General features: G+C 42.3%; 117 protein-coding genes, 1 other RNA gene and 1 riboswitch (2 of these 119 running past the window's edge). Of the genes, 90 read left to right on the top strand and 28 right to left on the bottom strand.

Annotation, left to right across the window (positions count from 1 at the left end; all coding sequences use genetic code 11):
• The 13 genes from MHH41_RS15605 to MHH41_RS15545 all read left to right on the top strand — a co-directional run.
• Positions 1-186, top strand: partial view of an EpsG family protein gene (locus tag MHH41_RS15605; protein ID WP_003213102.1) — the 3' portion only. The gene continues 918 nt to the left of window position 1, outside the view; only the last 186 of its 1,104 coding nucleotides appear in the window; its start codon lies beyond the left edge, outside the window; its stop codon occupies positions 184-186.
• A 27-nt stretch (positions 187-213) separates the two neighbouring features.
• A complete protein-coding gene (locus tag MHH41_RS15600) occupies positions 214-1,236 on the top strand; it encodes a glycosyltransferase family 2 protein (RefSeq protein WP_340866536.1) in 1,023 nt (340 codons plus the stop codon).
• 5 nt (positions 1,237-1,241) lie between these two features.
• A complete protein-coding gene (locus MHH41_RS15595) occupies positions 1,242-2,270 on the top strand; it encodes a polysaccharide pyruvyl transferase family protein (protein WP_321999518.1) in 1,029 nt (342 codons plus the stop codon).
• Positions 2,271-2,298: 28 nt separating this feature from the next.
• Positions 2,299-3,813, top strand: a complete 1,515-nt coding sequence (locus MHH41_RS15590; protein ID WP_321999517.1) for an MATE family efflux transporter — start codon at positions 2,299-2,301, stop codon at positions 3,811-3,813.
• Between the two features lie 20 nt (positions 3,814-3,833).
• The gene (locus MHH41_RS15585; RefSeq protein WP_285859615.1) at positions 3,834-4,427 is read left to right on the top strand and encodes a sugar transferase; all 594 of its coding nucleotides are present in this window, start codon (positions 3,834-3,836) and stop codon (positions 4,425-4,427) included.
• Positions 4,390-5,076, top strand: coding sequence for an acetyltransferase (locus MHH41_RS15580; protein WP_340866535.1), 687 nt, complete (start codon positions 4,390-4,392; stop codon positions 5,074-5,076). The genes MHH41_RS15585 and MHH41_RS15580 overlap by 38 nt, the downstream gene beginning before the upstream one ends.
• Positions 5,076-6,254, top strand: coding sequence for a DegT/DnrJ/EryC1/StrS family aminotransferase (locus MHH41_RS15575; RefSeq protein WP_137054513.1), 1,179 nt, complete (start codon positions 5,076-5,078; stop codon positions 6,252-6,254). The genes MHH41_RS15580 and MHH41_RS15575 overlap by 1 nt, the downstream gene beginning before the upstream one ends.
• Before the next feature lie 149 nt (positions 6,255-6,403).
• Positions 6,404-8,026, top strand: coding sequence for a nickel ABC transporter substrate-binding protein (gene nikA / locus MHH41_RS15570; protein ID WP_050944217.1), 1,623 nt, complete (start codon positions 6,404-6,406; stop codon positions 8,024-8,026).
• Between the two features lie 18 nt (positions 8,027-8,044).
• Positions 8,045-8,989 (top strand): nickel ABC transporter permease subunit NikB, encoded by a 945-nt coding sequence (gene nikB / locus MHH41_RS15565; RefSeq protein ID WP_050944215.1) that lies wholly within the window; start codon positions 8,045-8,047, stop codon positions 8,987-8,989.
• Positions 8,986-9,819, top strand: coding sequence for a nickel ABC transporter permease subunit NikC (nikC, locus tag MHH41_RS15560; protein ID WP_003213255.1), 834 nt, complete (start codon positions 8,986-8,988; stop codon positions 9,817-9,819). The genes nikB and nikC overlap by 4 nt, the downstream gene beginning before the upstream one ends.
• Positions 9,820-9,823: 4 nt before the next feature.
• Complete coding sequence (locus MHH41_RS15555; protein ID WP_310425664.1) at positions 9,824-10,639, top strand: ABC transporter ATP-binding protein; 816 nt, start codon at positions 9,824-9,826, stop codon at positions 10,637-10,639.
• Between the two features lie 13 nt (positions 10,640-10,652).
• Positions 10,653-11,468, top strand: coding sequence for a nickel import ATP-binding protein NikE (gene nikE / locus MHH41_RS15550; RefSeq protein WP_226804096.1), 816 nt, complete (start codon positions 10,653-10,655; stop codon positions 11,466-11,468).
• A 256-nt stretch (positions 11,469-11,724) separates the two neighbouring features.
• On the top strand, positions 11,725-13,050 hold the full coding sequence (locus tag MHH41_RS15545; RefSeq protein WP_251190803.1) for an MATE family efflux transporter: 1,326 nt from the start codon (positions 11,725-11,727) through the stop codon (positions 13,048-13,050).
• 20 nt (positions 13,051-13,070) lie between these two features.
• Here MHH41_RS15545 and yvfG read toward each other — a convergent pair whose 3' ends face one another.
• Entirely contained in the window at positions 13,071-13,286 is a 216-nt protein-coding gene (gene yvfG, locus MHH41_RS15540) for a protein YvfG (RefSeq protein WP_003213121.1), read from the bottom strand.
• A 70-nt stretch (positions 13,287-13,356) separates the two neighbouring features.
• Between yvfG and rpoN the strand changes: the two genes are divergently transcribed.
• Entirely contained in the window at positions 13,357-14,655 is a 1,299-nt protein-coding gene (gene rpoN, locus MHH41_RS15535) for an RNA polymerase factor sigma-54 (RefSeq protein ID WP_113387377.1), read from the top strand.
• Between the two features lie 170 nt (positions 14,656-14,825).
• Positions 14,826-15,563: a FadR/GntR family transcriptional regulator gene (locus tag MHH41_RS15530; protein ID WP_003213412.1), complete on the top strand. Its 738-nt coding sequence runs from the start codon at positions 14,826-14,828 to the stop codon at positions 15,561-15,563.
• Between the two features lie 27 nt (positions 15,564-15,590).
• Here the strand turns inward: MHH41_RS15530 and MHH41_RS15525 are convergent, their stop codons facing one another.
• A complete protein-coding gene (locus MHH41_RS15525) occupies positions 15,591-17,033 on the bottom strand; it encodes a sigma-54 interaction domain-containing protein (protein WP_309215951.1) in 1,443 nt (480 codons plus the stop codon).
• Between the two features lie 205 nt (positions 17,034-17,238).
• Here MHH41_RS15525 and MHH41_RS15520 point away from each other — a divergent pair, with 205 nt between their 5' ends.
• The 13 genes from MHH41_RS15520 (at position 17,239) to MHH41_RS15460 (ending at position 30,755) form a co-directional block, all read left to right on the top strand.
• Positions 17,239-18,438 (top strand): ornithine--oxo-acid transaminase, encoded by a 1,200-nt coding sequence (locus MHH41_RS15520; protein WP_445661614.1) that lies wholly within the window; start codon positions 17,239-17,241, stop codon positions 18,436-18,438.
• A 106-nt stretch (positions 18,439-18,544) separates the two neighbouring features.
• Positions 18,545-19,960, top strand: coding sequence for an amino acid permease (locus MHH41_RS15515; protein WP_335355878.1), 1,416 nt, complete (start codon positions 18,545-18,547; stop codon positions 19,958-19,960).
• 314 nt (positions 19,961-20,274) lie between these two features.
• The gene (locus tag MHH41_RS15510; protein ID WP_003212739.1) at positions 20,275-21,312 is read left to right on the top strand and encodes a sugar-binding transcriptional regulator; all 1,038 of its coding nucleotides are present in this window, start codon (positions 20,275-20,277) and stop codon (positions 21,310-21,312) included.
• Positions 21,313-21,343: 31 nt separating this feature from the next.
• Positions 21,344-22,351, top strand: coding sequence for a type I glyceraldehyde-3-phosphate dehydrogenase (gene gap / locus MHH41_RS15505; RefSeq protein WP_003212811.1), 1,008 nt, complete (start codon positions 21,344-21,346; stop codon positions 22,349-22,351).
• A gap of 213 nt (positions 22,352-22,564) precedes the next feature.
• The gene (locus tag MHH41_RS15500) at positions 22,565-23,749 is read left to right on the top strand and encodes a phosphoglycerate kinase (protein WP_003213359.1); all 1,185 of its coding nucleotides are present in this window, start codon (positions 22,565-22,567) and stop codon (positions 23,747-23,749) included.
• 30 nt (positions 23,750-23,779) lie between these two features.
• Positions 23,780-24,541 (top strand): triose-phosphate isomerase, encoded by a 762-nt coding sequence (tpiA, locus tag MHH41_RS15495; protein WP_106029339.1) that lies wholly within the window; start codon positions 23,780-23,782, stop codon positions 24,539-24,541.
• Positions 24,534-26,069: a 2,3-bisphosphoglycerate-independent phosphoglycerate mutase gene (gene gpmI, locus MHH41_RS15490; protein ID WP_050944194.1), complete on the top strand. Its 1,536-nt coding sequence runs from the start codon at positions 24,534-24,536 to the stop codon at positions 26,067-26,069. Before tpiA ends, gpmI begins: the two co-directional genes overlap by 8 nt.
• Before the next feature lie 29 nt (positions 26,070-26,098).
• A complete protein-coding gene (eno, locus tag MHH41_RS15485) occupies positions 26,099-27,391 on the top strand; it encodes a phosphopyruvate hydratase (RefSeq protein WP_003212752.1) in 1,293 nt (430 codons plus the stop codon).
• A 256-nt stretch (positions 27,392-27,647) separates the two neighbouring features.
• Entirely contained in the window at positions 27,648-27,917 is a 270-nt protein-coding gene (locus tag MHH41_RS15480) for a hypothetical protein (RefSeq protein WP_034620133.1), read from the top strand.
• A gap of 58 nt (positions 27,918-27,975) precedes the next feature.
• On the top strand, positions 27,976-28,743 hold the full coding sequence (locus tag MHH41_RS15475; protein ID WP_034620132.1) for an ATP-binding cassette domain-containing protein: 768 nt from the start codon (positions 27,976-27,978) through the stop codon (positions 28,741-28,743).
• Positions 28,715-30,112 carry a hypothetical protein gene (locus tag MHH41_RS15470; RefSeq protein ID WP_340866533.1) on the top strand — a complete coding sequence of 466 codons (1,398 nt, stop codon included), beginning with the start codon at positions 28,715-28,717 and terminating at the stop codon, positions 30,110-30,112. The genes MHH41_RS15475 and MHH41_RS15470 overlap by 29 nt, the downstream gene beginning before the upstream one ends.
• On the top strand, positions 30,109-30,477 hold the full coding sequence (locus MHH41_RS15465; RefSeq protein ID WP_340866532.1) for a hypothetical protein: 369 nt from the start codon (positions 30,109-30,111) through the stop codon (positions 30,475-30,477). The genes MHH41_RS15470 and MHH41_RS15465 overlap by 4 nt, the downstream gene beginning before the upstream one ends.
• Entirely contained in the window at positions 30,474-30,755 is a 282-nt protein-coding gene (locus MHH41_RS15460) for a hypothetical protein (RefSeq protein ID WP_335365185.1), read from the top strand. Before MHH41_RS15465 ends, MHH41_RS15460 begins: the two co-directional genes overlap by 4 nt.
• 22 nt (positions 30,756-30,777) lie before the next feature.
• Here MHH41_RS15460 and MHH41_RS15455 read toward each other — a convergent pair whose 3' ends face one another.
• The gene (locus tag MHH41_RS15455) at positions 30,778-31,242 is read right to left on the bottom strand and encodes a GNAT family N-acetyltransferase (RefSeq protein WP_321999510.1); all 465 of its coding nucleotides are present in this window, start codon (positions 31,240-31,242) and stop codon (positions 30,778-30,780) included.
• 248 nt (positions 31,243-31,490) lie between these two features.
• On the opposite strand from MHH41_RS15455, the gene MHH41_RS15450 reads away from it, so the two are divergent.
• On the top strand, positions 31,491-32,123 hold the full coding sequence (locus MHH41_RS15450) for a MarC family protein (RefSeq protein ID WP_003212698.1): 633 nt from the start codon (positions 31,491-31,493) through the stop codon (positions 32,121-32,123).
• Positions 32,124-32,178: 55 nt separating this feature from the next.
• On the opposite strand, the gene MHH41_RS15445 is transcribed toward MHH41_RS15450, so the two are convergent.
• A complete protein-coding gene (locus MHH41_RS15445) occupies positions 32,179-32,715 on the bottom strand; it encodes a GbsR/MarR family transcriptional regulator (RefSeq protein WP_012011291.1) in 537 nt (178 codons plus the stop codon).
• Between the two features lie 269 nt (positions 32,716-32,984).
• On the opposite strand from MHH41_RS15445, the gene MHH41_RS15440 reads away from it, so the two are divergent.
• From MHH41_RS15440 to MHH41_RS15425, 4 genes are read left to right on the top strand one after another with little or no spacing between them, the layout of a single operon-like run.
• Positions 32,985-34,133, top strand: a complete 1,149-nt coding sequence (locus tag MHH41_RS15440) for a betaine/proline/choline family ABC transporter ATP-binding protein (protein WP_340866531.1) — start codon at positions 32,985-32,987, stop codon at positions 34,131-34,133.
• 13 nt (positions 34,134-34,146) lie between these two features.
• Positions 34,147-34,800, top strand: coding sequence for an ABC transporter permease (locus tag MHH41_RS15435; RefSeq protein WP_003213477.1), 654 nt, complete (start codon positions 34,147-34,149; stop codon positions 34,798-34,800).
• A 13-nt stretch (positions 34,801-34,813) separates the two neighbouring features.
• The gene (locus tag MHH41_RS15430) at positions 34,814-35,731 is read left to right on the top strand and encodes an osmoprotectant ABC transporter substrate-binding protein (protein WP_003213573.1); all 918 of its coding nucleotides are present in this window, start codon (positions 34,814-34,816) and stop codon (positions 35,729-35,731) included.
• A 21-nt stretch (positions 35,732-35,752) separates the two neighbouring features.
• Positions 35,753-36,442, top strand: a complete 690-nt coding sequence (locus MHH41_RS15425; protein WP_003213726.1) for an ABC transporter permease — start codon at positions 35,753-35,755, stop codon at positions 36,440-36,442.
• Between the two features lie 80 nt (positions 36,443-36,522).
• Here the strand turns inward: MHH41_RS15425 and MHH41_RS15420 are convergent, their stop codons facing one another.
• From MHH41_RS15420 to MHH41_RS15410, 3 genes are all read right to left on the bottom strand, one after another.
• The gene (locus MHH41_RS15420; RefSeq protein WP_050944175.1) at positions 36,523-36,843 is read right to left on the bottom strand and encodes a winged helix-turn-helix transcriptional regulator; all 321 of its coding nucleotides are present in this window, start codon (positions 36,841-36,843) and stop codon (positions 36,523-36,525) included.
• 82 nt (positions 36,844-36,925) lie between these two features.
• Positions 36,926-37,327, bottom strand: a complete 402-nt coding sequence (locus MHH41_RS15415; protein ID WP_340866530.1) for a helix-turn-helix domain-containing protein — start codon at positions 37,325-37,327, stop codon at positions 36,926-36,928.
• A gap of 130 nt (positions 37,328-37,457) precedes the next feature.
• Positions 37,458-37,862: a helix-turn-helix domain-containing protein gene (locus tag MHH41_RS15410; RefSeq protein ID WP_003213200.1), complete on the bottom strand. Its 405-nt coding sequence runs from the start codon at positions 37,860-37,862 to the stop codon at positions 37,458-37,460.
• A 153-nt stretch (positions 37,863-38,015) separates the two neighbouring features.
• Between MHH41_RS15410 and MHH41_RS15405 the strand changes: the two genes are divergently transcribed.
• The 8 genes from MHH41_RS15405 (at position 38,016) to MHH41_RS15370 (ending at position 44,543) form a co-directional block, all read left to right on the top strand.
• Positions 38,016-38,249: a helix-turn-helix domain-containing protein gene (locus tag MHH41_RS15405; RefSeq protein WP_003213379.1), complete on the top strand. Its 234-nt coding sequence runs from the start codon at positions 38,016-38,018 to the stop codon at positions 38,247-38,249.
• 26 nt (positions 38,250-38,275) lie between these two features.
• Positions 38,276-38,566 (top strand): AbrB/MazE/SpoVT family DNA-binding domain-containing protein, encoded by a 291-nt coding sequence (locus MHH41_RS15400; RefSeq protein ID WP_003213714.1) that lies wholly within the window; start codon positions 38,276-38,278, stop codon positions 38,564-38,566.
• Between the two features lie 186 nt (positions 38,567-38,752).
• The gene (gene secG / locus MHH41_RS15395) at positions 38,753-38,986 is read left to right on the top strand and encodes a preprotein translocase subunit SecG (protein ID WP_003212746.1); all 234 of its coding nucleotides are present in this window, start codon (positions 38,753-38,755) and stop codon (positions 38,984-38,986) included.
• A gap of 124 nt (positions 38,987-39,110) precedes the next feature.
• Positions 39,111-39,857 (top strand): alpha/beta hydrolase, encoded by a 747-nt coding sequence (locus MHH41_RS15390; RefSeq protein WP_310425690.1) that lies wholly within the window; start codon positions 39,111-39,113, stop codon positions 39,855-39,857.
• A gap of 19 nt (positions 39,858-39,876) precedes the next feature.
• Entirely contained in the window at positions 39,877-42,219 is a 2,343-nt protein-coding gene (gene rnr / locus MHH41_RS15385; protein ID WP_226804071.1) for a ribonuclease R, read from the top strand.
• 139 nt (positions 42,220-42,358) lie between these two features.
• The gene (gene smpB / locus MHH41_RS15380) at positions 42,359-42,829 is read left to right on the top strand and encodes an SsrA-binding protein SmpB (protein ID WP_003213153.1); all 471 of its coding nucleotides are present in this window, start codon (positions 42,359-42,361) and stop codon (positions 42,827-42,829) included.
• Positions 42,830-43,005: 176 nt separating this feature from the next.
• Positions 43,006-43,367: a transfer-messenger RNA gene (gene ssrA, locus MHH41_RS15375) on the top strand.
• A 342-nt stretch (positions 43,368-43,709) separates the two neighbouring features.
• Positions 43,710-44,543 (top strand): hypothetical protein, encoded by an 834-nt coding sequence (locus MHH41_RS15370; RefSeq protein WP_106032204.1) that lies wholly within the window; start codon positions 43,710-43,712, stop codon positions 44,541-44,543.
• Positions 44,544-44,855: 312 nt separating this feature from the next.
• Here the strand turns inward: MHH41_RS15370 and MHH41_RS15365 are convergent, their stop codons facing one another.
• Positions 44,856-45,095, bottom strand: a complete 240-nt coding sequence (locus MHH41_RS15365; protein ID WP_050944161.1) for a hypothetical protein — start codon at positions 45,093-45,095, stop codon at positions 44,856-44,858.
• Positions 45,096-45,334: 239 nt separating this feature from the next.
• On the opposite strand from MHH41_RS15365, the gene MHH41_RS15360 reads away from it, so the two are divergent.
• The 10 genes from MHH41_RS15360 (at position 45,335) to MHH41_RS15315 (ending at position 56,269) form a co-directional block, all read left to right on the top strand.
• Complete coding sequence (locus MHH41_RS15360; RefSeq protein WP_340866529.1) at positions 45,335-46,924, top strand: histidine kinase N-terminal 7TM domain-containing diguanylate cyclase; 1,590 nt, start codon at positions 45,335-45,337, stop codon at positions 46,922-46,924.
• Between the two features lie 278 nt (positions 46,925-47,202).
• The gene (locus MHH41_RS15355; RefSeq protein WP_003213149.1) at positions 47,203-47,658 is read left to right on the top strand and encodes a DUF6376 family protein; all 456 of its coding nucleotides are present in this window, start codon (positions 47,203-47,205) and stop codon (positions 47,656-47,658) included.
• 101 nt (positions 47,659-47,759) lie between these two features.
• Positions 47,760-48,065 carry a metal-sensing transcriptional repressor gene (locus MHH41_RS15350; protein WP_137054397.1) on the top strand — a complete coding sequence of 102 codons (306 nt, stop codon included), beginning with the start codon at positions 47,760-47,762 and terminating at the stop codon, positions 48,063-48,065.
• Between the two features lie 72 nt (positions 48,066-48,137).
• Entirely contained in the window at positions 48,138-48,344 is a 207-nt protein-coding gene (copZ, locus tag MHH41_RS15345; RefSeq protein ID WP_012011271.1) for a copper chaperone CopZ, read from the top strand.
• Positions 48,345-48,424: 80 nt separating this feature from the next.
• Positions 48,425-50,860, top strand: a complete 2,436-nt coding sequence (locus MHH41_RS15340; RefSeq protein WP_340866528.1) for a heavy metal translocating P-type ATPase — start codon at positions 48,425-48,427, stop codon at positions 50,858-50,860.
• Complete coding sequence (locus MHH41_RS15335) at positions 50,857-50,991, top strand: hypothetical protein (RefSeq protein ID WP_267885135.1); 135 nt, start codon at positions 50,857-50,859, stop codon at positions 50,989-50,991. The genes MHH41_RS15340 and MHH41_RS15335 overlap by 4 nt, the downstream gene beginning before the upstream one ends.
• A gap of 176 nt (positions 50,992-51,167) precedes the next feature.
• Positions 51,168-52,445 (top strand): cation:dicarboxylate symporter family transporter, encoded by a 1,278-nt coding sequence (locus MHH41_RS15330; protein WP_003213370.1) that lies wholly within the window; start codon positions 51,168-51,170, stop codon positions 52,443-52,445.
• 16 nt (positions 52,446-52,461) lie between these two features.
• A complete protein-coding gene (aspA, locus tag MHH41_RS15325; RefSeq protein ID WP_050944151.1) occupies positions 52,462-53,907 on the top strand; it encodes an aspartate ammonia-lyase in 1,446 nt (481 codons plus the stop codon).
• A gap of 116 nt (positions 53,908-54,023) precedes the next feature.
• On the top strand, positions 54,024-55,340 hold the full coding sequence (locus MHH41_RS15320; RefSeq protein WP_003213283.1) for a sensor histidine kinase: 1,317 nt from the start codon (positions 54,024-54,026) through the stop codon (positions 55,338-55,340).
• A complete protein-coding gene (locus tag MHH41_RS15315) occupies positions 55,337-56,269 on the top strand; it encodes a response regulator (RefSeq protein ID WP_003212842.1) in 933 nt (310 codons plus the stop codon). The genes MHH41_RS15320 and MHH41_RS15315 overlap by 4 nt, the downstream gene beginning before the upstream one ends.
• Positions 56,270-56,285: 16 nt before the next feature.
• On the opposite strand, the gene MHH41_RS15310 is transcribed toward MHH41_RS15315, so the two are convergent.
• A complete protein-coding gene (locus MHH41_RS15310) occupies positions 56,286-56,894 on the bottom strand; it encodes a TetR/AcrR family transcriptional regulator (RefSeq protein ID WP_003212981.1) in 609 nt (202 codons plus the stop codon).
• Between the two features lie 89 nt (positions 56,895-56,983).
• Here MHH41_RS15310 and MHH41_RS15305 point away from each other — a divergent pair, with 89 nt between their 5' ends.
• Positions 56,984-57,532 (top strand): hypothetical protein, encoded by a 549-nt coding sequence (locus tag MHH41_RS15305; RefSeq protein WP_003213116.1) that lies wholly within the window; start codon positions 56,984-56,986, stop codon positions 57,530-57,532.
• A gap of 37 nt (positions 57,533-57,569) precedes the next feature.
• On the opposite strand, the gene MHH41_RS15300 is transcribed toward MHH41_RS15305, so the two are convergent.
• From MHH41_RS15300 to MHH41_RS15290, 3 genes are read right to left on the bottom strand one after another with little or no spacing between them, the layout of a single operon-like run.
• Positions 57,570-58,508, bottom strand: a complete 939-nt coding sequence (locus tag MHH41_RS15300; protein ID WP_340866527.1) for a metal ABC transporter substrate-binding protein — start codon at positions 58,506-58,508, stop codon at positions 57,570-57,572.
• Between the two features lie 13 nt (positions 58,509-58,521).
• Positions 58,522-59,394 (bottom strand): metal ABC transporter permease, encoded by an 873-nt coding sequence (locus MHH41_RS15295; protein ID WP_003212785.1) that lies wholly within the window; start codon positions 59,392-59,394, stop codon positions 58,522-58,524.
• Positions 59,394-60,137 carry a metal ABC transporter ATP-binding protein gene (locus tag MHH41_RS15290; RefSeq protein WP_095117883.1) on the bottom strand — a complete coding sequence of 248 codons (744 nt, stop codon included), beginning with the start codon at positions 60,135-60,137 and terminating at the stop codon, positions 59,394-59,396. The genes MHH41_RS15295 and MHH41_RS15290 overlap by 1 nt, the downstream gene beginning before the upstream one ends.
• A 431-nt stretch (positions 60,138-60,568) precedes the next feature.
• On the opposite strand from MHH41_RS15290, the gene MHH41_RS15285 reads away from it, so the two are divergent.
• The 7 genes from MHH41_RS15285 to MHH41_RS15255 all read left to right on the top strand — a co-directional run bounded on the left by MHH41_RS15285 (position 60,569) and on the right by MHH41_RS15255 (position 68,853).
• A complete protein-coding gene (locus MHH41_RS15285; RefSeq protein ID WP_050944136.1) occupies positions 60,569-62,668 on the top strand; it encodes a heavy metal translocating P-type ATPase in 2,100 nt (699 codons plus the stop codon).
• A gap of 144 nt (positions 62,669-62,812) precedes the next feature.
• Entirely contained in the window at positions 62,813-63,499 is a 687-nt protein-coding gene (locus MHH41_RS15280; RefSeq protein WP_251190820.1) for a DsbA family protein, read from the top strand.
• Positions 63,496-63,909 carry a disulfide oxidoreductase gene (locus MHH41_RS15275; RefSeq protein ID WP_284907332.1) on the top strand — a complete coding sequence of 138 codons (414 nt, stop codon included), beginning with the start codon at positions 63,496-63,498 and terminating at the stop codon, positions 63,907-63,909. The genes MHH41_RS15280 and MHH41_RS15275 overlap by 4 nt, the downstream gene beginning before the upstream one ends.
• Before the next feature lie 146 nt (positions 63,910-64,055).
• Complete coding sequence (locus tag MHH41_RS15270) at positions 64,056-64,667, top strand: trimeric intracellular cation channel family protein (RefSeq protein WP_003212961.1); 612 nt, start codon at positions 64,056-64,058, stop codon at positions 64,665-64,667.
• A gap of 322 nt (positions 64,668-64,989) precedes the next feature.
• The gene (locus tag MHH41_RS15265) at positions 64,990-67,005 is read left to right on the top strand and encodes a Na+/H+ antiporter (RefSeq protein WP_003212699.1); all 2,016 of its coding nucleotides are present in this window, start codon (positions 64,990-64,992) and stop codon (positions 67,003-67,005) included.
• Between the two features lie 63 nt (positions 67,006-67,068).
• A complete protein-coding gene (locus MHH41_RS15260; protein WP_340866526.1) occupies positions 67,069-67,938 on the top strand; it encodes an ROK family protein in 870 nt (289 codons plus the stop codon).
• A 69-nt stretch (positions 67,939-68,007) separates the two neighbouring features.
• Positions 68,008-68,853, top strand: coding sequence for an aldo/keto reductase (locus MHH41_RS15255; RefSeq protein WP_012011253.1), 846 nt, complete (start codon positions 68,008-68,010; stop codon positions 68,851-68,853).
• A 40-nt stretch (positions 68,854-68,893) separates the two neighbouring features.
• Here the strand turns inward: MHH41_RS15255 and modB are convergent, their stop codons facing one another.
• From modB to MHH41_RS15235, 4 genes are all read right to left on the bottom strand, one after another.
• The gene (gene modB / locus MHH41_RS15250; RefSeq protein WP_212045537.1) at positions 68,894-69,559 is read right to left on the bottom strand and encodes a molybdate ABC transporter permease subunit; all 666 of its coding nucleotides are present in this window, start codon (positions 69,557-69,559) and stop codon (positions 68,894-68,896) included.
• Positions 69,559-70,335 (bottom strand): molybdate ABC transporter substrate-binding protein, encoded by a 777-nt coding sequence (modA, locus tag MHH41_RS15245; protein ID WP_340866525.1) that lies wholly within the window; start codon positions 70,333-70,335, stop codon positions 69,559-69,561. The genes modB and modA overlap by 1 nt, the downstream gene beginning before the upstream one ends.
• Before the next feature lie 151 nt (positions 70,336-70,486).
• Positions 70,487-72,337, bottom strand: a complete 1,851-nt coding sequence (locus MHH41_RS15240) for an LTA synthase family protein (protein ID WP_340866524.1) — start codon at positions 72,335-72,337, stop codon at positions 70,487-70,489.
• A gap of 124 nt (positions 72,338-72,461) precedes the next feature.
• On the bottom strand, positions 72,462-72,953 hold the full coding sequence (locus MHH41_RS15235) for a metal-dependent hydrolase (protein WP_050944121.1): 492 nt from the start codon (positions 72,951-72,953) through the stop codon (positions 72,462-72,464).
• Between the two features lie 171 nt (positions 72,954-73,124).
• On the opposite strand from MHH41_RS15235, the gene MHH41_RS15230 reads away from it, so the two are divergent.
• From MHH41_RS15230 to MHH41_RS15220, 3 genes are all read left to right on the top strand, one after another.
• Complete coding sequence (locus tag MHH41_RS15230) at positions 73,125-73,553, top strand: MarR family winged helix-turn-helix transcriptional regulator (protein WP_003213061.1); 429 nt, start codon at positions 73,125-73,127, stop codon at positions 73,551-73,553.
• 82 nt (positions 73,554-73,635) lie between these two features.
• Complete coding sequence (sspJ, locus tag MHH41_RS15225) at positions 73,636-73,779, top strand: small acid-soluble spore protein SspJ (RefSeq protein WP_003213383.1); 144 nt, start codon at positions 73,636-73,638, stop codon at positions 73,777-73,779.
• A 121-nt stretch (positions 73,780-73,900) separates the two neighbouring features.
• A riboswitch (Lysine riboswitch) is annotated at positions 73,901-74,079 on the top strand.
• Between the two features lie 193 nt (positions 74,080-74,272).
• Positions 74,273-75,679, top strand: a complete 1,407-nt coding sequence (locus MHH41_RS15220) for an amino acid permease (protein ID WP_003212967.1) — start codon at positions 74,273-74,275, stop codon at positions 75,677-75,679.
• 35 nt (positions 75,680-75,714) lie between these two features.
• Here MHH41_RS15220 and MHH41_RS15215 read toward each other — a convergent pair whose 3' ends face one another.
• A complete protein-coding gene (locus MHH41_RS15215; protein ID WP_309215937.1) occupies positions 75,715-76,653 on the bottom strand; it encodes an iron-hydroxamate ABC transporter substrate-binding protein in 939 nt (312 codons plus the stop codon).
• Between the two features lie 259 nt (positions 76,654-76,912).
• Between MHH41_RS15215 and MHH41_RS15210 the strand changes: the two genes are divergently transcribed.
• The 20 genes from MHH41_RS15210 to MHH41_RS15115 all read left to right on the top strand — a co-directional run bounded on the left by MHH41_RS15210 (position 76,913) and on the right by MHH41_RS15115 (position 98,378).
• The gene (locus tag MHH41_RS15210) at positions 76,913-77,965 is read left to right on the top strand and encodes a FecCD family ABC transporter permease (RefSeq protein WP_212045534.1); all 1,053 of its coding nucleotides are present in this window, start codon (positions 76,913-76,915) and stop codon (positions 77,963-77,965) included.
• The gene (locus tag MHH41_RS15205) at positions 77,966-78,988 is read left to right on the top strand and encodes a FecCD family ABC transporter permease (protein WP_137054410.1); all 1,023 of its coding nucleotides are present in this window, start codon (positions 77,966-77,968) and stop codon (positions 78,986-78,988) included.
• A 21-nt stretch (positions 78,989-79,009) separates the two neighbouring features.
• Positions 79,010-79,825, top strand: coding sequence for an ABC transporter ATP-binding protein (locus MHH41_RS15200; protein WP_137054411.1), 816 nt, complete (start codon positions 79,010-79,012; stop codon positions 79,823-79,825).
• Between the two features lie 176 nt (positions 79,826-80,001).
• Entirely contained in the window at positions 80,002-80,724 is a 723-nt protein-coding gene (locus tag MHH41_RS15195) for a response regulator transcription factor (RefSeq protein ID WP_106029315.1), read from the top strand.
• A 3-nt stretch (positions 80,725-80,727) separates the two neighbouring features.
• Positions 80,728-82,482, top strand: coding sequence for a HAMP domain-containing sensor histidine kinase (locus MHH41_RS15190; RefSeq protein WP_340866523.1), 1,755 nt, complete (start codon positions 80,728-80,730; stop codon positions 82,480-82,482).
• A gap of 136 nt (positions 82,483-82,618) precedes the next feature.
• Complete coding sequence (gene uxaC / locus MHH41_RS15185) at positions 82,619-84,055, top strand: glucuronate isomerase (protein ID WP_340866522.1); 1,437 nt, start codon at positions 82,619-82,621, stop codon at positions 84,053-84,055.
• 68 nt (positions 84,056-84,123) lie between these two features.
• Positions 84,124-85,134, top strand: coding sequence for a LacI family DNA-binding transcriptional regulator (locus MHH41_RS15180; RefSeq protein WP_253622245.1), 1,011 nt, complete (start codon positions 84,124-84,126; stop codon positions 85,132-85,134).
• A gap of 59 nt (positions 85,135-85,193) precedes the next feature.
• Positions 85,194-86,651, top strand: a complete 1,458-nt coding sequence (locus MHH41_RS15175; protein WP_340866521.1) for a tagaturonate reductase — start codon at positions 85,194-85,196, stop codon at positions 86,649-86,651.
• Positions 86,648-88,141 (top strand): UxaA family hydrolase, encoded by a 1,494-nt coding sequence (locus tag MHH41_RS15170; RefSeq protein WP_340866520.1) that lies wholly within the window; start codon positions 86,648-86,650, stop codon positions 88,139-88,141. The genes MHH41_RS15175 and MHH41_RS15170 overlap by 4 nt, the downstream gene beginning before the upstream one ends.
• A 20-nt stretch (positions 88,142-88,161) precedes the next feature.
• Positions 88,162-89,553 carry a glycoside hydrolase family 28 protein gene (locus MHH41_RS15165; protein ID WP_340866519.1) on the top strand — a complete coding sequence of 464 codons (1,392 nt, stop codon included), beginning with the start codon at positions 88,162-88,164 and terminating at the stop codon, positions 89,551-89,553.
• Positions 89,554-89,725: 172 nt separating this feature from the next.
• Complete coding sequence (locus tag MHH41_RS15160; RefSeq protein WP_050944109.1) at positions 89,726-90,676, top strand: ABC transporter substrate-binding protein; 951 nt, start codon at positions 89,726-89,728, stop codon at positions 90,674-90,676.
• Complete coding sequence (locus tag MHH41_RS15155) at positions 90,642-91,700, top strand: FecCD family ABC transporter permease (protein ID WP_050944108.1); 1,059 nt, start codon at positions 90,642-90,644, stop codon at positions 91,698-91,700. The genes MHH41_RS15160 and MHH41_RS15155 overlap by 35 nt, the downstream gene beginning before the upstream one ends.
• Positions 91,697-92,983 carry a heme ABC transporter ATP-binding protein gene (locus MHH41_RS15150; RefSeq protein ID WP_340866518.1) on the top strand — a complete coding sequence of 429 codons (1,287 nt, stop codon included), beginning with the start codon at positions 91,697-91,699 and terminating at the stop codon, positions 92,981-92,983. Before MHH41_RS15155 ends, MHH41_RS15150 begins: the two co-directional genes overlap by 4 nt.
• A gap of 116 nt (positions 92,984-93,099) precedes the next feature.
• Positions 93,100-93,669, top strand: a complete 570-nt coding sequence (locus tag MHH41_RS15145) for a cob(I)yrinic acid a,c-diamide adenosyltransferase (protein WP_137054419.1) — start codon at positions 93,100-93,102, stop codon at positions 93,667-93,669.
• Positions 93,670-93,835: 166 nt separating this feature from the next.
• A complete protein-coding gene (locus tag MHH41_RS15140) occupies positions 93,836-94,228 on the top strand; it encodes a hypothetical protein (protein WP_050944105.1) in 393 nt (130 codons plus the stop codon).
• Between the two features lie 15 nt (positions 94,229-94,243).
• A complete protein-coding gene (gene liaH / locus MHH41_RS15135; protein WP_003213665.1) occupies positions 94,244-94,909 on the top strand; it encodes a stress responsive protein LiaH in 666 nt (221 codons plus the stop codon).
• A gap of 111 nt (positions 94,910-95,020) precedes the next feature.
• Positions 95,021-95,890: a LiaG family protein gene (liaG, locus tag MHH41_RS15130; protein WP_050944104.1), complete on the top strand. Its 870-nt coding sequence runs from the start codon at positions 95,021-95,023 to the stop codon at positions 95,888-95,890.
• Positions 95,891-95,920: 30 nt separating this feature from the next.
• Positions 95,921-96,685, top strand: coding sequence for a cell wall-active antibiotics response protein LiaF (liaF, locus tag MHH41_RS15125; RefSeq protein WP_034620120.1), 765 nt, complete (start codon positions 95,921-95,923; stop codon positions 96,683-96,685).
• The gene (gene liaS, locus MHH41_RS15120) at positions 96,682-97,746 is read left to right on the top strand and encodes a two-component system sensor histidine kinase LiaS (RefSeq protein WP_003212649.1); all 1,065 of its coding nucleotides are present in this window, start codon (positions 96,682-96,684) and stop codon (positions 97,744-97,746) included. Before liaF ends, liaS begins: the two co-directional genes overlap by 4 nt.
• Positions 97,743-98,378, top strand: coding sequence for a response regulator (locus MHH41_RS15115; protein ID WP_003213157.1), 636 nt, complete (start codon positions 97,743-97,745; stop codon positions 98,376-98,378). Before liaS ends, MHH41_RS15115 begins: the two co-directional genes overlap by 4 nt.
• Positions 98,379-98,425: 47 nt before the next feature.
• Here the strand turns inward: MHH41_RS15115 and MHH41_RS15110 are convergent, their stop codons facing one another.
• The 4 genes from MHH41_RS15110 to MHH41_RS15095 are packed head-to-tail and all read right to left on the bottom strand — an operon-like array spanning position 98,426 to position 102,455.
• Positions 98,426-98,794 (bottom strand): hypothetical protein, encoded by a 369-nt coding sequence (locus tag MHH41_RS15110; RefSeq protein WP_003212877.1) that lies wholly within the window; start codon positions 98,792-98,794, stop codon positions 98,426-98,428.
• A 37-nt stretch (positions 98,795-98,831) separates the two neighbouring features.
• Positions 98,832-99,953 carry a Ger(x)C family spore germination protein gene (locus MHH41_RS15105; RefSeq protein WP_050944103.1) on the bottom strand — a complete coding sequence of 374 codons (1,122 nt, stop codon included), beginning with the start codon at positions 99,951-99,953 and terminating at the stop codon, positions 98,832-98,834.
• Complete coding sequence (locus MHH41_RS15100; RefSeq protein ID WP_340866517.1) at positions 99,950-101,044, bottom strand: GerAB/ArcD/ProY family transporter; 1,095 nt, start codon at positions 101,042-101,044, stop codon at positions 99,950-99,952. Before MHH41_RS15100 ends, MHH41_RS15105 begins: the two co-directional genes overlap by 4 nt.
• Positions 101,031-102,455 (bottom strand): spore germination protein, encoded by a 1,425-nt coding sequence (locus tag MHH41_RS15095; RefSeq protein ID WP_212045525.1) that lies wholly within the window; start codon positions 102,453-102,455, stop codon positions 101,031-101,033. Before MHH41_RS15095 ends, MHH41_RS15100 begins: the two co-directional genes overlap by 14 nt.
• A gap of 114 nt (positions 102,456-102,569) precedes the next feature.
• On the opposite strand from MHH41_RS15095, the gene MHH41_RS15090 reads away from it, so the two are divergent.
• Together MHH41_RS15090 and fumC are read left to right on the top strand one after the other, a co-directional pair.
• The gene (locus MHH41_RS15090) at positions 102,570-102,737 is read left to right on the top strand and encodes a YvzF family protein (RefSeq protein WP_003213147.1); all 168 of its coding nucleotides are present in this window, start codon (positions 102,570-102,572) and stop codon (positions 102,735-102,737) included.
• Between the two features lie 88 nt (positions 102,738-102,825).
• A complete protein-coding gene (gene fumC / locus MHH41_RS15085) occupies positions 102,826-104,220 on the top strand; it encodes a class II fumarate hydratase (RefSeq protein WP_137054422.1) in 1,395 nt (464 codons plus the stop codon).
• 79 nt (positions 104,221-104,299) lie between these two features.
• On the opposite strand, the gene MHH41_RS15080 is transcribed toward fumC, so the two are convergent.
• The gene (locus MHH41_RS15080; RefSeq protein WP_050944099.1) at positions 104,300-105,178 is read right to left on the bottom strand and encodes a TetR/AcrR family transcriptional regulator; all 879 of its coding nucleotides are present in this window, start codon (positions 105,176-105,178) and stop codon (positions 104,300-104,302) included.
• 192 nt (positions 105,179-105,370) lie between these two features.
• Here MHH41_RS15080 and spxO point away from each other — a divergent pair, with 192 nt between their 5' ends.
• Positions 105,371-105,535: an anti-adapter protein SpxO gene (gene spxO, locus MHH41_RS15075; RefSeq protein ID WP_003212782.1), complete on the top strand. Its 165-nt coding sequence runs from the start codon at positions 105,371-105,373 to the stop codon at positions 105,533-105,535.
• 20 nt (positions 105,536-105,555) lie between these two features.
• Here spxO and MHH41_RS15070 read toward each other — a convergent pair whose 3' ends face one another.
• On the bottom strand, positions 105,556-106,887 hold the full coding sequence (locus MHH41_RS15070) for a sensor histidine kinase (protein WP_003213777.1): 1,332 nt from the start codon (positions 106,885-106,887) through the stop codon (positions 105,556-105,558).
• Positions 106,884-107,561, bottom strand: coding sequence for a response regulator transcription factor (locus MHH41_RS15065; RefSeq protein ID WP_251190839.1), 678 nt, complete (start codon positions 107,559-107,561; stop codon positions 106,884-106,886). The genes MHH41_RS15070 and MHH41_RS15065 overlap by 4 nt, the downstream gene beginning before the upstream one ends.
• A 336-nt stretch (positions 107,562-107,897) precedes the next feature.
• Between MHH41_RS15065 and MHH41_RS15060 the strand changes: the two genes are divergently transcribed.
• Positions 107,898-109,268, top strand: a complete 1,371-nt coding sequence (locus tag MHH41_RS15060) for a S1C family serine protease (protein ID WP_003213179.1) — start codon at positions 107,898-107,900, stop codon at positions 109,266-109,268.
• Between the two features lie 46 nt (positions 109,269-109,314).
• On the opposite strand, the gene MHH41_RS15055 is transcribed toward MHH41_RS15060, so the two are convergent.
• Positions 109,315-110,160, bottom strand: coding sequence for an oxidoreductase (locus tag MHH41_RS15055; protein ID WP_268459262.1), 846 nt, complete (start codon positions 110,158-110,160; stop codon positions 109,315-109,317).
• Between the two features lie 111 nt (positions 110,161-110,271).
• On the opposite strand from MHH41_RS15055, the gene MHH41_RS15050 reads away from it, so the two are divergent.
• The 3 genes from MHH41_RS15050 (at position 110,272) to MHH41_RS15040 (ending at position 112,020) form a co-directional block, all read left to right on the top strand.
• The gene (locus tag MHH41_RS15050) at positions 110,272-110,718 is read left to right on the top strand and encodes a YusW family protein (RefSeq protein WP_170965972.1); all 447 of its coding nucleotides are present in this window, start codon (positions 110,272-110,274) and stop codon (positions 110,716-110,718) included.
• Positions 110,719-110,866: 148 nt separating this feature from the next.
• Entirely contained in the window at positions 110,867-111,697 is an 831-nt protein-coding gene (locus tag MHH41_RS15045; protein ID WP_340866516.1) for an ABC transporter ATP-binding protein, read from the top strand.
• A 71-nt stretch (positions 111,698-111,768) separates the two neighbouring features.
• The gene (locus tag MHH41_RS15040; protein ID WP_003213733.1) at positions 111,769-112,020 is read left to right on the top strand and encodes a YusU family protein; all 252 of its coding nucleotides are present in this window, start codon (positions 111,769-111,771) and stop codon (positions 112,018-112,020) included.
• Between the two features lie 33 nt (positions 112,021-112,053).
• Here MHH41_RS15040 and MHH41_RS15035 read toward each other — a convergent pair whose 3' ends face one another.
• From MHH41_RS15035 to MHH41_RS15025, 3 genes are read right to left on the bottom strand one after another with little or no spacing between them, the layout of a single operon-like run.
• The gene (locus tag MHH41_RS15035; RefSeq protein WP_058013724.1) at positions 112,054-112,401 is read right to left on the bottom strand and encodes a spore coat protein; all 348 of its coding nucleotides are present in this window, start codon (positions 112,399-112,401) and stop codon (positions 112,054-112,056) included.
• An 11-nt stretch (positions 112,402-112,412) separates the two neighbouring features.
• A complete protein-coding gene (locus MHH41_RS15030) occupies positions 112,413-112,646 on the bottom strand; it encodes a hypothetical protein (protein ID WP_223250686.1) in 234 nt (77 codons plus the stop codon).
• 44 nt (positions 112,647-112,690) lie between these two features.
• Positions 112,691-112,828, bottom strand: coding sequence for a YuzL family protein (locus MHH41_RS15025; RefSeq protein WP_003212904.1), 138 nt, complete (start codon positions 112,826-112,828; stop codon positions 112,691-112,693).
• A 199-nt stretch (positions 112,829-113,027) separates the two neighbouring features.
• Here MHH41_RS15025 and MHH41_RS15020 point away from each other — a divergent pair, with 199 nt between their 5' ends.
• Positions 113,028-115,343, top strand: the 5' portion of a protein-coding gene (locus MHH41_RS15020; RefSeq protein WP_340866515.1) for a 3-hydroxyacyl-CoA dehydrogenase/enoyl-CoA hydratase family protein. It continues 72 nt past the right edge of the window; only the first 2,316 of its 2,388 coding nucleotides appear in the window; it begins with the start codon at positions 113,028-113,030; its stop codon lies beyond the right edge, outside the window.

The following is a 115,343-nucleotide window of genomic DNA, read 5'->3' as shown; positions in this document are numbered from 1 at the left end:
GCAAGATTTCATATTTATTTTGGCTTGTATCAGCTTATTTTACTGCCGTATTTCACACGTATTTTTGATCAGCGGTCTAATGTTTTTATCTATGTAGGGATTGCTGTTTGCTATATTCTGTACAGCATCATGCTGATGCCGTTCGATTCATCTGTGTTACCGTACAGGACGATATTTACAAAGTAGATTTTGAGAAAGGTGGGGCATGTTGTAATGCCAGCTATCAGTCTATTGGTCGCAGTCTACAATACGAGTCAGTATGTGGAGCAATGCCTTCAATCAATTGCAGATCAAAGTTTTTCAGATATAGAGGTTATTCTCGTGAATGATGGATCTACAGATCACAGCGGAGAATATCTTGAATCATTTGCTGCACAAGATCAGCGGTTTCGGGTCATTCATCAAACCAATCAAGGGTTAGGCGCTGTGAGAAACCGGGGCATCGAAGAAGCAAAGGGCACGTATATTGCCTTTATTGATTCAGATGATATTCTCGCGCCTCATTACTGCGAAGCCTTGCATGAAAAAGCTGAAATGACCGGCGCAGATTTAGTGATCAGTGAGTACTGGATTCAATTTGAACAGTCAAAGCGAACCATACCAACGACGCTGTTAGCCGAGCGGTCGGCCGAAAAAACGATTTTAATTGAAGCGTTATTGCACGGAGACATTACGGGGTTCTCATGGAATAAGCTGTATCGGCGTGCCTTTATCGAAGAACACGACATTCGATTTCCGTTGCGGGGAGAACTTGAGAACATAGAAGATCAATATGTGACGCTGCGCTGTTTTTCTTTATCACGCAGTATTGCCTTTGTTCATGAACCACTTTATTACTACCGTGTTCATCTATCTTCTATTGTGCAGCGATATCAGAAGCAGTATTTTCATCATGGACTAACCTTTTATCATGCACAGCGCTTGTTTTTGACAGAATATGATGACATCTCTCTGTATGAGAAGGCACTTGATTTTTTTATTGTCAATCACACCCTTCATTGTATGCTCAACGAATGGAAGAGCCAAAATGCACTCTCTCTTCGGGAAAAGCTTGATCATATGCGGGGAATGGTGACACACGAGGCTTTTCAGCATGCCGTCAAACAAGTGGAACCATCGAAGCTCACCGCGCGAAAGCGAATGATTTTATTCCTTGCGAAGTGCCGGCTGGTCTATCCGCTTTCTGCCGCCGCTTCTAGCTATCAAAAATGGATCGAATATCAAACGAGGAAATAGGGGTGATGAGATTGACATTGCAGCAATTGAAGGCGCACGCCGCAGAGTGGCTGCTCTTAAAGGTTAAATATCCGCTTGAATATCGACTGAGCCGCCAAAGCCTGCCAGAGCGGAGTCATCAGAAGAAAATCATTCTCACGCTGCTGCCAGGACATGATAATTTAGGGGATCATGCGATTGCCTATGCGAGTTATTGTTTTTTAAAAGAGCACTTTCCCGCCTATGACATCATGGAAGTGGACATGAAAGAGATCTATCGCCTCGCCCGTCCGTTAAAGCGTATGCGGCACCCGGAAGACATCGTCTGTATCATCGGTGGGGGCAATATGGGAGACTTATACCGTTATGAAGAATGGACGAGACAATTTATCATGAAAACCTTCAAGTCCTATCCGGTGATTCAACTGCCGGCCACTGCCCATTTTACAGAAACAAAGAGAGGAAAAAGAGAGGAACGCCGCGCTATTGAAACATACAAACACCATCCGAGGCTGCTTCTCATGGCAAGAGATCAAACAACCTACACTTGGATGAAGCAGCACTTCCCTGATCAAGATGTGTGGAAACAGCCTGATATGGTGCTGACATTAGATGAATCAAACAAGGAACAAAAACGTGAAGGGGTTTTACTTTGTTTGCGAGAGGATAAGGAAGCGTACCTCACCGAAAAGGAGCGGCGGCAGCTAAAGCAGCAAATTCAAGAGACGTATGATCAAGTCGATTTGATCACAACGACAATTGGCAAACGAGTGGATCGAACGACTCGCTTAGATGAATTATCTACCTTATGGACAGAGTTAAGTAAGGCGCAGGTCGTCGTGACAGACCGGCTTCACGGTATGATTTTTTGTGCGATTACGCAAACACCGTGTGTTGTCCTCAGGTCGTTTGATCACAAGGTGATGGAAGGGTATGAATGGGTGGCTCATCTTCCGTTTTTGACGCTATTGAAAGAACCGAATGGGGCGTCTGTGAAAGAGGCGATTCATCAGCTGATGAAAACGAGCGGACAAAAGGGAGAGGAAGCTGGATGAAGGCTTTTACACGCTGCGTGAAATCAAAATGAATCGAGCGTTTCTTTACAATGCCAGTGCAAACATCATGACGTTTGTCTTGATGATGCTTATGTCTGTTTGTTTAACACCGTACATCGTTCATACACTTGGAGTCGAAGCATTCGGCTTAATCCATCTGACGCAAAATATGATCAACTATTTATCGGTTATTACGGCGTCATTAAGTGCTGTGGTGGTGCGCTTTTTTTCTGTGGCGGCTCATAAAGGGGAAATGGAGAAGGCGCAGCGCTATCTCTCATCTTATTTCGTCAGTTCCATTTTTTTATCGATTAGCCTTTTTCTGTTTTGTCTATTCATGTCCCGCCAGCTGGTAGAGTGGCTTCATGTGCCTATTTATCTCGCAAAAGACACACAGACCGCCTTTATATTAGGGGGTCTTTTATTTATGCTCAATTTTGTCATGTCCGGCATTGGGGCTGCGCCGTTTTATGCGAATAAGTTATATGTATCAAGTATTGGTCAGGCCATTCAAATGTTTTTGAGGGCACTGATGATTGTGCTGCTGTTTACATGGACGGCACCAGCCATCTGGCATATTCCACTTGCGGCTGTGATAGGAAGCTTGGCGGCTATGGGAATTGGTATCTATTATTTTAAAAAGCTTATTCCTTGGTTTTCGTTTAAGTGGCGGCACGTTTCACTATCTTCTAGTCTCACACTTGTTCGATCAGGGGTCTGGCATTCTTTTGAGCAAATGGGGATTTTACTATTTTTACAGATTGATTTATTGATGACCAATCTGCTCATTGGAGCGGAAGCGACGGGACAGTATGCGGCGATATTACAATTTCCATTATTATTACGCACACTCGCAGGGACATTGGCGGTTGTGTTTGCCCCAACGATTACGAAATTTTACTCGAATCAAGATGAAGACGGTCTCATCCAATATGCAGCCAGTGCCATTAAGTGGAGCGGATTATTTGTCGCGTTTCCGGCCGCTCTGCTAGGAGGACTTGCCGGTCCGCTCATGCTTTTATGGCTTGGACCTGCCTTTGAAGAGCTGAAATGGCTTCTCATGATTCATGCTGCTTATTTATGCTTGACCTTGATGTTTTTACCGCTGACATATGTGCCGACCGCTTTTAATCGATTGAAGGTTCCAGCGGTGGTCACGCTCATATTAGGTGTATCCAATGTGCTTTTTGCCTATGGATTGACTCATACGCTTCAGCTTGGTTTATACGGCATTGCATCAGCGGGAGCGATTGTTTTATTGATCAAAAATATCGTGTTTCTGCCATTTTATACGGCCCGCATCACGAATCAGAAACGCACCATCTTTTACAAACATACGATGGTTCCACTTGCAGGAGCGCTCATGGTTTGGGGCGTCTGTGCAGGAATTCAAGCGATTTATGACGTGACGTCCTGGTGGGAGCTGTTTTGTATTGGCGGTCTATGTTTCTTTCTCTATATGGGCTACTTGTATCAATTTGCAGGAACAAAACGAGAGCGGCAGCAGCTGGTGCACAAGGTAAAACAAGCTGTTTCCCGCTAGTGAGATAAGGAGATTTCATGATGAAAAGAATGTTAGATGTGATGGTGGCATTGACGCTGCTCATCGCAGGCAGTCTTCTTTTTCCTCTGCTTTATGGACTGATTCGGTGGAAAATTGGGACGCCTGTGTTGTTTCGGCAGAAGCGGCCTGGTCTGTATGGCCGGCCATTTATGCTATATAAATTTCGGACGATGACCGATGAACGTGACGAGCAAGGGGCGCTCCTGCCAGATCATCTTCGATTAACAAAAACCGGCGCTTTGATTCGCAAGCTCAGTCTTGATGAATTGCCGCAGCTAGTCAATGTCCTAAAAGGAGAGCTCAGTCTCGTTGGACCAAGGCCGCTTCTGATGGAGTATTTGCCGATGTATACAGAGGAGCAAGCAAGGCGCCATCTTGTCAAGCCTGGCATTACTGGATGGGCACAGGTGAATGGAAGGAACACGATCTCCTGGGAGGAGAAATTCACCTATGACCTCTGGTACGTCGAGCATCAATCATTTTGGCTTGATATGAAAATTTTATGGATGACCTTGCTGAAAGTCATCAAAACAGAGGGGGTGCAGCAGCCGCATCATGCCACAGCTGAAAAATTCAAAGGAACTGATATGTAAAGAGCAACCGATTGGTTTAATTGGGGATGGCGGGCATAGCAAAGTCATTCAAGAAATGATTGCTGCCCATCCCAATTACTCATTATGTGCCGTATTAGATGATCAATTTGAAGAGACGACGACTCAAAGCAGTATCTTGTATGGACCGATCTCCATGAGTCAACAGCTGAGAGAGACAATGCCACATATGAAATGGCTGATTGCGATCGGACAAAATGAGAGCAGACAGTTAGTAAAGGAACGCCTCTCCTTTGAAAACACGGCATTTGCCACACTCATCCATCCACAGGCGGTCGTAAGTCCATCAGCAGTCATTGGAAGAGGAGCTGTCGTTATGGCAAGGGCAGTAGTTCAAGCAGATGCAGCAATCGGTGAACATGCGATTATCAACACAGGATCTATCGTAGAGCATGACTGTATACTGGAATCGTTTGTCCATCTGTCACCGGGAGCAGTGTTAACTGGCTGTGTGTCTGTACGAATGGGTACACATATTGGAGCAGGTGCTGTTGTGATACCCGGGACATCGATCGGAAGCTGGACACTCATTGGCGCAGGAGCCGCAGTAACAAGAGATATACACGATCAGAAAGTCGCTGTAGGCATTCCTGCAATAGAAATCAAAGATCGGCGAGAGGGTGGGAAATGATGCAAGAAAGGAAACGAATTTACTTATCACCACCGCATATGAGCGGAAAAGAGTATTTGAAAATAGAGGAAGCCTTCAAGAGCAACTGGATTGCACCGCTTGGACCTCTTGTGAATGAATTTGAGCAGGCAGTTGCGCGCTATGCAGGAGTGGATGCAGGAGCGGCTTTATCTTCTGGAACAGCAGCAATTCACCTCGCCTTAAAGCTTATTGGCGTTCAAAAAGGGGACATTGTCTTTTGTTCCACCCTCACATTTGTTGCAACTGCAAATCCGATTTTATATGAACAAGCGACACCCGTTTTTATTGATTCTGAAAGGGATACATGGAATATGTGCCCGATTGCTTTAGAAAAGGCATTTGTGGAATCAAAACGACTTGGAAAAAGACCCCGTGCTGTCATTGTCGTGCATTTATATGGACAAAGCGCAAAAATGGACGAGATTCTGGCGTTGTGTGAAGCATATGATGTACCAGTCATTGAGGATGCGGCTGAATCGTTAGGCTCTCTATATAAAGGAAAAAAAAGCGGCTCAATGGGCAGGTTCGGTGTCTATTCGTTTAATGGAAATAAAATCATTACAACATCAGGCGGCGGAATGCTTGTGAGTGATGATGAAGCTGCGATCGAACGCTGCCGCTTTCTCGCTTCACAGGCTAGAGAACGCGCGATGCATTATGAGCATCAAGAGATAGGATACAACTATCGCATGAGCAACCTGCTAGCAGGCGTCGGGATTGCTCAGATGGAAATATTGGACGAGCGTGTTGAACAAAAGCGCCGCATTTTCAGGCGTTATCAGGAGGCGTTATCTAAAGTAGAGGGTCTTTATTTCATGCCTGAATATCAAGACACCAAGTCCAACCGCTGGCTGACGACATTGACTATTGATCGCGATAAAAATACCTCTCCAGTGGACATTATTGCTGCACTAGAAGAAGAACAGATTGAAGCAAGACGTGTATGGAAGCCGCTGCACGAGCAGCCGCTCTTTCGTGATTGTCCCTTTTATTCAGCGGCGAAAGGCACTCCCGTATCTGAATTGTTATTTGAAACAGGGCTTTGTCTCCCCTCTGGAACAAGTATGACAGACGCTGAACAGGATCGTATCATTGACACACTTCGTCATGCCCTGCGAGAAAAAAACTTCACCTCTTCACAGGCTGCTCACTTGTAAGCAGCCTGCCTCTCTTTTTATCAAATTCATCAACTAATGGAATAATTAGGATTTTTTGTTGTCATATCGTTTTAAATATGTTATTGACAACGGGGTTGTTCCTCCTTAAAATGAAAATGATTATCAGCATCAATTAGGAGGAACATCTTATGTCTATTTGGAGCCAATTTTTTCCGAAAATTAAAATAAATACTGTGTTTACATTTTTACTTATCTTTTTATTAGTAGGCTGCTCTCAAGCAAACAATGGAGCAGATGGAAACAAGGATCATCCTGACATGATCACGATGGCTTGGCCGAGAGATATTGGCGAAATGAATCCGCACGTATACAACCCATCACAATTGTTCGCGCAATCAATGATTTATGAGCCATTGGTCAGCTATCAAAAGAATGGAAAGCTAAAACCTGAATTAGCGAAATCATGGGATGTGTCAAAGGATGGCAAGGTGTACACGTTCCATTTAAGAGACAAAGTGACATTTTCAGATGGATCTGAGTTTAATGCAAACATTGTGAAAAAGAACTTTGATTCCATCTTAAAAAACAAGGATATACATAGCTGGTTAGGTGTGATAAAAAAAATCAAAAAGACAGAAGCAGTAGACAAGAAAACGTTTAAACTCACATTAACAGAGCCATATTATCCAACTGTTCAAGAATTAGCCGTTGTCCGCCCGGTTCGTTTCTTAGGCGAAGCAGGCTTCCCTAAAAACGGAGATACATCAAAAGGAATTGAAAAACCAGTGGGGACAGGCCCTTGGGTATTAAAAACATATCAAAAAGATGACTATGCCATTTTCGAACGAAATGATCATTATTGGGGAGAAAAACCAAAGGTCAAAGAAATCAAAGTCAAGGTCATCCCAGATGCGGAAACGAGAGTCATGGCATTTGAAAAAGGTGATGTAGACGTCCTTTACGGAGAAGGAACCATTAGCCTTGATGCCTACAAACAGCTAGAGGCGAGCGGTAAGTACGAAACGAAAATGTCAGAGCCAGTTGCAACGAGACAGCTTGTCATGAACACAAAAGTGGATCAGCTGTCAGATGAGAAAGTGCGTCATGCCCTTCAATATGCTATGAATAAGAAATCAATGGTTGAAGGTGTCACCTCTGGCTTAGAGGATGAAGCAGATCACATATTGCCGACCAACATGCCTTACACTTCTGATATTAAGGTGAAGTCGTTCCAATATGATGTAGACAAAGCGAAAGCATTGCTGGATGAAGCAGGCTGGACACTACCAAAAGGAAAAACCGTTCGTGAAAAAGATGGAAAAACGCTTGAATTTAGTATGATGTATGATTCAGCAGAATCGATTCAAAAAGCGATGGCTGAGACCCTTCAAGCAGAATGGGGTGCCATTGGCGTTGGTGTCAAACTTGAAGGTGTGGAACTGGCAACACAGGTGCAGCGCTTTAAAGCCAACAAGTTTGATATGAACTTCTTTAGCAACTACGGAGCGCCATATGATCCGCATACATTTATGAACGTCGTCTCATCAGATGGTTTTGGATTCAAAGAAGCCATTTCAGCCTATCCAAATAAGGACAAGCTGATCAAAGAAATGAGCGAAATTCCATCAACAACCAATGAAAACAAACGAAAAGCACTTTATTCGTCTGTCTTATCTTCATTACAGGATCAAGGGGCAATTGTGCCAATCTCTTATTTTAAAAAGACAGCCGTTTATCAAAAAAATGTGAAGGACTTTGAGTTCCCAGCAAATCGCGACGAACATCCATTCACAGGTATTAAGCTGAAGTAATAGAAGGAAGGTTAGGAAATGGGCCGCTATATCGTCAAACGCATGCTATCAATCATCCCTGTATTTTTATTAGCCACTCTTTTCACGACTGGTATGATTCACCTTTCGCCAGTCGACCCGGCTGAGGCATATTTAGCAGCGGCTCATATCCAGCCAACGGATGAAATATTAGCGCAAAAACGAAGTGAATTTGGTTTAGACCAACCGTTTTATATGCAGTATCTTCACACCATTGAAAAAGTCATTCATCTTGATTTTGGCAAGTCATATATGTCCAACCAGCCTGTGCTCAATGAGGTGATCTATAGAATACCAGCGACGATTCAATTGGCGCTGACTAGTCTACTGATTGCAATTTGTGTCAGCATTCCACTCGGCTTTTTCAGTGGCATGAGGAAAAATGGCATCGTTGATCATGTGAGCCGGCTCATTTCTTTCTTAGGAGCATCTATCCCGACATTTGTCTTGGGGTATTTGCTCATCTTCTTTTTTTCGGTGAAGCTCGATCTTCTACCGGTTGAAGGTGTTGGAACATGGGAGCATCTCATTCTGCCGTCGGTCACACTGGCAGTCCCTTTAATTGCGATGTATACAAGGCTATTACGATCAAGTGTGAGTGAGGCGCTTCAAGAGCCGTTTGTTCAATATGCGAGAATCAGAGGATTAAAGGAACGGTCGATCATGTTCAAGCATGTATTGAGAATCGCGATATCGCCAATGCTGACAGGGCTTGGGGTGAATCTTGGCAAGCTGCTGACAGGAACCATTATCGTAGAGGCAGTTTTTTCATGGCCAGGGTTTGGACGCTTCTTTATTGAAGCGATCTTTAACCGGGATCTGCCGGTCATTCAATTCTATGTCCTCATGGCAGCATGTATCTTTATCTTGAGCAGCTTGATTGTGGACTTACTTCAGCTGATCATTGACCCCCGTATTTCCAGAAAGGAAGGCCGCCAGTCATGATGACAAAAGGAAAATATCTCTTCTCTCATCAAAAGCTGATCTCGATCTGCGTGGTGCTCCTTGGTCTATTGCTGATTGTGACAATATGTGCGCCGTGGATCGCTCCACATGATCCGGCGGCTGTCAATCTAGCGATGAAGCTAAAGGGGTCTTCGTGGGAGTATCCTCTTGGGACAGATCAATTAGGCCGATGCAATTTATCTCGAATTTTATATGGTGCACGTGTTTCACTAGGCTGTGCGTTATTAATCTTTCTCTCTTCTTTATTGATTGGGTTAATCGTTGGTTTGTTGTCAGGTTACAAAGGTGGCTGGATCGATCACGTCTTAATGAGAATCTGCGACGGGATCATGGCATTCCCGAACCTGGTGCTGATCCTCGGATTAGTCGGCATCTTCGGTCCTGGACTTTCTCAAGTAGTGCTTGCCTTGATGCTTGTGCAGTGGGTATACTATGCTCGCGTCTTCCGAGGAATGGTGCTGAGTTTAAAAGAACAGAACTTTATTGCCGCTGCGAAAATCAGCGGGACATCCCACTGGAACATCATGAGAAAGCATATGATTCCAAATGTCCTGCCGCCACTCGCGGTCATTGGCACACTTGAAATGGGCTGGGCGATTATGGACATTTCTGCGATGTCCTTTCTCGGATTAGGCGTTCAGCCTCCTATGCCTGAATGGGGAGCGATGATCCATGAAGGGAAATCGTATATTCAAACAAATCCTCAGTTGATGCTGTATCCAGGTCTTGTCATCATGGCTGTCGTCGTCCTCTTTAATTTACTAGGAGAAGCCCTTTCAGAGAAATATGGTATCAAACGCCGTGTGTAAAGGAATGATCAATGTGCAAGAGTCCATTTTACAAATAGAGAACCTGCATGTGCAGACGAAAACGCCTCATGGGACAACCTCTCTTATTCAGGACGTATCGTTTGAAGTAGGGCGAGGCCAAATCGTTGGATTAATAGGCGAGAGCGGCTGCGGGAAAACGGTGACAAGTATGTCGATCTTACATATGCTTGACCGAAAAACAACCGATGTCACTGGTAGCATCACACTTCAAGGACGAGAATTGATCGGTCTGAGTGAAAGGGATATGCGTTCTATTCGGGGCAAGGACATCTCATATATCATGCAAAATCCAATGAACAGCTTTACGCCAGTATGGACGATCGGTCATCAGCTGATTGAAACCATCCGCCGGCATACCGCTGTCAGTAAAAGGCAGGCAAAAGCGAAGGCAGTCGATGCGTTAGCGCAGATGAATCTGCCGCAGCCAGACAAGCTGTTAAACAAGTATCCCTTTGAACTAAGCGGCGGCATGCTGCAGCGTGTCATGATTGCCATGGCTGCCTGTATGCACCCGCCTCTCCTCATAGCAGATGAACCAACAACTGCTTTAGATGTACACACGCAGAAGCTGGTGCTGGAGCATCTGAACCAAATTCGTCATGACTATGGAACTGCCATCTTGCTCATTACTCACGATCTTGGCGTCATTGCAGAAATGGCAGATCAGGTTGTTGTCATGAGACAGGGAGAAATGGTTGAAAAAGCAGAAGTGCTTGAGCTTTTTGAAAACCCCAAGCATGATTATACAAAGAAACTATTAGCAGCTCGTCCATCCATCCCAGCTGTTTGCCCGATTTGAGGTGAGAAGGCCCTTGCATTTATTAGAAGTGAAAGCAGTTAGTCATTCATACAACAGCCGGTCGTTTCTGATGAGAAGAAAAGGCGCAGATCAAGTCTTAAACGGCGTCAATTTAATCATTGAAGAAGGCACGTGCGTCGGATTGCTGGGGCAAAGCGGTGCAGGGAAAAGCACGCTAGGCCGTATCATACTTGGTCTAGAGAAGCCAAAAGCCGGTCAGGTCCTTTTTGAAGGGCAAGATATATATTGTGCAGATCAAAGAACACGCAAACATTATCGCCGGCATGTGCAAGCGGTGTTTCAAGATTCGTACTCGGCGGTAAATCCAAGGTGGACAGTCGAACAAATTTTAGCAGAGCCGCTTGAAAACTATGAAGCCATGAGCCGAAAAGAACGCAAAAGCGTGCTGATCCATTGGCTGGAAAGAGTCGGGCTCAGTGAAAAGGACTTGTCTAAATATCCGCATCAATTCAGCGGCGGCCAGCTGCAAAGAATCAACATTGCAAGAGCCTTATTGCTGCAGCCAAAGCTCGTCGTACTGGATGAATCCGTCAGCAGCTTAGACATGGTCACACAGGGTGTCATTTTAGATTTATTAGTAGAATTAAAGAAGGAACTAGGTGTCGCTTACTTATTTATTACGCATGATATGACGGCAGCCTATCACTTAAGTGATCAATTGGCGATATTAGATCAAGGTGAACTTGTTGCTCAATTTCGATCAAAGGATGATTTCTTTTCATCAGAAGAGAAAGCGGTGCAAAAGATGAGAGATGCAATGCTCGCAGACCATCCTTTGTCCCGAACAATTGGCAGACCGGTTCGATAAATCTTCATTTCATCAATGCCTCTTTTAGAAGAGGCTCAGCGTGTAGACAAACCCTCGCATTCGTTGTCAGGTCTGCGCGCTGGTGCTCACGAATGTTCAATTCGCTCCGCAAAAGTAGCTGCCCTTCCTAGACTTCAAAGGTTTTCTATCACGCTGAAAAGAAGACAAAGTGCTAAAATAAAAATCATTTTAGCACTTTGTCAACAATCTAAGCCTCTTTTAGAGAGGCTATTTTTCATGAAAGGCAGGTGGCATCGTGAACCATCGAGCGTATTTAGCTTTAGCCATTCCTTTAACCATCTCAACGATGACCACTCCATTACTTGGAGCTGTTGATACAGCAGTTGTCGGTCAGCTTGCCAATCCCGCGTATATTGGAGGCGTCGCAGTTGGCAGTCTCATTTTCAGTACACTCTATTGGCTCTTTGGTTTTTTGCGGGTGAGTACATCTGCTTTTGCCGCTCAGGCAAACGGGGCGCAAAGTGAAGAGCAGGGTGTACTTGCTTTTCTGAGACCCTTTTTAATCGCCATCATTGTTGGCCTTTGTTTTATTGCCCTGCAATGGCCCATTATTCAATCTGCTTTTCTAGTGATCTCTCCCTCTGCGGATGTTCGGCAATTTGCAGCAGATTATTTTCATATTCGGATTTGGGGTGCGCCGTTTACCTTGATGAATTATGTGATATTAGGCTGGCTGATGGGAATGGCAAAAATGAAAGAAGCCCTCTCTTTACAAATCTTGATCAATGTCATGAATATGGTCCTTGCCCTTCTGCTTGTTCATGTGTTTTCGTTTGCAGTCAAAGGGGTGGCGGCTGCGACATTGATATCTGAATTAACCGCCTTTGTATTAGGCGCATGGATCATCATGAAGCATTCAAAAAACGGGTTCCAGATGCCTTCTATTAAGAAAATCATGGATACACAGGCAGTGCAGAAAATGTTTCATGTGAATAAAGATTTGTTTATTCGGACGATTTGTCTCCTTGTCGTGATTAACATGTTTACAGCAAAAGGTGCTTCTTTTGGAACAGAAATGCTTGCGGCTAATGCCATCTTATTTCAAATTCACTACATCATGGCTTATTTGTTCGATGGTTTTGCCAATGCATCCAGCATCCTTGTGGGCAGATCAGTTGGTGCAAATGACCGCACCCTTTATGAGAGAACCTTAACCCTTTCAAGGCAGTGGGCACTTGTCATGGCATGCGTCATTGCGTCGGTTTATTTCCTCTTAAAAGAGCCGATCTTGGGCTTGTTTACAAATCTTCCCCGGCTTCTTGATGTGACATTAGGCTATGCAGACTGGCTCGTTCTCTATCCGTTTGCCGCTTGCTTCGGTTTGGTCATATACGGCGTATTTACAGGTGCGACAGAAATTGCCCCTGTCAGAAATTCGATGCTGTTTGCGATGATCTTGTTTATCGTTGTTCAAGCAGCAGTTACGCCTATTTGGCACAATCACGGATTATGGTTTGCTTTTATCATCTATACTGTAGGACGTTCTGGCTTTTTGATGATGTACAAATCAAGGCTGGATCGGAAGCTTTTTGCAAATGAAAAACACCCTTTGCCATCGTGACAAAGGGTGTTCTTTTTCGTTCATTCGCTTTCTTTTTTCACCTTTTGATACGCCTCATCAAGGTGCTGAATTCGCTTCAAAACCACAGCATTTTTGGTCAGCTGGTCTTGTACAAGCGTTGACACCACTGAGCGGTAATAGGCATTCATGGCATGAATCTTGTCTTCATTTTGATTCATGGCGATGTGTTGTTTCAAGTTGTCAACAAAGTATGGAACGGAAAAAAGTTCAGACATGGGAATCACTCCTATTTCGTATATACGGTCCGTCAATCTTCATGTAAAATGATGAGAGGGAGGGGAGACAATGAGCCTTAATCTGCAACAAGAACAAGTATTAAAGCAGGTGCTCACACCAGAACTCAGGCAGGCCATTACATTGCTCCAGCTGAATAGCACTGAGCTTGGCGAGTATCTTGACCAGTTAGCGCTTGAGAACCCTCTGATTGAGCGGAAAGACACGGACAGCTATCAACCAGTTTATCATAAAAAATCTCAAGATCGAATGACAGAGCCGTATCGAACGCATCAAAAAGAAAGCCTGCAAATGTATTTAAAGAAGCAAGCCATTGATTTAAATCTAAGTGAAAAGAATCAAAGGATCTTTCACTTTATGATTGAGTCCATTGATTCTAATGGCTATTTAAATGAACCGGTTGACGAGATGGCAGCTGTCTTAAAGGTGTCAGCTGAAGAAGTAGAAGCCGTCCTTCATCAGCTTCAATCGCTAGAGCCTGCCGGTATTGGCGCAAGATCTTTACAAGAATGCATCCTGCTTCAGCTGAGAAGAAAAAAGGAGCGCTGGTATGAAGCCGAGCTGATCATTGATGAGCACTTCTTTCTCTTTGCAAGAAAGGCTTGGAAGGAAATCGCGGCGAAAACAGGCATTTCCATGAAAACACTTCAAGCGGTACAAGATGAGGTGTCGCAGCTTGAACCAAGACCCGGCATCCATTTCTCATACGAAGAAGACCATGTGTATATAGAGCCAGATGTAACGATAACTGTCGTGCAGGACCACATCACATTTGAGCTGAATCAGCGCGCTTTCCCAGACGTTGAAATGAATGAAGGATACTTCGCCATGATTCAAGACCGAAAGCGGCATGAAGCATATGCGTATCTAAAGGAAAAAGAGCAGCAGTACAATTGGCTTGTCCAAGCGCTGAAGCAAAGAAAACAAACGATGACCCATGTCGTTCGTGAGATTATCTTACACCAGACAGATTTTTTCCTTACAGGGAAACATAAAATGAAACCGCTTACGATGAAGCGGATCGCAGATATATTGCAAGTGCATGAGTCAACAGTCAGTCGAACGGTGAAAGGGAAAATGGTGCAAACCCCTTATGGTCTCATGGAAATGAAGCAATTTTTCCAAGCAAAGCTAGAAGGACCCTCGCTGGAAGAGGCGTCCAGCTACACAGTCAAGACGTACATCGCAGAGCTGATCCAAACGGAAAATAAGAAAAAACCGTATTCAGATCAGCAAATGATGACGCAGCTACAGCAAACCTTTGGCATCCGAGTGTCGCGCAGAACCATTGCGAAATATCGTGAACAAATGAATCTTCCATCATCTACACTGCGGAAGCGCTATGATTAAAAAGAAGTACTTGCCAGAAACATGGCAGGTGCTTTTTTAGTTGAAAGCGAGGCATACAGAAGATTTTTTGAAAATTAAATCGGGGAGACGTGTGAACGGAAATTTTGGGGTAAAGTATAAGATAGGGCATGAGCCGAAAAGGGTAGACAACAGTGATGAGGTGAGACCAATTGAAATATAAACAAATCAAAACCAAAAAAATATATGAAGAAATTGCGGATGCATTAATCGAATCGATTCGCACTGGTGAGCTTCTTCCGGGAGAAAAATTAGATTCGGTTCAATCGCTCTCAGAAAGCTTTCAAGTCAGCCGTTCCGCTGTGAGAGAGGCGCTGTCTGCTCTCAAAGCGATCGGATTAATAGAGATGAAACAAGGAGAAGGCACATATGTGAAGCAGTTCGATCCTGAACAGCTCGCATTTTCTTTATCTCCTGCATTTTTAATGAAGCAGCATGATGTCAGGCAGCTCCTTGAAGTGAGAACCATTATTGAAACAGGTGCTGTCAAAAAGGCGGCGCTGCTTCGGACGGACGATGACCTACATCAGCTGCGTGATGCACTCGAACAAATGAAGCTGGCAGAAGCCCATGAAGAAATTGGTGAAGAGGCAGATCTTACCTTCCATCTCGCCTTAGCCAAAGCCTCGAAGAATGATGTATTAAAGGTGTTAATGAATCAAGTCTCATCCTTGTTAGTAGAAACGATGCGGGAAACGAGAAAAGTCGTGTTATTCTCAACGAAAGCCTCCATTCGGAAGCTTTACGAAGAACATGAACAAATTTACAAAGCCATCGTTGCAAGGCAGCCAGAAGAAGCAGAGAAAGCGATGCTTACGCATTTGAAAAATGTAGAAAATCTGCTCGGTGATGTGCTGCAAAAACCAGCAGAACAGTCAGATACACAATAAGCTGTGCCGAATGATGGCACAGCTCTATTATTGAAGAGAAATATGTAGCTTTTTCATTCGATATTGCAGACTTTGCCTGCTCATGCCCAATAACTTTGCAGTCTGTGAAATATTATCGTCCATTTTTTCTAAGTAATGGACGATGTATTGTTTTTCGAATCGTTCCATTTGGGTTTGGAAATCAGTCGTCTGTTCTGGGCTTGTATACACAAAGGTGTCAGCAGCTGCGGTTTGCTGCAAAGAATTTGTTTGCAATTGCGCCTTAGGACGGACTTCCCCGTGCTTAAATCTAAAATGATAGGGAAGGTGATGCATGCTTAAGTCGTCTTCATCCATCATCATATTCATCCCCGCCTCAATCACATGCTCAAGTTCTCTTACATTGCCTGGCCAATGATACGCCTTAAAAAGGGCAAGTACCTCTTCATCAGCCGTCTTCACCTTCATTTGAAACAGCTCATTATATTTTTGAATAAAATGATTCACAAACGTAGGAATGTCCTCTTTTCGTTCAGAAAGCGGCGGAATAAATAAGGTGACAATACCGAGACGATAAAATAAATCCTTGCGCATACGTCCACCTGCGATTGCATCCACAGGGTCCTCATTCATATTGGCAATCACTCTTACATCAACAGCAATTTCCTTTGTGCTTCCTAGCCTTCTCACACGTTTCTCCTGTAAGACGCGCAGTAGTTTTGCTTGAAGATGAGGATTTAGTGAGTTGATCTCATCTAAAAGCAAGGTTCCTCCTTGCGCCTGCTCAAATAAGCCAGGCTGATCAGCTGCCCCCGTAAAAGCCCCTTTTTGTGTACCAAAGAGCAGACTTTCAATCAGATTATCAGGCAGTGCCGCACAATTTTGAGTAATAAAAGGTCCAGATGACCGGCTGCTGCCGTTATGAATGCTTTGAGCAAACAGCTCTTTCCCAGTCCCAGTTTCGCCAACAATGAGCACATAGGAAGAGGTGCGTGTCGCTCGTTTCGCATGCTCAATCACCTCTAAAAAGGCAGGGCTTTGTCCAATAATAGAATCGAAGGTAAAGCGGGTGCTTCCTTTTTTCTTCATATTGTGATGAATCAGCCGTTCCAGCTTGGTCACATCATTCGAAATTTCAACTGCCCCTTGAATGAGACCATCTCGAACGAGCGGGTATGTATGGTTAATCGTTGTGATTTCTTTTCCGTTGTAATTATGATACGTCTGCTTGGCATGTACGGTTTGTTTCCCGGTACGCAGCGCTTGGACAAGTGTACTGTGCATCTCATCTTGAAAGGCGAAGAAATCGAGTACATTTTTATGGAGAACATCTGAGCGTTTTAAAGACTCGATCTCCATCATTTTTTTATTATAAACAACCGTATGTCCATTCTCATCAATAGCATGAACCCCGACATCAATTAAATCGAGCATTTGTTTATATAAATCAATCTCATTTTCAAGCTTTGCGGCATGCAGATCTTTTTTCAATTGCGCCACCTCCTGACGTTACCTCTATTTTACATGAAAAATTTTGCGGTTTCCTCTAAAAAATTTGGCGTATGCAAAGAAACTTTGCGTAATTAATGAAGTAGACCCCATGATCAAGCGGTCAGAAAGTTGGCACGATCCTTGCATAACATATGGATGAAGATGAACCCAATTGAAAGAAGCTACCTTACAGAAGGAGGAATAGATGATGACGACACAGACAAATGAATTGATTCAACAAACAGAGCAATATGGAGCGGCAAACTATCATCCGCTGCCAATTGTCATTTCAGAGGCTGAGGGAGTGTGGGTGACAGACCCTGAAGGCAATCGATATATGGATATGCTGAGTGCGTATTCCGCAGTGAACCAAGGACATCGCCATCCCCGCATTATTGAAGCGCTCAAAAAACAGGCAGACCGCGTGACGCTCACCTCGAGAGCCTTTCATAATAATCAGCTTGGTCCTTGGTATGAAAAAATTTGCAAACTGACGAATAAAGACATGGCACTGCCAATGAATACAGGTGCTGAGGCTGTAGAAACCGCTGTAAAAGCAGCGAGACGCTGGGGCTATGATGTGAAAGGAATCGAAGAGAATCGTGCAGAAATCATTGCGTGTGTTGGCAATTTCCATGGGAGGACGATGACGGCTGTATCTCTTTCCTCAGAAGCAGAATACCAAAGAGGTTTCGGCCCAATGCTTCCTGGAATTAAGCTAATTCCTTACGGAGATATTGAAGCGTTACGTGAAGCGATCACACCACAGACAGCGGCTTTCCTCATTGAGCCGATTCAAGGAGAAGCTGGGATTGTCATGCCGCCAGAAGGCTTCTTGAAAGAAGCCAAAACGCTTTGTGAGCAAGAAAATGTGCTGTTCATTGCGGATGAGATTCAAGTGGGGTTAGCACGAACAGGTAAGATGTTTGCGTGTGATTGGGAAGACATTGAGCCAGATATGCTGATTCTTGGGAAAGCTTTAGGCGGCGGAGTATTCCCAATCTCGTGTGTTGTAGCAAACCGCGATATTTTAGGCGTGTTTAACCCTGGTTCTCATGGGTCTACCTTTGGAGGAAATCCTCTTGCGTGTGCAGTGTCGCTTGCTGCACTGGATGTTTTAATCGACGAAAAGCTTGCAGCACGCTCTATGGAGCTTGGTGAATACTTCAAAGACAAATTGGCACACATTCAAAGTCCTGTGATTAAAGAAGTGCGCGGCCGCGGACTATTTATAGGCATGGAGCTGACAGAGGCAGCTAGACCTTATTGTGAAAAGCTGAAGCAAGCAGGTTTGTTATGTAAGGAAACTCATGAAACAGTCATCCGTTTTGCACCACCACTGACCATTTCAAAAGCAGATTTAGACTGGGCGATTGGTCATATTGAATCACTGTTTCAAGCTTAAATGGCAAAGGGGGAGGAAGCTTCACTTTCTCCCTTTCTTTTTCAACGAACAGCGAATTTTGTCAAAGGATGCTGAATAGAAGAGGGAAAGTGGGGAAGTGGATTTGATGCAAGAACAGCATAATGAACTAGAGCGTTCCATGAAAAGCAGACATCTCTTTATGATTGCCTTAGGCGGCGTCATCGGTACAGGGCTTTTCCTTGGGTCAGGGTTGATTATCCATCAGGCAGGACCGGGGGGAGCCATTCTATCGTTTATCATTGGCGGATTTTTAATGTATTTGGTCATGCTCTGTCTTGGAGAATTAGCAGTGGCGATGCCAACAGCCGGTTCCTTTCAGGAATATGCAACCAAATATATAGGCCCGTCCACAGGCTTTATGATCGGCTGGCTGTATTGGTTTAGCTGGGCGTGTACGATTGGTCTGGAGTTTACATCAGCAGGCATATTGCTCCAAAGGTGGTTTCCAGATATTCCGGTTTGGCTCTGGTGTCTAGCATTTAGCGTGATATTATTTGCCGTGAATGCCATCTCTGCTCGCAGCTTCGCTGAAACGGAGTTTTGGTTTTCAGCCATCAAGGTTGCGGCCATCCTATTGTTTATTATTATCGGAATTGGCGCAATTTTCGGAATGATTGATTTAAAAGGCGGAGAACCAGCCCCTTTATTTCGTCATTTGACGGATCATGGCGGACTGTTTCCTAATGGTATTTTTGCTATTTTATTAACCATGGTCACGGTCAATTTCTCCTTCCAAGGAACAGAACTTGTAGGGATCGCAGCAGGTGAGAGTGAAAGCCCTGAAAAAACATTGCCTCGATCAATACGGAATATTATTTGGAGAACGATGGTCTTTTTCGTTTTATCAATTGCGGTTCTAGCCGCACTTCTTCCATGGCAGACAGCAGGCGCTGTCGACAGTCCGTTTGTGGTCGTGCTGGACAAGGTCGGCATCCCATATGCTGCAGATATCATGAATTTTATTATCATCACAGCTGTCTTGTCTGTAGCAAACTCTGGATTATATGCATCATCACGTATGCTCTGGTCGCTTTCAAAGGACGGGAAAGGACCTGCCTTTACGAAAAAGCTGTCCAAGCGTAAAATCCCGATCAATGCATTATTGATGACAATGGGTGTATCCGCTCTATCTCTGCTCACAAGTATTGTGGCACCAAAAACGGTGTATGTGTGGCTTATTTCGATTTCTGGAATGGTTCTTGTTGTGGTGTGGATGTCCATTTGTTTGTCTCAATATTTCTTTAGAAAACAATTCATAAAAGACGGGGGAGATGTAAAGGATCTCGTCTTCCGTACACCGCTCTATCCATTTGTCCCACTAGCAGGCTTCATCGCATTTGGCATCGTGCTCATTAGCTTATTTTTTATCGAGGATCAGCGGATCGGTCTTTATTGCGGAATCCCGTTCATGGCTGCCTGCTACATCATTTATTATCTCAAAATCAAACCGAAGGAAGAGGCAAAGCGTTTCGCCGAAGAGGAAGGAATCCCAAAAACATAAAAGACGACTATATCAAAAAAGTGTGTATGCGGACCTCTTACGCATGCACACTTTCATTGATGAATTCATTCAATATAGAAGAAAATAAAATATTTCGAAAAGAAAAATCAAAGCAAGAACCTTGATGACAAGCAGGCTATCGGTGAAAATGTGTCTATTTTTTGTCTAAATGTGTTTGTAATAGTTGAAAATGCAAGATGATCCTGTTAAAATAATTAAAGAAAGCAGGGATTGATTTTTTTTGGCTGTGGCGGGACGTTTTTTGTCACAGTGGGACGTTTTTAGTCCAACGTGAAAAGAAAGGGTCGTTAGCCATGAATCGTTTATTGGAAGCTCAAAAAAAATTATTGCCAGATCTTCTCATCGTTATGCAAAAACGCTACGACATTTTGCAGTACATCAGATTAGCTGAACCAATCGGCCGCAGAAGTCTTGCGACGAGTCTTGGTCTCAGTGAGCGCATCTTAAGAGCTGAAGTTCAGTTTTTAAAAGAACAAAATCTGCTGGATGTCAAAACGAGCGGCATGATGCTGACGAGTGAAGGCCACGCTTTGCTTGAAATGCTTGAAGGAATGATGAAAGACGTTTTAGGTTTAACCTTTTTGGAAAATACATTGAAGAGGAAGTTAGGCCTAGAAGAAGTCGTGATCGTTTCTGGTGACAGTGACGAATCCCCGTGGGTGAAGCAAGAGATGGGAAGAGCTGCTGTCCAATGTATGAAAAAAAGGTTTACTGGAAATAATATCGTCGCCGTCACTGGCGGAACGACGATGGAAGCCGTTGCCGAAATGATGACCCCTGATGCCAAAAACAGAGACATGATGTTTGTCCCTGCGAGAGGCGGTCTTGGGGAGAATGTAAAAAATCAGGCAAACACCATTTGTGCCCACATGGCTGAAAAAGCTTCCGGTACTTACAAACTGCTGTTTGTTCCAGGACAGCTGTCAGAAGGTGCTTACTCTTCCATTATTGAAGAGCCGTCAGTCAAAGAAGTGCTTCAAACGATTAAATCATCCACGATGCTCATTCATGGAATCGGTGAAGCAAAAACAATGGCGATGAGACGAAACACACCAGCTGAAGATTTAAAAAAGATTGATGAGCATGACGCAGTGACAGAGGCCTTTGGCTATTACTTTAATCGTGATGGTGAGGTCGTCCACAAAGTGCACTCCGTCGGCATGCAGCTAGATGATTTAGAAAGCATTCCACACATCATTGCTGTTGCAGGTGGATCATCAAAGGCAGGGGCCATTGAAGCTTATTTCAAAAAACCCCGCCGAACGGTTCTCGTCACAGACGAAGGAGCCGCAAAAGAGTTATTAAGGGAGTCAATTGATCCCTCAATATAAAACATTGTGACCTATAAAAGGAGGAAACATCATGGCAGTAAAAGTCGGTATTAACGGATTTGGACGTATTGGACGTAACGTATTTCGTGCAGCATTAAACAATCCTGAAGTTGAGGTAGTAGCGGTTAACGATCTAACAGACGCTAACATGCTTGCACACCTTTTACAATATGACTCTGTTCACGGAAAACTAGATGCAGAGGTTTCTGTAGACGGTACGAACTTAGTAGTGAACGGTAAAACAATCGAAGTATCAGCTGAGCGTGACCCTGCGAAATTAAGTTGGGGTAAACAAGGCGTAGAAATCGTTGTTGAATCTACTGGATTCTTCACAAAACGTGCAGACGCTGCAAAACACTTAGAAGCTGGCGCTAAAAAAGTCATCATCTCTGCTCCTGCTAACGAAGAAGATATCACAATCGTTATGGGTGTAAACGAAGACAAATACGATGCAGCTAGCCACGATGTCATCTCTAATGCATCTTGTACAACAAACTGCTTAGCTCCATTTGCAAAAGTACTTAACGATAAATTTGGTATCAAACGCGGTATGATGACAACTGTTCACTCATACACAAATGACCAACAAATTCTTGATCTTCCGCACAAAGACTACCGTCGTGCTCGTGCAGCTGCGGAAAACATCATCCCAACTTCTACAGGTGCTGCGAAAGCTGTTTCACTTGTATTGCCTGAACTTAAAGGTAAATTAAACGGTGGCGCTATGCGTGTTCCAACACCTAACGTTTCTTTAGTTGACCTTGTGGCTGAATTAAACCAAGATGTAACTGTTGAAGATGTAAATGCAGCACTTAAAGAAGCAGCTGAGGGAGAACTTAATGGAATCCTTGGCTACAGCGAAGAGCCATTAGTATCTGGTGACTACAATGGTAATGCAAACTCTTCAACAATTGATGCTCTTTCTACAATGGTAATGGAAGGCAGCATGGTGAAAGTCATTTCTTGGTACGATAACGAGAGTGGATATTCTCACCGCGTTGTTGACCTTGCAGCTTACATTGCAAAACAAGGTCTTTAATTTGTCACACTGAAGGAACTCACTTGGTTCTTTCCTATAGACACGATATAATGAAGACGGACAAGGGAAGGGGAAGCATCCCTTTCCCTTTTTCTCTGTTTTTATCCGTTCTGCACGATTTCTCGTTTTGATGAGGGCAAAATGGGAAAAGGATAAAGAGAGACTTGTCCAATGCGTAAGGAAACCAGAATAAAGGAGGATCTCCTGACGAGCATGAATAAGAAATCAGTAAAAGACATTGACGTAAAAGGTAAAGTTGTGTTCTGCCGCGTAGATTTTAACGTTCCAATGAAAGACGGAAAAGTGACGGATGATACTCGTATTCGCGCAGCATTACCAACGATTGAGTATTTAACAGGACAAGGCGCAAAGGTACTACTAGCTAGTCATTTGGGTCGTCCGAAGGGTCAAGTTACTGAAGAACTGCGTCTGACACCTGTAGCGAAACGTCTTCAAGAGCTTCTTGGACAAGAAGTGAAAAAAGCGGATGAAGCTTACGGCGACAACGTGAAAAAGCAAATCTCTGACTTAAAAGAAGGAGATGTGCTAGTGCTTGAAAACGTTCGTTTCTATCCTGGTGAAGAAAAGAACGATCCTGAACTATCAAAAGCATTTGCTGATTTAGCCGATGTGTATGTCAATGATGCATTCGGTGCTGCACACCGTGCACATGCATCCACTGCTGGTATTGCAGCATATCTTCCGGCTGTTTCTGGCTTCCTCATGCAAAAAGAGCTTGAGGTTCTAGGAAAAGCCATTTCAAACCCTGATCGCCCATTTACAGCGATTATCGGTGGCGCAAAAGTAAAGGATAAAATCGGTGTGATTGAAAGTCTTCTTGATAAAGTGGACAACCTCATCATCGGCGGCGGACTTGCTTACACATTTGTGAAAGCACTAGGCCACGAAGTAGGAAAATCTTTATTAGAAGAAGACAAAGTCGATTTAGCGAAATCCTTTATGGACCGTGCAAAAGAAAAAGGCGTGAACTTCCTGATTCCAACAGATGTTCTGGTAGCCGACGACTTTTCAAATGATGCGAATACAAGCATTGTGCCAATCTCTGAAATTCCAAGTGATCTAGAAGCACTTGATATTGGAACAGAGACAATAGGCAAGTACGCTGATGTTATTAAAAACAGCAAGCTTGTTGTTTGGAACGGACCAATGGGTGTATTTGAAATCGACGCATTCGCTAAAGGAACAAAAGCAATCGCAGAAGCACTGGCAGAAGCAAAAGATACATATTCTGTCATTGGCGGTGGAGATTCAGCAGCAGCTGTTGAGAAATTTGGTCTTGCTGATCAGATGAGCCATATTTCTACAGGCGGCGGCGCTTCACTTGAATTTATGGAAGGCAAAGAGCTTCCAGGTGTTACTGCATTAAACGATAAATAAGACCAAAACTGCTATAAGGAAGTGTCAATCATGAGAAAACCAATTATAGCTGGGAACTGGAAAATGAACAAAACACTTGGCGAAGCGGTTAGCTTCGTTGAAGAAGTCAAGTCATCCATTCCATCTCCTGACAAAGTGGAAGCAATTGTCTGTGCGCCAGCTCTTTTCCTTGAAAAGCTAAACAGCCTTTCTAACGGAACAGACCTTAAAATTGGTGCACAAAACATGCACTTTGAAGAAAATGGTGCATTCACTGGTGAAATCAGTCCTGCTGCGCTAAAAGATCTTGGCATTGGCTACTCAGTGATCGGTCATTCAGAGCGCCGTGAATTCTTCGCTGAAACAGATGAAACAGTGAACAAAAAAGCACATGCTGCATTCAAGCATGGCATCGTTCCAATTATCTGTGTAGGTGAAACGCTTGAAGAGCGTGAAGCTGGCAAAACAAATGAACTCGTCGCTGATCAAGTGAAGAAAGCACTAGCTGGTTTAACAACTCAGCAAGTTTCTGAATCTGTTATTGCATATGAGCCAATCTGGGCGATCGGTACAGGGAAATCTTCTACAGCGAAAGATGCAAACGACGTTTGTGCGCATATCCGTCAAACGGTTGCAAGCGAATATGGTCAAGAAGCGGCAGACAGCCTTCGCATTCAATATGGCGGAAGCGTGAAACCTGCGAATATTAAAGAATATATGGCAGAATCCGATATTGACGGTGCTTTGGTAGGCGGCGCAAGCTTAGAACCTCAGTCTTTCGTTCAATTATTGGAGGAAGGTCAATATGAGTAAGAAACCAGCTGCATTAATCATCTTAGATGGATTCGGTTTAAGAGGCGAAACAGTTGGTAACGCTGTTGCCCAAGCAAAGAAACCGAACTTCGACCGCTACTGGAACGAATTCCCGCATCAAACCTTAACGGCTTCAGGTGAGGCAGTAGGCCTCCCACAAGGTCAAATGGGGAACTCTGAAGTTGGGCATTTGAACATCGGTGCAGGACGCATTGTGTATCAAAGCTTAACAAGAGTGAATGTTGCCATTCGTGATGGGGAATTTGAGAAAAACGAAACGTTCCTAGAGGCAATGACTTATGCAAAAGAGAATGACAAGGCCCTTCATTTATTCGGTCTCCTGTCAGACGGCGGTGTGCACAGCCACATCCAGCATCTTTTTGCCTTGCTGAAACTAGCGAAAAAAGAAGGCTTAACAAAAGTATACATTCATGGCTTCTTGGACGGACGTGATGTTGGTCAAAAGACAGCCAAAGTGTACTTAAAACAGCTTGAAGAACAAATCAAAGAAATCGGTGTCGGAGAAGTGGCAACACTTTCTGGACGCTATTACTCAATGGACCGTGACAAACGCTGGGATCGTGTGGAGAAAGCATATCGCGCGATGGCGTATGGTGAAGGCCCAAGTTATCAAAACATCTATGATGTCGTTGATGACTCCTATGAAAATGGAATCTACGATGAATTCGTTATTCCATCTGTCATCACGAGAGAAAATGGTGAGCCAGTTGCAAAAGTAAACGACGGCGATTCTGTGATTTTCTATAACTTCCGCCCAGACCGTGCAATCCAAATTTCGAACACCTTCACAAATGAAGATTTCCGCTCGTTTGATCGCGGAGAAGCACATCCGAAGCATTTACACTTCGTCTGCTTCACACACTTCAGTGAAACGGTTGATGGCTATGTTGCCTTCAAACCAGTGAATTTGGATAACACAGTAGGAGAAGTGCTAGCGCAAAATGGATTGAAACAGCTGCGGATTGCTGAAACAGAGAAATATCCTCACGTGACGTTCTTTATGAGCGGTGGACGTGAAGAAGAATTTCCTGGTGAAGACCGCATCTTGATCAATTCGCCAGATGTGGCAACCTATGACCTCAAGCCAGAAATGAGCGCTTATGAGGTAAAGGATGCACTTGTTGCAGACATCAATGCTGACAAGCATGATGCGATCATCCTGAACTTTGCTAACCCGGATATGGTTGGTCATTCAGGTATGCTTGAGCCAACAATTAAAGCCATTGAAGCAGTAGATGAATGCTTAGGAGCTGTTGTCGACGCAATCCTAGCAAAAGGCGGACATGCCATCATCACGGCAGACCACGGTAACGCAGACGTGCTGATTACTGAAGAAGGAAAGCCGCATACTGCACATACGACAAACCCTGTTCCAGTCATCGTAACGAAAAAAGGTGCAACGCTTAGAGAAGGCGGCATTCTAGCCGATCTATCTCCAACGCTTTTAGACTTACTTGGTCTTGAAAAACCAAAAGAGATGACAGGAACATCATTGATTCAGAAATAACAAATTGATTCAAAAGGAGAGAAATAACGATGCCATACATTGTTGACGTATATGCACGCGAAGTATTAGACTCCCGCGGTAACCCAACAGTTGAAGTAGAAGTTTACACAGAATCTGGCGGCTTTGGCCGTGCACTAGTACCAAGTGGTGCCTCTACTGGTGAATATGAAGCAGTAGAACTACGTGACGGAGACAAAGACCGTTACCTTGGAAAAGGTGTTCTGACAGCTGTAAACAACGTAAACGAAATCATTGCACCAGAGCTTTTAGGCTTTGATGTAACTGAACAAGTAGCAATTGACAAAATGTTAATCGAACTTGACGGAACAGAAAACAAAGGGAAATTAGGCGCAAACGCAATCCTTGGCGTATCTATCGCTGTAGCACGTGCTGCTGCTGATTTCTTACAAATTCCACTTTACCAATACCTTGGTGGATTCAACTCCAAAACGCTTCCAGTGCCAATGATGAACATCGTCAACGGCGGAGAGCATGCGGATAACAACGTAGACATTCAAGAATTCATGATTATGCCTGTAGGTGCACCTAACTTCCGTGAAGCACTTCGCATGGGCGCACAAATCTTCCATAGCCTGAAATCTGTATTAAGTGCAAAAGGCTTAAACACAGCTGTAGGTGACGAAGGTGGATTCGCTCCAAACCTTGGTTCTAACGAAGAAGCACTTCAAACAATCGTTGAAGCGATTGAAAAAGCTGGTTTCAAACCAGGTGAAGAAGTGAAACTTGCAATGGATGCTGCATCTTCTGAGTTCTACAACAAAGAAGACGGTAAATATCATTTATCAGGCGAAGGTGTTGTGAAAACATCTGCTGAAATGGTTGACTGGTATGAAGATATGGTATCGAAATACCCAATCATCTCGATCGAAGACGGCCTTGATGAAAACGACTGGGAAGGTCACAAACTATTAACTGAGCGCCTTGGCAGCAAGGTTCAGCTAGTAGGAGATGACTTGTTTGTGACAAACACGAAGAAGCTTTCTGAAGGAATCAAAAACGGCGTTGGTAACTCAATCCTAATCAAAGTAAACCAAATCGGTACATTAACTGAAACATTTGATGCAATCGAAATGGCAAAACGTGCAGGATACACAGCTGTTATCTCTCACCGCTCTGGTGAAACAGAAGACAGCACAATTGCAGACATCGCTGTTGCAACAAACGCTGGACAAATCAAAACAGGTGCTCCGTCTCGTACGGACCGTGTGGCGAAATACAACCAATTACTTCGCATCGAAGATCAATTGGCTGAAACAGCACAATATCATGGCATTGCAACATTCTATAACTTGAATAAATAATGCCAGCAACGCGCTGCGTTCCGCTCTTATAAAAGAGTGGGCGCAGCGTTTTTTTGTGTTGAATGAGATCCCGCAGCTGTTTCAATAGTCACATCCTATTTTTGTAAAAAGTCATCCTTCAGTCAGAGGGAAAGTGAGAAGATCCACCATTTATAAGCAATAGATCATGAAAAATCGACTAAAAATATGATCTGAAATGAACTTATGCTTTCTGTAAGGGGGTGGTATCATTTTACATATATTAGGGGGTGATGAGATGCTGAATCCTTTTAGCCTTCGTTTTCCAGTAGGTGTGTATATGTATATTCTCCACCTACTGGCGGCATATGATGAAAGGAAGCAACGAATTCTAACTTCTAAGAATGTACAGAAAAACGCATTTTGGATTTATGTCCTTGCCGCTATATTGGGCATTATTTCACTTGGAGCATTGATTTGGGCATGTAAGACCTTTGGACAGGGCTCCAAATTTTTAGGAGAGTTCAAATTATTAGGCATGTACGTTAAAATCCAATGCGGGTTCTAACAGGGATGAGAACAGATGCAAGGTCATCTGTTCCATCTGAAACAAACGGAGGGATATGATGCTGACATTACAATTACAAGAAAAAACGTATAGCCGCACCTTCTCTCTCCGCCATATACAAATGAACGTGGAGAAAGGCCAGATGATGCTTCTTTTAGGACATAATGGTGCAGGAAAGACAACGATGATTCAAGCTATGTTTGGGCTGACGCCATTTACTGGCTACGTTTCCTTACATGGTGAACAGCTGAACCTTCAATCCTCAGCACATATTTCCCTGTTGAAAAAACATGTTTCCTATATTCCTGACGATCATGCGTTGTTCGATTATTTAACACCGAGGGAATACTTTCAATTACTTCAGCTGCCACATGAGCAAGATGTCACACGTGAAGAGACCTTCACCGATTTGTTTGAGCTGAGTCCGTATATGGATCAGCCAATCGCTCAGCTGTCCCATGGCAATCAAAAGAAAACACAGATCATTTCGCAGCTTCTCAGACCGTGTGATTATTATGTGTTCGACGAGCCAACGAACGGACTTGATCCAGATATGATGATCATCTTAAAAAAGGTGCTCATGAAGCTGAGAGATCAAGGCGCTGGCATCCTGATTTCAACTCATCATTTGAGTTTTGGTGATACATTATATGATCATCTCATGATCTTAAGAAATGGTGACGTCAAGCTGAATATGTCCCGCCAAGAAACGAATGAGACATTTCCTCATCAGGCACTTGAAGAGATTTATAAAGAAGTAAATCGAGATTACTATATGCAGGTGGAGAGGTTACTCAATGATTTGGACACGACACGTTCTTCATAAAATAGAGTGGGGCATGCTGACAACGAAAGGAAAGCAACTTGGAAAAAAGTATCCTTTGCAGCTGCTCTCAGCTGCCGTTTTTCTCTTGCTCATCTATGCGATATACGTTGTCATCAGCCTGCGCTTTTACATGCAGGCAGGTGAAAGTGAGCCAGCTGCGCTATATCTCCAATTTGTCAAAATGTCGCTCTTACTATTAGGAGCAGGGATTGTGTTATCCCGCAATAAACTGAAGCGCCAAGAATATCAATTCTACTTTTTGAACAGTGCGATACAAAGTGTACCCTTTGTCCTTTGTGCGTATTTCTTTCCAGTGCTTTTTTGCTTCCTCATGGCTGGACTGCTTTTTTTACCGATTGTATTAGGTCTTTTTATCACAGGTGTCACCCCATCTCTGTATTGGATCATCGTTGTCTGCATCACATGCGGCATATTGGCACTTTATACGCTCTCTTCATGGATGCTAATGAGGATCGGTGTAAGTTATTTCGTATCAAAAACAAAGGAGCATTTACTGCTACAAACAATCGGCTTTGCGGCACTTCAAGTACTCATATATCTTCTTTTTCAAAAAGCAGTGGAGATGATCCATGTATGGCCGGCTGTCTATCTGACGTTGCTGGTAATTCTTCTAAGCTCTGGCTGGCTATGGGTAAAGGGCTTAGCAGCTTGCTATGTTCATCAAATGTTTTTGCAGCTGAAAACAGAGGTAAAGTCATTTTCTTACCAGAAAATTAGGACGTACTCTTCCTTTCTGACGCATGTGCGGCAGGAAATGGTCTATTTCATCCGATCAGCTGTTTTTAAAGAACAAGGCATTTTGTTCCTCTTTCTCGTTTGTTTGACGATTGGGCTGCCATTTGTTTTTACACCTGAAGAAACTGGCTGGCTGTATGCCTTTATTGTGCAGTTTGCGTTAAAGGAAATATTGATCATGCTTCCGCTGATGATTGGCAGAGAATATCATATCAATCAACGGGCCATCTTTATGTTAAATACATCAAAGGGTGCGTATATATTGCCAAGAATTTTATTTTATTACACAATCAATTTACTCATTTATTTTGTGTATATTGGCCTTGCTTATTTGGTGATCGGTATTGAAAGTGAAGGTCATGGCTTGGCGAGTTTGTCCATTTTATTCATGACCGTCATGGCAGCCTGTACGGGGTTTGTCGTGAAAATCAGTGATTTTAATAAACTGTTTGTCATCGTGATGATGATTGCTGTATTCAGCTTCATCGATATGCTTTTATTAGAGTGGCTGTCAGCTCATATGTTTCTTCTTGCCACCGCTTATCTGCTTGGGTCACTTGCCTTTTTCAGTTGTATATATGCTGTGATGTTAAAAAGGCCGATATTGCGATGATGGGGCTTGTCATTAGTTTACTAGCGGTTGTGCTCATACATGAACTCGGTCATATGCTGATGATCATGGTGTGTAACAAAGTCGAAAAAAGGCCGTTCTTTGATTTTGTGGTAACGATTGATTGGAAGCATGTGGCGATTATTCATGAGACATTTACCAGGCCGAGCTTTAATCTGATGGTGGCAATTGCAGGTCCGCTGTTTCCGGTACTCTGCTCAATTGTGCTTTTATTAACGTGGAAGCATCCGGTGAGTCATCAGCTGCTGTTTTTTTCTTTACTGAACACTGTGATGCTGCATCCAGCTTGCCCAGACGGGAAAAATATCACAGCCAGTTTAAAAGAGATGAAGGAGAGAAAGAGATGATCAAAGTATTTCATTCGTTTTCTAGCGGCTTAACACTTGCGATGCTGTATATATTTGCTGTGTTTATGACCCCTGTCTTTTTACTACTGTTAGAGGTCAATCATATCGAATCAAGTCCAACGCTGTTTGGCATGCCATTTTATATCATGAAAATTGAAAAGTATCAATTCAGCTCTGAGGCGACGCTTTTTGGATGCGTTGTCTGCTTTTTAGCTGGTACTGTGCTTTACTTATTCATTCAATATGTGATTCATACTGTGAAAAAGCGAAGAGCATAATAAAAGCAGGCTGAACAAATAGTCAGTCTGCTTGAAATGTGAGAGACAGCCGTACCATATCCATACACTGAATTCCGTTTTCATAAATGGGTTCATCATAATGCTTAAGGAAGAAATCGCGATCGATCGACGTTAGACGGAAGCCGCATTTTTGATAAAGTGCGAGCTGCTGAATACTCGAGTTGCCTGTGCCGATTTCAATCGTATGAAAACCAGCAGCTTTCGCTTCAGCGATCGCATGGCGGATCAGCTGCTTCCCAATTCCCCTTCCTTGCCATGACTCCTTCACAGCCACATTCATGATTTCCACTGTATGCTGAGAGAGCGATGATAGCACATAGACACCAATCACATCCTCTTCATGAAAGGCGGCATAACAAGAACCAGATTGTACATAAGCAAGAACCTTTTCCTTTGAAGGATCAGCTAATAGTAAAAGATCCATTGGGAGAGATTCATCATGAGATAATCGCCGAATCTGTATCACATTTTTTCATCCTTTCTATTCTTTTATATACCCTTGTTTCACGCCCCAATCATATTGGTCCTGTACCCACTGTGAGGGAGGGTGATGAGTGACATTCGGGTCTTTTTTTACAGTTGGTTTTCTTGTACCCTGAGCGGTCTGCTTATTTGCTTTGCTTATTATCATCGGTTAAAGATATACAGGTTTTAACATCACAAGGGAATATTCACATCAGAATGGCAGACACTATGCAAAAAGGAGGGTGTCTGTTGATTTCCTTTATGATTCATGTTGTCGTCTCATTATTTGCTGTATCAAACCCCATAGGAAACGTACCTCTTTTCATCACCTTAACAGAGGGCTATACAGAGAAAGAGCGCTCCCAGACAGCCAAAAAAGCCATCGTGGTCTCTTTTATTATTTTGATTGCCTTTCTATTGGCAGGCAGGCTCATTTTCAAACTGTTTGGAATTGATATTCATGCACTTCGCATCGCTGGCGGTATTTTTATTTTTGGTATCGCTTACAATTTACTGAATGCAAAAGAATCACACGTCCAAAATCCTCATTCGGAGGAAAAGGCAGAAAGCAAAGAGAAGGCAGATATCTCCGTTACGCCGCTCGCCATTCCGATCATCGCTGGTCCCGGTACAATCGCTACAGTGATGAGTTTAACCCCGGGAAGTCAAGGGATGCTCCACATGTTTGCGATTCTAATCGGCATTGTCATCGTTCTTGCCATGACGTATTATGCCTTTCATTATTCAAGTTTTATTATGAGAAAAATGGGGAAAACAGAGATGAATGTCGTGACGCGTTTGATGGGATTAATTCTGGCTGTAGTGGCAGTTGAAATGATCGGCGCAGGCTTAAAAGGGATGTTTCCGATGTTTATGTCATAAGTGTATATAAAAAAGCTGTTTTTTTCTACAATGATGTAAAATAAAACAGCTTTTTTTAAGGTTTAGGCACATGCTTAAATACTTCTTCACTTTCAAAGAACTCAATTAAGCGGCTAATCCAATCATAGTAATCAAGACTTTCCTTGATTTCTGAAAGAAGCAGATTGATTTTATCCTCTGTTTCTTCTGGTAAATCTTCCTGTTCAAGCAGCTCTTGCAATTCCTTGCACGTTTTCTTATGTGCTTTACGGTTTTTACTGACAACACGTGTCCAATTGGCTGCAAACAATGAAATAAACGTTTGGTATTGATCTTGCTCAACGTCATAAAGATCTTTACGTATTCCTTTTTCATAAACCTTTTCCGCAATATTTAAATCGAGCATTTCTCGAACGACTTGACTCATCCTCGTTTTGCTCATGCCGGTCGCCTCTGATAGCTCTTCCAGCGTCATTGGTTTACGGTTCATGTGAATGATACCAAGCACTCTACCCACTGTAGAAGAAAGACCAAAGGCATTCATGTTCTCTGCAGCTTTTTCAATATAATGATCCTGTGCTTTTTGAATGGCGCCTAGCGCTTGCTTGTCCACTCCCCGCTTCATCCCTTCACGACTGACAATTTGTAACACAATATATCATATACCTGTTTGTTGATGAAAACAATAAATATTGAGTAATTGCTAGTAATTTGGAGGAAAAAGGAGAGATATCTAGATATTACGGCGTTAACTGAAAATTTTATATAAATGTTATGCAATACAAACACATCATAAACTTTTTATTTTATAAAGTTTGCACTATAATTAATAAGGTGTAAATTTTCTGAATATATAGATCCAACTAATTGGAGGTGTCTCATTTGCTGAAACTAGAGAATGTATCTAAGACGTATAAAGGCGGAAAAAAAGCTGTCAAAAATATTGATTTAGACATAGCAAAAGGAGAATTTATTTGTTTTATTGGACCGAGTGGCTGTGGTAAGACCACAACCATGAAGATGATCAACCGACTCATCGAACCTTCCTCAGGAAACATTTTTATCGAGGGAGAAAATATTTTGAAAAAAGATCCAGTTCAATTAAGAAGAGAAATCGGTTATGTGATTCAGCAAATTGGACTGTTCCCCCATATGACCATCGCGCAAAACATCTCACTTGTGCCGAAGCTCTTAAAATGGCCGGAAGAAAAACGGAAGGAACGAGCACGCGAACTGCTGAAGCTCGTCGACATGGGCCCAGAATTTTTAGAGCGCTATCCTCATGAACTCAGTGGAGGACAGCAGCAGCGCATCGGAGTTCTTCGCGCACTGGCAGCAGAACCCCCTCTGATCCTCATGGACGAACCATTTGGTGCACTTGATCCAATTACACGAGATACATTGCAGGAAGAATTTAAGAAGCTGCAAAAAACGTTAAATAAAACCATCGTATTCGTCACACATGACATGGATGAAGCGATTAAACTGGCTGACCGAATTGTGATTTTAAAAGATGGAGAGATTGTTCAAGTAGGCACACCTGAAGATATTTTGCGTAACCCAGCCAACGAGTTCGTTGAAGAATTCATCGGAAAAGAACGCCTGCTTCAATCAAATCCGAATATGGAACGTGTAGAACAAATGATGAACACGTCACCAGTCACCATTACAGTCGAACAAACGTTGACTGATGCCATCTATATCATGAGAGAAAAGCGGGTCGATTCCTTGCTTGTAGTAGATGAACATGATGTGTTAAAAGGCTATATCGATATTGAAACAATTGATGCGAACCGCAGAAAAGCGGCTTTCGTTGGTGAGATCTTAAATACAGAGTTCTATACTGTACAAGAAGGCGCACTTCTCAGAGACACCGTTCGGAAAATCTTAATACGCGGTATTAAATATGTACCGGTTGTCGATGCCAAAGGGCATTTAAAAGGCATTGTGACACGGGCAAGTCTTGTAGATGTTGTGTACGACTCCATTTGGGGAGACGATACGCCAGCGTCTGCCATTGAAATGAACTAAGGGAGGTGGACACATGGATCAAATCATCGATTTTCTAGAGAAAAATGGTGGGGAACTCCTCACAAAAATGTGGGAGCATTTATATATTTCCTTAATTGCTGTCGTGCTAGGAATTATCGTTGCCGTTCCTTTAGGCGTCGTTCTCACGCGAATGAAACGAGGCGCAGGCTTTGTCATCGGTGTCGTGAATATCTTTCAAACACTCCCTAGTTTAGCGATTCTTGCATTTTTTATTCCTATTTTGGGGGTTGGGAAAATACCTGCAATCGTTGCTCTCTTTTTCTATTCGGTATTGCCTATTTTGAGAAATACGTATGCCGGCGTCCAAGGTGTGAACAAAAATCTGCTTGAATCCGGTAAAGGGATCGGCATGACCACATGGGAACAAATTCGTCTCGTGGAACTTCCGCTTGCTGTACCGATCATTATGGCAGGTGTCCGAACGTCAACGATTTATTTAATTGGCTGGACAACACTTGCTGCTTTTATCGGTGGAGGCGGTCTTGGTGACTACATTTTAATTGGACTTCAGCTATACCAGCCGGAATACATTATTGCAGGTGCCATCCCAGTCACCATTTTAGCGGTCATCATTGACTTTACATTGATGAAGCTGGAGAAAAAAGTAACACCAGAAGGCTTAAAAGGATTGAAGGAAGTTTCATAAGGAGTTGGCTTATGTGAAGAATCGAAAAACAAAATGGATCAGCGCACTGCTTGCTGGATGCTTGCTATTGATAAGCGGCTGTTCACTTCCTGGACTAGCCGGCTCCTCAGGCAATACGCTGCGGGTGGGAGCACAAAACTTTACCGAATCAGAAATCATGGCCTATATGGTTAGCGAGATCATCGAACATTACACAGATAAAAAGACAACCATTGTGAAAAACTTAGGCTCTAATACCGTACAGCAGAAAGCAATGGAAAATGGGGATATCGACATTTCGGCGACAAGATATACAGGGACAGATTTGACAAGTACGCTTGGAATGGATGCGGAAAAAGACCCGGAGCGTGCAATGGAAATCGTCCAAAAAGAATTTAAGAAACGCTATGATTACAAATGGTTTGATTCCTATGGCTTTGACAATACGTATGCCTTTGCCGTGACGCAAAAGATGGCGAAGGAAAACAAGTTAGAAACGGTCTCTGACTTGAAAAAGAATGCGAAGAATTACCGGTTCGGTGTCGATAATATATGGCTCAAAAAGAAAGGCGACGGTTATGAAGGATTCGTGAAAACATACGGAATTGAATTTGGAAGCACGTATCCAATGCAGATTGGTTTAGTGTACGATGCATTAAAAAATGAAAAAATGGATATTGTGCTTGCCTATTCAACAGATGGACGAATCAAAGCCTATGACCTCAAAATTTTAAAAGATGATAAGCGGTTTTTCCCGCCATATGATGCATCGCCCGTTGTCCCGGAAAAAGTTTTAAAAGAGAACCCAGGGCTTGATAAGGTGATCAACAGACTGATCGGAAAAATTAATACAGAACAAATGCAAGAGCTGAACTATCAAGTCGACGGAGAGCTTCAAGAACCAGCCACCGTTGCGAAGAATTTCCTGAAAAAGCACAATTACTTTGAGTAAGATGGGGAGGTGTCACGGCTGATGGACACACTGCAGCAATTATGGACGTATTATCAGCAGAACGGTTCATATGTGTTAGAAGAATTTTATCGGCATTTTCTCATGTCAGCGTATGGGGTGCTGTTTGCGGCAATAGTCGGAATTCCAGTAGGCATCTTTGTGGCGCATTACCGTAAGCTAAGCAATTGGATCTTCGCCATTACCAACGTCATTCAAACCATACCGGCGTTAGCAATGCTTTCCGTGTTGATGCTCGTGTTAGGACTTGGCGCAAATACAGTCATCATATCACTCTTTCTGTATTCGCTTCTGCCGATCATCCGCAACACGTATACAGGGATTGTCAGCATTGAACATGCTTATTTAGAATCGGGTAAAGCGATGGGCATGACGAAATGGCAAGTGCTGAGAATGGTTGAATTACCGCTTGCTTTATCGGTTATTATGGCTGGTTTAAGAACTGCACTGGTCATCGCTATCGGCATTACAGCGATTGGGACATTTGTTGGCGCGGGAGGTCTAGGTGATATCATCATCAGAGGATCAAACGCCACAAACGGAACAGCCATCATTTTAGCAGGTGCTATTCCAACTGCCCTCATGGCCATTATCGCTGACCTAGTCATGGGCTGGCTCGAACGCTATTTAAGCCCAACGAACAAGAAAAAAGAAAGAAAAGCATTAGCTGAAAAAAACATGACATCTGCTTAAGCGGTTGAAAAGACAAAACCTCCCTTACATTTGTAAGGGAGGTAGTTTTATGATGATCAGGCAGTTCACATGCGGGTATTTTATGATTCAAGCGTGATCCATTCAGTAGACCACTTCGAAATTTCCTCAAAAACGGGTGCAAGGGAACGCCCCATATCAGTTAAAGAATACTCAATACGCACGGGTGTTTCAGCAAAAACCTCCCGTTTTACAATGCCTGCTGCTTCCAGCTCTTTTAATCTCTCAGATAATACTCTTCCGCTTAAATTTGTCAGAGCGGCCTCAATTTCACCAAAGCGCTGCGGACTTGAGAGAAGCTGAAAAACAATCAGTGCAACCCAGCGTTTACTCAATAACTCAACTGCTTTTTCAAACCGCGGGCACATGTCAGATTGATTCATCTTTCTTCACTCCAATCTGAACCCATTATACCGTAAATTTGTCATAAATCAGCTCAAAAAGCTTGTTAATGATCAAAACATTCTATGATGACGAACGGCTGTTTAATATAAATAACAGATAGCGGTTAAGATCTTCTATTTCTTTTTTCGAAAGAGTTGACCAAATGTTTCCATCAAATAGCTCGAGATCACCAAGTTCATATTGCGCTGCGGCTTCCTTTATTTTGGATAATGCCGTTTCCTCTTCCTTCAGCTGATGGACAGAAGAGGCTTCCTCAATATAGCCCGCAGCCTGCATCATTTCCTCATAAGGAACCTTTAATGCACCGGCTAGTTTTTTTATCGTAGGAGGCTTCGGAATGCCGCGTTTCCCATTTTCAATACGAGAAATACCAGCAGCACTGACTTCTGAATACATCGCTAATTGGTTCACTGACAGCTTCTTTTCCTCACGTAATGCTCTTAAGTATGCACCAAAGTTCATCAAGGCAAAACCTCACATGGTTATAGATTAGATATATCTATTTTACTTGATTTGTTGACTATTGGCAACAAGTATACCATGAAAATATTGACATTAGTTAATAGTGAATGTATCTTAGGGTTATGCCCCGCTATTTGTTCGTCTTTTTTTGGTTGATGAGCGTGAGAAAGTATTCATTCAGCTGGCTGATGTCTTGTGCGGATAGCCTTTCCCATAGGTCTCCGTCAAAAATGGGAAGATGTTCTACATCCTTTTGAAGCGCCGTTTGATAGATTTTCAACATGGATTCATATTTTGGTTTCATTTCATGAACTTGTTCCTGTTCAATATGACCGGCAAGCAGCATTAAATCCTCATAAGGCACCTTCAAGGCGTGTGCTAATTTTTTTATGGTTAAAGGCTTCGGCACACCACGCTTTCCATTTTCGATTCGAGAAATACCAGCAGCGCTTACACCTGAATACATGGCGAGTTGATTGACAGACATTTTTCTATTTTCTCTTAAAATGCGTAATTGTTCACCAAAGTGATTCATGACATCGAACCTCACATTTCAGTATATGACTTATTTTAGTATGATCATTGACCAAAGGAAATAGCAGAGGGGTAAAAGTGTTGACTTAAGTTAATGAATCTGTTTCATGTGAGCACCTACACGTTGTACATATTGATTCCATAGGAGGTTGTAATGATGGTCGAAAAGATTCAGATCAGGCGGACTTATGTCATGCAGTATATGATCGAAAACGATATGTCTTTAAATCAGCTCGCTGATGAAATTGGCATTTCTCCTGCCACACTCAGCAGGGTATTAAATGGTCATCGGAAACCAGGCCAGCTTGTCATTGGCAAAATGATTCATTACTTTGATAAAAAATTTGAAGATCTATTTTACTATGAAAATGTTGACAAAAGTCAATGAATGAAATGATCAAGGAGGCAATGTCGTTGAAAAGAACTGGGATGGTCAGACATATTGATTCACTAGGCAGAATTGTTCTGCCTTCAGAAATGCGCAAGGTACTCAATATTAAAGAAGAGCAGCTTTTAGAAATTTTCATTGAAGATCAAACTATTATGCTGAAAAAATATGATGCAGATAAGAGCTGCCTGTTAACTGGACAAGTGACGAAGTATAACAAAAGCTATGGAAATGGGAAAGTGATGCTGAGTCCTGAAGGAGCTGAACGTTTGTTAGTAGAATTAAAACAGCTATTGAAAGAAGAAGCAACCCGTTAAAAACGTGTTTTTAACCGAAAATTGCATATAAAAAATGCTGCATACTACTCTTTGGAATGAAATTGAATCAAAATAACGAGTAAAGTCCAGAATATAGAGGGAATCTTTATTTTGATGTTTCGTGACATGCACCTTGTTTTCATGTAAAATATAGTTATGTGTACCAGTTTGTCTGGAGGTGTTTTCATGCACGCATTTGTTATCACATTACTCGTAATTGTCAGTATCGCACTTATCATCGTTGTATTGTTACAATCTAGTAAAAGTGCTGGACTGTCAGGCGCTATTTCAGGTGGAGCCGAGCAGCTTTTCGGTAAGCAAAAAGCGAGAGGTCTTGACTTGATACTTCACCGTTTAACGGTTATTTTGTCAGTGCTTTTCTTCATCTTAACACTTGCATTGGCATATTTAGGCGTATAAAGCGCGAGTAACAGAAGGTCTGATCTTTTTTCAGACCTTTTTTTATTATCAGCACTCTTTTGTGTTTGTTTCATACATACAAGTGGAAAATATAAACCATATCGGAAGGAAAGGAAGTCACATCATGAAAGTTGTTACACCAAAACCATTTACGTTTAAAGGTGGAGAAAAGGCGGTGCTTCTTCTTCACGGTTTTACTGGGAATACAGCCGATGTTCGAATGCTAGGCCGTTATTTGAACGAAAGAGGGTATACGTGTCATGCACCACAATATAAAGGACACGGCGTGCCGCCAGAAGAGCTTGTCCATTTTGGACCGGATGACTGGTGGAAGGATGTACAAGAAGCCTATCAATTCTTAAAGGATGAAGGCTATGAGGAAATTGCAGTTTGCGGACTATCCCTCGGAGGAGTTTTTTCATTGAAATTAGGTTACACTGTACCTGTAAAGGGAATTGTACCTATGTGTGCACCTATGTACATAAAAAGTGAAGAAGTCATGTACCAGGGTGTACTAGAATATGCCCGTAACTATAAGAAATTCGAGGGTAAGTCAGAGGAGCAAATTGAACAGGAAATGGAAGAGTTCAAGAAAACGCCAATGGATACACTGAGAAGCCTGCAAGAACTGATTGCAGATGTTAGAAATAATGTCGACATGATTTATTCACCTACTTTTGTTGTTCAGGCACGTCACGATCATATGATTAATACAGACAGTGCGAATATCATTTACAACGAAGTAGAGACAGATCAAAAGCATTTGAAATGGTATGAAGAATCAGGCCATGCGATCACGCTTGATAAAGAGCGCGAGAAGGTTCATCAGGATGTATATGCATTCTTAGAATCACTTGATTGGTCAGTTTAAATATATAGGGGGTTAGAGTGTGCAAAAAGAAGAATTTATGAATGAATTACTCGCTTTTATGAAAGATGAAGCGTATAAACCGTTAACCGTTCAAGAGCTGGAAGTGATGATGGAGATTACCAATCCAGATGATTATAAAGAGCTCGTCAAAGCACTTGTGATGCTGGAAGATCAAGGACTCATTGTTCGCACGCGCAGCGATCGCTACGGTGTACCGGAAAAAATGAACTTGGTAAAAGGAAAGCTGTCTGCTCATGCAAAAGGCTTTGCATTTGTGACACCAGAAGAGTTTGGACAGGATGATATTTTCATTCCGCCTAATGAGCTAGGCACAGCGATGAATGGTGATACGGTCATGGTTCGTGTCAGCCACAAATCAAACGGCACAAAAAAAGAAGGGACTGTCATCCGAATTCTGGAGCGTAATACTCAGACGGTTGTCGGTACCTATACAGAAACGAAAAGCTTTGGCTTTGTCATTCCTGATGATAAAAAAATCACAACCGATATCTTCATCCCGAAATCCGCTAAAAATGGAGCGGTCGAAGGGCATAAAGTGGTCGTGACGCTGACTAGCTACCCAGAAGGAAGAATGAGTGCAGAGGGCGAAGTCACTGAAATCCTTGGTCATAAAAATGACCCTGGCATTGATATACTATCAATCATTCATAAACACGGCCTGCCAGGTGAGTTCCCAGAAGAAGCGCTCCAGCAGGCAGTAGACACACCTGAAACGATTGATGAAAAAGACCTAGAAGGCAGACGTGACTTACGCAATGAAACGATTGTAACCATTGACGGAGCAGATGCGAAGGACTTAGATGATGCCGTTACGGTGCAAAAGCTGGATGATGGCAAATATAAGCTAGGGGTGCATATTGCAGATGTCTCTCATTATGTCACAGAGAACTCTCCGATTGATCAGGAAGCTTATGAGCGTGGAACGAGTGTATATCTCGTAGACCGCGTCATTCCGATGATCCCGCACCGCCTGTCAAACGGTATTTGCTCGTTGAATCCGAAGGTCGATCGTCTCACGCTGTCTTGTGAAATGGTCATTGATCGAAATGGGAAGGTCGTCAAACACGAGATTTTCCAAAGTGTGATCAAAACGACGGAAAGAATGACCTATACTGATGTGAATAAGATTTTAGTCGATCAAGACGAGGAGCTTATAGACAAATACGAGCCGCTCGTCCCAATGTTCCAAGAGATGGAGAAGCTTGCAGAGATCCTTCGCGAAAAACGGATGGAGCGCGGGGCAGTAGACTTTGACTTCAAGGAAGCAAAAGTACTTGTAGATGATGAAGGCGCAGCAAAAGACGTTGTCGTTCGCGAGCGTTCAGTCGCAGAGAAATTAATTGAAGAATTCATGCTTGTTGCTAACGAAACAGTTGCAGAGCATTTCCACTGGTTGAATGTACCTTTCATTTATCGGATTCACGAAGAACCAAATCCTGAGAAGCTTCAGCGCTTTTTAGAGTTCGTGACAACGTTTGGTTACATTGTGAAAGGAACGTCGACAAACATCCATCCGCGTGCACTTCAAAGTGTACTTGATGCTGTGAGGGATCAACCAGAAGAAGTTGTGATTCAAACTGTCATGCTTCGTTCGATGAAACAGGCGAAATATGATCCAGAAAGCATCGGCCATTTTGGTTTATCAACGGAATTCTATACACATTTCACATCACCGATCCGCCGTTATCCGGATTTAATCGTGCATAGACTGATTAGAACCTATTTGATTCAGAAAAAGACAGACGAAGCAACTCTAGAAAAGTGGGGTCAGCTGCTTCCTGAAATTGCAGATCATGCGTCTACAATGGAGCGCCGCTCAGTCGATGCAGAGCGTGAAACAGATGATCTCAAGAAGGCAGAATTTATGCTTGATAAAATCGGTGAAGAGTTTGATGGCATGATTAGTTCCGTGACGAACTTCGGACTATTTGTTGAACTGCCGAATACAATTGAAGGTCTTGTTCATGTCAGCTACATGACAGACGACTACTATCGCTTTGATGAGCAGCACTTTGCCATGATCGGTGAACGCACAGGAAATGTCTACCGTATCGGTGATGAAATCACAGTCAAAGTGGTGAATGTCAATAAAGATGAGCACTCGATTGATTTTGAAATCGTCGGCATGAAAGGCACCCGCCGTAAATCGCCAAAAGATTTTAAGTTTAAAAAACGGACAGATTCACCAGCGAAAAAAGGGCACGGAAGCCAAAATGCCTCTGGGGATAAAGCCAAAGAGGATAAAGGCGGAAGTGACTGGTTCACAGGCCGTAAGAAGAAGAAAAAGAAAAAACGCGTATTTGATAACGCACCAAAACAAAAGCGTAAAAAGAAAAAGTAACGTGACAAAAAGCAAATAGGGCATCTCGCTCTATTTGCTTTTTGACCACATAGCGTCAGCGTTGTCTAAAGCTGGATTGTTTGATAAAATAATCCGTACGATTTGGACCGTGTTTGTGTCAAAAGGAGGGTGTACGCCAATGCCAAAGGGAGAGGGAAAGGTTGTTTCCCAAAACAAAAAAGCAAATCATGACTATTTTATTGAAGAAACGTATGAAGCCGGCCTTGTGTTACAAGGAACTGAGATCAAATCGATTCGTGCAGGAAAAGTGAATTTAAAAGATTCCTTTGCCAAAATCGAACGAGGAGAAGTGTTCCTTCACAACATGCACGTGAGCCCATACGAGCAGGGGAACCGTTATAACCATGATCCGCTGAGAACGAGAAAGCTGCTGCTTCATCGCAAGCAAATCAGTAAATTGATTGGTGCGACAAAGGAAGAAGGCTACTCACTCGTACCTCTGAAACTCTATTTAAAAAATGGCTTTGCCAAAGTGTTGATCGGAATTGGTAAAGGGAAAAAGAAATACGATAAACGTGAAGATCTGAAGAAAAAAGATGCAAAACGCGAAATCGACCGTGCCTTCCGTGATCGACAAAAGCAATTCTAGCCTGATGCAGATGGCTTGCTGAGAGCGGAAGCATTATGCTACAATATGTTATGCAGTAAACAATCACCGCTTTTCTTACAGAAACCACCAGTTGTTTCAAGCGATGAGATTGTTATAATAGTTATATACGGAAGCAGTTAAGCTGAACGTTTCCATCCCGTATATCCCTTTTACAAGGGGACGTTACGGATTCGACAGGGGCGGTTCGAGCTTGAGCTGCGAGCCGAGAGGCGATCTCGTTAACACGCACTAAATGTAACTGGCAAAACTAAAAGTTTTAACCAAAACTTAGCACTAGCTGCCTAATAAGTGCAGCGAGCTCTTCCTGACATCGCCTATGTGTCTGTGAGGAGCCCAATGAAGTAGGCTACGCTTACGTTTTCGTCTGAGGACGTAAGAAGAGATCCATCAGACTAGCTCTCCAAGCGCCCGTCAGCAGGCATGAGGATGAGTGAACACTAAATATGTTGACTACGCTCGTAGACGCTTAAGTAATCGATGTCTCTGGACGTGGGTTCGACTCCCACCGTCTCCATCAAAACTTTTAGAATGCAGCCGAATCAAGGGTTTGAAAGCCCTTGATTCGGGGGCTGGCAACATTTTGGCAACATGGTGTTCTAAATGATTGGTTAACACAAAAGGATTTTATTAAAAACTTTAAGAATAAAAAAGACGCTATTTTAAGCGTCTTTTTTTTATTCCGTAGTATTATAACCTAAATTATTATTCGGCGTTTTTGCAGGTATTAAGAATTGGAAATTCGATTATATTTATTAATTATTTACCTATCTAGAGAATATTATACTATTTTTTTATGATTTTTATGTTAAAATAGACTTTATGTGTTTTAATTTAACTTTTATAGGAGGTATTTGTAAAGGTGTCGATGAATGTATTTTTTAAGAGAGTATCAATTTTGACAGTAATTATCTTTACGATTAGTTCATTATCTACTCTAACTAGTTTTGCAGAGTCAGATAATGAGGAACAACCTGTGTTAGAGGGGGTTCTAGTAGGTGAAACAGTAGAGGGTATAAATTCAAATGATGTTAAATTGAGTAGGGAAGTTTTATCTGAAGAGTTCGATCTTGAAGAAGAGGTTAGAAATATGCCTTCGATAGATGAAATGACGAAAGATGAGAGGCAACTTTTTGATAAAATAGTAGAAGAACAAACAGAGCTTGCAAATGTTAGTGAGAAGGAAATATTTAAAAAAGAATTAACAAATTTCTTCGATAAAGAATCTGATACATATAATGATTTGTCAGCAGCACAAGAAGAGTTAGTGGAAGAAATAAATGATTCAACTCTATTTGAAAATGAGAATTTAGCATTTGCTAAAGAGGTATTTGCTTCTTCATTTGGGGTTAAAGAAGTTGAAGCTGCTAAAAAGAAAAAATCATCTGGTATAAAGGTTGGTGTATCTGTTAGGTTTGCAGGTGCAGTTTTCAATGCTGTGATTGGTTTTGCTGTTGGGGGTGGCGTTGGTGTTATACAATCATTTATTATTAAAAAAGGCAAAGCAGAAGCTAAAAGAATATTCACTAAAACCGTAACAAGTAGATTAAAGGCGTGGGGAGCTAAAAAATTAGCGGTTTCTATTGGTGTTGCTGTCGCAATTGCTCTAAATTATTTGGATATTGGAACCCAAATTGCTAAACAATTAGATAAAAGGGATAAACGCCCTAATAATGGCTGGGTGGATATTTATTAGGAGGAATTTTGTGAAAAGTATAATGAAGTATGCTGTTATGATTCTCTTTATCAGTGTATTTTTCTATTATTACAATATGTTTGTACCTAAAAACTTTTTGTACATTATCATTGCACTTCCTATTTGTCTTATTGCTATTAACATTATTGATAAGTTATTTACTAATAAGTGATTATGAAAAATAAGCAAGCTTCTGCTTGCTTATTTTTTGTAAGGTAATTCAATTGACCATTTACACTAGTTAGTTGTCTATTTAACTAATAATTAAACTTGCAAAATAAGTACTAACATAGTCTCATTTTTGTATAGTTTTCAAGAACGTGTCTTCTGAGAAGACACCACCAACCGAACAAACAAAGGAAAAACGACAACCACCGCAATCATCATCAAAAATCCATCCGGCACAAGTTCCACAAACGTTGTTTGGATCACATAAATCGCAATCAGCAGTAAATAACTGATCAAAAATAACAATCCAGAACTTCTCTTTTCAAACGGTTTCTTCAAAAGAATCAGTATAAACAGCCCTGTCATGATCATCCAAAAAGTCATATTTCTTTTGAGTCTCCTCTCCATTCATCCCCACATTGTACAGATATTTCTCCGAGCGCAACATACTTCTATCTTAAATTAAGCAAAAAGTAGTGAAAATATAAGAGATCACGAACAGATAACGCCTGAAATGTTACAAAAAACCTCCACCCAAATCAAAATCACATCTTCCCATTTGTGACTTCCTCATATATAGTTATATTAGACTAGTTCTAAATAACTGAAATTGGGGCGTTTACATGGATTCGATTGTTTTACATTTTATTGTGATCATGAGTGTTTCTGGCATTCTGTCCGTGATATTATCAATCATTGCTCATGCGAACCGCCACCGGTACATTGGCTGTCAATTGTTTATGTACATGTCTGGGGCAACTGCGATTTATATCTTTGGGCATACGTTTGAATTATTGGCTCGTACCCCTGAAGAAATCATGTTCTGGGTTTGTTTTCAATACATAGGTCTTCCGTTTATCGCACCGCTCAGTCTAATGATTGTGTTGCAATTTACGGGGTTCCAACAATATTTCACAAAGCGCCGCGTGCTTCTCATCTTATTGATTCCAACTCTCACCACCATTATGGTGTTCACCAACTCTTTTCATTCACTCTTTTATCGAAGCATCACGATGAATCCAGTAGACGGATTTTTATTGGCTGACTTTACGATTGGCTATTGGTATATCATTCATGGCGTTTATACATTTGGCTGTTCGATGCTCGCTATTTTTATGCTGGTTTGGTTTTTGCGTGTTACAAAAAAAGAGTATTTAAAGCAGATCCTTATTTTGCTAGTGGGCATGTTACTGCCAATCACGACATCTTTTATCTATTTATTAGGCGTGACACCTCTTCATATTGACCCGGTCCCTGTGGTGATGTTTTTAACCAATGCGCTCTACTTATGGGCGATTATGTCGTTCCAGCTCTTTAAGCTCTCTCCCATTGCGATGGAGCGTGTGTTTGAGCATATGTCTGAAGGGGTTCTCATTTTAGATCGATACCGGACACTCATAGATTACAACCCAGCTGCTGCATCGATCATTCCAGCACTTTCTAATAAAAAGGGGATTGGCTTTAAAATTGACGATATTTTCTCAGGGATCATCAAAGATACCGCGTTCTTCCAGTGGCTGCGTTCTCCGCAGGATCATTCGCAATATGATTTAATGTGGAAAAAGGAAGAAGATCAGTCCAGCTATTATCTTCTGACCGCTTCATCGTTATTTAATAGAAGAGGAGAGATCGAGGGCAGGCAAATTGTGATCAGTGATGTAACAGAGCAGCATTTGCTGCAGGAAGAGCTGGAGCGTCGTGCGTATATTGATGGATTGACGAATATCTTCAATCGGTCTTCATTTATTGAACGAACGCAGATGATCCTGGAAGAGGATGCGCAGGATACGGCTGTTATGCTGTTTGATATTGATTTCTTTAAACAAATCAATGACACACACGGACATCATATTGGAGACGAGGCACTGCGTCATGTTGTCACCATTTGTCAGCAGCATTTACAAATGGACGATTTATTCGGACGATATGGCGGAGAAGAGTTTGCTATTTGTCTGCCGCATCATTCTTTCGAAGAGGCATGTCATATTGCGGAGCAAATTAGACATTCATTTGAGATGAGTTTCTTTGAGAATGATGAGGAAAAAGTGCGAGTAACAGCGAGCTTTGGAATTGCTCATACAGTTTATGATCCCAATGTATTAGAAACTCTTCTATTTGAAGCGGACCAGGCCTTGTATATGTCAAAACGCCAAGGACGGAACCGGATTTATGCGTCCACTGGAGCGGACTATATGCTTTATGAAGAGAATTGACCTACCGCTTGCTTCTCATTGACGGTTGTCCTGACATTCGATATGATAAACATAACATTTGAACGGTTTCCTAAAGGGGAGTAGCTTTTACGGTTTGGTCGTCATTACAGAAGCAGCGATTGCTTCTCGGCCATTCCGGCATGAACAATGTTAGCCAGACCTTTGCCTATCACACATGAGGCAAAGGTCTGGCTATTTTTAAGGTCTTTTTAAGTCTGTGTGATAGGGAAGCTGAACAAATGATGCTTTTACTCCCACAGATGAAAGGATGATCGATCTTGAAAAAATATGTGATAGCTTTCCTATTTTCCGGAACGCTTGTATTAAGCGGGTGCTCCAGCTTACTTGATCAAGTCAACGATACAACGACATATGTCACTGAGGCAAATGACTATGTCACAGACATTCAGCAATTTACAGAGGACTTTCCAAAGCTTGCTGAAGAAGCTGTCCAAAACGCCGCCAAAAAGGCAGAATTAACGCAGCAGCTTGAATCATTGAAGGCAGACATTCAAGATTTTAATGAGGTCACAGCGCCAAAAATGGCAGAAGACCTGCATGCGCAAATCATTGAAAAAAATAAAGTGCTGTCAGAGGAAATTCAGACGTATTTACAGCAATTGAAAGCAGACAACATTGACGTTGCCGCCATGCTTGAGGACCAGCAAGGATTGATTAAGCAGCTTCAGCAATCCGTCAATCTATTGCAGGACATTGAACAATTAACAAACTAAAGCAAACACTATAGAGTGTATTCAGCATATCTTTGCCTTTTCCGGTGGAGATATGCTTTAATTTAGGTAAAGACAAGTCTTAATAGAAAAAAGGTGATCACATGACAGAACATGAAGAAAGACATATGGCTTCGCCTAGAGCCGAGAAGGATAAAGATCAATTGATCAATCGGTTGAAACGAGTGGAAGGACAAGTGCGTGGGATTCAGCAAATGATTGAAAACGATCGTTACTGTATTGATGTTGTCAATCAAATCTCCGCAGTCAATGCGGCTTTGAAAAAGGTCAGTCTTCATTTGATGGAAAAGCATACACATCACTGCGTAGCGGATGCGATCAAGAGCGGCAATGGGGATGAAGCCATTGAAGAGTTAATGACGGTCTTTACGAAACTGACAAAATCATAGCATTTATGTTTACATTGATACCCTACTAGGGTATAGTAAATTGTAGAAAATGATTGATGGAGGCGATGAGAAGTGGAACAAGCAACACTTCAAGTGCAGGGCATGTCTTGCGGACATTGCGTGAAAGCAGTCGAAGGAAATGTAGGAGAACTAGCAGGTGTTGAATCTGTAAAAGTCCATTTAGACAAAGGAGAGGTGGAAGTTTCATTTCACCCAGATCAAGTCACGTTACACCGTATCTCTGATGTAATTGAAGAACAGGGATATGATGTCGTATAAATGAAAATACGTGCTGCATAACAGCACGTATTTTTTTCAAAAAAATATACCCCTACGGAGTATGTGAAGAGGTGAGATGAATGAAAAAGGAAATTGATTTTCAAATTACGGGGATGACCTGTGCTGCCTGTGCAGGGCGCATCGAAAAGGGATTGAACAGGCTGGAAGGTGTAGAGGATGCCAATGTAAATTTGGCGCTGGAAACATCTCATATTGTGTATGAAGCAGAACAACTCACACCAGATGATCTCAAGCAAAAAATTCAATCTCTCGGCTACGATGTGGTGATGGAGCAAGCAGAATTTGATATAGAAGGAATGACGTGTGCAGCGTGTGCCAACCGAATCGAGAAAAAAATTAACCGGATGGATGGTGTCGATCACGGATCTGTGAACTTTGCGCTGGAGACCCTTCAGGTCACGTATCACCCAGGCCAAACGTCTACAAGTGATATAAAGCAAGCGGTTCAGTCCATTGGGTATTCTTTAATTGAACCAGCTGCAGATGAAGCAGAGGAAGGAAAAAAAGATCATCGCCAAGCAGCAATAGAGAAGCAGACGGCACGCTTTCTATTCTCAATGATCCTGTCACTGCCACTTCTTTGGGCAATGGTCAGTCATTTTTCTTTCACGTCTTTTATTTGGCTGCCTGAAGCGTTCATGAATCCTTGGGTTCAGCTGGCGTTAGCAGCGCCCGTTCAGTTCATTGTCGGCTGGCCCTTCTATGTAGGTGCGTATAAAGCGTTACGTAATAAAAGTGCCAACATGGATGTTCTTGTCGCACTTGGGACATCAGCTGCGTTTTTCTATAGTTTATATGAAAGCATTCAGTCAGCGGTTCAAGGCACACATGAGGCAGCCCTCTATTATGAAACAAGTGCTGTACTCATTACGTTGATCGTACTCGGAAAATTAATGGAAGCAAGAGCAAAAGGGAGATCATCAGAAGCGATTCAAAAGCTGATGGGTCTACAAGCGAAAGAAGCGGTCATCGAGCGAGAGGGGAAAGAGATGACTGTCCCTATTGCTGAAGTGAAAGTAAATGACCTTGTGTTTATCAAACCGGGAGAGAAAGTGCCGGTAGATGGAGAGATCGTGGAGGGAACAACCGCAATTGACGAGTCCATGATTTCGGGCGAAAGTTTGCCTGTTGATAAAACGGCAGGTGATGCGGTCATCGGGGCAACCATTAATAAAAATGGGTTTGTGAAAGTGAAAGCGACAAAGGTTGGGAAAGAGACCGCCCTTTCACAGATTATTAAAGTCGTAGAACAAGCACAGGGCTCAAAAGCACCGATTCAAAGGATGGCAGATCAAATATCAGGGATATTCGTTCCCATCGTCGTAGGAATTGCCATGCTTACCTTCCTGATTTGGTTTTTCTTTGTTGATCCAGGAAATGTGACGTCAGCCCTTGAAACGTTTATCGCAGTCATCGTCATCGCATGTCCGTGTGCGCTCGGCCTTGCCACACCAACCTCGATTATGGCTGGGAGCGGTCGTGCAGCTGAATCAGGCATTCTGTTTAAAGGCGGAGAGCATTTAGAAGTGACTCAATCACTCGACACGGTGGTTTTAGATAAAACAGGAACTGTGACAAAAGGGGAGCCGAGTCTGACAGATGTGCTGGCATATGCCAATTGGACAGAAGATGCGCTGCTACAGCTAGCAGGATCAGCTGAACAGCAGTCGGAACACCCGCTGGCTAGAGCCATCACAGACGGAATGAAGGAACAAGGTCTTGAAGCGGTCGAGATTGAAGCCTTCCAAGCTGACCCAGGTCATGGAATTGAAGCAACGGCAGCAGGGCGCAAGCTTTTGATTGGAACGCGTAAGCTATTACAGAAACATCATATCCCATATGATCAAGTCGAAGCATCCGTCACAATGCTGGAGCAGCAAGGTAAAACGGCTATGCTTGTCGCGATTGACGGCGAAGTCGCTGGCATTGTCGCGGTCGCAGATACAATCAAATCATCTTCACCTCAAGCGATCAAGCGTCTGAAAAAGCAAGGGATTCACGTCGTGATGATGACAGGTGATAACAAGATGACAGCAGAGGCGATTGCGAAACAGGCGGGCATTGATCATGTCATTGCTGAAGTCCTGCCTGAGGAAAAGGCGGCTCACATCGCGGCGCTTCAGGAACAAGGAAAGAAAGTCGCCATGGTCGGAGATGGTATTAATGATGCCCCGGCCCTTGCGACAGCGAATATTGGGATGGCAGTTGGAACTGGGACAGATGTCGCCATGGAAGCAGCAGATATCACACTCATGACAGGAGACCTCCATGCCATTGCTGATGCGCTTGAATTTAGTCAAAAAACGATGAGAAACATCAAGCAAAATCTATTTTGGGCGCTTGCTTATAATTGTATTGGGATACCGATAGCTGCTTTAGGACTTCTTGCGCCATGGCTTGCAGGAGCAGCAATGGCCTTTAGCTCCGTGTCGGTTGTATTGAATGCGCTCAGATTGCAGCGATTGAAACCGGTGAGAGAGGGAGTGGCACAATGAAGCTGAATGTCAAATGGATTTGGACGATTAGTGCATTGTTCTATGTTGCTCTTGTCCTTATTGGATATGCGATATACGATAGATTTTATCCACAACAAGATACACCAAGTGAACAAATGCAAAATCATTAGGACTTCGCCCAAAAGCGGAGTCTTTTTTTAACAATTTTGTGGAAAAACCCACCTTTTAAAAGATTTTTCATAAAAAATTCACTTCTTTTTGTTCCTTTTTGTCGTTTTTTGTAGGTTCATCGTTAAGATGCGATTAAGCAACAAAGAAAGCGTTATCAAAAAAAGGGGGTTCACGTATGAAAAAGTTAGGGTTAGCTTCACAAATACTCATTGCACTTGTTCTGGGTGTTATCGTTGGAGCGCTGTTTTATCAAAATGAAACCGTTATTAATGTGTTAACGCCGATTGGCGATATATTCATCCATTTAATTAAAATGATCGTTCTTCCAATTGTTATTGCTGCGTTGATTGTAGCAGTAGCTGGTGTAGGGGATATGAAAACCATCGGAAGACTCGGTGGGAAAACGATTCTTTACTTCGAAATTGTGACAACGATTGCATTAGCAGTAGGACTGCTTGCAGCAAACGTCTTCCATCCTGGTACAGGAATTGACATGAGCAACATGGAAAAAGGCGATATCTCTAAATATGAAGAGACATCGAAAGCTTCTTCCGAAAAAGCAAGTTTCTCTGAAACGATTGTGCATCTAGTGCCAACAAACGTTTTCCAATCCATTGCAGAAGGTGATCTATTACCAACGATCTTCTTTACCGTCTTATTCGGATTAGGAATTGCCGCAGTAGGAGACAAAGGGAAACCAGTGTTAGGGTTCTTTGAGGGTATACTCGAAGCCATGTTCTGGGTGACCAATAAAGTGATGAAGTTTGCACCATTTGGTGTATTCGCGCTCATCAGTGTGACGGTGATCAAATTCGGGGTCGGAGCGCTTCTCCCGCTAGGTAAGCTGGTACTTGTCGTTTACGGCACAATGGCATTCTTCGTGATTGTCGTACTTGGCATTATCGCAAAATTAGCTGGAACAAGCGTCTTTACACTATTTAGAGTGCTAAAAGAAGAAATCATTCTTGCATTCTCAACAGCAAGTTCAGAAGCTGTACTGCCTAGACTAATGGATAAAATGGAGAAGTTCGGCTGCCCGAAAGCGATCACGTCGTTCGTTATCCCAACAGGCTACACCTTTAACTTAGATGGAAGTGCCATCTATCAATCCATTGCCGCCATATTTGTTGCACAAATGTACGGCATGCCACTTTCCATCTATGAGCAAATTACGTTACTATTAATCTTGATGCTGACATCTAAAGGAATGGCTGGTGTACCAGGTGCATCAATCGTTGTTGTTATCACAACACTTGGTGCAATGGGACTGCCGCTTGAAGGACTTGCCTTCATCGTTGGGATCGACCGTATTCTTGACATGGTTCGTACAACTGTTAACGTATTTGGTAACTCACTTGCAGCCATTGTCATGTCTAAGTGGGAAAAAGTTTTTGATCAAGAGAAATCGAAGAAGTATATTGAGGAATTAAAACAACAAACAAAAGCAGCGTAAAAGGAGATCTTTTCAAATGACGAAGCTACAGGACAAGCAAGTTCGAATCGAACGAGACTTTCTAGGTGAAAAGGAAGTAGACACTCAAGCGTATTATGGAATTCAAACATTACGTGCAGTAGAGAACTTTCCAATTACTGGCTACCATGTTCATGAGGAACTCATCAAAGCATTAGGGATTGTCAAAAAGGCAGCCGCACTTGCAAATATGGATACAAAGCGACTATATTCTGGTCTTGGAGAAAAAATTGTTCAAGCCGCAGATGAGGTTATTGAAGGAAAATGGAACAATCAATTTATTGTCGATCCAATTCAAGGCGGGGCTGGCACTTCAATGAATATGAATGCCAATGAAGTCATTGCAAACAGAGCGCTTGAACTACTAGGAAAGGAAAAAGGCGCTTATACTGAGCTAAGTCCAAACACGCATGTGAACATGTCGCAGTCAACAAACGACGTTTTCCCAACAGCGATTCATATTTCAACATTGAATATGATTGAAAAACTACTTTATACGATGGAAAACATGCATCAAGTTATGACAGAAAAAGCGCAAGAATTCGATCATGTCATCAAAATGGGACGTACGCATCTTCAGGACGCTGTTCCAATCAGACTTGGTCAAGAGTTTAGTGCTTATGCAAAGGTTCTTGCTCGTGATATTAAACGTATCAAGCAGTCTAAACAGCATTTATATGAAGTCAATATGGGTGCAACAGCAGTCGGAACGGGCTTAAATGCTGATCCTAAATATATTCGCCAAGTGGTTGGCTATCTATCTGACATTAGCGGATTACCGTTAGTTGGAGCTGAAGACTTAGTCGATGCCACGCAAAATACGGATGCTTATACAGAAGTATCAGCTGCACTGAAAGTATGTATGATGAATATGTCTAAAATGGCGAACGATATTCGCTTGATGGCATCAGGTCCAAGAGCAGGCTTTGGTGAGCTTCACTTGCCACCAAGACAGCCAGGTTCATCCATCATGCCAGGGAAAGTCAACCCAGTGATGCCAGAGGTCATGAACCAAGTAGCATTCCAAGTCATCGGAAATGACCACACGATCTGTCTTGCATCAGAGGCTGGTCAGCTTGAGCTGAACGTGATGGAACCAGTCCTTGTGTTCAACTTGCTTCAATCTCTCAGCATCATGAAAAATGTCTTTGAGTCCTTCGTAGACAACTGCTTGCGTGACCTAAAAGCAGATGAATCTAGATTAAAAGAATATGTAGAAAAAAGTGCTGGTGTCATGACAGCGGTGAATCCGCATATTGGTTATGAAGCTGCTGCACGAATTGCCAGAGAAGCGATTCTTACAGGCGTATCTGTACGTGAGCTTTGTCTGCAAAATGATGTTTTATCAGAGGAAGAGCTTGATGTCATCTTGAATCCTTTTGAAATGACTAAACCAGGTATTGCTGGCGCATCACTTTTAGAAAAGGATCGTTTAGAAGATTAAGCAGCATCATGAGAAGCGCACACCGACAAAGTTCCGGTGTGCGCTTTTTCATGGATGTTTGTTTTTCTCAAGTCCACATAGTATACTATCGTCAATTATTAGGGATGTGACTGCGTTTGAATCTACTGAAAAAATGGCTAAATACAGAGCCTTATTTAATTGTGATGCTCATTGTACTGACACCGATTGGCGGAGAGTTTAAATTTTATCCATTTGAGGACAGCTTTCGGGTCAGCTTTGGAACCGTTGTCTTTTTCTTTATCCTACTCCAAATGAAAAAATTCCCAGCATGGGCAAGCGGTATCATTGCAGGGGTTTCTGTTTTTGCGTTTCGCGTGCTTCTTGATACAGCCGTCACAGGTCATCTTCCGCTGGAAGAGGCGATTTCTTTAAGATTTCCTTCCCTGCTTTATTACGTCGTCTACGGCACGCTCTTTTATTTATTAAAGGTCAGACGTTTCCGCGATCAGCCTTGGCTGATTGGAGCGACAGGTATCATCATGGAGCTATGCGCGAGCGTTGTTGAAATGATTGCACTTCGTGGCACCATCGATGAAATTTTAACGATGCGGACGCTGTTTCAACTTTTCGTGTTGGCGATTTTCAGAAGCTTTTTCGTGTTGGCTTGTTATACAATGATTCGATTATATGAAGAGCAGGCGAGAGAGCGTCAGATGAAAAAGGAAAAGGAACATCTGCTCATGCTCCTGTCTAATCTTTACACGGAATCTACATACTTTCATAAAACACTTGCACATGCTGAGCACATTACAGCGACATCCTATCAATTGTATCAATCCCTGCATCACGCAAAGGATGCAGAGTCATTGGATTTGAAAAAGCTCGGAAAAACAGCCCTGCAAATCGCAGGAGAGGTGCATGAGATCAAAAAGGATAACCAGCGGATTTTTTCTGCATTATCAAAGCTGATTCATGAAGAAAATTTTCAGGCGTATGCAAGTCCTGCGCATATTGCTGGGCTCGTGATTCGTATTCATGAAAATTACGCAGAATCTCTTAAAAAAAACATTGTCTTTCATTATGATGAAGATGGGCAGCATCCCGTCTATCACGTGTATACCATTCTATCTTTGTTAAATAATATCGTTTCCAATGCTGTCGAAGCCATTCCGGTGGATGGAGAGGTGTCACTCTCTATTTCCCAGAAAGAGAGCCATGTGATCTTTCAAATTAGTGACAACGGGCCTGGCATTAAAGAGCGTAATCATCATGTGATTTTTAAACCCGGTTTTACTTTAAAATACGATCAGGCTGGGAATCCATCAAGCGGTATCGGTCTTTCCTATGTAAAGGATACAGCGGAGAAGCTTGGCGGAAGTGTTGAGATGAAGAGTATCCCAAATAAACAAACGACTTTCACGTTAACGATACCAATGGATCAAGTTAGTAGAAAAGAGGGGATTGGGAGATGAGATTTTTTATTGTGGATGATGATGAAGCCGTGCGTTCTTCACTCGCTCAGCTCATTGAAGATGAAGAGCTTGGCTTCGTCGCGGGAGAAGCAGAGGATGGCGCAGAGTTAACGGCAAGCTACTTAAATGATTTGCACATTGATATCTTATGTATTGATCTATTGATGCCGGAACGAGACGGACTTGAAACGATTCGAGCCATTAAGGATGAGTTTCATGGCAAATACTTAATGCTGTCACAGGTAGAAACAAAGGAATTAATCGGCCAGGCGTATACGCTTGGTGTCGAGTATTATGTGACAAAGCCAATCAATCGTGTAGAGGTCTTAAGTGTGCTCCACCTCATGATTGAGCGGCTTCATTTAGAGCATTCAATTGAAAATATTCAGCACTCACTCAAATCCGTCATGCAGTTTCAGCAGCGCGGTCAGACGAAAACGAAGCAGCGTGGGAAAAGTCTTGCAGAGGCAGGCCAGTTCTTGCTTGCAGAGCTTGGAATTGTGGGCGAAAAGGGATCTAAAGATTTATTAGATATGATCCTCTTCACAGATCAGTATTTAGCGCTACATACCGAACATCATGATTCATTTCCTTCTTTAAAGGTCATTTTCACGGGTGTCACCGAGGATAAATTAAATGAGCCTTACACATCGGCAGACATTGCAAGAGAAGCGAAAGCAGCGGAACAGCGGGTGAGGCGTGCGATCAACCAATCCTTGAAACACATCGCTTCACTTGGGTTAACTGATTTTTCTCATCCGACCTTTGAAAATTACGCTTCTAAATTCTTTGATTTCACCATCGTGCGAAAGAAAATGAGTGAATTAACAAAAGAGACGAGCGGTAGAGAAGAACATACCCGTATCAATGTGAAGAAATTTGTGCAGGTACTCTACTACGAAGCAAAACGTATTTTTATGGAAGATTAAAAAAAGACATGCTCCCTCATGAGGGAGACATGTCTTTTTTGGTGATGGATTGCAGGTGCATCTGCAGTACGGAGCGTATGAGCTGAGGCGGTAAGCGATGAGGCTGCAAGATTCCATTCAATGCAAGCCCATTGATGACCGCATAAAGCCGCTCAGTTTCGACTAAAAGATCGATATGATCAAGCAAGAGCCCATCCTCTTTTAATTTCATTAAACAATATTGGGTCATTTGGAAAAGCTCGTCATACATCTTTGCATTGAGCGGCTGTAAATCAGGTTCAGTCATCGACTTGACTGTAAAAGCCTGCCACACCTCCATTTCAAATCTTCGTTCTTCATCAAGTGGGAGAACCTGCTCCAATAACGCGAAGACATTTTCTTCCGTTGAACCGTTCAGCTGAAGTCCTGTCATCCGCTCTTTGACTCTTTCCTGAATCAATGTCATAGAGAAAAGAAATAGCTCCTGCTGTGTGGAGAAATAATGACGCATAGAGCCCGCTGAAATACCAGCTTCTACCGCTACTTTTCGTACAGAAGCGTTTTCCAATCCATCCTGTTTAATCACTCTCATGGCAGCTTGAGCGACTTTTTGTTTTTGTTTATAGTGATCGACGATTTTTGGCATACATTGATTTTAGCACAGCTATTGTTTTTTTAACACAGTTGTGTTATTTTTTATTTAATACAATCGTATTAAAAAGGATGTGGTGAATATTGATCGGGTTATTGATTGTGGCATGTGAAATTGGCTTTTGGCTGTTTATTCTGGTGGGGTTAACACTTCGTTATGTGTTTAGACAGAAAAAGTGGGGCGCCTTCTTCCTCATTTGTACACCGATTTTGGATCTCATACTTCTTGCAGCGACTTATATGGATTTAAGAGAGGGGGCTGTGGCGAGTGTCATTCACGGGCTCGCAGCTGTTTATATTGGGGTGAGTCTTGCTTTTGGACATCAAATGGTGAAATGGGCAGATGTCCGGTTTGCTTATCGATTTGCAGGAGGCCCTAAGCCGAAGGGAAGACCAAAGTACGGGAAGGAACGGTCTGTATATGAAATAGTCGGCTGGACGCGGCATCTCGTCTCTTATGTCATCGGAGCCGGTCTACTATTTGGGTTATCTTATCTCATCCAAGCACCAGAACGAACGGAAGCACTGATGCAGCTAGCGAGAGTATGGGGAATGGTCTTAGCCATTGATTTCGTCATTAGCATCAGCTATGTGATCTGGCCGAAAAAACACCCGCAAAATATAGCCAGCTAATAAAAAAGACAGGCGAACTCACTCCGCCTGTCTTTTCTTATGATGAAAGCCCTTTGTAAATGGTGTCAATATTCCATTTCATCATCTTATAGTAGCTGTCCCCATCCTCACCTTTCTTTCCAATGGAGTCAGTAAATACTTTTCCTTTAATCGGAACACCAGTTTCTTCAGATAGGCTTTCAAGGCTGCGTGGATCGACACTTGTTTCAAGAAAGAGCGCAGGCACTTGATGATCTTTGACGAAATGAATGATGCGCTTCATTTGTCCAGGTGTTCCTTCATTCTCTGTGTTGATCTCCCAAATGTAGCCTGCCTCTAGTCCATAGGCATCTGCAAAATACTTGAAGGCTCCCTCACTTGTCACAAGACGCTTTTTGTCTTTCGGCAGCTGGTCGAACTTGTCTTTTGCTTCATCATGAAGCGCTTGAAGCTTTTTGGTATAGTCTTCTGCATTTTTTTCGTAATCCTCTTGATGCTCAGGGTCCGCTTTAATAAGTGCATCTCTGGCATTTTTAGCATACAGAATCCCATTTTCGACATTTAGCCAAGCATGTGGGTCCTGCTGGCTTTCGAGGCCTTTTGAAGATAAATGTTTTACTTTGACGCCTTTACTCATTTCGGCTACAGGTGCATCATCCCCGTCCTTGCCACTCGATTCGAGCAGCTTTTGAAACCAGCCATTTCCTGTTTCAAGGTTTAAGCCATTATATAGAACAAGGTCTGCATCCGTTGTATGCTGAACATCCTTTGGCAGTGGATCAAATTCATGTGGGTCTGTACCAATGGGAACAATGCTGTGAATAGAGACGTGCTCTCCGCCTACTTCCTTCACAATGTCATAAAGAATGGAGTAGGTCGTGACGACTTTTAATGTGCCGTCATCTTTGCCGGAATTATTTTGTTTTGTAGAACAGCCTGTGATGACCATAAGGGCAATGAATACTGCGGTCAAACGGATTGCAAATACCTTCTTCATGTATGTCCTCCTTTTACATAGACGCTTCCTTTTTTAGCTGCGTTCGTTTTCGTTTAGATCTTAATGATCTCCATAGAATTCCTTGCTTTGGTGAAAGGATAAAGGCACTCCCGAATAAAATGGTCGCAACTAGCACGATAGAAGCGCCAGACGACAAGTTATACGTAAAACTAAGCCCAAGACCGGCAACGGCAGAAACTGCCCCGAAAAATGCAGATAAATAAATCATAATCCATAGCCGGTCTGTTAAGAGATACGCAGTGGCTGCCGGCGTAATAAGCATGGCAACGACAAGAATAATCCCAACAGTTTGTAGTGAAGCAACGGTCACAAGGGTCAACAAGGTCATGAGAAAATAATGGATCATTCGATTCGGTAAACCGTAAACCGAAGAAATCACCGGATCAAATGAACTAATGAGCAATTCTTTGTAGAAAATGATGACGGCCAGCAGGATAAAAATGCCGATGCCAAGCGTAATCCACATATCAGATGATCGAACAGCTAGAACGTTTCCAAACAAGATATGATATAAATCACTGGAACTTTTCAAAAATGTGATCAAGATGATCCCGATTGAGAAAAAAGCGGTGAAGACAATGCCAATCGCAGAGTCATTTTTAATGCGGCTGTTTTGACTCACATATCCGATCCCAATCGCTGTTAATACGCCAGTTAAGACGGCTCCGAAGAAAAAGTTAATTCCCAGCATATAAGAGATGGCGACACCTGGCAGCACAGCATGCGATATGGCGTCTCCCATCAAGGCCATGCCCCGTAAAATAATAAAGCAGCCAATGACCCCGCAAATAATGCCTACCATCACGGATGTAAATAATGCTTTTTGTAAAAACGCATATTCAAAGAGTCCGGTTAAAAATTCCATTACACGTCTCCTCCTGCTGATTTTAAGAATGGTAGCTGCGTTTCATATGCCTCCAGCATGACCTCTGGGCGAAGGATGTCGTGTACAGGTCCAGCTTTGATGAGTTTTTTATTTAACAAAACGAGATGGCTGAAGTAATCACCGGCTTTACTTAAATCATGATGGACCACCAAAATGGTTTTTCCTTCATCACGTAATTCCTTCAAAATGCGAACCATTGTTTCTTCACTTGCCATATCAATTCCAACAAATGGTTCATCCAAACAGAAGAGCTGTGCGTTTTGCGCAAGTGCTCTTGCAAGGAAGACACGCTGCTGCTGACCGCCGGATAACTCACCAATTTGTCTTTTGGCAAAGTCCTGCATGCCGACTTTTTCTAAACAGTGGTATGCATATGCCCGGTCTTCTTTTTTCGGACGTTTGATCAGGCCAAGCTTCGGATATGTTCCAAGTAGGACGGTATCCAGCACATGAATAGGAAACGTCCAGTCTAGATCATTTCTCTGAGGTACATAGGCGATCTGTTTTCTAACTTGTTTAAAGGGCTGTTCAAAAAAGCGAATATCCCCTTGGTCTTTTTCAATTAAATCCAAACATGCCTTGAGTAAAGTCGATTTACCGGCACCATTTGGACCTATGATTCCTGTCATCGTTCCTTCCTGTATGGAAAGAGAGATGTTCTCTAAAGCATCCTGCCCGTGATATGAGACATGAAGACGGTCGATTGTTAAAGCATTTGGCATCTCTTGCGGCCCCTTTCGATCATCATTGCACTTCCTAAAGATATATGCATACATTAAATAATTTTGACTAAAGGATGAAATGATTCTCTAACGCTAATTTGTTTCCTTGAGGAAACTTTTATTTCATTCTAAGCGTCTGTCCTTCTTTTGTAAAGAGAAAAAACTGCACTTATTCTGTCAGAGATCAAACGATCGTTTTTATGTTATGTGGTGAGCGGGGGACATGAGCTTGGTTTATTGAAAATCCGTGTGACAGAATGGGACACAAAAAACCAATTATTTCTTCATAAATGATTGACAGAAGATAAGAAATCCTCATATAATAAGGGTAATCCAATATATGAATATATGCTCATATATAAAGTTTTTAATTTTTAATAGGTTGAATCGATCCAGGGAACGTTACTTATCATATAGAAAAAGGTGAGAACATGAAAAAGATGAAGGATGAATACGTATTAAGCGGTCTTGATTGCGGCAACTGTGCACGGAAAATAGAAACAGGAGTCAGCAAAATGGATGGAGTGGAAGCTTGCTCTGTTAACTTTGCGACAGGCACCTTGACTGTGACGCATGCAGATAAGCAAGAAACGATGACAAAGCGTATTGAAAAAACTGTTCAGTCCATTGAACCTCATGTGAGTGTATCACCGAAAGAAGAAGGACATCATCACGATCATGATCATGGGACAAAAAATTTAAAAACGATTGTGCTGAAATTAATTGGCGGTGCAGTCATTGGAACAGCCGCTTTCTTTATACCTGAAGATGGTGTATTAAAGTTCCTTATGTTCTTCGCAGCATATTTACTAGTCGGCGGTGATGTGGTTTTTAAAGCGCTGAAAAATATCGTGCGAGGCCAAGTATTTGATGAGAACTTTTTAATGACCATTGCAACAGTTGGCGCTTTTGTGATTCAGCAATATCCAGAGGCACTGGCAGTGATGCTCTTTTACCAAATTGGAGAGCTCTTCCAAGGGGCGGCAGTGAATCGTTCAAGACGTTCAATTAGTGAATTAATGAATATACGTCCAGAATACGCGAATCTAAAAGTCGGAAATGAAACGAAAAAAGTGAATCCAGAAGAAGTAAAAGCCGGTGACCGTATTGTCGTGAAGCCTGGTGAAAAAATTCCGCTGGATGGGCTCGTTATTGAGGGCTTCTCACTTGTTGATACATCCGCATTAACAGGGGAATCGGTGCCGCGGGATGTAGAAGCGGGAAAAGAAGTTCTTGCAGGATTTGTGAATCAAAACGGTATACTTGAAATTGAAGTTCAAAAAGAGTTAAGCGAATCGGCTGTGACGAAAATTTTAGATTTGGTTGAGAATGCAAGCAGCCGAAAAGCACAGACAGAAAATTTCATCACAAAGTTTGCAAAATATTATACACCGGCTGTCGTCGTGCTCGCCTTATTGCTTGCCTTTGTGCCGCCGCTTCTTATTCCATCAGCACAATTGTCTGACTGGGTGTACCGGGCGCTTGTCTTTCTCGTGATCTCTTGTCCTTGTGCTCTTGTTGTATCCATTCCATTAGGATTTTTCGGGGGAATTGGGGCAGCGTCTAAACGAGGCATCCTTGTCAAAGGCAGTAACTATTTAGAAGCATTGAATTCTGTGAAATATGCGGTATTTGATAAGACGGGCACGCTTACAAAAGGAAACTTTACAGTGACCAATATTGCCACAGCCAGTGACAGGTGGTCAGAAGAAGAGCTGCTTTCTTTTGCAGCACTAGCAGAAGCCCATTCCTCTCACCCTATTGCAGAATCGATTAAAGCGGCATATAGCTCACCGCTTGATGAAAGCCAGATCGAAGCATATGAGGATATCGCGGGACATGGAATTAAAGCGACCATCAGCGGATCTCACGTCTTAGCGGGAAATCATCGCTTGATGGAGCGAGAAGACATTGCGTATGAAAAAGAAAAAAGAAGCGGAACCGTTGTGTACATGGCAATTAACGGTGAGTTTGCCGGATCAATCTTGATCGCAGATGAATTAAAGGACGATGCAATCGAAGCCGTTTCTGCTCTAAAGGCGTCTGGTATTCAAACCGTCATGCTCACTGGTGATGCTAAGCAAGTCGGAACTGCGGTCGCTAAGCAAATTGGCATTGATGAAGTACATGCAGAATTATTACCGCAAGACAAAGTAACGAAATTAGAAGAAATTGATCAGAAAAAAGCGCCTCAAGAAAAGCTATTATTTGTTGGGGACGGCATTAATGATACACCGGTATTAGCAAGAGCGGACATAGGAATTGCAATGGGCGGGCTTGGTTCAGATGCAGCTGTCGAAGCGGCTGATATCGTCATCATGACGGACCAGCCATCAAAGGTAGCAGAAGCCATCGCTGTCGCAAAACGAACAAGAAGGATTGTCTGGCAGAATATCGCATTTGCCCTTGGTGTCAAAGGCGTTTTCCTATTACTCGGAGCATTCGGAATTGCGACGATGTGGGAAGCCGTCTTCTCGGATGTCGGTGTCACCGTACTCGCTGTTTTAAATGCGATGAGGGTCATGAAATAAAATTGTAAGGAAAATTTCATGAATACCATCTTTCATAATGGACCCCCTCTTGTTAAAATAGAAGAAGTTGGATAATGGCATTTTTCTAAGCTATTATCCCTTTTCTTTTTTAAAAGGAATGAAAAAGATAAGGTAGGTGCTTATGTGAGTAAGAAAAATAATCAATCTTCATCCATTAAATTTGCTGTCATTTTAACCATCATCGCAGCTCTTCTCATCGGTATATTTGTTGTGATTGGAAACAAGAACAGCCAAGAAGCACAAACAGTTGACAGTAAGCCTTCGATTAAAGGACAGCCTGTCATAGGAGACAAAGATGCAGCGGTGCAAATTGTCGAGTTTGGGGACTACAAATGTCCGTCATGTAAATCATTCGAAACAGACATTTTCCCAAAACTGAAAGCAGACTACATAGATAAAGGCGATGTATCATTTTCATTTATTAACTTGCCACTGCCTGTTCATGGAGATGGCGCAGTGTTAGCAGCACTAGCTTCTGAAGAAGTATGGAAAGAAGATCCAAAAAACTTCTGGGCATTCCATGAAGCTGTCTATCAAGCACAGCCAGATAGTGAAGCAGAATGGGTTACGCCTGCTAAGCTGACTGAATTAGCGAAAAAGACAACAAAAATTAATACGGACAAACTCAAAGATAACCTATCAAAGAAAACGTATCAGCCGCAGTTGAACACAGACGATCAGCTTGTGAACAAATACAAAGTGAATTCAACACCAACGATTTTCATTAACAATAAACAAGTTCAAAACTTCTATGACTATGATGAAATCAAAGAATTAATTGATCAAGAGCTTAAAGGGAAGAAATCATGAAGAATAAGCTTATTTACTTGTACAGTGCTTGGATTGTCTCGATCGTTGCGACGATGAGCAGCCTGTATTTAAGTGAAATCAAAAAGTTTATTCCATGCGATATGTGCTGGTTCCAGCGTATTTTCATGTACCCGCTCGTGCTTTTACTTGGAATTGCTACGTTCCGGGGTGATGTCAAAGTGAAGTATTACGTACTGCCTTTAGCTGTAATCGGTGCTGGCTTTTCCATCTATCATTATATGGAACAAAAGATCCCAGGCTTTGCGTCGATTCGCCCTTGCCTCAGCGGCATTCCTTGTTCTGTTGATTATTTGAACTGGTTTGGTTTTATCACCATTCCGCTATTAGCACTTATTGCATTTATTCTGATTATCATCAGTATGCTGCTGTTAAATGCAAGAGAAGATTGAGAGATAGCCTGCTTTTTAGCGGGCTATTTTTTATTTTTGCAAAAAGATAAAATTTAAAGAAAATTTGTATTGCTTTTCGCTTATGTCAGATATACATTAAGGGAGTAGTGTTAGATGATCAGATCATGTAAGGAGATAAGCGGAAAATGGCATGGGAAGTCTTAAGTATCATTGGTATTATCGCGTTCGCCATTAGTGGTGCGATAGTGGCAATGGAGGAAGAGTACGATATTCTTGGTGTGTACATTTTAGGGATTGTGACAGCATTTGGCGGTGGAGCGATTCGGAATCTATTAATCGGTCTTCCGGTGTCTGCTTTATGGTCACAGGGCAAGATGTTTACCATTGCTCTTGTATCCATTACGATTGTGTTTCTTTTTCCAAAGCTTTTGCTCAAGCACTGGAGCACATGGGGGAATTTCTCGGATGCGATTGGCTTAGCAGCGTTTGCGATTCAAGGTGCATTATTTGCTGTGCAAAGAGAGCTTCCGCTCAGTGCGGTCATTGTGGCAGCCATTCTGACTGGAAGCGGTGGCGGAATTGTGCGTGATTTATTGGCAGGGCGAAAGCCGCTTGTGCTAAAAGCGGAGATTTACGCAGTCTGGGCAGCACTTGGCGGCTTACTCGTAGGACTCGGTTTAGCACAAGGAGAGATTGCTTTGTATTTGCTGTTTCTCATCCTCGTCGTATGCAGGGTTTGTTCCTACCTATTCAAATGGCGGCTTCCCGCTAGGTCTTATTTTTTAAATAAAGGGTAAAACGAGAAAAGAGCGATTTCGCTCTTTTTTTTGTGTTTGAAACGAGCTGGATGTCAGCAGGTAATGGAGTTTTCGTGTAAAATAAAAGCAGGGTCTTTTTGTTCATCATTGGAACAATACATATGATGAAAATTTTGTCAGCTGGCTGAATATCTGGATTCAGCCTTTTTTTGCCTAGATGGATTGTTATGTGTTGGTTTCACATTTTGCGGAATACTAAAGAAGCTTCTATGATCGGACGGATGAATCAACTCGAAATGAACACATCTTTGCATGTAAGCAAAACTTGACGAAAAAATTAAAATAGGAGGGACACGTACTAGTGGAGATTTTTTTGGCAGTGCTCGTACTACTTGCACTCATTGCATCATCTAATATTATCAATCGTTTTGTCCCCTTTATTCCAGTCCCGTTAATTCAAGTGGGCTTAGGAATACTGGTGGCAGCTTTTCCTTCAGGTTTACATATTTCTTTAAATCCTGAACTATTCTTCGTTTTATTCATTGCGCCGCTGTTATTTAATGACGGGAAGCGTACCCCAAGGGATGAGCTGTGGAAATTAAGAGCGCCGATTCTTCTGTTAGCCCTAGGGTTAGTCTTTGCGACAGTCATTGTCGCGGGATATACCATCCATTGGATGATCCCAAGCATACCACTTCCAGCCGCATTTGCGCTTGCAGCGATTTTATCACCGACAGATGTGGTAGCAGTCAGTGCTCTTTCCAGCCGTGTGAACATGCCAAAGGGCATCATGAGACTGCTGGAAGGCGAGGGATTGATGAACGATGCATCAGGACTTGTCGCCTTTAAATTTGCCATTGCAGCAACAGTAACTGGCGCTTTTTCAATTGCTGAGGCATCCTTTAGCTTTGTCCTGATTGCCGCAGGTGGTCTATTGACTGGATTTATTCTATCCTTTTTTATCATTCGTTTTCGCTATTTTCTCCGCCGTTTAGGAATGGACGATGTCACGATGCATATCATTCTGCAAATCCTTACACCATTTGTCATCTATTTAGCAGCTGAAGAAATTGGTGTATCCGGTATTTTAGCGGTTGTTGCTGGCGGTGTGACACACGCTATTGAGCAGGATCGAATGGAAGCAAATTTAGCCAAACTGCAAATTGCTTCATCAAACACATGGAATATTATTTTATTTATTTTAAACGGACTTGTTTTCGTTATCCTTGGATTGCAGATTCCTGATGTATCGACAGTGATTTTCCAGGATGAAGCGTTTAATAATATGCAGGTCATCAGTTACATCTTAATCATCACGCTATGTCTCATGATCCTGAGATTCTTATGGGTATGGCTCTTCTGGGCAGGTAACTGGAGTGTAACGAAAAAGCAGAATGTGAAAAAACCGAAGCTGCGTGCTTCGATGCTGATGACATTCTCTGGTGTTCGTGGTGCTGTCACTTTAGCTGGTGCCTTCTCAATCCCATTTACGCTTGCGGACGGATCACCATTCCCCGAGCGGCATTTGATTATTTTCCTCGCAGCAGGCGTCATTTTATGTACACTCATTTTAGCTAGTGTATTATTGCCTCTTTTATCTGAGAAAAAAGACAAGCAAATCGCCGTGGATTTGGATACAAAGGTTCAGCATGCGAAACGGAAGCTGCTGAGAAGTGCCATTAAAACCTTAAGAGAAGGAATGAATGAAGACAACAGGGAAGTGTCTCTAGCACTCATTAATGATTACCGAATGAAGCTGCGTAATATCCAGCGTGAGCCGTACCAATTCGGGATGAGAAGACAGGAACGAAAAATCAGATTGCATGGAATTAAAGCAGAACAAATGAAGCTTCAGCAATTAATTGATGAAGAGAAATTAGATAAAGAAGAAGCCTATGAGCTACAGGAGAGATTTCATGAGCTGGAAATGCTGTATTCAAACTCCTTCAAAATTCGTTTTTCAAAAGTGAAGTTCCTGCGCTTGCTTCAGTGGCTTCAATTATGGCGACCGAATCAGCTCGTTTCCAGCGGTATTTTAGAAAACGAAGACTCGTACAAGCAAATCCGTAAGAAAACGGCAGAGGCTGCTGTGGACTCGATCAAACAGCATATGACCGATGAAAATAAACAAACGTGTCACCAAGTGATTGGCTTTTACAACCAAGTCATTTATCGATGTGAACACGGTCCAAGCTTCTTTCAGCAAAAAGACCGTTCGTTTGACCGGAAGAAAAAAGAGCTTAACTTCCAAGCTGTACAGACGATTCGAAATGAAATTCAAACTTTGTATGAAAATGGTGAAATCAATCGTGATATTGCCCATCATCTAAGGGAGTATATCAATGATATGGAAGCTGTTCTCCTGACCAATACGTAATGTTGTCATCTTTTTCCCTATGTTTTATGATGAAGAAAGAGAACAAGCAGGGGGAGATCAATGATGGCGTATTATGGAGCAATTGAAGCTGGCGGTACAAAGTTTTGTTGTGCAATCGGCAATGAGCACGGGGATATTCTCAAAGAAATGACGATTCCTACAGAGCACCCAGAAAAAACATTACAAAAGCTCATCCCATTTTTCGAGCAGCATGACATTGAAGCATTAGGGGTCGGCTCCTTTGGACCGATTTGTGTCCAAAAGGACGACCCTTCTTACGGTTATATCATGAACACGCCGAAAGTAGAGTGGAAGCATTACCCGTTCATCCCAGAGCTAGAGAAGCAATTAGAAGTCCCAGTATCTTTTACAACAGATGTAAATGCGGCAGCCTTAGGTGAATTAACAAAAGGAGCAGCCAAAGGGCTGAATAGTTGTTTGTATATCACGGTCGGTACGGGTATCGGTGCTGGCGCTGTTGTAAAAAACGAGCTTCTTCATGGTCATTCGCACCCAGAAATGGGGCACATCCTTGTCAGGCAGCATGAATCAGACGTGTTTGAAGGAGTCTGCCCAGCGCATGGGACGTGTTTAGAAGGACTGGCAGCTGGACCAGCGATTGAGAAAAGATGGGGGAAATCTGCTAAAGAGCTTACGGAGAAAGAATCAGTTTGGGCACTTGAAGCTGACTATTTGGCGCAGGCGCTGATGCAGTACTCGCTTATTTTAAGCCCAGAGCGCATCATTATGGGCGGGGGTGTCATGAAGCAAAAACAACTGTTTCCACTAATTCGAGAGAAGCTTGCTGCTTATCTCAATGATTATGTAGACCTGCCGCCGCTTGATTCATATATTGTCTCTCCTGGACTTGAAGACAAGGCCGGCATGACAGGTGCTTTGCTGTTAGCCATCGAAGCGAAGAAAAACGCCTGATAATAGAGTTTTAATGGACAACGTGAGATAATGAAAAAGATGGAATCTATGAAAAAGGTGGTTGTTAAAATGGTTAAAAGCTTGAATGATACCGTAACACTGAATAACGGAGTGGAAATGCCTTGGTTTGGTTTAGGTGTATTCAAAGTGGAGGACGGCAATCAAGTGGTAGATGCCGTAAAAGCAGCCATACGCAACGGATACCGCAGTATTGATACGGCTGCCGTTTATAAAAATGAGACAGGCGTAGGCAAAGCAATTAAAGAATCTGGCGTGAAACGAGAAGATTTGTTCATTACGTCTAAAGTATGGAATACGGATCAAGGCTATGACAAAGCGCTGGCTGCATTTGACGCAAGCTTGAATCGATTAGGTCTTGATTACTTAGATCTCTATTTGATTCATTGGCCTGGCCCAAATGCAGAAACATTTAAAGACACATGGCGTGCGCTTGAGAAGCTTTACAAGGATGGGAAAGTGAGAGCCATTGGCGTCAGCAACTTCTACATTCAGCATTTAGAAGAGCTATTAAAAGATGCTGAGGTTGTTCCAGCCGTGAACCAAGTTGAATTTCATCCGAAACTGACACTTGTCGAACTACGTCAATACGCAAAAGAAAAAGGCATTCAAATTGAAGCGTGGTCTCCGCTCATGCAAGGAAAGCTATTAGATCATGACGTATTAAAGGACATGGCTGCACGCTACAACAAATCTGTTGCTCAGGTCATCTTGCGCTGGGATCTGCAAAGCGGTGTCGTGACGATTCCAAAATCAATCAACGAAGAACGCATTAAACAAAATGCAGATATTTTTGATTTCGAATTATCAAAGGAAGACATGGAAAAAATCGATGCATTAAACAATAACGAGCGTGTCGGCTCGAATCCAGAGACGATGACGGTTGGGTTTGAATAAATGAAAAAATCCTCTTTCTCACGTGAGAAAGGGGATTTTTTTACGTACTACTTCTACGCACAGCCAAAAGCATAATAAAAGATAAGATCACAATACAGATCGTCCACGCCCAAGCAAGCTCCATGCGCCCAGAATCAATCGCCACATAAATAGCGGTTGGGAGTGTTTGGGTTTTTCCTGGGATGTTGCCGGCAAACATTAAGGTCGCTCCGAATTCTCCAAGGGCTCTTGCAAAGCTAAGGATGCTGCCTGACAAGAGGGATGGAAGGGCAAGAGGTACAGTAATATAGGCAAAGACTTGGAATGAATGAGCACCATCTACTTTTGCAGCCCCTTCAATATCTGACTCAATTGTAGAAAAGCCCGCCTTTGCTGATTGATACATGAGCGGGAATGCCACGACTGTCGAAGCAATAACCGCCGCCCACCATGTGAAAATGACCGGCTGATGGAAGATCCATTCAATCGCGCCCCCTATTACACTATGCTTTCCGAATACGACGAGCAATAAAAAGCCAACGACTGTTGGCGGGAGAACGAGCGGCATCATCAGGAGCGTTTCCACAATCATTTTCCCTTTAAAAGTTGTTCGCGCCATCCAGAAGCCAATTGTTGTGCCAAAAACTGTGGCCAACAGCCCGCTGACGATAGCCACTTGCACGGACAGCCAAATGGGTGATAGAAAGTCTTCAGTCAGCATAGGCATTACGACACTTGAAAGCCGTATTTCTTAAAAATGGATGTGGCTTTATCAGATTGAAGAAATTGAAAAAAGGCTTTGGCTTCCGTAAGATGATTTGTCCCTTTGACAATCCCTACTGGATATATAACCGGGGAGTGCATGTCCGAATTTGCTTCAGCTGCAATCTTTACTTTTTTAGAAACGAGGGCGTCTGTTTTATACACAACACCTGCTTCGACATTTCCAGTTTCAACGTAGCTTAAAACTTGCCGTACATCTTTGGCATAGACAGCATTCTTTTTCACTTGATCCCATATATTCAGTTTTGTGAAAATCTCTTTGCCATATGTACCAGCAGGAACCGATTCAGGTGTGCCAAGAGCGATCTTTCCTTTTACGTGCTGGACGTCTTGAAAGCTTTTAATAGAGGAAGAGCCATCTTTTGGCACAATAAGGACTAGCTCGTTTTGTATGGCGTCCTTGAGATATTCTCGGTCAATGTCTCCAGATTGAACAAGTTTATTGAAGGGCTCTTCAGCTGCTGAGAAAAAGAGATCCGCTTTTGCTCCTTGAGCGATTTGCTGCTTCAATGCGCCGGATGATCCGAAGTTATTCGTTAATGTCACATGTGGATGCTGTTTGTGAAAGGAGGCTTCAATTTCCTTTAGTGCATCCTGAAGACTTGCCGCTGCTGAAATTACAAGCTCTGTTTTTTTATTCGAATTAGATGGCTTCATCTCTGTTTGGCATCCACTCAGAAGCAAACATATGGAGATGAAGGCTAAGAATATATACTTCATGTTCACACCTCTTATCATTCAATATCATGTAGTTCCCTTTATTATAAGCAAACTTATTTGAGCATTCATAGGCTTTCAATAAAAAGAGAAAAGAAAAAGCCGCCAAATGGCGACTTTCAGCGTGACGACTAAGGAGATCGTATTATCCTGTTTACTGCTGATAAAAACGCAGCAAATTCCCATTGATCACCTTGTCTGATAAGGAGAGCTCTTTATTGGCTTTTTCGATATAGGGCTGACATACCTCATCCTGCTTCACGGGTTCTTTTGTTTTTTGATCATAGCAGGTGTTCTTTGTATAGAGATAATCATCTGTAATAAAGTTACCGTTTCTCAATACAGCGAAAGGCGTCCGTTCATTTGAAAATAAATCATTGCCGAATTGAATGGAATCCTTCGTTTCAATCCCTAGTAAGTGAAGAAGTGTCGGCTTGACGTCCATTTGACCAGCTGTTTCAGAAATCGTCTGCGGTGCTTGGTCCGTGACACCAGGAATGTAAATCAAAAACGGAACACGCTGCAGTTTGACCGCATCAAACGGTGTGATTTCCTCTTGATCGAGCAGCTGTGCCATTGCCTCATGATGTGCCTCAGAGATGCCATAGTGGTCACCCATGAGGACAAACATCGTATTGTCATACAATCCTTCTTCTTTCATACGGTCAAAAAACAACTTAATCGCTTCATCTTGATAGCGGACGGTCGTCACATAGCGGTTTAAAATGGTACTGGACGAATCATATTCATCAATAAACTGATCCTTCGGGTCAATTTCAAATGGAAAATGATTGGTCAAAGTAATGAACGTACTGTAATAAGGCTGCTTCAACTTTTTTAAATAATCAATGGATTGATCAAAGAAGTCGATATCCTTTAAGCCCCAGCCAGTGGAATTCCGTTCATTGACATGATATGAATCGACATCATAAAAACGATCAATTCCTAGAGATTTATACATTACATCACGATTCCAAAACGTTTTATTATTCGCATGAAATTGGACGGATTGATAGTTTTCCTTTTTCAACTGCTTGTATAACGTATCATATTCATTATCACTCGCTGTGAAAAAGACAGCGCCGCTGCTAGAAGGGTAGAGGGAATTCGCGACAATAAACTCTGAATCGGACGTCTTCCCCTGTTCTGTCTGCTGATAAAATTCATCAAAATAAAAACTCTTTTTAGCCAATTGATTTAAAAAGGGAGTGATAAATTGTCCATTTACCTTTTGATTCATGACAAATTGCTGCGTCGATTCAAGTGAAATGAACACAACGTTCTTGCCTTTAGCAAGTCCGAAGTACTCTTCGTTTGGTGCGCTGTAATCAGCCTTTGTGTAGTTTGCTACAGTAGAAAGCGTATCTTCATCTGCAAAAGCCTTTTGTCCAATGCGTGCCGTTTGGGCAGCACCGTCGTAAAGATGGAATTGGAACAGCCCGAGGTTTCTGACAATGACTTCACGATCATAAGAGCTTGTCAGAAATCGAGGGTGATCCATCATAGCTGAGCTGACATGAAACAATAGGAAGCTGCAGCAGATCGCATAATATGTTTTGATCGTCTTGTATGACGCTTTTGGGGCTAATGGTTTGCGCTTGAGCAGCCAAGCAAGTACGACAAAATCAACGAGCATCAGCACAAAGAGCGGGTGGAATAATTCCGTCATACTACTGCCCATATCTCCCATGTTCTTCGCTTGGAATAGCACGGGAATGGTAATGAAATCAATGTAAAAACCATAAAAGATCGTATTCGATATAAGAATCGCCGTAAGAATAAAATTTGCAGTCAATAAAAAAACCTTTTGTTTGGTTTCATTTAAAAAAAGAGCTATCCCAAACAAAGGGAGTAGAAAGCTAAGTGGATTGATCAAAAGCAGCCATTCATGAAACAGATTGGCCGTTCGTATGTGAAAACCTAGTTGATAAATGATGTATGTTTTCATCCACATGAAGAGGATGGAATACACTAAAAACCAGTGATTTTTGAAAAACGCTTTCATTTATGTATCTCCTCATCATTCTGTATTCAGCTGCAAGGCAAAAACACTTATCTTAAACCTACTAAAAAAATGAGGAATGATCAATTCATATCTTATCTTTTTCGCAAAACTCTTTTTTATTCTGTTAGAACTGGATGGGGATAGATATGCCGCAGATGACGGCGATGTAATAGCAGGTGACGACAGTGAGAGCAGCTAGTACGACTTGTTCTCCTGTGCTGCCTGTTTTGACATAGAAGGGGAGACGCACTTTAATGGAAGCTGGAAATAAAAATTTAATGCCGTTCACTGTTCCAGCATCAAGGATAAGATGGCTCGCCATTCCAACTAGTAAACCGATACTTAGGCTGTCATTTGGAATGTATGTTGTCGCAAGAAAATAAATGATCAGCAGAAATAATAAACTGTGAGTGAACGTGCGATGACCGAATACGCTGCTGATCAGTGCCGAGAGCAGCGGAAATTTTCTACCGATTTTACTTTTTGTATGGCAAAGATCGGGGATCAAAGCACCTGCTGATCCAGCTGCAGCCATGATGACTGGGTCGAATCCGTAGTAGTAGGCGACGGCTGTTGAGGCGGCGATTCCGCCCATAATGTGTGTTTTTCCTGTCATGATGCGTACTCCTGTTCTGTTTTTTGTTCAAGTCCTCACTATATCAAGGGTGAATTCATTCAGCAAGACTTATTTCTAAAGAAAAAGAGGGCAAAAGGGTTGGCTGATTGGAAAAACATTCTATAATAAGGGGGAAGTCATGTTGATACTAACGATAAGGATGCGATTCGGATGGGTAATGCAGACATTTTAAAAGAAATTGTTCTTGTACATTATGAAGTCAGCCGTAAATTAAACCGCAAGTTACTTGAGTTAGAAAAAGACATCACGCCTCCGCAGATATATGCTCTTTCTATTTTGATACAAGGCAAAGTATCACATGCCGAAGAGCTGAAACAAAGACTCTCTTTAAACCCAGGTGCAGCCTCCATTGCACTCAATAAATTATGTGAGCAGGGCTATATTCAGAGAGAACGGGACAAAGACGACCCCTCGCTCGTCCGATTAGAAGCCACCGAAAAAGGGCAGGTGATTTATGAAAAGCACACACGTCTTTTCGGAAAGGTGATTCAGCATATGATGTCAGACTTCACAAAGGAAGACTTAAAGACCTATTTGACGTATCTGCAAAAAATGAGACAGACCTTTCATGATGATTGAGCCTTTCCACTTTGTATAATGCGGCGCACTGTAGCACAAATTAAACAGGCAACCGCATTTTATGAAAAGGGAGGAAACAGCGATGTCATTTTTCCAAAAGGATAAAAAGGCGAAAAGCGAGAAAGACCACAAGCAAGTAGATCAGCTGTTAGAAGAAGCAAGCAAAGAGCTAGCAGGCGATCCGCTTCAGGAAGCTGTACAAAAGAAGAAAAACAACGATCAATAAACAGGTATAGGGCAGAGAAAAGGATCTCTGCCCTTTTTCTATGTTTTTCCCTTTGACAGAAATGAGAATGTTTGATAACCTTCGTGTAGTAAAAATGAATAGAAATCCTCACGCTATGTCTCAGTGAGGTAGAGGTTGCGCGGATGATGAGTCACTCATGGGAGAGATGGAATCGAAGAACATGAGAAAAAAGGCATCAGCGCCGAAGTGTAGAGAGAGCTCCAACTTTCTTTATGCTGGGTCTGCATTGAATAAATGCAGGACTGCCACGTCTTTGAAGCGTGGAGGGCTATCCGGAGATCAAGGTGTATGTTTTGAAAAGCATGGACTGTTGTTCAGGCTTTTTTTTATGTTCTGAGTACCGAAGATAAGGGTATGCTGTTAAGAAAGTGGACCCATGAGGAACATAAAGAATACAAGTCATTGCTTCACAAATATATCAATGAAGATACTGCCGGGTCTGGTCCGAAGTGAATATAACGGAGGTACGGAAATGGAACAGACAAAAAAATGGGGTTTTTGGTTATTGACGGCTTTTGTCGTCGGAAATATGGTAGGTTCAGGCATCTTTATGCTGCCAAGTACGCTTGCCCAGCATGCGAGTCCTTTAGGTGTGACGATGGCATGGCTTGTCACAGGTGGCGGTGTGCTGATGATTGCACTTGTTTTTGGGCATTTGTCCATTCATAAGCCGCAGCTAACGGCAGGACCACAAAGTTATGCAAGAGCACTTTTTAACGATCCGAAAAAGGGGAAAGCGGCCGGTTTTACAATGGTTTGGGGATATTGGGTAGCAAGCTGGATTAGTAATGTCGCGATTATTACGAGTCTTGCCGGTTATTTAACGACATTTTTCCCAATTCTCACAGTGAAGACGGAGATTTTCACCTTTGGTAAAGAAGCGATCACACTTGGTCAGCTGACAACGTTTATTGTATGTACCATTCTTCTTTGGGGAACACATACGATCTTAATTACAAGCTTAAGTGCTGCAAGTAAATTAAACTTTATTACGACCTTTTCAAAGGTACTTGGATTCGTCCTTTTTATTGTTGCGGGATTATTTGCATTCCAAACGGCATTATTTGAACATTATTACTTCCCAGTTGCAGCAGAAGGCGAAGGAATGCTCGGACTTGGAGGCCAAATTCATCATGCGGCCATTTCCACTCTATGGGCATTTATTGGCATCGAATCTGCTGTCATTTTATCAGGAAGAGCGTCCTCGCAGCGCGATGTGAAACGTGCAACGATTACAGGTCTTTTAATTGCACTTTCTATCTACATGATTATTACTTTGATTACAATGGGCGTCCTGCCACACGATCAGTTGCAAGGCTCAGATAAACCATTCGTAGACGTGCTTCAGCTTATTATTGGACCGGCTGGTGGAATTGTGATGGCATTGCTTGCGATTATTTGTTTATTTGGCTCGATGCTTGGCTGGATCTTACTTGGTTCAGAAGTACCATACCAAGCAGCAAAGGCTGGCGATTTCCCGGCAGTATTTGCAAAAACAAACAAAAAAGGCAGTCCTGTTGTTGCTTTAACGGTTACAAATATCATGTCACAGCTGTTTATTTTCTCAGTGATGTCTCGTACGATTAATGAAGCTTTTACCTTTTTAACGACATCAGCGACACTTGCGTATCTCATTCCGTATATTGTGTCTTCGATCTATAGCTTTAAAGTCATCATGCAAGGTGACACGTATGATCTTCAAAAAGGGAAGCGAACAAGAGACGGAATCATTGCGCTTGTTGCGATGGGGTATTCCGCTTGGGTCATTATTTCAGGAACAGCTGATTTGAAAACATTTGGACTTGGCATCGGTCTGTTCTTAGTAGGTATTTTGCTTTATCCATTCATGTCAAAAGGATTTGCCAAAGGAACGGAATAAGGGAAACGTTTCTCCACATATGGAGAAACGTTTTTTTATGATGCAGATGTTAATCGGTCCACAATAAACTCAAGCTGTCCTTCTAATGAAACTGGGTCATTAAAGAAGTAACCGACAGGGTCGATTTCAAATACGTGTTTATTTTGTACAGCAGGAAGTGATGCCCAAATGCTGCTTTCATACACCTGGTCTCCTTTACTTTTTGACCCGCTCCATGGACTAGTGAAAATATAGTCGCCTGCGTATTCTGGCAGCTTTTCAAGGGAAATGTTTGCATAGCCGACGCCGCTGTCGATGGCATCTTTTTTAACTGCCTTTGGCGCACGTAATTTCAGCTCATCATAAATAATTTCGCCTCCGCGTGCAAAGGTGTTTCCAAAGATATAGATCCCTTTATCAAAAGGTGACACGATTGAAACGGTTTTACTGCCGACCGCTTTTGTTACTTTAGGCTTTACCTCAGCTATTTTGGTATCCCATTTTTTGATCCATTCTGCTGCTTTTTTCGGTGTACCTGTCATTTTACCGAATTCTTTTAGTTGATCTTTAAAGGAATATTGATTGTATTTAATGGCAACGGTTGGCGCAATTTTTTTGTATTGATCAAATTTCTCGTCTTCTCCCCAAGCAATAATCATATCTGGCTTCAAAGCGGCGACCTTTTCGACAGAAGGGGTTGTTCCAAGGTTTTTGACACCATCCGTTTTGCCTTTATAGAAAGGGTTTTTAAAGATGGGTGCCGTTGCAGCAATTGGCGTCTTGCCAAGTGTCACGAGGTCACCGTAGTAGCTTTCTGCCAGAAGCACAATTCGTTTTGGATCTTTAGGGAGTTTGACTTCACCTTTTACATCCTGATAGGTGATTGTGTCATCCTGGTTGGCACCAGATTTTTTATTTGAAGTGCTGCCGCAAGCAGCTGTAAAAAGCATGAGAATGGCTAAGGATATCAAAAGAAATCCAGATCGGTTTTTCACAAAGATTCTCTCCTATTCACTTTATTGTGATAATGATTCTCAATTTCAATTGTATCGTAACATGATGGGATGAAAAATGCATCGGCTATTTTAGGGCCTAAAGAAAAATGGTAAATTTCTCACGGTTTTTTGATGAAAATAAAGAAAATGTTTAGAACAATGATTTCAAAAAGAAAAGAAAGTGATATACTAGACTTCGAGATTGATAATCATTATCACTGATAAGGAATAGATATGAACGGAAAGGAAGAGACTGGTTTTGGGCTCACAATCGAATAAACAGCTGCCGGCCAAAGACAATGCAATGGATATTGTCACGAAACCCTTTGGAACAGCAGTTGTTGTCATCATAGGAATTATCGCTTTAGCATTTGGTCTTTTTTTATCGGTATCATTAGGAGCAGCAAATATTCATCTTCACACGGTATGGGAAGCCATTTTTCAATTTGATCATGAGCAAACTTCACATCAAATCATCCGGGAATTGAGGCTGCCGCGTACAGTTGGGGCTGCACTCGTCGGTGCCTTTTTAGCCGTATCGGGAGCTATTATGCAAGGCATGACAAGAAATGCGCTTGCGTCTCCTGAAATTATGGGTGTGACAAATGGCTCTGCATTTGCGATTGCCATTGCGTTTGCTTTTTTCCCAGGACAATCTTCTTTTACATTAATTCTTTGGTCATTTGTTGGTGCGGCACTCGCTGCCTCTATTGTGTTTGGTGTCGGTACTCTTTCAAAAGGTGGATTGACCCCAGTGAAGCTCGCACTAGCTGGTACGGCTGTTGGGGCACTTTTAAGCTCCATCTCCTCAGCAATTGCCATCCGGTTTGACGTCGCTCAAGACATGAGCTTTTGGTATGCTGGCGGCGTGGCTGGTGTGAATTGGAGCAATATTAAGGTCATCATTCCAGTTGCGGTTGCGGGGCTGATCATCGCAATGATTCTTGCCCGCTCGATCACTGTTCTCAGCTTAGGTGATGAATTGGCAAAAGGGCTTGGACAGTACACGAAAACTGTCAAGGTACTTGGAATATTGGTCGTCATTCTTCTAACAGGTGCTGCTGTCTCAGTGGCCGGTACTATTGGCTTTATCGGGCTTGTGATTCCTCATGTCACTCGTTTCTTGGTCGGAGTTGACTATCGATGGATTATCCCATGCTCAGCTATTTTAGGGGCGGTTCTGTTAATTTATGCAGACATTGCTGCAAGGCTGGTCAATGCCCCATTTGAAACGCCAGTCGGTGCCATTACTGCAATTATAGGCGTTCCTTTCTTCTTATATTTAGCTAGACGTGAAAGGAGCGGGATTTAGATGGAAATGGTGCAGCAGGCAAAGAAAAAGAAATACAAACGAACGATGCTCATGATCTTTTTGGCGATCGTGGCTGTGTTCCTTATTAGTTTAAATACCGGAGAAATTCGCATTTCTCCGATGGATACATTGAAAACATTTTTTGGATTCGGAAGTGAAATGGATGAGCTTGTATTATTCGAGTTCAGACTTCCAAGAATGGTCATCGCTTTACTTGTTGGCGCTTCTATCGCTGTATCAGGAGCGATTTGGCAAGGTGTTTCTCAAAACGGTTTAGCCGATCCAGGCATTCTTGGTGTCAATGCGGGCGCAGGCTTTGCAGTGGTTTTGTTTATTTTTGCTTTCCAAGGTACGATGTCAAACCTAGGTGATTTTACGATCTTTGTACTGCCGCTCTTCGCTTTTGTAGGTGCAGGCTTTGCTGCATTTCTCATCTATGTGTTAGCGTGGAAAAAAGGCATCACACCTGTTCGATTGATTTTAACGGGTATTGGCGTGAATGCTGCGTTTTCAGCAGCAATTGTGGTTATTCAATTAAAAATGAGCCCAAATGATTTTAACCAAGCCATCGTGTGGTTATCAGGAAGCATTTGGGGATCGAGCTGGACGTATGTCCTATCAGTTCTGCCATGGATGCTTATTTTCCTTGTGTTAGCGTTTGTGAGAGCACGTTACTTAAATATCATGAATTTAGGTGACCAGCTTTCCTACGGCTTAGGGATCTCGGTTCATAAAGAAAGAAGCTTTTTTATGCTGATTGCTGTTGCATTAGCAGGTGCTAGTGTCGCTGTTGCAGGTAGTATCTCGTTCTTAGGGTTAGCCGCACCGCACTTGGCGAGAAAGCTTGTTGGACCAAAGCATCAAGGAATGATACCAGCCTCCGCGTTGATTGGCGCATTGTTATTATTACTGGCAGATACACTTGGCCGCGTCATACTTGCACCATCAGAGGTGCCAGTTGGTCTTGTCGTTTCGGCTTTAGGCGCACCTTACTTCATTTACTTATTGATGAAAACGAACTAAGAAGGAAGGAGAGTACAACATATGAAATCGCTCGAAACAGAAAAGCTTTGTATTGGCTATAATGACCGTTTGATTGTAGACGATTTAAATATCAGTATCCCAAAAGGCAAGGTGACGACATTGATTGGACCGAATGGGTGCGGAAAATCAACGATTTTAAAAACAATGTCCCGTATCATGAAGTCCAATCAAGGCGTTGTTTACTTAAATGGTCAGGCTATTCATCAAACGCCTACAAAAGAAATTTCAAAACAAATGGCGATCTTACCGCAAACGCCCGAAGCACCAAGTGGACTGACAGTGTATGAGCTGGTGTCATATGGACGTTTCCCACATCAAAATGGATTTGGACGCTTATCAAATGAAGATAAACGAATCATCAGATGGGCACTTGAAGAAACGGGTATGATTGCTTTTCATGACCGGCCAATTGAAGCACTTTCTGGTGGACAGCGTCAGCGTGTATGGATTGCGATGGCACTTGCCCAGGAAACAGAACTGCTTCTATTGGATGAGCCGACGACGTATTTGGACCTTGCACATCAGCTCGAAATTCTTCAGCTGTTAGAACGGTTAAACAGAGAGCAGGGACGTACTGTGTTGATGGTCATTCATGATTTGAATCATGCGGCACGTTTTTCTCATTACATGATTGCCCTCAATCAAGGAAAAGTCATCAAAGATGGGACGCCTCATGAGGTCATGACCAAAGAGGTGCTTGGTCAGGTATTCCACATTGATGCAGAAATCGTACTTGACCCTAGAACGAATAAGCCGATCTGTTTAACATATGACTTAATGAATCATGAAAGAAAGCTAGAAGCTGTGAATGGATAATAGAAGTAAAAGGAACTCGGTGGAATAGCCGAGTTTTTTTGCGTCTCTGAAACTTCCTAGTGCTGCCATTTTCTCCAGTTGATATTTTTTCGCTTTTATGCAGAAAAGAGGTACTTTTTTACTTTAGACAATGGTAATATACGGTTAGAGATCATAGCTAGAAAGGAAAGAGATGCGTGGAAACAGCAAAAATATTGATTGCAGATGACGAAGAAGCAATTGTAAAAATGGTTGAACGCGTATTAAAAAAAGAAGGTTTCAAGCATATTTATAAAGCCTACCATGCAGATGAAGCATTAGATGTTGTCAAAAACGAGGACATCCACCTTTTACTTCTAGATGTGATGATGCCCGGTAAGTCTGGTTTTGATATTCTTCCTGAAATGAGAAAATATACGAAAGCGCCCATTTTCTATTTAACTGCAAGAACGTCTGATGTAGATAAACTGACCGGCTTTGCTCAAGGAGCAGATGATTACATCACAAAGCCATTTAACCCGCTAGAGCTAGTGGCTAGAATTAAGGCTCACTTAAACCGAACATATATCTCTTTAAAGGAAGACCACGATGAGGCTCAAAGTCAATACGAATATGCCCATTTCTCTTATCATCCTCATTCAGCCGAATTGAAAGTAAGAGGAGAGGTGACTGCATGCTCAGCTCAGCTGCTTTCCTTGCTGAAGTACTTTTGTGATCATCCGAATGTGGTTCTTTCAAAAGATCAAATCTATGAGAAAGTATGGGGCGTCCCATCATATGGTGATAACAACACCGTGATGGTTCATATCCGAAAGCTGAGAGAAAAGATCGAGCTAGATCCGAGTCAGCCAGAATATATTGTGACGATCCGTGGTATGGGCTATAAATTTATACCGCACCCAGCAAAGGTTCTTAAATAATTTATGAATCTACGAGCAAAACTCTTCTTTCACTTTGTCGGACAAATGTTTATTGTGATTGCCATTTTGATCATCGGAAATACGTTCTCTGATAATTTATATTTAAAAAAATACTACGAGAACATGGCTGAAACCGGTTTAACAAAAGCTGATGGAGATACACTCATGAGCTGGCTTTATTTTAATGAGGATGGAAAAATGGAAGCCGATGATCAGCTGAAACAAGCAGTGAGAAAACGAGACGGATGGCTGCAAGTCATTGATTCAAAAAAGGATAACGTCTATAGCTATCACCGCCCTAAGTCCATTCCAACTTCCTATCAAAAGGATGAAATGATCAAGATCTTTGAAAAAAGGCAATATAAAGATTACAAGATGTACTTCTGGCCAATTGAAATTGATCAAAAAAGCTTTATCGTGCTATACGGGTTCAAAACGAACAGCACAAAGGTCGCCAACTATCTGAAGCAACACGAGAAAGACTTGGCTGCATTATCTCAATATTCGGTTGAAACGAAAGAATTCTTGAAGAGAATGAATGGATCGGTGCATCTGTTCAATGATGAAGGGAAATATTTACAAGGTATTCGAGCCAATACCAATTTGAAACATGAGGTAACAGATGTTGAACTGCTCAAGTATCAATCAAAGCCTTGGGAGTTTAGAAGTGATCTGTCTTATATCAGGGTGAATAAAAACCGGTATATCATTATTTCTGTACCAAATAAAGTATACACCCCAGATGGATTATACGATAAAGAAACAGACGCTTTAAATCAATATACGACCATCTTAATTGCAGGTCTTGCGATTACGATTATTATCGTCATGACATTATGGTACTCGTATCGCTATGGACTGCCGATCTATCACATTATCCGCTGGCTGATTTTCTTATCTAGAAATAAATTGCAGGAACCAACAAATAGAAAAGGAATTCCAATCAGTAAAAATAAAAAAGGTCGTATTAAGCGGGAATACCGATTATTTGAGGATATCCTAAAAACAATGGATCAGCTCACGCTTACATTAAAAGAGAATGAAGCAAACCGAAGAAAAATTCAAACCACAAGGGAAGAATGGATTGCAGGATTGTCTCATGATCTGAAAACACCTCTTAGTACGATTTACGGCTACGGGCTCATGCTTGAATCTGATCAATATCAATGGTCCAAGGAAGAAGTCATGGAAATGGGACAGGTGATTCGTGAGAAATCAGAATATATGTCGACCTTGATTGAAGATTTAAACCTCACGTATCGACTAAAAAATGGCGCATTGCCTATTAATCGAAAGCCGATCGAGCTTGGTGAATTCTTAGCATCCATTATGGACGAGTTTTCAAGGAGCTCATTTTCAGAAGATTTCCCTTCCTCCTTCGAAGATCAAACTGATGGTGTCATGTTTGAGATCGACAAAGCCTGGTTCAGACGAGTGATTGAGAACCTGCTAGCGAATGCAGTCAAGCATAACCAAAAAGGAACTCATATTACAGCTACCTTATCTGAAACAAATGAAGAAGTTCGGATCGAAATGAAAGACAACGGATGCGGAATGGCACAAGAAACGGTCGATCACTTATTTAACCGCTACTATAGAGGGACAAATACAAATGACCCAACGAATGGAACAGGACTTGGTCTGGCAATAGCAAAAGAGCTTGTCTTGCTGCATGACGGTGATATTCAAGTGGAAAGTGAACAAGGTGCTGGAACAGCTATTGCGATTATCCTAAAAAAATCACCTCCTGTAAAATAGCCAAAAAACGATTTTCCTTTCAAAAGGAGATCGTTTTTTCCTGTTTTAGGATTGAAATCAACTTTGTAAACGATTACAATTAAATTGTTAACGTGAACAAAACATTTTCATACGATAAGAGGGATGGGGGAATTTGATGAAAGCCTTTTTAGATGAGCAGTTTTTACTAAATAGTCCAACGGCGGAAAAGTTATACCATGAGTTTGCAAAGGATCTTCCAATCATAGATTACCATTGTCATTTAAGTCCTAAAGACATCTATGAAAATAAAACCTTCCGAAATATTACCGAGGCATGGCTTTATGGAGATCATTACAAATGGCGTGCCATGAGAGCAAACGGCATCCCTGAAACGCACGTCACGGGGGATGCATCTGATGATGATAAATTTTTGGCGTGGGCGAAGACCGTCCCTATGACCATAGGAAATCCGCTCTATCACTGGACTCATCTAGAGCTGAGAAGGTATTTCGGAGTCGAAGACCTATTAAATGAAAAAAATGCAGACATCATTTGGCAGAAAGTCAATGAAAAGCTGCAAGGAGAGGGATTTGGGGCGAGAGACTTCATCATGAAATCAAACGTTGAAACCGTTGTCACAACAGATGATCCGGTCGATTCTCTTCAATATCATCAAAAACTGCGGGAAGAGGGATTCTCTGTACAAGTGCTTCCAGGGTTTCGACCTGATAAAGCACTCGATATAGCGAATGATCTGTTTGAAAAATATGTTCATGAGCTGGCAGAGGCTTCAGCTATCCCGATACAATCCTACCAAGACTTCTTACATGCCCTCCGTGCGAGAATTGATTTTTTTCATGATCACGGCTGCTTGATCTCAGATCATGCCATTAATGAAATGACATATGAAGAAACGGCACAAGAAGAAGTGGAGACCATCTTTCATAAAAGAATGTCTGGTCATCCATTGACGGAAAAAGAGAAGATCAAATTTAAAACAGAGACATTCATTATGCTAGGTCAGGCTTACTGTGAGCGTGGCTGGGCAATGCAGCTTCATATCAATGCACTTAGAAACAACAATACGAAAATGTTTGAGAGGCTCGGACCAGATACGGGGTACGATGCGATGAATGACGAAGACATTGCAAAGCCGCTTTGCCGAATATTAGATCGTTTAGAACAAGAAGATGCATTGCCAAACACGATTCTTTATTCCTTAAATCCAAGGGACAATGTAGTGATATCAACGTTGGCTGGAAGCTTTCAAGACGGGAAGACACCGGGGAAGATGCAGCACGGAACAGCCTGGTGGTTTAATGATACGAAGCAAGGAATGACAGAGCAGATGATGGCTCTTTCCAGTATCGGACTGATCAGCCGTTTTATCGGGATGCTGACAGATTCACGAAGCTTTTTGTCCTATACAAGGCATGAATATTTCCGAAGACTGCTTTGTGATATCATCGGGGATTGGGTAGAAAAAGGAGAAGTCCCCTACGACCTTGAGCTGTTAGGGGGGATTGTGAAAGGAATCAGCTATGAAAATGCCAAGCAATATTTTCAATTTGACCGGGCAAAGCAGCTCCATCATCAAAGTAAAATCACATGAGGAAAAAGGTAAGAAAATGAAAGCGGTTTTATGATAAGATGGAAAAAAATCATAAAAGGCGGAATAGCATGACAGTCACAATTAAAGACATAGCAAAATTGGCAAATGTCTCTCATACCACAGTATCAAGGGCTTTGAATAACAGTCCTTTTATTAAAGAGAAGACAAAACAAAAGATTTTGTCGATTGCAAAACAGCTGAACTATTCACCAAATGTCCATGCCAGAGGCCTTGTATCACAAAAATCGTTTACAATCGGTCTGTTTTTCACGAGTTTAACAGAAGGCACATCCTCAAGCTTCTTTGTGGATGCGTTAAAAGGTGTCAATAGCGTCATGACAGAGCATTACAATCTGTTTGTTAGGGGTATTGACGATTTTCACGATTACACAACCATTCATAAACAGCGCTACGATGGCATTTTGCTGATGAGCCAAAGCGAGCACGATGAAGCGTTTATCCATCATGTCAAGAAACAGGGCATTCCAATCATTGTGCTGAACCGTCGTGTAGAAAGTAATGAAGTGATGAATATATTAGCAGATGATAGTCAAGGAGCATATCAGGCAGCGCACTATTTCATTCAGCAAGGCCATCAACAAATCGCCATCATTGAAGGAAAAGAAGGCTTTAAATCGACTCAGGAGAGAAAAGCTGGCTTTCTCCAAGCGTTAATTGATCACCATATTCCTATGAAAAAAGAATATATGATCACGGGTGACTACCATATGAAAAGCGGCTATGAATCAATGGAATCTCTGCTGACCCTTGATCATCCGCCAACAGCGCTTTTTTGCTCTAACGATGACATGGCCATTGGTGCGATGAATGCTTTATACGCAAAGGGCAAGACGTGTCCAGGCGATATCTCTATTATTGGTTTTGATGATATTGCATTTTCATCCTATACCACGCCTGCACTGACAACGGTGAAAAAGCCAATCGAAAAAATGTGTGCACTTGGAGCAGAAGCCATCTTATCCGTCATAAACGGTGAAGAGCAGGAAGAGGATCATATGGAAAAAATGTATGTCCACACAGAGCTGATGATCAGGGATTCAGTCAAAAAGGTGCAGTAATCAGCATCTTTTATAGAAGAATGTTCACGTGTGCATAAATTACAGAGAGGGGAATCCATTTGAAACGTTTATCAAAAGCCCTATACCCGGTGCCTGAGTATCCGGAAACGATTTTGCAGATTGGTGAAGGGAATTTTATGCGAGGCTTTATTAATTGGCACATCCAAAAGCTGAACGACTGCACAGATTTTAAAGGAAGAGCTGTTGTTGTACCCCCGAGAAAAGGATCTGTTGCAGCTTTAAATGAACAAGATGGCTTATACACATTATGTATACAGGGCTATCATGACCAGCAAGAAATGAATGAGCGGATGGTCATTCAATCGATCAGCAGAGGAATCAGTACGTATACGGATTATGATGTTTTTTTACAAGTAGCTGAAAACCCCGATCTCCGCTTTGTCTTCTCCAACACGACAGAGGCAGGACTAATGTTCAGAAAGGCGGATCGCTTGGAGGATCGACCGCAAGCGAGTTTTCCAGGAAAGCTGACGGCGTTCCTATATCACAGGTTTAAAGCATTTGCTGGAGATGAACAAAAAGGGCTGATCATCCTTCCATGTGAGCTGGTCGAACATAACGGTGATCGCTTGAAGGAATATGTGATAGACATGGCAGCTGAGTGGGATCTGCCGCTTGCGTTTATCACATGGATCAAGGAAGCCAATACGTTTTGTAATACGCTTGTGGATCGGATTGTTCCTGGGTTTTCTAAGGAAGCAGCTGAAATTGTTCAAAAGGAAGAGGGGTATATCGACGAGTTGCTTGTCACGGCAGAATACTATCACCTCTTTGTTATTGAAGCACCTGTCTTCGTACAAAAAGAGCTTCCCTTTCAAGAAGCAGGTTTAAATGTCCTTTTTGTAGAGGATATTGCGCCTTATCGCATGAGCAAGGTACGGATTTTAAACGGTGCCCATACAGCGATGGTGCCAATCGCTTACTCATGCGGGGTAGAAACTGTAAAAGAAGCTGTGGATGATGAGGATGTTGGTACGTTCATCCGGCGGATGCTGGAGGAGGAAGTGCTGCCAGGGCTTGAGCTCTCTCGAGATGAGCTTCTTCTTTATACACAATCGGTTTGGGATCGCTTTTGCAATCCATTTGTGAAGCATCAATTGCTGGATATTGCGCTTAATGGTGTATCTAAGTTTCGAACCCGTAATCTTCCGTCATTGCTCGATTATGTTGAGCAAAAGAAACAGCTGCCAATGAAACTCGTGTTTTCACTCAGCAGCCTCATTTATTTTTACAGAGCACATGCAGAAAAGATAAAGGATGATGAGACTGTACTGGTATTCATGAAGGAAGCCTTTGAAGGAGAGAACCAATCTAATGAAGCGATCGCAGCTAAGATTCTATCATGTGAGTCATTATGGGGGAAAAATTTAACGGATATAAATGATTTGGTTCACGCTGTAGCTGATCAGCTTACCCTCATAAAGGAGCAAGGGATGAGAGCGGCTGTTCAACGAATGCTGCAGCATCAATATGAAAGTCAGGGGGAGAAGGCATGAAAGATTTTATTGTGATTCACCCTTCAGATAATGTCGGTATTGCTTTAAAAGTACTTGAACAAGGGGAGGAGCTGCATTATCAAGATCATTCCGTTATTTTAAAAGAGACCATCGCCAAAGGTCATAAGTTTGCATTGGCTGATATCAAGCAAAGAGAGAATATCATGAAATACGGTTACCCCATTGGGCATGCAACGACTGCCATTTCTGCTGGAGAATGGGTGCATACACATAACATCAAAACCAATCTATCAGGCAAGCTCGATTATGAATACGAGCCTTCATTTACAAATAACCCCTATAAAAAAACGAATCTTACATTTAAAGGATATAAACGAAAAAATGGGAAAAGCGGGATTCGCAATGAGCTTTGGATTGTCCCAACCGTTGGATGCGTAAATGGCATCGCCGATCAAATCATTCAAATTTTTACCGCTGAAATGGGCGGAAGCATCCATCCGTTTGAAACAGCTCTTGTATTAAAGCACAATTATGGATGCTCACAGCTTGGGGACGATCATGAGAATACAAAAATCATTTTACAAAATGCCGTGAAGCATCCCAATGCTGGAGGAGTGCTCGTCCTCGGACTTGGTTGTGAAAATAACGACATTGAAGATTTTCAGTCTACATTAGGTGAATATGACCATGAGAGAGTGAAATTTTTAAGAAGCCAAGAAGTAGGAGATGAGATTGAGGCGGGAGTCGCTTTACTCAAGGAAATTTATGAGGCAGCGAAAGAAGATCACCGTGAAGAAATCCCGTTATCTGAGCTGAAAATCGGCTTGAAGTGCGGGGGATCAGATGGATTCTCAGGTATTACCGCAAATCCGCTTTTAGGAAGGCTGTCCGATTTTATTGTTGCTCAAGGCGGCACGACAGTGTTAACAGAAGTGCCCGAAATGTTTGGAGCAGAAACGATTTTAATGGAGAGAGCGGAATCAGAAGCGACTTTCGACAATATTGTGCAAATGATCAATGACTTTAAACAATACTTCATGGATCATCGACAGCCAGTATATGAAAATCCTTCCCCGGGAAATAAAGCAGGTGGAATTTCGACATTAGAGGATAAATCTCTCGGTTGTACACAAAAAGCAGGAACTTCTGACATTCAAGATGTATTGAAATATGGGGAATTGCTGAAGCGAAAGGGCCTAAATTTATTAAGTGCACCGGGAAATGATTTGGTTGCTTCATCTGCTCTTGCCGCTTCTGGCTGTCAGTTGGTTCTTTTTACAACAGGCAGAGGGACACCATTCGGCACGTTTGTCCCAACAATGAAGGTCTCGACGAATACAGCCTTATATGAAACAAAAAAGCACTGGATTGACTTTAATGCGGGAGAATTGCTTGAAGATGTACAAGAAGATGTTGTGTTAGAAAAATTCATTTCAACTGTCATTGATGTGGCAAGCGGAAAGCTATTAAATCATGAAAAAAATAATTTTAGAGAGCTGGCTATTTTTAAAACAGGTGTCACACTTTAAGGCGACTGGGGGATGAGAACGTGTCTAGAAAACGGGATTTGATGTATATCACAGCAGGAACGGTACTTACAGGAATCGGACTCACTCGTTTAGCAAGGCAAGGGAAGAAAGACAAAGAAGCAAACGGAATCCATCAAGTGTTAAAGCAGATAAAAGCACCGCTGTTCCCTGATCGTGAATTTAATGTGGTTCATTATGGGGCAGATGCAAAAGGAACCGAGCTTTCAACAGATGCTATCCAGTCTGCCATTAATGATGCGCACCGTTTGAAAGGGGGACGTGTGCTGATTCCAGAAGGGACGTTTGTGACAGGTGCGCTAGAATTGAAGAGTCATGTAGAGCTGCATTTGCATGAGAAAGCGTATGTGGCATTCAGCCAAAACCGAAAGGATTATTTGCCGCTTGTACTGACAAGATATGAAGGGGTTGAGCTTTATAATTATTCACCTCTCATTTATGCACACCATGCAGAAAACATCGCCATTACAGGAGCTGGAACGCTTGATGGCAGAGGAGATGAGCATCATTGGTGGCCTTGGAAATATGGCACGAATGGCCAGCCTTCTCAAGATCGGGATCGTCAGCTTCTATTTGACATGGCTGAAAAGAGAATACCAGTAGAAGAAAGAGTGTTTGGAGAAGGCCATTATTTAAGATCAAGCTTTATCCAGCCCTACCAATGTCAGCAAGTTCTTATTGAGGGAGTGACAGTGAAGGATTCACCGATGTGGCAAATTCACCCTGTACTAAGTGAACATGTGATTGTCCGTGGAGTCCATATTATCGGGCATGGACCAAACACAGATGGTGTCAATCCGGAGTCTTGCCGGAATGTGCTCATTGAAGATTGTTATTTTGATAATGGCGACGATTGTATTGCCATCAAATCTGGAAGGAACGAGGACGGACGGAGAATAGGGATTCCATCTGAGAACATTGTCATTCGTAGAAATGAGATGCGTGATGGACACGGCGGAGTGACGATTGGGAGTGAAATCTCTGGCGGGGTAAGGTATATCTATGCAGAGAATAATGTCATGGATAGTCCGAACCTTGACCGGGCACTGCGGATTAAAACCAACTCTGTCAGAGGCGGTACCATTGAACATATTTACTTTAAAAACAACACAGTCAAAAGCCTAAAGCATGAAGTGGTCTGTATCGACATGATGTATGAGGAAGGGGATGCGGGTCCACATCGTCCTGTTGTACGTCATATTCAAGTAGAAGGACTGAAAAGCAGCGGCGGACGATATGGTGTGAAAATAGCCGCCTACTCACATTCCCCCGTGACAAACTTCAACATGAAAAATTGTGTCATAGATCATGTGACGTATCCACTTTCTTTGGAGCATGCAGTAGCGCCTTCTTTTCAGAAAGTCGTCATCAATGGGGAACAAATTAATAAATAGATGGGCGGAAAACAGTCTTTTTAGAGGCTGTTTTTCTGTTATCAGAACGAAAAAGACGCTTTTAGAAATCACATATACAACCTATCTGCACTGTAGTATAATATTCCCGAAATTAGAAAAGAATTGACGGAAGAGCTTTCGTCAAGCAGTACATAAATCAGGGGGTTCATTCATGAAAAAGTTAACGGCCATTTGGCTATCGCTATTGCTTGTGATGGGTGTTTTAGCAGGATGTGCAGGTGCTGAAACAGACCATAAAGCAAAGAGTTCACAAAATAACGAAACAGCGGCTGCGGCATTTCCTGTCTCGATTAAAGATGCAGCTGGTAAAACAGTCGAAATCAAAGAACAGCCTAAACGTATTGTCTCATTAATTCCAAGTAATACAGAGGTTGCCTATGCGCTTGGTCTTGGAGATAAAATGGTTGGACGATCTGATTTTGACAATTATCCAAAGGAAGTTGAAAAGGTAGAGAAGATTGGCGGACTTGAATTCAATGTCGAGAAGGTGATTTCCTTAAAGCCTGATCTTGTACTAGCTCATGCCTCGCAGCTGGGATCAAAAGAGGGATTTAAACAGCTAGAGGATGCAGGAATTCAAGTACTGACTGTAAATGATGCCACTTCCTTTAAGGATGTGTACAAATCGATCAATACGATCGGTGAAGCAACAGGTGCAAAAGAAGCATCAACAAAGCTTGTAGACGAGATGAAAGCAAAATTGAATCACATCAAGAAACAAGCAGAGGCGATCTCGAAAGACAAACAAAAAACAGTCTTTGTTGAAGTTTCAGGTACGCCTGAAATTTATACAACAGGTACTCATACATTTATGGATGAAATGCTTTCTGTTATCCATGCGAAAAATGCTGCTGGTGATCAAACTGGCTGGGTGCAAATGACAGAAGAATCGATTATCAAACGAAACCCTGACGTAATCGTCACAATTGATGGTTCCAGCTTAGCTGATCTGAAAAAGAGAGACGGCTGGAATGCGATCAAAGCAGTGAAGGAAAAACAAGTCTTTCAATTGAATACGGATCTCGCATCAAGACCGGGGCCGCGATTGGTTGAAGGAGTCGAGGCTCTTGCGAAAAGCATCTATCCTGACACGTTCAAATAAATTCATCATCGCATACACACTAAGTGCTTTACTTCTTGTGATGAGCATTGGAATGGGAATCTCCTTTGGAAGCTTAGGGATTCCCATTCCTTCTATTCTCCGTATATTTGTTCATGAACTATTCGGTGTGCAGATAGGCACAATAGATTCAATTGATCGCAATATTATGATGAATATCCGGCTGCCGAGAGTGATATTAGCGGCATTAGTCGGAGCAGCGCTGGCGTTATCTGGTGCAGCATTTCAAGGTTTATTAAAAAATCCTCTTGCTGACCCATATACACTGGGTGTATCTCAAGGGGCATCAGTTGGAGCCGTCGCGACCCTATTTTTCAGTTTGCAGCTCCCTTTGCTCGGCAGTTTCACACTGCCTTTTTTCAGTATGACAACAGCGCTTGTGACCCTATGTCTCGTCCTCTTTTTTGCGCGTCTTGTCCATCGGGGGATGAGCATCTCCTCTTTAATTTTAACAGGGGTGATTTTCAGTTCTTTTTTGGGCGCGCTTATATCATTGATGATTGCCTTAACGGGTGATGATTTAAAAGAGATTATTCATTGGCTTCTTGGCAGTGTGTCCATGAGGGGCTGGCGCTATATTGTGCTTTTCCTTCCTTTCTTTCTGATTGGGACCTTTGCATTAATGCTGATGGGGCGAGATTTGAATGTCATGACGTATGGCGAGGAGAAGGCAAAGCTATTAGGTGTACATGTGAAAAGGAGCAAATATATCGTGCTGCTTGCTGGATCGATTCTGACTGGTAGTGCAGTAGCAGTGTCAGGGACGATTGGGTTTGTGGGACTTGTGATTCCTCATTTTATTCGCCTCTTAGCGATCACAGACCACCGGCACCTCCTGCCTTTGTCTATGCTGAATGGCGCTTCCTTTCTTGTTTTAGCAGATGTGTTATCGCGTACGATCATTGAGCCGACTGAATTACCGATCGGCATCATCACAGCGTTAATTGGTGCCCCTGTATTCGGCATCATCCTCATTCGTAAATATAGAGGAGGGACTCATCTATGATTCAAGTGAAGGAAATCAAAGGTGGATATGGAGAGAAAGAGGTCATACGTGGCATCAGTTTTGAGGTAAATCAAGGGGAATTTCTCGGTATACTTGGTCCAAATGGAAGCGGGAAGTCGACCTTGCTTAAAATGATCTCTGGGTTGCTGGAACCTGATAGTGGTGAAGTTCGCCTGAGCGGTCAACTGATTCAATCCTATCGTCCAAAGGCGCTTGCGCAAAAAATGGCTGTTCTACCGCAGAAAACGGACCAAGCCTTCTCATTTACAGTGGAAGAAACGGTTCAATTCGGTCGTTATCCATATCAAAAAGGATGGCTACAATCTGTTACCCAAGAGGATATGCGAATCGTAAACAAAGTAATGGAACAAACGGATGTTGCACAGTTTAAGAATCAATCTATTCATGAGCTAAGCGGGGGAGAACAGCAGCGTGTGTACTTGGCACAGGCATTAGCCCAGCAGCCTGAATATTTATTGCTGGATGAACCAACCAGTTTTCTTGATTTGGCCTATCAAAAGGATTTGCTTGATTTAATTAAAGAAGAGACCACTTCCTCTAGGCTAACGGTGATCGGTGTGTTTCATGATGTGAACATCGCCAGTTTGTATTGTGACCGGCTGCTGCTGCTTGATGAAGGAAAGACGGAAATAGTAGGGCTGCCGCATCACGTCTTGACGCCTGAGCGAATCAACCGTGTGTATGAAACAGATGTAACACCGCTCCAACACCCGCGAAGGGCAAATCCTCAGCTGATCATTGAACCTGCGGGGGCTTCTGTAGCATCAAATGCAAAGTTAGCGGATGGGTGGAAAACGTATGGAGGAGAAGGAATGACGTTTTCCCTCAAACAGCCGCTCCGCATCCTTTCCTCACATCAGAAAAAGGGCGGCTTCTTTTGGAAAAGGTCTCTCGGAACGGGAAGTGACATGCTTCGTGACGAGTTGGATGATCGTGAGGGACTATTGTTTTATAACCTAACGAGTGGACCAAAACAATTTGCTGCTGAAGACACAGACGACAACATGGTGCTTTACGGTATGCGTCATCAAGAAGAGCTGACCATTTGGCTTGTATTGAAAGAGTCTATATCAGACGGATCGTCTGTTCAGCTTATGGGGCAGCTTGTCCACATGATAAAACAGGAGACGAGCATGTCCATTCATCATCTTTGTATCGCTGCTGTGGGTATGCAGGAAACAGAAGATGATGAGCATTTACACGAAAGATTAAAGCAGAAAGTGCACCCTCTTCTTTATTCATTAAATGCCATTCAAAAGTGAACCAAATGGTTCGCTTTTTGTTTATGATGCGATCACAGTACTTTAGTTAAACAAATACATCCTTTTCACTTCAGGTTATACTAAAAGGACAAAGCAAAAGAAAAGGAGGAATACCAATGAAACTTTATACAAAAACAGGGGATCAAGGTCAAACAGGCTTGATCGGCGGGAGAGCCGATAAGGATGATGTGAGAGTAGAGGCATACGGCACGTTAGATGAGGCGAATAGCTTCATTGGACTCGCACATGCACATTTACGTCAGCATGGCGAATTGTTTCAAGACATTTTGTCAGAGCTGATTGTGATACAGCACGAGCTGTTTGACTGCGGCGGTGATTTGGCAGCAGTCAAACCACCGAAAGAAGGTAAATTAACTGAAGCGTCTGTAGCAGTCCTTGAGCAAAGAATGGATGACTATGTAGAAGAAGCCGCGCCTCTCACGAAGTTTATTTTACCGGGCGGCCAGGAAGGCGCAGCTCTCTTACATGTGGCGCGGACAGTCGTCAGAAGAGCAGAGCGGCATATGGTGACGCTTGCGAAGCAGGAGGAGATTCCAGCAGTTGCGCTCACATATGTAAACCGGCTCTCTGACTATTTATTTGCAGCCGCCCGAATCGTGAATCATCGGCTCGGTGAAGCGGATGTTGAATATGAACGAAGTGCAAACGTATTTCGGTCTAAATAAAGGAAAGCACTCTTCAAATGAGAAGAGTGCTTTTTTATTGGGTTCTACCGCTCAGTCTGAGCGAAGTTACGACTCTGGTCGCAATGAAAGATCAATCTGCGACACGTTTTGCCAGCTTTCTTTTTTGACTATAGTAAAAGCAAGGAGCAAGAAAGGAGGCATGAAGATGAAAATAACAAGTAAAACCATCATCGGTTCGATTTTAATGTTTGTCGGTCTATCCATCTTCTTCGGTGGCTCACTAGGAGGGCTGATCCCAATTCTGATTGGGGCGTGGCTCATCTATGTAGGTGTAAAGAAATATGAAAAAGGCAGTAAAACCTTCGGCGTCATTCTAGCAGTCATTGGTGTCATGATCGTTGTGCAAGCTCTTCCATTTATCCTTGGAATCGCACTAGCTGGGTGGCTTCTCTACTTCGGCTGGACGATGATCAATGGTAAACAGGCAAAAGAATCATCAAGTAGATCATATATGGAGCCAAACACGTCACCGAAAATGGAAGAACCTATGCACACGTCATTTGATCAAGAATGGGAAGACTTTTTAAAGAAAAAATAAGAGGAGGAAATTCAAATGGTATTCAGAAGAATGAGAGATATGTTTGTTGCAACGGTCAATGAGGGCTTAGATAAAATGGAGAATCCACGTGTCATGCTGAATCAGTACGTTCGTGATATGGAGGACGATATTGCCAAAGCGAAACATGCGATCATCAAACAGCAAACGATTCAACAAGGCTTCCTGCGCAAAGCAGAAGAGACGGAAGCATTTGCTGATAAAAGAAAGAAGCAGGCTGAGCTGGCATTTCATGCAGGAGAAGAAGAATTAGCACGAAAAGCGCTCACAGAAATGAAGTATTTTGAAGAAAAGCATCAGGAATATCAGGAAGCTTATCAGCAATCTGTGAAACAATTAAAAGAGCTGAAAGAGCAATTGCAACAGTTAGAAACGAAGCTGCGTGATATTAAAGACAAGAAGCAGGCACTCATAGCAAGAGCAAATGCCGCACAGGCAAAGCAGCATATGAACGAATCTATGAATAAAGTAGATAGTGAAAGTGCATATAAAGAATTTCTTCGAATGGAGAACCGTATCGAAGAAATGGAGACAAAAGCGGGCAGCTATACACAATTTGAGGATCAAGGAGCATATGCTCATCTAGACTATGCTGATGAGGTTGAAAAAGAATGGCAGAAGCTCAAGCTGGAGAAGAAGCCTGAGCAGCAGCAAGCAAACTAAGAAATCAATGGCAGATCGGAAGAAAAGCAGGATTTTTCTTCCGATATTTGATTTCTTTCTGTTTCGCTTTTCCTTATAATGAAAAGGTCAGAAGATAAAGGGATGGTATGAATGAAGCGATTAATTGGTCTAATTTGTATACTCGTAGGTGTCTTTTTAATGATTGGGATGCTTTTCAAAAACGAAAATCTCTTTCATTTGAGTTTCTCCCGTGAAAAACCAGTCACAACAGCTTCAGCGAAAAAAGATGAAATTGATCAATTAGATATTTCTCTTTCTGGATTTCGCGTGAAGGTAAAACCTGAAAATCGTTCCGATATTTCCGTGATGGTCGTAGGTGGAAAAGGGAAAATGTATGCTGAACAAACAGGTAGTACATTTAAAATCCGTGCTGAAAATAAAGGATTCTTGTTTTTCACTTCATTTGAAAAAGGAGAACTCTTAGTCAAAATGCCAACAGATTATCATAAAAATGTGAAGATTACGGGTGGAAGCGGGGTCAGTGAGATGGACGGCGAAGGGAAGCTGGCACTTGAAGATGTGATCCTCAAATCAACAAGCGGAAACCTCAATGCCGAGAATTTCTCAGCAAACAATGTCGAAATCAAAGCGACATCTGGCAGACTCTCTGTGTCTCACATCGATGCGAAAAATAGCGATATTGGAGCAACCTCAGGGCGTGCCGATATTAAAGATGTCAAAGGCGAAATGCAGCTAGAAATGACAAGTGGTAGATTGACGGCAAGTTTTGATACCATTGAATCACCTGTCTCTTTTCACATGACATCAGGCAGCGCAAAATTTAACCTGCCGGATGAAGGAGATTTTAATGTCCAAGTGAAAAAAACAAGTGGAAGTGTCGATCACACCTATCACTTTGATCAAGCAGATAGTGAAGGTCGAGGCTTTACAGGCACGCGGGGAAAAGGGACACACTTAGTCGATATTGAAATGACAAGCGGAAACTTAAAGCTGCGGTAATGAACGAAACAAAGGAAGGAGGCGAGTCAACTGCGTTTTTCAAGGAATCAAATTTTAGGCATCATTGTCGTGATTTTTGGTATTAATCTATTTCTCAAAATTATTGGGATCGGAGCCGATTTGTTTTGGCCTGTGTTTTTTGCGCTTGCGGGCTATTGGCTGCACTCAAGATCCAAACGTTGGCTCGGTTCAGTTTCCTATATTTTTGCCGGCTTTCTCTTTTTAAAATTCCTGCTCAATATTACATTTAGTCTCACAGGATATTTATTTGCGGCCTTTTTGATATATGCCGGCTATCGCTTATTGAAAAACAAACCTGTTTTTGATGTCGATAAAAAGGAAGCACCGGAGAGCGATAAGCCTTCATTGAAAGTCAATCTTGAAAAAGAGGGCGAGCAAAAGAAAACAAAGAGCCAGACAAAGCCGCGCAAGGAGCATGACTTTTTTATCGGTGAAGTCAGGCTGATGAAAAAGCCGTTTCAATTAAGTGATTTGACGATTTCAGGGTTTATCGGGGATGTCAAAATCGACTTATCAAAGGCCATCATCGCAGAAGAAGAGAGCACGATCGTGATAAGCGGGCTCATCGGAGATGTGGATATTTTCGTACCGCAGGATATTGAAGTATGTGTGAGTGCTTCAGCTGCCATTGGTGATATGAAAATTATTGATGAAAAAAGAAGCGGATTCGGCAGTAAAGTGTATGTGATGACAGACAATTACGATGAGAGCAAACGAAAAGTGAAAATCTCCATCTCTTTACTGATCGGAGATGTGGATGTGAGATACTTATGAGGAAACTCCATCTAGGTATCCAGTGGCAATCTATTCGTCTTGGAGTAGGGATCTCGCTTGGTGTTGTCATCATGACGATGCTGCCCATGTTTTTTTATTATCAGCTTGATCCGATGATTCTCCTCTCTACCCGCTGGTTTGGCATCCCGTTTTTTTGTATTTTACTGATCATTAGTCTTGCCATTGGGTTTTCTGCCTCACATGTATTTGGCTATCAGCATAAAAAGCGTCTTGATCAGCTTGTAGAGTCGATTTTAAAGTTTGAAAATGGGAACTTTGCATACAGACTGCCGTCTCTTGGCGACGATGAAATTGGCTTAGCGGCTGATCAATTAAATGAAATGGCGAAACGAGTGGAAGGTCAAGTAGCCTCTTTGCAAAAGCTCTCGAATGAGCGGGCAGAATGGCAGGTGCAAATGAAAAAGTCGGTCGTCTCAGAAGAACGTCAGCGTTTAGCACGAGAACTGCATGATGCGGTTAGCCAGCAGTTATTTGCGATCTCGATGATGACCTCTGCGATTCTTGAAGTCATGAAGGAAAAGGATGAAAAGATTTTAAAGCAAATGCGCCTAGTCGAACGAATGGCTGGCGATGCACAAAATGAAATGCGTGCGCTTTTGCTTCATCTCAGACCGATCACCCTTGAAGGAAAAGACTTGAAAAAGGGCTTGATTGAGCTCCTAAATGAATTTCAAGCAAAACAGCCGATTGATATTGATTGGGAAATAGAAGATGATGTTCCGCTCTCAAAAGGAGTAGAGGATCACCTCTTCCGAATTGTACAGGAAGCCCTGTCAAATGTATTCAGGCATGCAAAGGCGACAAAGGTGACGGTTCGTCTGCTCATTCGAAATCGGCAGGTGCAGCTGAAGATTATCGACAATGGGATCGGCTTTCAAACCGATCATGTGAAGACGGCCTCCTACGGACTGGAATCAATTCGTGAAAGAACAAGTGAAGTAGGCGGTGTCGCAGAGATTATGTCATTTGAGGGAAAAGGAACACAAATTGATGTGAAGGTTCCCATTTTTGATGAAGGAAAAGGAGAGAACGTTCGATGATTCGAGTGCTTTTAATCGACGATCACGAAATGGTGAGAATGGGGCTTGCTGCTTTTTTAGAGGCACAGGCTGATATTGAAGTCATTGGTGAAGCGTCAGATGGACAAAAAGGTGTAGAGCTCGCAGTTGAATTAAGGCCAGATGTCATTTTAATGGATCTTGTCATGGAAGGCATGGATGGCATCGAAGCAACGAAAAGAATTTGTCAGGAAATTGAAGATGCTCGAATTATCGTTCTGACGAGCTTTATTGACGATGATAAAGTTTATCCAGTGATTGAAGCAGGTGCTTTAAGTTATTTATTAAAAACATCCAAGGCAGGAGAAATTGCAGATGCCATTCGGTCTGCAAGTATCGGCGAACCAAGACTAGAATCAAAAGTAGCTGGAAAGGTGATGAATAAACTTCGTCATTCCTCAAATGGATCGATCCTTCATGATGCATTAACAGCAAGGGAAATGGAAATCTTGAAGCTGATTGCCGATGGGAAATCGAATAAGGTCATCGCTGAGGAACTATTTATTACAATTAAAACAGTGAAGACACATATTACAAACATTCTTTCCAAACTCGATGTAGAAGACCGGACGCAAGCGGCTGTGTATGCGCATCGTCATAAGCTGATTCAATAAAATAAAAAAACAGCTTTCAAAAGAAAGCTGCTAGAACATGCGTAAATTTAGTCCTTCTGTCCTGTGATCGGACGTTCGGATAGTTGATGGAGCTCAGGAACTGGAAAAGCCTCCTGCTCCTCGGCCGATTTGTCTTCTAGGGCTTTCTTCATCTCGGATAATAGCTTTACGCTCTCCTTTGCCAATGCTGCCTTTTTCTCTTGCAAACCAATGATCTGTGAAAGTCCGACGAATATACCGCCTCCAACAAGAAGGAGCGCAGGGGTTTGTCCATAATAAATCACGATCAAAAATGTGCTCGAAAAGCTGTCGGCTTCAATGAAGAAATCTTCTTTTGATTGCATGAATACAACGACTAACAGGAGTATTCCTAGAATCAAAAATAGAATGCCGGCCGAAAGTAAAGCTCGTTTCATGATTGACACCCTTTTTTTCTTACCATTTTAACATACTCTATAAGGATTGTGTTGCGCCCTTAGTCCCGAAGTCACGGATTTTCACATTTGCTTTGTAACGAATATCTGATTCACTAAAAATTTCATCCCAATGTTTTGCTTCTTTTCGAAAATCCTTCGGGTAGGCAATACTCGCCTTTTGATAGAATCCGCAAATATCTGCTTTGATCTCGTGCTGTAATTCACCGATGAAATCTTTAACGCTTGTCTCTATTCGACGCTTGACAACGCCTTCAATTTCTCTGAGATACTTTTCATTAAAAGCGTTTTCACGTTCATTCCAATCCTCAGACAATCGTCCATCAAGTTCCACTGACACATCAAATTGATATTTTCCGCTGGCTGATTTATTGGTTTTAATATGGTGCTTGAGTTTGAAAATCTCAAAAGAGTAGATGCTGTGTTCATATTCAAATTCAATGACTCCACCCAGTCCGTCTCCAGTTAACAGATTGTATGACTGTACTGCTAACGGAGAGATATTGGTGAGAAATCGCTTATTCTTAATAATAGAGGCTCCATCGATCATTAATTTTCCTTGATCGACGCTGACTTTCGGAATAGCGAAAGATACATTGTTTTGCATGGCAGAAGAAATATCTCCTAATGAGCTAGTCTTAAACATGCGAATGGTTGATTTTCTATTCTCAGAAAGATCGTATAAGGTCGTAGAGGCTGGCTGTCCGTCGTCATTGATTTTCAGCATGTCTCCAGGATTCTTAGAGGTCATAAAGACGAGGCCTCCTCTCCTCGTTTCATTGTCTCGAATGAATTGATTAATGACGAGGTCGAAATCATTCTCATTGATGAGTTCCTCAGAAAACAAAAACACCCGTAGCTGCTGTGCGAAAATGCGATGGCTTTTCAGCGCCGTTGTGCGGAATATTTGATGCACAGAATCCCCGTTTGTTTCAATGATTTTCGTAGGGTCTTTGATGTTTGATTCCTGAGAAATCTTTTGAGGAACGAGGACTTGCATAGATACCTTTAATTTATTCCCTTGGTCCCCTTTGTCTACTGCAAATCCAATCGCCATGTTAAGCTCCTCAATATTTGTGCTATCCCAGCAACCACTTAATAGAACCAGCGTCAAAAGAGCAACAGCTGCTTTTTTTTTCATGTTGTGTTCCGCCTCCTTTTGAAAAACACGATGATAAATAAGAGAAACGGGAGAATGCCGAACAGCAGGAAAAAGAGGTTGTTCACATAGGTTAAATAATTTCGCACTGTATCGACATCCTTTGGAAAAATCGCTGCAAAGTAAATGACAATTCCCATTAAAACAAGGACCACTTTTTTAGGAAACTTGGTCAGTTTAGACACCCCGATTGCAGCAAAAAATGTATATCCGACAAAGCTTGTATAAAGCTGAATCAGCCAAACGATAAGCAAAAAGGAGTCAATTCGTTCAATAAAAATCCCCTGAATATCAAATGATTGAAATAAGGCAATGGTCGGCCAAGTCAAAGTCGCCGTTTCTTTAACAGTCAGCGCACCAATCACCATCATATAAGTGAAAATATAAATAATCGCAGGAATCAAAAAGCCGACTGTCCCATAAGCAAAGGTGTGTTTTTGTGTGTTCAGATAAGCAGGCATAAACAGTATCATTTCAATGCCGACAAACGATATGGCAGATGCATTCAAGGAATTGAAGACAGGGGAGAACCCCTCTCCTAAAACGGGACGGAGGTTATCTAACTTAAATTCTTGGAGACTAAGCCCATAAGCGACAAATAAGATGATGAGCGTCACAATCAGTATAAAAGGGAAAAGCCGGGCTAAATCACCAATTCCGCCAATCACCAGATAAAACCCAACTACAATAAAGCTGATCATTGTCACGGCTACTGGCGTGTTTTGAAGCAGAAAGAATTTGACCATTTCCGACATCGCGCGTACTTCATAGCTGGCGACGCCAAGAAAATAAATAATAATCAAGAGATTGGCAAGAGCGCCCAGCCATTTCCCAAGCCCTTCGTTCGTATAATCATAATAAGAGGAGAAGGGGATTTTTTTCATCATCAGGACATTTGCAAAAATAAACACTATGTAAATGACACTCATAAGTAAGAGTGCAATCCAGCCGTCAGGTGTAGCCGCAGCCTGAGCCATCGATCTTGGCAGAATCATCATACTTGCGCCTAGTGTTGTATTTGCAATAATGGCACTTGCCTGATAGCTTGATATCGACTCTTTATGATTGACCATCTCGTTCTCCTTTCTGTTGATTTTTTAAGGGCAATCGAATAATGGAATTGTCCTCGTTTTTATAGCTGAACACAAAATCTGGTGAGAAATACGGTGTGCCAAAACTTTTTTGCCGTGTGAGATGAGTAAGGAGTACGAGCATAAACAGCACAATCCCGTATAAACCAAAGGTAGCCGCAGCAAACATGGACACAAAGCGGAGCACACGAAAGGACATGCCCATCCCGTATTGAGGAACAGTAAAGGACGCAAGGGCCATCACGCTGACGATAATCACCATGATCGAGCTCACAATATGAGCCTGAACGGCTGCCTGGCCAATAACAACCCCGCCAACAAGTCCGATCGTTTGACCGAGCGGATTTGGCAGCCTTAAGCCGGCTTCCCGCAGGAGCTCAATCGTCATCTCCATGATGAGTGCCTCCACAATAGGCGGAAAGGGGACATTTTCTCTTGTACTTGAGATCGAAATAGCCAAAGTTGTTGGTAAAAGTCCTTGATGGAACGACACAAGCGCAATATAAATGGCTGATAAAAATAATGTCAGAAAGATCGAGGTAAACCGCAGCATACGAATGAGAGAGGCGGCGATCCATCTTTCATAATAATCATCAGGTGATTGCATAATCGTCGCGAGCGAAGCAGGTACAATTAACACAAAAGGTGAATGATCGACAAAAATGGCGACCCGGCCATTATTTAAAGCAGACGCGACTTTATCCGGCCGTTCTGTGTTTTGAATTTGCGGGAAAGGAGAGTACACATTGTCTTCAATGAGCTCCTCAAGAACACCAGAGTCTTGTATATCATCAATGGTGACTTGCTTGAGCCGTTTTTTTACCTCTTTTAAAACAGAGGTTTCAACGATACCGTCAATGTACATGATGGTCACTTGGGTGTATTTCTTTTCCCCGATCTTCATGTTTACTGTTTTGAGGTCAGGGTTTTTCAAGCGCTGTCGCACGAGAGCTAAGTTCGTGTTTAAATCTTCAATGAAGCCAACTTTCGGCCCTCTTACGACTGTTTCAGATGTAGAATCCCCTAAACTGCGTTTCTTCGTTCCATGCGTTTCTAAAATATACGCATGCTGAAATCCATTAATCAGCACCACGCAATGCCCTTCAAAAATCGCATCGATCAATTCTTCAGAGGTCTTCACCGAACGTGTCGTCATCATGGATAAATTAGATTCCAACTTCTCTTTTGTAAGAGAGGTATGATCTTGGAGAAGCAGCTTTAAAAAGGTTTGAATCTCCATCTTTTCGTTCATTTCTTTTATGTATAAATAGTAAACAACCTGCCCGTGAGGCAGCGTTTTTTTCTCATGGACCAAATCATCCATTTCCTTTAATTGTGGGAGAATGACGGAGAGATTATCGTATAAGTGTTCTTTCAATGGAGTCTGATTCAAAAGGATCACCCGCCTCAAATAACTTTTTCTTAGCATTACCTGCTTGAAAAAACAATATTCTGTGTTACATTATTTTGTGGTAAAAGAAAGAATGAGGGTTTTGGAGGAAACAGGATGGCACAAATTCGTTTAGCAGGAACAAAAGAGGAGATTGACCGTATTCTACAGTCGTTTGACAAGCATTATGAAGTGACATATACATCAAAGGATTACGGAAAAACGAACCCAAAATACAAATATTCGAAAGATGTCCGCGTTTATATTGAACTAAAATTAAAATAAAGATAAAATTTTAATTGAAAACGCTTAAAGGATTTTCGTTTTTTGTATAGAATAGAGTTGAGTGTATAAAGCTATGGAGGGATACATAATGACAGAATTTAGAATCGAAAAAGATACAATGGGCGAAATCAAGGTGCCAAAGGACAAGTTCTGGGGTGCACAAACACAACGAAGCAAAGAAAATTTCAAAATCGGTTCTGAGAAAATGCCAAAGGAAGTTGTGAATGCGTTTGCAATTTTGAAACGTAGCACAGCGATTGCCAACGAACGTCTTGGCAACCTTGAGAGCGAAAAAGCAGAAGCAATTGCTGCTGTATGTGATGACATCATCAGCGGAAAGTATGACGAGCACTTCCCGCTTGTTGTATGGCAGACAGGTAGCGGGACACAAAGTAACATGAATATGAACGAAGTCGTTGCAAATAGAGCAACTGCTTACTTGAAAGATAAAAATAGTGAGTTCAGCATTCATCCGAATGATGACGTCAACCGCAGCCAAAGCTCAAATGACACATTCCCAACTGCTATGCACGTGGCAGCTGTTTTAGCTGTGTACAAAAAATTATTGCCTGCGATTGATCAATTAAGAGCGACTCTTGATGAGAAGGCAAAAGCATATCAAGAGATTGTTAAAATCGGTCGTACGCATTTGCAAGACGCAACTCCACTGACAGTAGGTCAAGAAATTAGCGGCTGGGTGTACATGCTGGACCGTTCAAAAGAAATGATTCTAGAATCAACTGAAAAAATGAGAGAGCTTGCGATTGGCGGAACAGCTGTTGGTACAGGAATTAACGCACATCCTGAGTTTGGCCAATATGTCGCTGAGGAAATCAGCAAGCTGACAGGTCAAAATTTCAATTCTTCACCAAACAAATTCCATGCGCTGACAAGCCATGATGAAATTACGTATGCACACGGTGCCCTAAAAGCACTTGCAGCTGATTTAATGAAAATTGCCAACGATGTGAGATGGCTGGCAAGTGGTCCTCGCTGCGGAATTGGTGAATTGATCATTCCTGAAAATGAGCCAGGAAGCTCCATTATGCCAGGTAAAGTCAACCCAACTCAAAGTGAAGCATTAACAATGATTGCAGCACAAATCATGGGGAATGACGCAACAATCGGTTTTGCCGCGAGCCAAGGAAACTTTGAGCTGAACGTATTTAAGCCGGTCATCATCTATAACTTCTTGCAATCAGTTGAATTACTTGCTGACGGCATGAACTCATTCCATGACAAGTGTGCAGTTGGAATCGAACCAAACCTAGAAACAATCGAGAAAAACTTGAACGATTCATTGATGCTTGTGACGGCACTTAACCCGCACATCGGATATGAAAATGCAGCGAAAATTGCAAAGCTTGCTCATAAAGAAGGTTTAACGTTAAAAGAAGCAGCACTTCAATTAGAGCTGTTAACAGAAGAGCAGTTTGAAGAGTTTGTGAAACCAGAAGAAATGGTGACACCGAAAGCAAAATAAGAACCAAGGGCGGCTGCCCCTGGTTTTTTTCATTGAACGTGATGTGGACAAAAATGAAACCCAGGTTCTGCCTTGGGTTCTACAAATGATCCTCTTTCAAAATACGCAAAAGTGACTCAGATACGGATTGGAGCGGTGCGAACAATTTCAGTTGATGCAGCATACCTTTCACGATGACTTGTCTAGGTTTTTGTTTGTTTAATTCATTTTCTAGAATGCCGAGTGCTTCAAATAAATCAGGCTCGTCTTTCACTTCATAGTGTGCTTCAGCCTGCTCTCTTAATTCTTTTAAAAGAGATTCTGTCAGCGGGTCGAATGACCGTTCATAAATAGGACCAAACCAATCGCTCGCTTGATCTACAGAGATGAGCGGAAGATCATGTCGCGCCATCATACCGCCCATCAAATCATCGATACGGTGAATCATCGTTGCGGCTAGCTCCTCAGCCTCCAGCTGAAAATCATATAAAATCGCAAGCTCGAAATAAACGTGGCTCATGCCCTCAATTGTCAAACAAAGATCAGCCATATAAGGAATCGCTGCATCTCCATATACCTGCTTAATGTTATCAATGTGAAGCTGAATGGTGGCAAGTCTGATTTGTTTTGCGAGCTGCTGCGTTTCTTCATTCATTGGCAGTGCTCGATCGCTCAGCTGCATTTTAATAAAATCCTTTTGCTGCAAAATATTATCGTAGTAGACAGTAAGCTGCTTGCGGTAGGCTTCCTTTGGTGTGCCGCCCTCTGTTTGAACCTCGTGGATTCGGGTAAATACCTTATCGTAATAGTAATGTAAGATTGAAATGAGCAGTGCTTCCTTTGATTTAAAATAAAGATAAAAAGCACCCTTTGACATGTGGCATTCATCCGCAATTTCCTGAACAGACGTTGTATTGTAGCCTTTACTGGCAAACAATTTCATGCCAGCCTCAATGATCATTTTCTCTTTCTTTTTCAATATGAATGTCATCCTTTCTTACCGAGAGACAAATGTCTTAGGAAACGTGCGCAAAGAGATGTGACTTATCGGTCATAAACGACGAAAGTTTTCAAAAATTAATCAGATTGTAACTTGTTTTTTACAGTGTAATTCTTTATATTATAAAGTAAGGTGACCAACTGGTCAAAAAATGTGAAAGGATGATGTTCCATGAGAGAAATTGATGATATGATAAGACGCTTGCGAACAAAAGGAATTCAAGTAGAAAAAGTCAAAATGCCGAAAGAGACAACCATTGAAAAGAAATGGATGTATCAAGCTGGCAAGAAAATCAAAGCCACATACCGTGATTTCAATGGGTATTCATTCATCTAAAAAAGACTGCGGTCAAAAACCTACAGTCTCTTCTTTGGAACTGTGATCGTATAACGTACACCTAGATCATCATTTTCAATTGATATAGACGCTTGATGCATGGAGAGAATTTTTTTGACAATGCTTAATCCAATACCGAATTCGCCCTTTTTTCCCTTACTAAAAGGTTCGTATAGGCTGGATAGCATATGTTCTTCAATTGGAGGACCGTCATTACGAATGACAATGCGTATTTGTTCCTCTTCCTGTTTCATTTGAATATCAATTTTCCTTTTTGCGTAGCGAAGTTGATTTTCTAGGACATTTTCAAATAATTTGCTCCATTGTTCTGGATCGCCTTCAAGAGCAGCCTCATCATCTAAGTCCACGTTCCACTGTAATTCATTTTTCGACCAGCGTATTCGGTCGACCACTTCCAGCATCGTATTACTGAGTAGGAAGGAAGCATGTGCAGGGTGTTGATTTGATAAATAATCAAGCTTTGTTAAGTACAGCAAATCCTTGATTTTCTTCTCAAGCTTTTCCGCTTCACCTTCAATGACTTCCACTGTTTGTTCAAGATCTCCCTTAGGAAAAATACCATCTTTAATCGACTGCGTATAGCCGCGGATGACCATGACAGGTGTCTTTAAGTCATGTGATATATTTTGCAAAAGAGTCCGTTCTGTTTCATCCTTTTGAATGAGTTTTTGTCTCATTTCTTCAATGGTATGACCAAGCTTTCCAATTTCATCTTGCCGGTCAACGATGACAGGATCGTCCCAGTCCTCTTGTGCAATCCGCTTCACGTGTTTTTCAAACGCAACGATTGGACGGGATAAGTAGCGGGCAAGCCAAATCGATGGAATCCAGCTTAATAAAATAACGGTGCCCAGGATAAAGATCAGCTGTTTAAACAGCGTAAAGGACAGGTCATCTCGATAAGAGTCTGGCGCATAAGACAAAAGAATATATTGTGTATTGCCTGTTGATACTTTTTTGATGACAAAAAAGATGTGCTGGCCATTCACCTCTTCAGAATAGCGTTTCGTTGCGCTTTTTTGTTTTTTCACAAAGGCTTGGATTTTCTCAATAAAGGCGTGCGGGAAAAACTGCCCCATTTGGTTTAATTCATCTGACGGAATCAGAATGTGTTGCACCGAGCGGTTTTCCGGTGTCGACTTTGGCGAGCCGTCTCGGTTCAACGGATATTCTGTGAGCACCTGCTGTTCATTTTCGATATTTTTATAAATTTCATTCGTGAAAAAATTTCGTAATGTATTGGAAAATAGGATGATCAGAACAATCGAGATGGTGAGCAAAATACCAGAGATGACGATCCAAATTTGAAAAGCGAGTGGTTTGTTCTTCATCCTTTTAGCATCCTATAGCCAAATCCATAGATGGTCTCGACCTTTAAGTCGGGCATTTTTTTGCGCAATCGTCTGACAAGGTCATCGACCACACGATCTGTCCCGAAGTAATCGTGTCCCCAAATTTTGATGAGGATATCTTCACGAGAAAAAGCATGTCCTTGATGATGTGTAAATAAAAGCAGCAAGTCAAATTCCTTAGAAGTTAAGTTAATCAGCTGATCTCCTTCATACACCTCTCTTACATCCTCATGAATGACATATGAGGAGACGGGTGTGACACTTTGCTGCTGCGGAGTATCGCTGTTTTTGTACACAAGCTCAAGCAGCTTTTGCACCCGAATGATCAGCTCGCGCGGAAGAAATGGTTTCGCAATATAATCACTGCTTCCCAGCTCTAAACCGAGGACACGATCAATATCAGCGTCGCGTGCTGAAATGAAAATGACCGGTACGTCAGGTGATGCGGCTTTGATTTCTTTAATCAGTGTGTAGCCATCTGTATCAGGCAGCATGATATCTAAAATCCATAGATGCGGCGGCTTATTCATTGCTTCGCGTGCCGCTTCTCCGGTTAAAAAAGAGGAGACATTCCAATTTTCACTTTCTAAATATTTGGTTAAAAGTTCGTTTAAGTTTTGTTCATCTTCCACTAAATAAATGGTGTACGACAAAGTCTTCCACATCCTCTCAACGTCATTATAACGGGATACAAAGGCGGCATGTCAACAATCACATGCTTTTTTCACAATTTCACATATTCTTCTCATTATTATCCCATAATGTTTGTTTATGATAAGCTCAAGGGAAAAAAGGGCATAGACAAAAGGCAGATCAATAGGTGCTTTTCACGAATGTGCGCACCTTGCTTTTTTTCTATGAATAAGTATTATATAATTTGACATATTGTCATGTAGTATTTTCAATGATGTTGCCATTAAGAGGACATGAGTCCGATCTACACATATGAATCAAGCAAGTCATGAACATGATGTAAAGGAGTGTAAGCGATGGATTTCCGAAGAGAAGATGAAGAGAAGAAGTTGAATCAACAAGAAGATGTACATCAAGAGAATGAGAAACAAATAGACGAACCTGAAAAAGAAAAGGAACTCGTTTTTCAACCTCATGAAAACGAAGCTTCTGCCACTCAGGAGAGTGTGACAAACCATTCTCCTCAAATGGAGGATGACCGTGTGTCGAAAAAGGAGAAAAAGCGGAAAGCAGCATGGCTCAGTCCGATCCTTGGAGGAATTATTGGCGGAGGCCTTGTGCTTGGCATTACACCGCTTTTGCCACAGTCACAGAACACAGCAGCAAACACTCAAACGCAAACAGCGTCAAGTGAACCGGCAGCCTCTGAAAATTTCTCAACAAAACAAATCACCAATGCCACGAATGTCTCTGATATGGTAGAAGATTTAGAGCCAACCATTGTGGGAGTCTCAAACTACCAATCTACCCAAAATTCGTTTGGCCTTAGCGGTGATTCAACAGAAGCTGAAGCTGGAACGGGTTCTGGTGTCATCTTTAAAAAAGATGGCAAAAAAGCGTACATTATTACAAATAACCACGTAGTCGAGGGTGCCAATAAATTGAAGGTCACACTTTATGACGGAAAAACAAAAGACGCGAAGCTTGTCGGCAGTGACGTGATGACAGATTTAGCTGTTGTCGAAATCAATGCAGACGGCATTGATAAAGTGGCGAGCTTTGGTGATTCTTCTAAGCTCCGTGCTGGAGACAAAGTGATTGCAATTGGGAACCCGCTTGGTGCCCAGTTCTCTGGTACTGTGACAGAAGGGATTATTAGTGGTCTTGATCGTACAGTTGAAGCGAACACATCATCTGGTACGGTGGAAATGAATGTACTGCAAACAGATGCAGCGATCAATCCAGGAAACAGCGGTGGACCGCTTATCAATACAGATGGTCAAGTCATTGGTATCAATAGCTTAAAAATTAGCGAAAGCGGTGTGGAATCACTCGGCTTTGCGATTCCAAGTAACGATGTCAAACCGATTGTAGATGAGCTTTTGAAAAACGGAAAGGTTGAACGTCCTTATCTTGGCGTACAAATGATTGACCTTGAGCAAGTGCCTGAAACGTATCAAGAAAATACGCTCGGCCTATTTGATAAACAAATCGGCAAAGGGATTTACGTAAAGGATGTATCAAAAGGATCACCTGCACAAAAAGCAGGCTTGAAGTCTGGAGATGTCATCATCAAGTTTAAAGGGAAAAACGTGGCGAACAGCTCTCAGCTGAAAGAAATTTTGTACAAAGAAACAAAAGTCGGCGATAAAACGACAATGACTGTTATTCGTGAAGGGAAAAACAAGAACCTAGACATTACCCTTGGACAGTCTGAAACTGAATAAATGAAAAAAACAGGTGGACGTTAAAGGTCTACCTGTTTTTTTATGCTTATTTTTTTGAAGAGAGTGTACGTAATATGATCTTTTCCCACATGCTCCAAGGCAGGAGCTGCTTTGCTGTGAATGAAAGCCGCACTCCTTTCCCAATCGGATATCTCAGCTTTTTCAGCCGCTTCTTCTCGGCTAATCGAATCACAAGGTCTGCGACTTCAAGCGGGTCCCCGTAGTTTGATTTCTGGGCATTGATATGAGCCATCATCTTTTGATAGAGGTGTATGTATTTTGATCCTTCTTCTGGCTGTAACATGTGCTCGTTCATAGACGTGTTCCAAATATTCGTTTGGAAAGAGCCTGGTTCGATCAGGGCTGCCTGTATACCGAACGAGGCAAGTTCAATGCGTAAGCTCTCTGTGTAGCCCTCTAAAGCAAACTTGGAGGATACATAAGGAGAAAGTGCGGGCATTCCCATTAATCCGCTGATGCTGCTCATATTGAATATCTTTGCACCATTTGTCATCAGCGGAAGGACGGCTTGTGTCACTTCCATGACTCCGAAAACATTGACATCAAATTGCTGGCGGTACGTGTCAACAGGAACCTCTTCAGCAAAACCCGCATAGGCTGTTCCAGCATTGTTGACAAGCAAGGTAATGGGGGCGTAAGTATGCAACTTTTTCTGAAATGCTTGAATCGACTGCGTGTCTGTCACATCTAATGCTTCAATATGTATCGCTTCGGCTAACGAGGCTTGCTCGATTTCTTCAGCAAGCTTTTTCGCATTTGCTTCCTGCCTGACACCTGCAATCACTGTATAGCCTTGCTTGGCGAGCCCTATCGTGATGAGCTTGCCAAAGCCGCTATTGGCACCAGTTACAATGGCTGTCCTTTTCATCATCTCGTACCTCCTTTTTGTTTCAATTTACCATAGACCGCTCTTTTATTGAATAACGAAAAGAAGGATGGAGAAGAATAAAAAGCGATGATAAGAAATAGGAGGAAGCGCATGATGTGTTGGAAGAAGGCGGGACAAATAGGAGTGCTGCTTTTTATGCTGTCTGGCTGCCAATCGATTGAGCCGCTCCAGCAAACAAAGGAAGCGGAAGCAGAGAGTCTCTCAGCGGTTCAAATGAAGGAACTTCCATTTGAGCATCTCCACCTGCATGTTCAATACGGGCAGAAAAGCGAATTATACGAAGCCACCTATCGTCAGGCGAAAGGAAAAGAAGAAGCACTGATTCGTGATCATATGAACGGTGTCCGCTATGAAGGTGAAGAAGCTTTACGCGAGATGAAGATGAAGCTAAATGATATGTCGATTCCTAGTGCGAAGATCAATGAAACGTATGTCAATGAGCTATTAGCTGCTTTTAATTTAGACGATGATTATCAGCGAATTCAGGTCGATATGAAGCTTGAAGATGGGACCAAACGTACATTCCAAAAGAAGAAGTAAAACGGAACTTTCTCATTTTTTAATTGAAAATGATTTTCAAAATCACTTAAATCTGATACACTAAATTGAGATAAGTGATCTTTTGCGTCTATATATAGACGATATTTCATATAAAAAATTTGCATGAGAAAAGGAGCGTTTGAGCGGAATGAGTGCCATTTCTACTGAAGGTTTAAGCTTAGGCTACGGAGAAACAATGATCATAGATGAACTAAATGTATCGATCCCTAAGGGTGAAATCACAGTATTTATTGGCAGCAATGGATGCGGTAAATCCACGCTACTTCGCTCTTTGGCCCGTCTCATGAAGCCATTGGGTGGGTCTGTCCTGCTTGAAGGTCATTCCATTGCCAAATTACCAACAAAGGAAGTAGCGAAACAGCTCGCTATTCTTCCGCAAGGACCAGAAGCGCCAGAAGGATTAACCGTGCATCAGCTAGTGAAGCAAGGCAGATATCCTTATCAAAATTGGCTGAAGCAGTGGTCAAAGCAAGACGAAGAAGCAGTGAAGCGTGCACTGAAGTCAACAAAGATGGAAGACCTCGCTGATCGAACGGTCGATTCATTATCAGGTGGACAAAGGCAGCGTGCATGGATTGCGATGACGTTAGCGCAGGAGACGGATATCATTTTGTTAGATGAGCCGACGACGTATTTAGATATGACGCATCAAATTGAAATTCTCGACCTTCTGTTTGACTTAAATGAAAAAGAGCAGCGCACGATTGTCATGGTTCTTCATGACCTGAATCTCGCATGTAGATATGCTCATCACCTTGTAGCGATTAAAGACAAGACGATTTATGCAGAAGGAAGACCAGAAACGGTCATTAATTGTGATCTTGTGAAAAATGTTTTCGATATGAACTGCCAAGTGACAACAGATCCTTTATTCGGAACTCCATTATGTATTCCGCACGGCAGAGGACGCTGTATTGTGCAGCAAGCGCAAGCGGAGACATTTCTCGCTGCAAGATAATTGTATGTCAAAAGCCTGACATCTGTTACGTACAGAGTCAGGCTTTTTTCTGAAAAAGGAGCGGAAGATCAATGGGGAATGAACTAGATGAAAAGCTGGAAGGCTTGCTTGAGAAATATACTGAGCTACTCCTTGGCGAATCAACAGACGCACTGAAACAAGATGTGAAACAATGGGTGATCTACTCTCATATCGCAAAAAGCATGCCGCCTCTAGCAAAGCATTTTAATGAATCGTATCCAGAGGCTAAGGAAGAAATCAAAGAAACCATTCAGCGAATCAAACAAATGAACGAAGCTCATCGAGCGAATCAAGATCGTTAAAAAAACTGCCAGCTACATACTGGCAGTTTTTCTTTATGACATCTGTGATGGTCCGTATGGAGATTGTTCTGTCAGTGTTTGCTGAAATTTCTGGTGCGCCTGCTGGAGCTTTTGCTGTTCAGCGGCTTCAACAGAATACCAGCCATATCGGAACATGACATCATATAAATGTCTTTGTGTTTTCTGAGTTTCTAGCGCAATTCGCTGAATATCCTGATAAAGAGATTCATGACTGAATTCATTGAGCGCTGTGTTGTATCCGCTTGTCATATATTTTTCAGTCGACAAGAGATCTGTGACAAAATCACGATCATTCATGTTTGTTGTCGTGGGAACCGGAGTTTGAGGATTCCCGATTTTTTGTTGGTTTTGTTGTTCCATGTTTTTTCCTCCTATTGCATAAAGCCAGTAGACTGGCCTTGCCCTGAGCTGCCTAAATGCTGAAGAATTTGTGTGTAATGCTGATGGTGCATTTGGCCCACTTGATTTAATTCTTGTTTCAATGTTTGATCCTGGCAATGCTCGGCCATAAAGTGAGCCTTTTTCATAGCGATCAAGTTCCAATTCAGCATATCCTCTAAGTACAAGGAATCTTTCACTGAAATGACTTGCGGGGGCATATTCATTTGCTGATTGTTCAAGGTGTGTTCCTCCTTACAATTTTGTTTCCTTACTGATTTTTTTTATATTGTTGATTTTGACTAGTCTTTTTGCCGCCTAGGTCTGCTTCCTGTGATGGACCTGCGTTTCCTTTTACACTTGCAGCACTTACGCCTGCTTTCGATGGGTTTTTCTTCAAACGAGACATGTGGACATCACCTCCATTCTTACAATGCCCTCTCATCTTTAATTCATACGCCGCAAAGTAAGGCACATGAGAATGTGTAAATTTTTGAAATCCGCTCTTGAACTGTTTCGGAAAATCTTTTAAGATAAAGAAAGAGGCATTGCTTTTTTTTGGACAAAAAATGAATGACTGTTCATTCAAAATGTTTAGGGGGATATTTATGGGCAAACATATTCGCAAGGCGGCTGTCATTGGTTCAGGTGTCATGGGCTCAGGCATTGCTGCGCATCTAGCCAATATCGGGATACCAGTAACATTGCTAGATATTGTGCCAAACGAACTGACAAAGGAAGAAACGGCAAAAAAGCGAACGCTTGATCACCCTAGTGTTCGGAATAGATTAAGTCAAGAAGCGATGAAAAAATTGTTAAAGCAAAAGCCAGCACCTCTTACTTCAGCAAAAAACCTATCATACATCACACCGGGAAATCTCACAGATCACCTTTCCTTATTACATGATGCTGACTGGATCATTGAAGTCGTCACTGAAAAGCTCAGCATCAAACAACATGTATTCTCTCTCATCGACGAACACCGCAAAGAAGGCAGTATCGTATCAAGTAACACATCTGGAATTTCGGTTGAAAAAATGGCAGAAGGCCGATCAGAGGATTTTAAACGCCACTTTTTAGGTACACATTTTTTTAACCCAGCTCGTTATTTAAAGCTTTTAGAAATCATTCCTATTCAAGAAACAGATCCAGAAGTACTCCAATTTATGAAAACGTTTGGCGAGGATGTACTTGGTAAAGGCGTCGTTGAAGCGAAAGATACGCCGAACTTTATTGCCAATCGTATTGGTACTTATGGACTCCTTGTGACAGTGCGTGAAATGCTTGAAAACAAATACACCATTGGAGAGGTGGATTCGGTCACAGGACCCCTCATTGGAAGACCGAAAAGTGCGACCTTCCGTACACTTGATGTCGTAGGGCTCGACACGTTTTTCCATGTAGCCCGTAACGTATATGACCAAGTAGAAGGAAAAGAAAAAGATATTTTCCAGTTGCCTGAGTTTATTGAAAGAATGCTTGAAAAGGGATGGATTGGCAGCAAGGCAGGGCAAGGATTTTATCAAAAAAATGGAAAGACCATTTTAGAACTTGATCCTGTGACGCTCACATACGGAGAACGAACGAAGCTGAAAGATCCAGGCATTGAGATGGCGAAGCAGCAAAAGGGAACGAAAGCGAAATTGAAAGCGCTTATTTATCAAGATGGTCGTGCAGGACAATTGCTCTGGAACATGACGGCACCTGTGCTCCTTTACTCAGCTCAGTTAACAGGCGAAATTGCGGATGATATTCAGTCCATCGATAACGCAATGAAGTGGGGATTTGGCTGGCAGCACGGTCCATTTGAGCTCTGGGATGCAATTGGTGTGAAAAAAGCAGTCGAGCGCATGGAAGCAGAAGGTCACAGCATCCCGCAGTGGGTGCAAGACATGCTGTCAGAAGGACACGACACATTCTATCAAGAAAATGCTGATGGAGAGCGTGCGTTTTATCACAATGGGGCTTACGAACAGGAAAAAGGAAACGACAAGAATATTTCCTTAGCGAAATTGAAAAAGAAGAACGGCGTGATTTTCAAAAATGCTGGTGCGAGCTTGATTGATATCGGTGATGATGTCGCCTTGCTCGAATTTCACTCCAAAAGCAATGCCATTGGACTAGATGTCATTGACATGATCAATCGCGCTGTCGATGAGGTGGAACAGAATTATAGAGGGCTTGTCATCGGAAACCAAGGGAAGAACTTCTGTGTTGGCGCCAACCTTGCTCTCATTTTAATGGAGGCTCAGGACGATAATTTCTTTGAAATTGACTTTGTGATCCGCCGCTTCCAGCAGGCAATGATGAAGGTGAAATATAGCGACCGTCCAATCGTTGCTGCGCCGTTTGGTATGACACTTGGAGGCGGAACAGAGGTTTGTCTGCCGGCAGCAGCTATTCAGGCGTCGAGTGAAGCATACATGGGTCTTGTCGAAGCGGGAGTTGGGCTGATTCCAGGCGGCGGTGGAAACAAAGAATTATACCTTCGCCATCTGCAAGGATCAGCGAAGCCGTCACAGACCGCTATACAAGATGCCACGATGAAAACATTTGAAACGATTGCAATGGCTAAAGTATCCACTTCTGCTGAAGAAGCGCGGGATATGAACATGCTCCGCATGAGTGACCGAATCAGCATGAACGGAGACCACCAGATCTATGATGCGAAACAACTCGTGCTCTCTCTTGATGAAGCAGGTTATCGTGCACCGCTCAAGCAAAAGGTACCCGTCATGGGAGAAACAGGCTATGCAGCGATGATATTGGCGGCTGAAAATATGAGATTATCTGGATACATTTCAGAGCATGACATGACCATTGTTAAAAAATTAGCTCATGTTATTTCCGGCGGAAAACTGCCATTTGGAACAGAGGTAGAGGAGCAATACTTATTAGAGCTTGAAAGAGAAGCCTTTTTAAGT

This window comes from Bacillus sp. FSL K6-1145 (assembly GCF_038003425.1).
Taxonomy (GTDB): Bacteria; Bacillota; Bacilli; order Bacillales; family Bacillaceae; genus Bacillus; species Bacillus pumilus.
This window is presented reverse-complemented; position numbering and strand designations above follow the sequence as displayed.

Coding starts and splice junctions, on each gene's coding strand:
- MHH41_RS15335 (WP_267885135.1), top strand. CDS start 50,857: ATGAAGCTGAATGTCAAATGGATTTGGACGATTAGTGCATTGTTCTAT.
- uxaC (WP_340866522.1), top strand. CDS start 82,619: ATGAAAGCCTTTTTAGATGAGCAGTTTTTACTAAATAGTCCAACGGCG.
- MHH41_RS15240 (WP_340866524.1), bottom strand. CDS start 72,337: ATGAAAGCGTTTTTCAAAAATCACTGGTTTTTAGTGTATTCCATCCTC.
- MHH41_RS15590 (WP_321999517.1), top strand. CDS start 2,299: ATGAATCGAGCGTTTCTTTACAATGCCAGTGCAAACATCATGACGTTT.
- MHH41_RS15575 (WP_137054513.1), top strand. CDS start 5,076: ATGCAAGAAAGGAAACGAATTTACTTATCACCACCGCATATGAGCGGA.
- MHH41_RS15220 (WP_003212967.1), top strand. CDS start 74,273: ATGGAACAGACAAAAAAATGGGGTTTTTGGTTATTGACGGCTTTTGTC.
- MHH41_RS15045 (WP_340866516.1), top strand. CDS start 110,867: ATGAGTGCCATTTCTACTGAAGGTTTAAGCTTAGGCTACGGAGAAACA.
- aspA (WP_050944151.1), top strand. CDS start 52,462: ATGACGAAGCTACAGGACAAGCAAGTTCGAATCGAACGAGACTTTCTA.
- gap (WP_003212811.1), top strand. CDS start 21,344: ATGGCAGTAAAAGTCGGTATTAACGGATTTGGACGTATTGGACGTAAC.
- MHH41_RS15035 (WP_058013724.1), bottom strand. CDS start 112,401: ATGGAACAACAAAACCAACAAAAAATCGGGAATCCTCAAACTCCGGTT.
- MHH41_RS15470 (WP_340866533.1), top strand. CDS start 28,715: ATGATTTGGACACGACACGTTCTTCATAAAATAGAGTGGGGCATGCTG.
- yvfG (WP_003213121.1), bottom strand. CDS start 13,286: ATGTCTGAACTTTTTTCCGTTCCATACTTTGTTGACAACTTGAAACAA.
- modB (WP_212045537.1), bottom strand. CDS start 69,559: ATGCCTATGCTGACTGAAGACTTTCTATCACCCATTTGGCTGTCCGTG.
- MHH41_RS15140 (WP_050944105.1), top strand. CDS start 93,836: ATGAAAATAACAAGTAAAACCATCATCGGTTCGATTTTAATGTTTGTC.
- MHH41_RS15050 (WP_170965972.1), top strand. CDS start 110,272: ATGTGTTGGAAGAAGGCGGGACAAATAGGAGTGCTGCTTTTTATGCTG.
- MHH41_RS15285 (WP_050944136.1), top strand. CDS start 60,569: ATGAAAAAGATGAAGGATGAATACGTATTAAGCGGTCTTGATTGCGGC.
- rpoN (WP_113387377.1), top strand. CDS start 13,357: ATGAGCCTTAATCTGCAACAAGAACAAGTATTAAAGCAGGTGCTCACA.
- MHH41_RS15260 (WP_340866526.1), top strand. CDS start 67,069: ATGGCGTATTATGGAGCAATTGAAGCTGGCGGTACAAAGTTTTGTTGT.
- MHH41_RS15465 (WP_340866532.1), top strand. CDS start 30,109: ATGATGGGGCTTGTCATTAGTTTACTAGCGGTTGTGCTCATACATGAA.
- gpmI (WP_050944194.1), top strand. CDS start 24,534: ATGAGTAAGAAACCAGCTGCATTAATCATCTTAGATGGATTCGGTTTA.
- MHH41_RS15410 (WP_003213200.1), bottom strand. CDS start 37,862: ATGAATCACTTTGGTGAACAATTACGCATTTTAAGAGAAAATAGAAAA.
- MHH41_RS15475 (WP_034620132.1), top strand. CDS start 27,976: ATGCTGACATTACAATTACAAGAAAAAACGTATAGCCGCACCTTCTCT.
- MHH41_RS15360 (WP_340866529.1), top strand. CDS start 45,335: ATGGATTCGATTGTTTTACATTTTATTGTGATCATGAGTGTTTCTGGC.
- MHH41_RS15060 (WP_003213179.1), top strand. CDS start 107,898: ATGGATTTCCGAAGAGAAGATGAAGAGAAGAAGTTGAATCAACAAGAA.
- nikC (WP_003213255.1), top strand. CDS start 8,986: ATGATGACAAAAGGAAAATATCTCTTCTCTCATCAAAAGCTGATCTCG.
- MHH41_RS15070 (WP_003213777.1), bottom strand. CDS start 106,887: ATGAAGAACAAACCACTCGCTTTTCAAATTTGGATCGTCATCTCTGGT.
- MHH41_RS15170 (WP_340866520.1), top strand. CDS start 86,648: ATGAAAGATTTTATTGTGATTCACCCTTCAGATAATGTCGGTATTGCT.
- sspJ (WP_003213383.1), top strand. CDS start 73,636: ATGTCATTTTTCCAAAAGGATAAAAAGGCGAAAAGCGAGAAAGACCAC.
- MHH41_RS15270 (WP_003212961.1), top strand. CDS start 64,056: ATGGCATGGGAAGTCTTAAGTATCATTGGTATTATCGCGTTCGCCATT.
- liaS (WP_003212649.1), top strand. CDS start 96,682: ATGAGGAAACTCCATCTAGGTATCCAGTGGCAATCTATTCGTCTTGGA.
- MHH41_RS15235 (WP_050944121.1), bottom strand. CDS start 72,953: ATGACAGGAAAAACACACATTATGGGCGGAATCGCCGCCTCAACAGCC.
- MHH41_RS15180 (WP_253622245.1), top strand. CDS start 84,124: ATGACAGTCACAATTAAAGACATAGCAAAATTGGCAAATGTCTCTCAT.
- nikA (WP_050944217.1), top strand. CDS start 6,404: ATGTCTATTTGGAGCCAATTTTTTCCGAAAATTAAAATAAATACTGTG.
- tpiA (WP_106029339.1), top strand. CDS start 23,780: ATGAGAAAACCAATTATAGCTGGGAACTGGAAAATGAACAAAACACTT.
- MHH41_RS15190 (WP_340866523.1), top strand. CDS start 80,728: ATGAATCTACGAGCAAAACTCTTCTTTCACTTTGTCGGACAAATGTTT.
- MHH41_RS15435 (WP_003213477.1), top strand. CDS start 34,147: ATGGATCAAATCATCGATTTTCTAGAGAAAAATGGTGGGGAACTCCTC.
- MHH41_RS15555 (WP_310425664.1), top strand. CDS start 9,824: ATGATCAATGTGCAAGAGTCCATTTTACAAATAGAGAACCTGCATGTG.
- MHH41_RS15580 (WP_340866535.1), top strand. CDS start 4,390: ATGCCACAGCTGAAAAATTCAAAGGAACTGATATGTAAAGAGCAACCG.
- MHH41_RS15105 (WP_050944103.1), bottom strand. CDS start 99,953: ATGAAAAAAAAAGCAGCTGTTGCTCTTTTGACGCTGGTTCTATTAAGT.
- liaG (WP_050944104.1), top strand. CDS start 95,021: ATGAAGCGATTAATTGGTCTAATTTGTATACTCGTAGGTGTCTTTTTA.
- MHH41_RS15100 (WP_340866517.1), bottom strand. CDS start 101,044: ATGGTCAATCATAAAGAGTCGATATCAAGCTATCAGGCAAGTGCCATT.
- MHH41_RS15030 (WP_223250686.1), bottom strand. CDS start 112,646: ATGAATATGCCCCCGCAAGTCATTTCAGTGAAAGATTCCTTGTACTTA.
- MHH41_RS15480 (WP_034620133.1), top strand. CDS start 27,648: ATGCTGAATCCTTTTAGCCTTCGTTTTCCAGTAGGTGTGTATATGTAT.
- MHH41_RS15275 (WP_284907332.1), top strand. CDS start 63,496: ATGAAGAATAAGCTTATTTACTTGTACAGTGCTTGGATTGTCTCGATC.
- MHH41_RS15425 (WP_003213726.1), top strand. CDS start 35,753: ATGGACACACTGCAGCAATTATGGACGTATTATCAGCAGAACGGTTCA.
- MHH41_RS15420 (WP_050944175.1), bottom strand. CDS start 36,843: ATGAATCAATCTGACATGTGCCCGCGGTTTGAAAAAGCAGTTGAGTTA.
- MHH41_RS15150 (WP_340866518.1), top strand. CDS start 91,697: ATGATTCAAGTGAAGGAAATCAAAGGTGGATATGGAGAGAAAGAGGTC.
- MHH41_RS15145 (WP_137054419.1), top strand. CDS start 93,100: ATGAAACTTTATACAAAAACAGGGGATCAAGGTCAAACAGGCTTGATC.
- MHH41_RS15500 (WP_003213359.1), top strand. CDS start 22,565: ATGAATAAGAAATCAGTAAAAGACATTGACGTAAAAGGTAAAGTTGTG.
- MHH41_RS15405 (WP_003213379.1), top strand. CDS start 38,016: ATGATGGTCGAAAAGATTCAGATCAGGCGGACTTATGTCATGCAGTAT.
- liaH (WP_003213665.1), top strand. CDS start 94,244: ATGGTATTCAGAAGAATGAGAGATATGTTTGTTGCAACGGTCAATGAG.
- MHH41_RS15040 (WP_003213733.1), top strand. CDS start 111,769: ATGGGGAATGAACTAGATGAAAAGCTGGAAGGCTTGCTTGAGAAATAT.
- MHH41_RS15290 (WP_095117883.1), bottom strand. CDS start 60,137: ATGCCAAATGCTTTAACAATCGACCGTCTTCATGTCTCATATCACGGG.
- MHH41_RS15160 (WP_050944109.1), top strand. CDS start 89,726: ATGAAAAAGTTAACGGCCATTTGGCTATCGCTATTGCTTGTGATGGGT.
- MHH41_RS15340 (WP_340866528.1), top strand. CDS start 48,425: ATGAAAAAGGAAATTGATTTTCAAATTACGGGGATGACCTGTGCTGCC.
- MHH41_RS15200 (WP_137054411.1), top strand. CDS start 79,010: ATGAAATCGCTCGAAACAGAAAAGCTTTGTATTGGCTATAATGACCGT.
- MHH41_RS15515 (WP_335355878.1), top strand. CDS start 18,545: ATGCAAGAACAGCATAATGAACTAGAGCGTTCCATGAAAAGCAGACAT.
- MHH41_RS15110 (WP_003212877.1), bottom strand. CDS start 98,794: ATGAAACGAGCTTTACTTTCGGCCGGCATTCTATTTTTGATTCTAGGA.
- MHH41_RS15595 (WP_321999518.1), top strand. CDS start 1,242: ATGAGATTGACATTGCAGCAATTGAAGGCGCACGCCGCAGAGTGGCTG.
- MHH41_RS15520 (WP_445661614.1), top strand. CDS start 17,239: ATGATGACGACACAGACAAATGAATTGATTCAACAAACAGAGCAATAT.
- MHH41_RS15055 (WP_268459262.1), bottom strand. CDS start 110,160: ATGATGAAAAGGACAGCCATTGTAACTGGTGCCAATAGCGGCTTTGGC.
- MHH41_RS15310 (WP_003212981.1), bottom strand. CDS start 56,894: ATGCCAAAAATCGTCGATCACTATAAACAAAAACAAAAAGTCGCTCAA.
- MHH41_RS15300 (WP_340866527.1), bottom strand. CDS start 58,508: ATGAAGAAGGTATTTGCAATCCGTTTGACCGCAGTATTCATTGCCCTT.
- secG (WP_003212746.1), top strand. CDS start 38,753: ATGCACGCATTTGTTATCACATTACTCGTAATTGTCAGTATCGCACTT.
- smpB (WP_003213153.1), top strand. CDS start 42,359: ATGCCAAAGGGAGAGGGAAAGGTTGTTTCCCAAAACAAAAAAGCAAAT.
- MHH41_RS15205 (WP_137054410.1), top strand. CDS start 77,966: ATGGAAATGGTGCAGCAGGCAAAGAAAAAGAAATACAAACGAACGATG.
- MHH41_RS15510 (WP_003212739.1), top strand. CDS start 20,275: ATGAATCGTTTATTGGAAGCTCAAAAAAAATTATTGCCAGATCTTCTC.
- MHH41_RS15255 (WP_012011253.1), top strand. CDS start 68,008: ATGGTTAAAAGCTTGAATGATACCGTAACACTGAATAACGGAGTGGAA.
- spxO (WP_003212782.1), top strand. CDS start 105,371: ATGAGAGAAATTGATGATATGATAAGACGCTTGCGAACAAAAGGAATT.
- eno (WP_003212752.1), top strand. CDS start 26,099: ATGCCATACATTGTTGACGTATATGCACGCGAAGTATTAGACTCCCGC.
- MHH41_RS15115 (WP_003213157.1), top strand. CDS start 97,743: ATGATTCGAGTGCTTTTAATCGACGATCACGAAATGGTGAGAATGGGG.
- MHH41_RS15350 (WP_137054397.1), top strand. CDS start 47,760: ATGACAGAACATGAAGAAAGACATATGGCTTCGCCTAGAGCCGAGAAG.
- MHH41_RS15025 (WP_003212904.1), bottom strand. CDS start 112,828: ATGTCTCGTTTGAAGAAAAACCCATCGAAAGCAGGCGTAAGTGCTGCA.
- modA (WP_340866525.1), bottom strand. CDS start 70,335: ATGAAGTATATATTCTTAGCCTTCATCTCCATATGTTTGCTTCTGAGT.
- MHH41_RS15600 (WP_340866536.1), top strand. CDS start 214: ATGCCAGCTATCAGTCTATTGGTCGCAGTCTACAATACGAGTCAGTAT.
- MHH41_RS15315 (WP_003212842.1), top strand. CDS start 55,337: ATGAGATTTTTTATTGTGGATGATGATGAAGCCGTGCGTTCTTCACTC.
- MHH41_RS15295 (WP_003212785.1), bottom strand. CDS start 59,394: ATGGAATTTTTAACCGGACTCTTTGAATATGCGTTTTTACAAAAAGCA.
- nikB (WP_050944215.1), top strand. CDS start 8,045: ATGGGCCGCTATATCGTCAAACGCATGCTATCAATCATCCCTGTATTT.
- MHH41_RS15230 (WP_003213061.1), top strand. CDS start 73,125: ATGGGTAATGCAGACATTTTAAAAGAAATTGTTCTTGTACATTATGAA.
- MHH41_RS15585 (WP_285859615.1), top strand. CDS start 3,834: ATGAAAAGAATGTTAGATGTGATGGTGGCATTGACGCTGCTCATCGCA.
- MHH41_RS15390 (WP_310425690.1), top strand. CDS start 39,111: ATGAAAGTTGTTACACCAAAACCATTTACGTTTAAAGGTGGAGAAAAG.
- MHH41_RS15090 (WP_003213147.1), top strand. CDS start 102,570: ATGGCACAAATTCGTTTAGCAGGAACAAAAGAGGAGATTGACCGTATT.
- MHH41_RS15365 (WP_050944161.1), bottom strand. CDS start 45,095: ATGACTTTTTGGATGATCATGACAGGGCTGTTTATACTGATTCTTTTG.
- fumC (WP_137054422.1), top strand. CDS start 102,826: ATGACAGAATTTAGAATCGAAAAAGATACAATGGGCGAAATCAAGGTG.
- MHH41_RS15330 (WP_003213370.1), top strand. CDS start 51,168: ATGAAAAAGTTAGGGTTAGCTTCACAAATACTCATTGCACTTGTTCTG.
- MHH41_RS15415 (WP_340866530.1), bottom strand. CDS start 37,327: ATGAACTTTGGTGCATACTTAAGAGCATTACGTGAGGAAAAGAAGCTG.
- MHH41_RS15460 (WP_335365185.1), top strand. CDS start 30,474: ATGATCAAAGTATTTCATTCGTTTTCTAGCGGCTTAACACTTGCGATG.